Source organism: Paraburkholderia acidicola (assembly GCF_002362315.1).
GTDB lineage: Bacteria > Pseudomonadota > Gammaproteobacteria > Burkholderiales > Burkholderiaceae > Paraburkholderia > Paraburkholderia acidicola.
The window spans coordinates 403,701-519,043 of record NZ_MTZV01000003.1 but is presented as its reverse complement, the minus strand read 5'-3'; the positions used below and the strand labels follow the sequence as shown (position 1 = coordinate 519,043).

99 protein-coding genes, 1 tRNA gene, 5 pseudogenes and 1 riboswitch (2 of these 106 cut by a window edge) are annotated in these 115,343 nt (G+C 58.8%); of the genes and pseudogenes, 53 read left to right on the top strand and 52 right to left on the bottom strand.

Features of this window, described 5'->3' with window-relative positions; translation table 11 throughout:
- From acs to BWP39_RS10040, 3 genes are all read left to right on the top strand, one after another.
- Positions 1 to 193: the final stretch of an acetate--CoA ligase gene (gene acs / locus BWP39_RS10050; protein ID WP_096719598.1), read on the top strand. Its footprint begins 1,790 nt before the window's first position; only the last 193 of its 1,983 coding nucleotides appear in the window; its start codon lies beyond the left edge, outside the window; its stop codon occupies positions 191 to 193.
- Positions 194 to 362: 169 nt separating this feature from the next.
- Positions 363 to 707: a DUF4212 domain-containing protein gene (locus BWP39_RS10045; protein ID WP_096719596.1), complete on the top strand. Its 345-nt coding sequence runs from the start codon at positions 363 to 365 to the stop codon at positions 705 to 707.
- A 4-nt stretch (positions 708 to 711) separates the two neighbouring features.
- Entirely contained in the window at positions 712 to 2,736 is a 2,025-nt protein-coding gene (locus tag BWP39_RS10040) for a sodium:solute symporter family protein (RefSeq protein ID WP_096719594.1), read from the top strand.
- 159 nt (positions 2,737 to 2,895) lie between these two features.
- Here the strand turns inward: BWP39_RS10040 and BWP39_RS10035 are convergent, their stop codons facing one another.
- The 4 genes from BWP39_RS10035 to BWP39_RS10020 form a co-directional block, all read right to left on the bottom strand.
- Complete coding sequence (locus BWP39_RS10035; protein ID WP_096719592.1) at positions 2,896 to 3,288, bottom strand: ecotin precursor; 393 nt, start codon at positions 3,286 to 3,288, stop codon at positions 2,896 to 2,898.
- A 121-nt stretch (positions 3,289 to 3,409) separates the two neighbouring features.
- Positions 3,410 to 5,233 (bottom strand): type VI secretion system baseplate subunit TssF, encoded by a 1,824-nt coding sequence (tssF, locus tag BWP39_RS10030; protein ID WP_096719590.1) that lies wholly within the window; start codon positions 5,231 to 5,233, stop codon positions 3,410 to 3,412.
- A gap of 45 nt (positions 5,234 to 5,278) precedes the next feature.
- Positions 5,279 to 6,046: a hypothetical protein gene (locus tag BWP39_RS10025; protein ID WP_096719588.1), complete on the bottom strand. Its 768-nt coding sequence runs from the start codon at positions 6,044 to 6,046 to the stop codon at positions 5,279 to 5,281.
- A gap of 13 nt (positions 6,047 to 6,059) precedes the next feature.
- The gene (locus tag BWP39_RS10020; protein ID WP_096719586.1) at positions 6,060 to 7,139 is read right to left on the bottom strand and encodes a hypothetical protein; all 1,080 of its coding nucleotides are present in this window, start codon (positions 7,137 to 7,139) and stop codon (positions 6,060 to 6,062) included.
- A 247-nt stretch (positions 7,140 to 7,386) separates the two neighbouring features.
- On the opposite strand from BWP39_RS10020, the gene BWP39_RS10015 reads away from it, so the two are divergent.
- The 11 genes from BWP39_RS10015 (at position 7,387) to BWP39_RS09965 (ending at position 24,106) form a co-directional block, all read left to right on the top strand.
- Positions 7,387 to 9,309, top strand: coding sequence for a type VI secretion system Vgr family protein (locus tag BWP39_RS10015; RefSeq protein WP_096719584.1), 1,923 nt, complete (start codon positions 7,387 to 7,389; stop codon positions 9,307 to 9,309).
- A gap of 47 nt (positions 9,310 to 9,356) precedes the next feature.
- The gene (locus BWP39_RS10010; RefSeq protein WP_096719582.1) at positions 9,357 to 9,788 is read left to right on the top strand and encodes a DcrB-related protein; all 432 of its coding nucleotides are present in this window, start codon (positions 9,357 to 9,359) and stop codon (positions 9,786 to 9,788) included.
- Between the two features lie 88 nt (positions 9,789 to 9,876).
- Positions 9,877 to 14,385, top strand: coding sequence for an RHS repeat-associated core domain-containing protein (locus tag BWP39_RS10005; RefSeq protein WP_096719580.1), 4,509 nt, complete (start codon positions 9,877 to 9,879; stop codon positions 14,383 to 14,385).
- Between the two features lie 9 nt (positions 14,386 to 14,394).
- The gene (locus BWP39_RS10000) at positions 14,395 to 15,081 is read left to right on the top strand and encodes a hypothetical protein (RefSeq protein WP_096719578.1); all 687 of its coding nucleotides are present in this window, start codon (positions 14,395 to 14,397) and stop codon (positions 15,079 to 15,081) included.
- A 117-nt stretch (positions 15,082 to 15,198) separates the two neighbouring features.
- Positions 15,199 to 16,620: a DUF1800 domain-containing protein gene (locus BWP39_RS09995; RefSeq protein WP_096719576.1), complete on the top strand. Its 1,422-nt coding sequence runs from the start codon at positions 15,199 to 15,201 to the stop codon at positions 16,618 to 16,620.
- A 15-nt stretch (positions 16,621 to 16,635) separates the two neighbouring features.
- Positions 16,636 to 17,784, top strand: a complete 1,149-nt coding sequence (locus BWP39_RS09990; protein ID WP_096719574.1) for a DUF1501 domain-containing protein — start codon at positions 16,636 to 16,638, stop codon at positions 17,782 to 17,784.
- 29 nt (positions 17,785 to 17,813) lie between these two features.
- A riboswitch (ZMP/ZTP riboswitch) is annotated at positions 17,814 to 17,896 on the top strand.
- Between the two features lie 167 nt (positions 17,897 to 18,063).
- Positions 18,064 to 18,906, top strand: coding sequence for a tetrahydrofolate dehydrogenase/cyclohydrolase catalytic domain-containing protein (locus BWP39_RS09985; protein WP_096719572.1), 843 nt, complete (start codon positions 18,064 to 18,066; stop codon positions 18,904 to 18,906).
- Positions 18,903 to 19,346, top strand: a complete 444-nt coding sequence (locus BWP39_RS09980; protein ID WP_096719570.1) for a GNAT family N-acetyltransferase — start codon at positions 18,903 to 18,905, stop codon at positions 19,344 to 19,346. The genes BWP39_RS09985 and BWP39_RS09980 overlap by 4 nt, the downstream gene beginning before the upstream one ends.
- 322 nt (positions 19,347 to 19,668) lie before the next feature.
- Entirely contained in the window at positions 19,669 to 20,967 is a 1,299-nt protein-coding gene (locus BWP39_RS09975) for a hypothetical protein (RefSeq protein WP_096719568.1), read from the top strand.
- Positions 20,968 to 21,392: 425 nt separating this feature from the next.
- On the top strand, positions 21,393 to 22,421 hold the full coding sequence (locus BWP39_RS09970; RefSeq protein WP_096719566.1) for a hypothetical protein: 1,029 nt from the start codon (positions 21,393 to 21,395) through the stop codon (positions 22,419 to 22,421).
- A 476-nt stretch (positions 22,422 to 22,897) separates the two neighbouring features.
- On the top strand, positions 22,898 to 24,106 hold the full coding sequence (locus BWP39_RS09965) for a tyrosine-type recombinase/integrase (protein ID WP_096719564.1): 1,209 nt from the start codon (positions 22,898 to 22,900) through the stop codon (positions 24,104 to 24,106).
- Between the two features lie 348 nt (positions 24,107 to 24,454).
- On the opposite strand, the pseudogene BWP39_RS09960 reads toward BWP39_RS09965, so the two are convergent.
- Positions 24,455 to 24,610: pseudogene (locus BWP39_RS09960) on the bottom strand (integrase core domain-containing protein); the annotation flags it as partial.
- Between the two features lie 12 nt (positions 24,611 to 24,622).
- Between BWP39_RS09960 and BWP39_RS09955 the strand changes: the two are divergent.
- Both BWP39_RS09955 and BWP39_RS32075 read left to right on the top strand, forming a co-directional pair.
- Positions 24,623 to 24,940 (top strand): hypothetical protein, encoded by a 318-nt coding sequence (locus BWP39_RS09955; protein ID WP_096719560.1) that lies wholly within the window; start codon positions 24,623 to 24,625, stop codon positions 24,938 to 24,940.
- Between the two features lie 431 nt (positions 24,941 to 25,371).
- Positions 25,372 to 25,554: pseudogene (locus tag BWP39_RS32075) on the top strand (IS5/IS1182 family transposase); the annotation flags it as partial.
- 55 nt (positions 25,555 to 25,609) lie between these two features.
- Here the strand turns inward: BWP39_RS32075 and BWP39_RS09945 are convergent.
- From BWP39_RS09945 to BWP39_RS09915, 7 genes are all read right to left on the bottom strand, one after another.
- Entirely contained in the window at positions 25,610 to 25,969 is a 360-nt protein-coding gene (locus BWP39_RS09945) for a DUF4158 domain-containing protein (RefSeq protein WP_207556709.1), read from the bottom strand.
- Between the two features lie 143 nt (positions 25,970 to 26,112).
- Positions 26,113 to 26,445, bottom strand: coding sequence for a DUF1634 domain-containing protein (locus BWP39_RS09940; RefSeq protein ID WP_096719558.1), 333 nt, complete (start codon positions 26,443 to 26,445; stop codon positions 26,113 to 26,115).
- Complete coding sequence (locus tag BWP39_RS09935; protein WP_096719556.1) at positions 26,442 to 27,302, bottom strand: sulfite exporter TauE/SafE family protein; 861 nt, start codon at positions 27,300 to 27,302, stop codon at positions 26,442 to 26,444. The genes BWP39_RS09940 and BWP39_RS09935 overlap by 4 nt, the downstream gene beginning before the upstream one ends.
- A gap of 15 nt (positions 27,303 to 27,317) precedes the next feature.
- Complete coding sequence (locus BWP39_RS09930; protein WP_096719554.1) at positions 27,318 to 28,061, bottom strand: GntR family transcriptional regulator; 744 nt, start codon at positions 28,059 to 28,061, stop codon at positions 27,318 to 27,320.
- Between the two features lie 358 nt (positions 28,062 to 28,419).
- Positions 28,420 to 28,785: a hypothetical protein gene (locus tag BWP39_RS09925; RefSeq protein ID WP_096719552.1), complete on the bottom strand. Its 366-nt coding sequence runs from the start codon at positions 28,783 to 28,785 to the stop codon at positions 28,420 to 28,422.
- Positions 28,772 to 29,335 (bottom strand): cysteine hydrolase family protein, encoded by a 564-nt coding sequence (locus BWP39_RS09920; protein ID WP_096719550.1) that lies wholly within the window; start codon positions 29,333 to 29,335, stop codon positions 28,772 to 28,774. Before BWP39_RS09920 ends, BWP39_RS09925 begins: the two co-directional genes overlap by 14 nt.
- A 34-nt stretch (positions 29,336 to 29,369) precedes the next feature.
- Positions 29,370 to 29,801, bottom strand: a complete 432-nt coding sequence (locus BWP39_RS09915; protein WP_096719548.1) for a MarR family winged helix-turn-helix transcriptional regulator — start codon at positions 29,799 to 29,801, stop codon at positions 29,370 to 29,372.
- A 186-nt stretch (positions 29,802 to 29,987) separates the two neighbouring features.
- Here BWP39_RS09915 and BWP39_RS09910 point away from each other — a divergent pair.
- Positions 29,988 to 31,666: pseudogene (locus tag BWP39_RS09910) on the top strand (phage integrase family protein).
- Positions 31,663 to 34,641 carry a Tn3 family transposase gene (locus BWP39_RS09905; RefSeq protein WP_096719546.1) on the top strand — a complete coding sequence of 993 codons (2,979 nt, stop codon included), beginning with the start codon at positions 31,663 to 31,665 and terminating at the stop codon, positions 34,639 to 34,641. The pseudogene BWP39_RS09910 and the gene BWP39_RS09905 overlap by 4 nt, the downstream one beginning before the upstream one ends.
- Positions 34,642 to 34,775: 134 nt before the next feature.
- Here BWP39_RS09905 and BWP39_RS09900 read toward each other — a convergent pair whose 3' ends face one another.
- From BWP39_RS09900 to BWP39_RS09890, 3 genes are all read right to left on the bottom strand, one after another.
- Complete coding sequence (locus tag BWP39_RS09900) at positions 34,776 to 36,398, bottom strand: S8 family peptidase (RefSeq protein WP_096719544.1); 1,623 nt, start codon at positions 36,396 to 36,398, stop codon at positions 34,776 to 34,778.
- A gap of 440 nt (positions 36,399 to 36,838) precedes the next feature.
- A complete protein-coding gene (locus tag BWP39_RS09895) occupies positions 36,839 to 37,096 on the bottom strand; it encodes a hypothetical protein (RefSeq protein ID WP_096719542.1) in 258 nt (85 codons plus the stop codon).
- Between the two features lie 188 nt (positions 37,097 to 37,284).
- A complete protein-coding gene (locus tag BWP39_RS09890) occupies positions 37,285 to 38,049 on the bottom strand; it encodes an EAL domain-containing protein (RefSeq protein ID WP_157915135.1) in 765 nt (254 codons plus the stop codon).
- 1,244 nt (positions 38,050 to 39,293) lie between these two features.
- Here BWP39_RS09890 and BWP39_RS09885 point away from each other — a divergent pair.
- Positions 39,294 to 40,016 carry a response regulator transcription factor gene (locus tag BWP39_RS09885; protein WP_096719538.1) on the top strand — a complete coding sequence of 241 codons (723 nt, stop codon included), beginning with the start codon at positions 39,294 to 39,296 and terminating at the stop codon, positions 40,014 to 40,016.
- Positions 40,017 to 40,095: 79 nt separating this feature from the next.
- Positions 40,096 to 43,404, top strand: a complete 3,309-nt coding sequence (locus tag BWP39_RS09880; protein ID WP_096719536.1) for an ATP-binding protein — start codon at positions 40,096 to 40,098, stop codon at positions 43,402 to 43,404.
- A gap of 98 nt (positions 43,405 to 43,502) precedes the next feature.
- Here the strand turns inward: BWP39_RS09880 and BWP39_RS09875 are convergent, their stop codons facing one another.
- The 5 genes from BWP39_RS09875 to BWP39_RS09855 all read right to left on the bottom strand — a co-directional run bounded on the left by BWP39_RS09875 (position 43,503) and on the right by BWP39_RS09855 (position 49,123).
- A complete protein-coding gene (locus tag BWP39_RS09875) occupies positions 43,503 to 44,513 on the bottom strand; it encodes a fimbrial protein (RefSeq protein WP_096719534.1) in 1,011 nt (336 codons plus the stop codon).
- A 32-nt stretch (positions 44,514 to 44,545) separates the two neighbouring features.
- Entirely contained in the window at positions 44,546 to 47,089 is a 2,544-nt protein-coding gene (locus BWP39_RS09870; protein WP_207556707.1) for a fimbria/pilus outer membrane usher protein, read from the bottom strand.
- A 144-nt stretch (positions 47,090 to 47,233) separates the two neighbouring features.
- Positions 47,234 to 47,992 (bottom strand): fimbrial biogenesis chaperone, encoded by a 759-nt coding sequence (locus BWP39_RS09865; protein ID WP_096719745.1) that lies wholly within the window; start codon positions 47,990 to 47,992, stop codon positions 47,234 to 47,236.
- Between the two features lie 105 nt (positions 47,993 to 48,097).
- A complete protein-coding gene (locus BWP39_RS09860; RefSeq protein WP_096719530.1) occupies positions 48,098 to 48,649 on the bottom strand; it encodes a fimbrial protein in 552 nt (183 codons plus the stop codon).
- A 108-nt stretch (positions 48,650 to 48,757) separates the two neighbouring features.
- A complete protein-coding gene (locus tag BWP39_RS09855; protein WP_157915134.1) occupies positions 48,758 to 49,123 on the bottom strand; it encodes an H-NS histone family protein in 366 nt (121 codons plus the stop codon).
- Positions 49,124 to 49,991: 868 nt separating this feature from the next.
- On the opposite strand from BWP39_RS09855, the gene BWP39_RS31465 reads away from it, so the two are divergent.
- The 7 genes from BWP39_RS31465 (at position 49,992) to BWP39_RS09820 (ending at position 60,632) form a co-directional block, all read left to right on the top strand.
- Positions 49,992 to 51,821 (top strand): YadA family autotransporter adhesin, encoded by a 1,830-nt coding sequence (locus BWP39_RS31465; protein ID WP_170043848.1) that lies wholly within the window; start codon positions 49,992 to 49,994, stop codon positions 51,819 to 51,821.
- Between the two features lie 312 nt (positions 51,822 to 52,133).
- A complete protein-coding gene (locus BWP39_RS09845; protein ID WP_096719526.1) occupies positions 52,134 to 52,811 on the top strand; it encodes a response regulator transcription factor in 678 nt (225 codons plus the stop codon).
- A gap of 710 nt (positions 52,812 to 53,521) precedes the next feature.
- Entirely contained in the window at positions 53,522 to 55,414 is a 1,893-nt protein-coding gene (locus BWP39_RS09840; protein WP_096719524.1) for an alpha/beta hydrolase family protein, read from the top strand.
- A gap of 156 nt (positions 55,415 to 55,570) precedes the next feature.
- The gene (locus BWP39_RS09835; RefSeq protein ID WP_096719522.1) at positions 55,571 to 57,517 is read left to right on the top strand and encodes a DUF2957 domain-containing protein; all 1,947 of its coding nucleotides are present in this window, start codon (positions 55,571 to 55,573) and stop codon (positions 57,515 to 57,517) included.
- Positions 57,518 to 57,608: 91 nt separating this feature from the next.
- Positions 57,609 to 58,856, top strand: coding sequence for a DUF2957 domain-containing protein (locus tag BWP39_RS09830; protein WP_096719520.1), 1,248 nt, complete (start codon positions 57,609 to 57,611; stop codon positions 58,854 to 58,856).
- A gap of 18 nt (positions 58,857 to 58,874) precedes the next feature.
- Entirely contained in the window at positions 58,875 to 59,708 is an 834-nt protein-coding gene (locus BWP39_RS09825; protein ID WP_096719518.1) for an OmpW/AlkL family protein, read from the top strand.
- Between the two features lie 183 nt (positions 59,709 to 59,891).
- Complete coding sequence (locus BWP39_RS09820) at positions 59,892 to 60,632, top strand: SDR family NAD(P)-dependent oxidoreductase (protein ID WP_096719516.1); 741 nt, start codon at positions 59,892 to 59,894, stop codon at positions 60,630 to 60,632.
- A gap of 687 nt (positions 60,633 to 61,319) precedes the next feature.
- Here BWP39_RS09820 and BWP39_RS09810 read toward each other — a convergent pair.
- The 7 genes from BWP39_RS09810 to BWP39_RS09775 all read right to left on the bottom strand — a co-directional run bounded on the left by BWP39_RS09810 (position 61,320) and on the right by BWP39_RS09775 (position 68,295).
- The gene (locus tag BWP39_RS09810; protein ID WP_235851402.1) at positions 61,320 to 62,000 is read right to left on the bottom strand and encodes a GNAT family N-acetyltransferase; all 681 of its coding nucleotides are present in this window, start codon (positions 61,998 to 62,000) and stop codon (positions 61,320 to 61,322) included.
- Between the two features lie 165 nt (positions 62,001 to 62,165).
- Positions 62,166 to 64,595: a fimbria/pilus outer membrane usher protein gene (locus BWP39_RS09805; RefSeq protein ID WP_096719509.1), complete on the bottom strand. Its 2,430-nt coding sequence runs from the start codon at positions 64,593 to 64,595 to the stop codon at positions 62,166 to 62,168.
- Positions 64,592 to 65,302, bottom strand: coding sequence for a fimbria/pilus chaperone family protein (locus BWP39_RS09800; protein ID WP_096719507.1), 711 nt, complete (start codon positions 65,300 to 65,302; stop codon positions 64,592 to 64,594). Before BWP39_RS09800 ends, BWP39_RS09805 begins: the two co-directional genes overlap by 4 nt.
- Before the next feature lie 70 nt (positions 65,303 to 65,372).
- Positions 65,373 to 66,008: a DUF1120 domain-containing protein gene (locus BWP39_RS09795; protein ID WP_096719505.1), complete on the bottom strand. Its 636-nt coding sequence runs from the start codon at positions 66,006 to 66,008 to the stop codon at positions 65,373 to 65,375.
- 38 nt (positions 66,009 to 66,046) lie between these two features.
- The gene (locus BWP39_RS09790; protein WP_096719503.1) at positions 66,047 to 66,718 is read right to left on the bottom strand and encodes a DUF1120 domain-containing protein; all 672 of its coding nucleotides are present in this window, start codon (positions 66,716 to 66,718) and stop codon (positions 66,047 to 66,049) included.
- Positions 66,719 to 66,772: 54 nt separating this feature from the next.
- A complete protein-coding gene (locus BWP39_RS09785) occupies positions 66,773 to 67,528 on the bottom strand; it encodes a hypothetical protein (RefSeq protein ID WP_133116852.1) in 756 nt (251 codons plus the stop codon).
- Positions 67,529 to 67,572: 44 nt separating this feature from the next.
- Positions 67,573 to 68,295, bottom strand: coding sequence for a DUF1120 domain-containing protein (locus tag BWP39_RS09775; protein WP_096719497.1), 723 nt, complete (start codon positions 68,293 to 68,295; stop codon positions 67,573 to 67,575).
- Between the two features lie 210 nt (positions 68,296 to 68,505).
- On the opposite strand from BWP39_RS09775, the gene BWP39_RS31460 reads away from it, so the two are divergent.
- Both BWP39_RS31460 and BWP39_RS09770 read left to right on the top strand, forming a co-directional pair.
- Entirely contained in the window at positions 68,506 to 68,838 is a 333-nt protein-coding gene (locus BWP39_RS31460; protein WP_133116851.1) for a DUF746 domain-containing protein, read from the top strand.
- A gap of 47 nt (positions 68,839 to 68,885) precedes the next feature.
- Positions 68,886 to 69,290, top strand: coding sequence for a hypothetical protein (locus tag BWP39_RS09770; protein WP_096719741.1), 405 nt, complete (start codon positions 68,886 to 68,888; stop codon positions 69,288 to 69,290).
- Between the two features lie 973 nt (positions 69,291 to 70,263).
- Here BWP39_RS09770 and BWP39_RS32285 read toward each other — a convergent pair.
- Positions 70,264 to 70,643: pseudogene (locus BWP39_RS32285) on the bottom strand (recombinase family protein); the annotation flags it as partial.
- 278 nt (positions 70,644 to 70,921) lie between these two features.
- Between BWP39_RS32285 and BWP39_RS09760 the strand changes: the two are divergent.
- The 3 genes from BWP39_RS09760 to tnpC are packed head-to-tail and all read left to right on the top strand — an operon-like array spanning position 70,922 to position 73,380.
- Entirely contained in the window at positions 70,922 to 71,446 is a 525-nt protein-coding gene (locus BWP39_RS09760) for a transposase (protein ID WP_096719495.1), read from the top strand.
- Entirely contained in the window at positions 71,422 to 71,775 is a 354-nt protein-coding gene (gene tnpB / locus BWP39_RS09755) for an IS66 family insertion sequence element accessory protein TnpB (protein WP_133116850.1), read from the top strand. Before BWP39_RS09760 ends, tnpB begins: the two co-directional genes overlap by 25 nt.
- 30 nt (positions 71,776 to 71,805) lie before the next feature.
- A complete protein-coding gene (gene tnpC, locus BWP39_RS09750; RefSeq protein ID WP_096719491.1) occupies positions 71,806 to 73,380 on the top strand; it encodes an IS66 family transposase in 1,575 nt (524 codons plus the stop codon).
- Here the strand turns inward: tnpC and BWP39_RS09745 are convergent.
- Both BWP39_RS09745 and BWP39_RS09740 read right to left on the bottom strand, forming a co-directional pair.
- Positions 73,377 to 74,264 carry an aminoglycoside phosphotransferase family protein gene (locus BWP39_RS09745; protein WP_096719489.1) on the bottom strand — a complete coding sequence of 296 codons (888 nt, stop codon included), beginning with the start codon at positions 74,262 to 74,264 and terminating at the stop codon, positions 73,377 to 73,379. The genes tnpC and BWP39_RS09745 overlap by 4 nt on opposite strands.
- Positions 74,213 to 74,965 carry a hypothetical protein gene (locus BWP39_RS09740; RefSeq protein ID WP_096719487.1) on the bottom strand — a complete coding sequence of 251 codons (753 nt, stop codon included), beginning with the start codon at positions 74,963 to 74,965 and terminating at the stop codon, positions 74,213 to 74,215. The genes BWP39_RS09745 and BWP39_RS09740 overlap by 52 nt, the downstream gene beginning before the upstream one ends.
- Before the next feature lie 235 nt (positions 74,966 to 75,200).
- Here BWP39_RS09740 and BWP39_RS09735 point away from each other — a divergent pair, with 235 nt between their 5' ends.
- From BWP39_RS09735 to BWP39_RS09725, 3 genes are all read left to right on the top strand, one after another.
- A complete protein-coding gene (locus tag BWP39_RS09735; RefSeq protein WP_096719485.1) occupies positions 75,201 to 75,461 on the top strand; it encodes a helix-turn-helix transcriptional regulator in 261 nt (86 codons plus the stop codon).
- 172 nt (positions 75,462 to 75,633) lie between these two features.
- Positions 75,634 to 76,440, top strand: a complete 807-nt coding sequence (locus tag BWP39_RS09730; protein ID WP_133116849.1) for a hypothetical protein — start codon at positions 75,634 to 75,636, stop codon at positions 76,438 to 76,440.
- A 243-nt stretch (positions 76,441 to 76,683) separates the two neighbouring features.
- Positions 76,684 to 78,507 (top strand): UvrD-helicase domain-containing protein, encoded by a 1,824-nt coding sequence (locus tag BWP39_RS09725; protein WP_170043847.1) that lies wholly within the window; start codon positions 76,684 to 76,686, stop codon positions 78,505 to 78,507.
- Positions 78,508 to 78,554: 47 nt separating this feature from the next.
- Here the strand turns inward: BWP39_RS09725 and BWP39_RS32620 are convergent, their stop codons facing one another.
- Positions 78,555 to 78,806 (bottom strand): hypothetical protein, encoded by a 252-nt coding sequence (locus tag BWP39_RS32620; protein ID WP_407944788.1) that lies wholly within the window; start codon positions 78,804 to 78,806, stop codon positions 78,555 to 78,557.
- On the opposite strand from BWP39_RS32620, the pseudogene BWP39_RS32615 reads away from it, so the two are divergent.
- Positions 78,727 to 79,530 (top strand): annotated as a pseudogene (locus BWP39_RS32615) (TrbI/VirB10 family protein). The gene BWP39_RS32620 and the pseudogene BWP39_RS32615 sit on opposite strands and share 80 nt — an antisense overlap.
- 140 nt (positions 79,531 to 79,670) lie before the next feature.
- Here BWP39_RS32615 and BWP39_RS32535 read toward each other — a convergent pair.
- From BWP39_RS32535 to BWP39_RS09700, 3 genes are all read right to left on the bottom strand, one after another.
- The gene (locus BWP39_RS32535; RefSeq protein WP_328590120.1) at positions 79,671 to 79,958 is read right to left on the bottom strand and encodes an HNH endonuclease; all 288 of its coding nucleotides are present in this window, start codon (positions 79,956 to 79,958) and stop codon (positions 79,671 to 79,673) included.
- Positions 79,959 to 80,249: 291 nt separating this feature from the next.
- Complete coding sequence (locus BWP39_RS09705) at positions 80,250 to 80,540, bottom strand: hypothetical protein (RefSeq protein ID WP_096719479.1); 291 nt, start codon at positions 80,538 to 80,540, stop codon at positions 80,250 to 80,252.
- A 233-nt stretch (positions 80,541 to 80,773) separates the two neighbouring features.
- Positions 80,774 to 81,154: a response regulator gene (locus BWP39_RS09700; RefSeq protein ID WP_096719477.1), complete on the bottom strand. Its 381-nt coding sequence runs from the start codon at positions 81,152 to 81,154 to the stop codon at positions 80,774 to 80,776.
- Positions 81,155 to 81,282: 128 nt separating this feature from the next.
- On the opposite strand from BWP39_RS09700, the gene BWP39_RS09695 reads away from it, so the two are divergent.
- On the top strand, positions 81,283 to 82,404 hold the full coding sequence (locus tag BWP39_RS09695; RefSeq protein WP_096719475.1) for a sensor histidine kinase: 1,122 nt from the start codon (positions 81,283 to 81,285) through the stop codon (positions 82,402 to 82,404).
- A gap of 1,005 nt (positions 82,405 to 83,409) precedes the next feature.
- On the opposite strand, the gene BWP39_RS09690 is transcribed toward BWP39_RS09695, so the two are convergent.
- The 5 genes from BWP39_RS09690 to BWP39_RS09665 all read right to left on the bottom strand — a co-directional run bounded on the left by BWP39_RS09690 (position 83,410) and on the right by BWP39_RS09665 (position 88,089).
- Positions 83,410 to 84,756 carry a lipase family protein gene (locus BWP39_RS09690; RefSeq protein ID WP_096719473.1) on the bottom strand — a complete coding sequence of 449 codons (1,347 nt, stop codon included), beginning with the start codon at positions 84,754 to 84,756 and terminating at the stop codon, positions 83,410 to 83,412.
- Between the two features lie 1,395 nt (positions 84,757 to 86,151).
- Positions 86,152 to 86,700 (bottom strand): DUF6998 domain-containing protein, encoded by a 549-nt coding sequence (locus BWP39_RS09680; protein ID WP_133116847.1) that lies wholly within the window; start codon positions 86,698 to 86,700, stop codon positions 86,152 to 86,154.
- 121 nt (positions 86,701 to 86,821) lie between these two features.
- Positions 86,822 to 87,193, bottom strand: a complete 372-nt coding sequence (locus BWP39_RS09675; protein ID WP_207556704.1) for a VOC family protein — start codon at positions 87,191 to 87,193, stop codon at positions 86,822 to 86,824.
- Positions 87,194 to 87,233: 40 nt separating this feature from the next.
- Positions 87,234 to 87,689 carry a hypothetical protein gene (locus BWP39_RS09670; RefSeq protein ID WP_133116846.1) on the bottom strand — a complete coding sequence of 152 codons (456 nt, stop codon included), beginning with the start codon at positions 87,687 to 87,689 and terminating at the stop codon, positions 87,234 to 87,236.
- Positions 87,690 to 87,759: 70 nt separating this feature from the next.
- Positions 87,760 to 88,089: a hypothetical protein gene (locus BWP39_RS09665; RefSeq protein ID WP_096719463.1), complete on the bottom strand. Its 330-nt coding sequence runs from the start codon at positions 88,087 to 88,089 to the stop codon at positions 87,760 to 87,762.
- A 258-nt stretch (positions 88,090 to 88,347) separates the two neighbouring features.
- On the opposite strand from BWP39_RS09665, the gene BWP39_RS09660 reads away from it, so the two are divergent.
- On the top strand, positions 88,348 to 88,674 hold the full coding sequence (locus tag BWP39_RS09660) for a helix-turn-helix domain-containing protein (protein WP_096719461.1): 327 nt from the start codon (positions 88,348 to 88,350) through the stop codon (positions 88,672 to 88,674).
- A 17-nt stretch (positions 88,675 to 88,691) separates the two neighbouring features.
- Here the strand turns inward: BWP39_RS09660 and BWP39_RS09655 are convergent, their stop codons facing one another.
- Complete coding sequence (locus BWP39_RS09655) at positions 88,692 to 88,991, bottom strand: hypothetical protein (RefSeq protein ID WP_096719459.1); 300 nt, start codon at positions 88,989 to 88,991, stop codon at positions 88,692 to 88,694.
- 337 nt (positions 88,992 to 89,328) lie between these two features.
- Positions 89,329 to 89,419, bottom strand: a tRNA-Ser gene (locus BWP39_RS09650).
- Between the two features lie 210 nt (positions 89,420 to 89,629).
- Here BWP39_RS09650 and BWP39_RS09645 point away from each other — a divergent pair.
- Positions 89,630 to 91,123 carry an MFS transporter gene (locus BWP39_RS09645; protein WP_096719457.1) on the top strand — a complete coding sequence of 498 codons (1,494 nt, stop codon included), beginning with the start codon at positions 89,630 to 89,632 and terminating at the stop codon, positions 91,121 to 91,123.
- A gap of 19 nt (positions 91,124 to 91,142) precedes the next feature.
- Here the strand turns inward: BWP39_RS09645 and BWP39_RS09640 are convergent, their stop codons facing one another.
- Positions 91,143 to 92,066 (bottom strand): EamA family transporter, encoded by a 924-nt coding sequence (locus tag BWP39_RS09640; protein WP_096719455.1) that lies wholly within the window; start codon positions 92,064 to 92,066, stop codon positions 91,143 to 91,145.
- Positions 92,067 to 92,186: 120 nt separating this feature from the next.
- Here BWP39_RS09640 and BWP39_RS09635 point away from each other — a divergent pair, with 120 nt between their 5' ends.
- Positions 92,187 to 93,092, top strand: a complete 906-nt coding sequence (locus BWP39_RS09635) for a LysR substrate-binding domain-containing protein (RefSeq protein WP_096719453.1) — start codon at positions 92,187 to 92,189, stop codon at positions 93,090 to 93,092.
- A 56-nt stretch (positions 93,093 to 93,148) separates the two neighbouring features.
- On the opposite strand, the gene BWP39_RS09630 is transcribed toward BWP39_RS09635, so the two are convergent.
- On the bottom strand, positions 93,149 to 93,310 hold the full coding sequence (locus BWP39_RS09630; protein ID WP_096719451.1) for a DUF1328 domain-containing protein: 162 nt from the start codon (positions 93,308 to 93,310) through the stop codon (positions 93,149 to 93,151).
- Positions 93,311 to 93,529: 219 nt separating this feature from the next.
- Between BWP39_RS09630 and BWP39_RS09625 the strand changes: the two genes are divergently transcribed.
- A complete protein-coding gene (locus BWP39_RS09625; RefSeq protein ID WP_096719449.1) occupies positions 93,530 to 94,030 on the top strand; it encodes a DUF523 domain-containing protein in 501 nt (166 codons plus the stop codon).
- Here BWP39_RS09625 and BWP39_RS09620 read toward each other — a convergent pair.
- Positions 94,027 to 94,659: a LysE/ArgO family amino acid transporter gene (locus BWP39_RS09620; protein WP_096719447.1), complete on the bottom strand. Its 633-nt coding sequence runs from the start codon at positions 94,657 to 94,659 to the stop codon at positions 94,027 to 94,029. The genes BWP39_RS09625 and BWP39_RS09620 overlap by 4 nt on opposite strands.
- A 98-nt stretch (positions 94,660 to 94,757) precedes the next feature.
- Between BWP39_RS09620 and BWP39_RS09615 the strand changes: the two genes are divergently transcribed.
- On the top strand, positions 94,758 to 95,651 hold the full coding sequence (locus tag BWP39_RS09615) for a LysR family transcriptional regulator ArgP (RefSeq protein WP_096719445.1): 894 nt from the start codon (positions 94,758 to 94,760) through the stop codon (positions 95,649 to 95,651).
- Positions 95,652 to 95,658: 7 nt separating this feature from the next.
- Here BWP39_RS09615 and BWP39_RS09610 read toward each other — a convergent pair whose 3' ends face one another.
- The gene (locus BWP39_RS09610) at positions 95,659 to 96,609 is read right to left on the bottom strand and encodes a LysR family transcriptional regulator (protein WP_096719443.1); all 951 of its coding nucleotides are present in this window, start codon (positions 96,607 to 96,609) and stop codon (positions 95,659 to 95,661) included.
- 146 nt (positions 96,610 to 96,755) lie between these two features.
- Here BWP39_RS09610 and BWP39_RS09605 point away from each other — a divergent pair, with 146 nt between their 5' ends.
- Positions 96,756 to 97,928 carry a M20 aminoacylase family protein gene (locus tag BWP39_RS09605; RefSeq protein WP_096719737.1) on the top strand — a complete coding sequence of 391 codons (1,173 nt, stop codon included), beginning with the start codon at positions 96,756 to 96,758 and terminating at the stop codon, positions 97,926 to 97,928.
- Positions 97,929 to 97,989: 61 nt separating this feature from the next.
- Positions 97,990 to 99,339 (top strand): MFS transporter, encoded by a 1,350-nt coding sequence (locus tag BWP39_RS09600; RefSeq protein ID WP_096719441.1) that lies wholly within the window; start codon positions 97,990 to 97,992, stop codon positions 99,337 to 99,339.
- A gap of 40 nt (positions 99,340 to 99,379) precedes the next feature.
- Here BWP39_RS09600 and BWP39_RS09595 read toward each other — a convergent pair whose 3' ends face one another.
- From BWP39_RS09595 to BWP39_RS09585, 3 genes are all read right to left on the bottom strand, one after another.
- On the bottom strand, positions 99,380 to 100,018 hold the full coding sequence (locus BWP39_RS09595) for a hypothetical protein (RefSeq protein WP_133116845.1): 639 nt from the start codon (positions 100,016 to 100,018) through the stop codon (positions 99,380 to 99,382).
- Positions 99,978 to 100,880 carry a hypothetical protein gene (locus BWP39_RS09590; RefSeq protein WP_096719437.1) on the bottom strand — a complete coding sequence of 301 codons (903 nt, stop codon included), beginning with the start codon at positions 100,878 to 100,880 and terminating at the stop codon, positions 99,978 to 99,980. Before BWP39_RS09590 ends, BWP39_RS09595 begins: the two co-directional genes overlap by 41 nt.
- Before the next feature lie 112 nt (positions 100,881 to 100,992).
- A complete protein-coding gene (locus BWP39_RS09585) occupies positions 100,993 to 101,379 on the bottom strand; it encodes a MerR family transcriptional regulator (protein WP_096719435.1) in 387 nt (128 codons plus the stop codon).
- 88 nt (positions 101,380 to 101,467) lie between these two features.
- On the opposite strand from BWP39_RS09585, the gene BWP39_RS09580 reads away from it, so the two are divergent.
- From BWP39_RS09580 to BWP39_RS09565, 4 genes are all read left to right on the top strand, one after another.
- Positions 101,468 to 102,376 (top strand): alpha/beta fold hydrolase, encoded by a 909-nt coding sequence (locus tag BWP39_RS09580; protein ID WP_096719433.1) that lies wholly within the window; start codon positions 101,468 to 101,470, stop codon positions 102,374 to 102,376.
- 135 nt (positions 102,377 to 102,511) lie between these two features.
- Positions 102,512 to 103,042, top strand: a complete 531-nt coding sequence (gene mug / locus BWP39_RS09575) for a G/U mismatch-specific DNA glycosylase (RefSeq protein WP_096719431.1) — start codon at positions 102,512 to 102,514, stop codon at positions 103,040 to 103,042.
- A gap of 53 nt (positions 103,043 to 103,095) precedes the next feature.
- Positions 103,096 to 104,034: an aldo/keto reductase gene (locus BWP39_RS09570; protein WP_096719429.1), complete on the top strand. Its 939-nt coding sequence runs from the start codon at positions 103,096 to 103,098 to the stop codon at positions 104,032 to 104,034.
- Between the two features lie 22 nt (positions 104,035 to 104,056).
- Positions 104,057 to 104,443, top strand: a complete 387-nt coding sequence (locus BWP39_RS09565) for a nuclear transport factor 2 family protein (RefSeq protein WP_096719427.1) — start codon at positions 104,057 to 104,059, stop codon at positions 104,441 to 104,443.
- Between the two features lie 39 nt (positions 104,444 to 104,482).
- Here BWP39_RS09565 and BWP39_RS09560 read toward each other — a convergent pair whose 3' ends face one another.
- Together BWP39_RS09560 and BWP39_RS09555 are read right to left on the bottom strand one after the other, a co-directional pair.
- A complete protein-coding gene (locus BWP39_RS09560) occupies positions 104,483 to 105,769 on the bottom strand; it encodes an MFS transporter (RefSeq protein WP_096719425.1) in 1,287 nt (428 codons plus the stop codon).
- Complete coding sequence (locus BWP39_RS09555) at positions 105,766 to 106,758, bottom strand: PRC-barrel domain-containing protein (RefSeq protein ID WP_207556703.1); 993 nt, start codon at positions 106,756 to 106,758, stop codon at positions 105,766 to 105,768. The genes BWP39_RS09560 and BWP39_RS09555 overlap by 4 nt, the downstream gene beginning before the upstream one ends.
- 445 nt (positions 106,759 to 107,203) lie before the next feature.
- Between BWP39_RS09555 and BWP39_RS09550 the strand changes: the two genes are divergently transcribed.
- Positions 107,204 to 108,598 carry an NCS2 family permease gene (locus BWP39_RS09550; RefSeq protein WP_096719421.1) on the top strand — a complete coding sequence of 465 codons (1,395 nt, stop codon included), beginning with the start codon at positions 107,204 to 107,206 and terminating at the stop codon, positions 108,596 to 108,598.
- A 251-nt stretch (positions 108,599 to 108,849) separates the two neighbouring features.
- Positions 108,850 to 111,324 (top strand): penicillin acylase family protein, encoded by a 2,475-nt coding sequence (locus tag BWP39_RS09545; RefSeq protein WP_096719419.1) that lies wholly within the window; start codon positions 108,850 to 108,852, stop codon positions 111,322 to 111,324.
- A gap of 14 nt (positions 111,325 to 111,338) precedes the next feature.
- Here the strand turns inward: BWP39_RS09545 and BWP39_RS09540 are convergent, their stop codons facing one another.
- On the bottom strand, positions 111,339 to 111,521 hold the full coding sequence (locus BWP39_RS09540) for a hypothetical protein (RefSeq protein WP_091019005.1): 183 nt from the start codon (positions 111,519 to 111,521) through the stop codon (positions 111,339 to 111,341).
- 97 nt (positions 111,522 to 111,618) lie between these two features.
- Positions 111,619 to 112,533: an NAD-dependent epimerase/dehydratase family protein gene (locus BWP39_RS09535; protein ID WP_096719417.1), complete on the bottom strand. Its 915-nt coding sequence runs from the start codon at positions 112,531 to 112,533 to the stop codon at positions 111,619 to 111,621.
- A gap of 407 nt (positions 112,534 to 112,940) precedes the next feature.
- Here BWP39_RS09535 and hutH point away from each other — a divergent pair, with 407 nt between their 5' ends.
- The 3 genes from hutH to hutU all read left to right on the top strand — a co-directional run.
- Entirely contained in the window at positions 112,941 to 114,467 is a 1,527-nt protein-coding gene (gene hutH / locus BWP39_RS09530) for a histidine ammonia-lyase (protein WP_207556702.1), read from the top strand.
- Between the two features lie 59 nt (positions 114,468 to 114,526).
- Positions 114,527 to 115,222, top strand: coding sequence for a histidine utilization repressor (hutC, locus tag BWP39_RS09525; protein ID WP_096719415.1), 696 nt, complete (start codon positions 114,527 to 114,529; stop codon positions 115,220 to 115,222).
- A gap of 82 nt (positions 115,223 to 115,304) precedes the next feature.
- Positions 115,305 to 115,343 carry the 5' end (the start) of a urocanate hydratase gene (gene hutU / locus BWP39_RS09520; protein WP_091018998.1) on the top strand. It continues 1,650 nt past the right edge of the window, so only the first 39 of its 1,689 coding nucleotides appear in the window; it begins with the start codon at positions 115,305 to 115,307; its stop codon lies beyond the right edge, outside the window.

The window sequence follows — 115,343 nt, the reverse complement described above, 5'->3', positions numbered from 1 at the left end:
GTGGGTCGCCAAAGAGATCGGCCCGATCGCGAAGCCGAAGGACATCCGCTTCGGCGACAACCTGCCGAAAACCCGTTCGGGCAAGATCATGCGCCGGTTGCTGCGCTCGCTCGCGAAGGGTGAGGCGATCACGCAGGATGTCTCGACGCTGGAAAACCCGGCCATCCTCGACCAGCTCGGCGAAGTGCGCTGACAGCTGACACCTCGCGAGGATTCGACAGACAACGGCGTGTCGCAAGACGCGCCGTTTTTTTTAAAGGTGGCCGCGAACGGGCCACCACAACGCATATGTCCGACAGCGTCGCCATGAGACCAACGACAACCCCGATTGCCTGCACGAGCGCTTTTTGTTAAACAGGCGCATGACCGCGCCGCACCTTTCCTCTTCTTCGTCGAATCCGTTGCCCGAACCGCCGCCGGTGTCGGTGGCGATGGCGCGTGCGCATCGCCGGTACTGGCGCTTCAATCTCGCCCTGATCGCCGTACTGATGACGCTCGGCCTCAGCGTGTCGTTCGTCGTGCCGCTCGTGGCGCGCAGTCTCATGGCAGTCCGCTTTGCCGGCTTCCGTCTGCCGTTCTATATCGGTGCGCAAGGAGCGATCCTCGCGTACCTCGCGCTGATTGCCATCTACATCGTGCTGATGCAGCGCGCCGATCGCACCTTGCAGAACGCACTCGACGCGGAAAACACCGCGCGCGGCAACTGAGCCGATGAAGCTCGCGCACCGGCTCGTCCGCTCCTACACGATCTACACGTTCGGCTTCCTGTTCTTCATCTTCGTGATGTGGCGCATCGAGCTGTCGACCGGACCGGGCATGTGGATCGGCTACGTGTTCCTGTTCGTACCGATCGCCGTGTACGCGGTGATCGGACTGCTGTCGCGCACCTCCGATCTGGTCGAGTACTACGTGGCCGGGCGGCGTGTGCCGTCCGCCTTCAATGGCATGGCGACCGCGGCGGACTGGCTGTCGGCAGCGTCGTTTATCGGCCTTGCCGGTTCGCTGTACGCGACGGGCTACGACGGCCTCGCCTACATGATGGGCTGGACCGGCGGCTACTGCCTTGTGGCGTTCCTGCTTGCGCCGTATGTACGCAAGCTCGCACGCTATACGATTGCCGACTTTCTCGGCACGCGCTTTTCGAGCAACCTCGTGCGCGGTCTCGCGGCGCTGGCCGCGATTCTCTGTTCGTTCGTCTATCTGGTCGCGCAGATTCAGGGCGTGGGGTTGATTGCGACGCGCTTCATCGGCGTCGACTTCGCGGTGGGGATTTTTTGCGGGCTCGCGGGCATTCTCGTGTGTTCGTTTCTTGGCGGTATGCGCGCAGTGACCTGGACCCAGGTTGCGCAATACATCATCCTGATCGCGGCGATCCTGATTCCGGTGTCGATGATCGCGCATAAGGATGGCCTCGGCTGGGTGCCGCAATTCAGCTATGGACGGTTGATGGCGCGCGTCGAAACACTCGAGCGCGAGGTGCGCACGTCGCCGCAGGAGCAGACGGTACGCGATACCTACAGGCGGAACGCCGCGCAGATCCAGCAGCGGCTCGACACGCTGCCGCAATCGTTTGTCGACGAGCGGCAAAGGCTCACCGACGAGATCACGGACCAGCGACGACACAACGGACCACTGCGCCAGATCAGCGAACTCGAACGCGCGCTTGTCGCATTTCCCGCCGATGCAGCCAGCGCGCGGATCGTCTGGACCCGGCAACGCGACGACATGCTCGCGCGGGCCGCCGCACCCGTGCCGATGCATGAACCGTTTCCTGCGGCGAGCGATAGCGAGCGGCGCATTCACGAACGCAATTTCCTGTCGCTGTTGCTGTGCCTGTCGCTCGGCACCGCGAGCCTGCCGCACATCCTGACGCGCTACAACACGACGACATCGGTGGCTTCCGCGCGGCGTTCGGTGGGCTGGACGCTGTTCTTCGTCGCGTTGTTCTATCTGACCGTGCCGGTGCTGGCGGTGCTGATCAAGTTCGAGATTCTGACGAACCTCGTCGGTCACCGGTTCGCCGATCTGCCGCAGTGGGTGACGCAATGGCGCAGGGTTGAGCCGTATCTGATCTCGATTACCGATCTGAGCCGCAACGGCGACGGCATCGTGCGCTGGAGCGAGATCCAGATGCAACCCGACATGGTGGTGCTGGCCGCGCCCGAGATCGCCGGGCTGCCTTACGTGATGTCCGGGCTGATAGCCGCGGGTGCGCTGGCGGCGGCGCTGTCCACCGCCGATGGCCTGCTGCTCACAATCGCCAATGCGCTATCGCACGATGTCTACTACCACATGGTCGATCCGGCGGCATCGAGCCAGCGGCGCGTGACGATCTCGAAGATCCTGCTGCTCGGGGTGGCGTTGTTTGCGTCGTATGTCGCGTCGCTCAATACCGGCAATATTCTGTTTCTCGTCGGCGCGGCGTTTTCGCTCGCGGCATCGAGCCTGTTTCCGGTGCTCGTGCTCGGCGTGTTCTGGAAGCGCACGACCCGGCTCGGCGCAGTGGCGGGCATGGTGGCGGGACTGGCCGTGTACCTGTACTACATCGTGTCGACGTATCCGTTCTTCACGCAGTTGACGGGCTTTACGGGCGCGAAATGGTTCGGCATCGAGCCGATTAGTGCGGGGGTGTTCGGTGTGCCGGCGGGTTTTGTTGCCGCGATTGTGGTGAGTCTTGTCGATCGCAAACCGGATGCTTATACGCGGGCGTTGGTCGACTATATCCGGCATCCGTAGCGGGTCGCACGGACTGGATGCACACATTGTGGTGCGGGACGGTCGGCAACCATCGTACCGTGAAGCAATCCCGAGGCAATCGCGCCCCGCGCTGCGGGGCCGATAGCACTTACATCTGGCGCACCTCCGTCACTTTCCGACGGCGGGCACGCATCGCCATTACCAGCCTGGTTGGGCCGGCGCGTAGCCATATTGACCACCCGGCGCGCCGCAGGCGACATAGGCACCCTGATACCGATCGTAACAATATCCCGGCGGCGGACCGTTGTAGGCCGGTGCCTGCTGGTAGACCGGTTGCGGGTACGCGGACTGCGCGTACTCGGGTTGCTGATACTCAGGCTGCTGGTACGCCGGCTGCGCGTACACCGGTTGTTGCGGGTACGCCGGCGTTGCATAGACCGGCGTCGGGTTCAGGGCCGAACTGACGACGGCGCCCAGCACGGCCCCGCCAATCAACGCACCGACGATGGCCCCGCTACGGTCGTGAGCGGAGGCTTGTCCGGCGGCAGTCAGACTGCCGGCCATCAGTAATACCGCTGCAATTTTTCGCATTTTGTTTCTCCACGGTCCCGAATGTTCGGGAGCACGGTACGGATTGTGGGTGTCAGCGGCTGAAATAGATGCAGCAAGTGGTAACCGCCCGTTACGGTGTAACAGAGCGCGCCGGGGGCGTTCAGAGCACCGCCGTCGTGCCTTGCCGGGCCTCGCAACGAACAATTTCCGTATCCGTCGTGCTGGAGAGCACGACCAGTTGCACGAAGCTGTTCAGATGCGCATACGGCGCGAAGAGGTGATCCATCACGCTGACGAAGGTCGCCAGACTGACGCCGACGAACGCGGCTTCATCGAGCGTGAGGCGCACTTCGATGCCGCGCACGAAGGTCGGCAGCGGTTTGATTGGCATCCACTTCATGCACGCGTGGTAGTCGAGCCCGACAATCCCATCGATAACCCGCGCAACCGACGGCGCGCCCCCACCGACATGCTGATGCAGCAGCGCCTTGAGCCCGGTGAGCCCGAACGAAAACAGATTTGGCGTGAGTTGCGCGACGAGCCTCCACAGTGCCTGGTTTTTACGCGGCAGCCGCGCGGTGACAGTCGGGCTGCGCAGCATCGAGATGATGCAGGCAAACGACGCGTCCTCATTGAGCAGATCGCCGCCGGGCGCACCGAACGACATGCCCGCGGGGAGATCGCGATTGCTGCAGGTCAGATCGATGCCCAACTGCGTTGCAAACGAGGCGGGCGTGCCGTCCATGCGAACCAGCGCGATCTCGGTTTCGTAACCGGGGCGCTGGCGTGCGACCCAGCGGTCGCGATGCGAGATCCAGTACAGCCCCAACGGATTGGCGTGCTCGATGTGCTGCAACGAACGATACGGCGGGATCACGGTGACGGTCTTGCCGGTCGGCTTCTGTTCGGTGATGTGCACCGAATCGATCGAATGCACTTCGGTGTTCGAGACGCGTAGCGTTTGCGGGACGACGGGATACGACACGGTCGCGCTCGCGATGCGCACCGGTTGTGCCTCGCGTTTGAACAGATTGACGATGGGTGTGCAGAACAGCTTCAGGTGGTTCGCGCTCAGCATCTCGAGCCAGCGTGCGACCGGTGAATCGATGGGCGTGCCGCTGACGGCCAGATGCAGCGTGAACTTGCGGCACGGTCCGGCGGCGCGCATCAGTTGCGCGAGAGCGATATCGATGAACTGGAACTTGTCCGGGAAAGCGAAGAATTCGAACAGCAGCCGCAGCGCCTCGGAAGAACCCGCGGGTGCATCGAGCAGGGCATCGTGGTCCGCGAGACCGACCGCTTCGAGCGGAACGCTCGCGAGCGGCTTCCATACACCGCGATTGTCCGCTTCGACGAAGGCGGCGGTGGTGCGCATCAGCAAGGTATCCGCGAGCGCCGAGACGAACGGTTGCTCGCCGCTCAGATGGACCCGCAGCGTGTCGGCGCGCGTTGCCGGCGTGAATTCGCCGGACTCGATGGGCGGCTCGAACGTGATCGAGATCAGACCGGTGGTGGCAGCGGGCAGACGCGCGCTGGACGGCGCAATCGCGGTGACCGAGTAGCGTGCCTGGGTCAGGCGCAACGTCAGCACGGTCACGTCGTACACCGTGCTGAAGCGACACTCGCCGTTGCGCGCTTCGAGCATCGCGCCGCGCGCAACCGTCACGGCTTCCGTCAACTGGCTCGCGCGCGGATCGGCGGCGAACTGGGCGATCGAACACGATGGAATGGCGCGCAGATACTGCGGATACAGCATCTCCAGCAACGCCTCGGTGAACTCCGGATACTCGTCTTCGATCCGCGTACCGATGCGCGCGCTGAGCAACGCGAACGACTCCACCATCCGCTCGACATGCGGATCGTCCGATCGCTCGCCCGACAGCGCGATGCGCGCGGCGATCTTCGGGTTGCGGCCCGCGAAGTCGCGTGCATAGCGCCTCAGCAGCGCCAGCTCGCGCTCATAGAAAGGAAGCAGTTCTTCCATGGTCCAGTCGCTGCCTCGATGCTTGGGGAACCGCCCCCAGGGGATTCAGCGGGAAGGCCGCGCTGCCTGCCGCAGCCGCGGGTTCAGCAGCCGGGCCAGACCTGACGTCGCGCGTTCGCGCTGCAATTCATCGACGTTATCGAACGCGAAACGTGTGTTGCGCTGCTTCTCCACGCGCCTGACTTCGGCGATGGAAACGAAATAAGCCATCATGTGCCGCAGAAAGATGACAGGCGAGAGAATCACGACGAGCAGCGCAGTTGTCTGGAACGTGTCCTTGCCATGCGGCCCGATCATTGCACCGGCGACCGCGACTGCCGCGACGCCGAGCGCGGCACCGATGCTCGCATAGGCGCGCGAAGCGCCTGCGCTCGATGCGCGTGAACGGACGATCCGCCTGACCCGATCGTTCTCGATCACGAGCGTGGCACTCGACAGCGTGGCGGCGAAGTCGCGCCAGTGCGCACGGCGCTCGCGATTGAAGTACAGCAGATAAATCGCGCTCAACACGATCAGATAGCCGATTGCGGCGATCCATGTGGTGCGAGATGGCAACGCCTCGATCTCCGCCACCGTTTCGAGTAGCGCCAGCGCGAAGAGACAAAAGGTCACGCGCATCAGGATACCGATGCCGGTGTGATACGCCGTGTAGCTCGTCGCGAAGAATGCCGCGAACACGCAGAAGACGAGCGATGCGGCGACCATCACGGGCAGCAGCCAGAGCAACGGTGGAAAACTCGTGGCAATCATGATGCCCGCGACGAGGTTGCACGCGAACATGCCGAACGGCATCCGGATCAGAATTCTTTCCATGTCTACGGTTGTTTTACCAGTGATGTCCGGCCGCAAACTTGTCCCACGCATCGCCGATGCTTTTGCCGAAGTGGCGCGACGTGAACACCTGAACGGCGAGACCGACGCCGAAACCGACCGCGAGCACCGCGAGCACTGGGACTTCGACCGGCGCACCGACCACGAGCGCCACCGCGCCAGGCAAGATCGCACCGGCGCCCCAGCCGGCCAGCCAGCCGGCCGCATTGGCAGGCTGATTGTGCGCCTCGAGGCTTGCGAACTGATGCAGATTGTCGGCATCGATTGCATCGAAGATTGCCTGCGGCCCGAGCGCAAGCAATCCGCCGACGCCGACACCGGTGACGCGACCGCCGATCGTTCGGCCGAACCCTTCGAGGTTGAGCCCATTGCGGGCTTCGAGTGCTTCGAGCGCCGCCTGACGGTAGGCGGGGATGCGCACCACATTGGCCGCTGCACGCCCCTTGATGACATAGCCTGCCGCCTGTTTGCCGGCCGGAATTTCAAATGCCCATTTGCCGTCGACCTGCACCAGCTTCAACACGCCGCCAAGTTTCTTCTGCGCCGACTTGATACCCTGATTGCCGCCTTTTCTTGCCCACTGCAACAGCTTTTGTCGCGCAGGTTCGGGAATATCGAGTAGATCCGAGGTTTTGGCTTTCTGAATCAGCGATGCCACGGCACCGACACCGGTTGCCGTCGTCGCACTGATATTGCTGGGTGCATAAAGTCCATTGAGAATGTCACCCGTCAGACCGGGGACGCTTTGCGCTTCTTTATAGAGCTGACCAAACTCGGTTTTACCGAATGTTTCCTCGACTTCGCGTAAAGCACGCTGCAGTTTCAGAAAATCGGTTGCGCGTTCTTCGGGCGTCAACGTGTCGTCGTATTTCAGTTCGGCGATCAGATAACGGCAGACAGAAACTGAATCTGCCGGATACAGGCCACCCATATCCACAAGTACCGGCATCACGTCGGAGCCTGCGCAACTGGTGGCGCCGAGGCCCGGAATAAACGAAGGACCGAGCTGCCCGGGCAGTCCGATCAGCGGGCTGGGGTTATCAGCCGAGCACACGAAAAAATCGGAGTCACTCATTCTGGTCCTGTCGAATAATTGTCACACAGGAAAATATTTCCTGACTCATACGAGAGATCTCATTGGGTGTGGAAATTTTTTCGGCATCGCTTTTAAACCATTGCTTCGTTAGGACGTTAAATCTTCTATCGATGATTCGTTTTACCGATGTGCACAATATAATCGCGAGGCGGATTTGTCAGTAGTACTTTTAAGACTGCCCGTATTGTATGCGTCTGTTCGACAGGCATGAACCCGGGGGAACGCCATGCAGATGTCCGATGTATCCAGCATTGTGGGGCTGCAGAACAGCCGCCTGTTTTCGCTCAACACGCCGCTATCGGGGCGCTCCCAGCTTCTTGTTAACGATTTCAGCTGCAGCGACGAACTCTCCCAGCTTTACCGGATGGAACTCGGCCTGGTGTCGCAAGACCCGAGCATCCAGCTGAAACAGTTGATCGCACAACAGGTTTCCGTCGAACTGCAGGTAACGGACGGATCGACGCGCTACTTCAACGGTTATGTCACACGCTTCATTCATCTCGGCACCGACGGCGGACTGGCGACCTATTCCGCCAGCGTGCGCCCGTGGCTATGGATGCTAGGAAGACGTTTCGACACGCGGATTTTCCAGGACAAGAACGCCGAGGACATCCTGACCGATGTCTTTTCGCAATACTCGAAACTGGCTTCGTATGAGTTCCGGCTGCGCAAGGAACTGAAGCCGTATAGCTATTGCACACAGTACCGCGAATCGGATCTGAATTTCGTACGCCGCCTGCTCGAACAGGAAGGGTTGTATTTCTTCTTCGAACATACGAAGGACGGCCACAAGCTGATCGTCACCGACGACTCACAGAGCGCGAAGGTGATCGACGGCATGTCGTCGCTGCGCTACGCGACGCGCGAAATGCTCGATGACGAGAACGTCGTGACGAGCTGGCGCGCGGACCGGCAACTCGAGTCGGGCCGCGTCAGCATGAAAACGTTCGACTACAAGGCGCCCGGTGCGCGCCGCTACGTATCGGCCGATACGACGACTAACCAGGGCGACGTCGAACGCTACGAGATCTACGATTACGTCGGGCTGCACGGCTTCGATTCGACGGATCGTGGCGAAGAGCTGACGAAGTTCCGGCTGGAAGCGCTCGAAGCGTCGGAGAAAGTGTTTATCGGCGAGAGCAATTGCCGCACGCTCGTGCCGGGACGTTATTTCGAACTGACCGGCCACTACGATCATGACTCGTCGGATCAGGACGACAACCAGTTTCTGATTCTGTCGGTGAGCCATCACGGCACGAACAACTACCAGGCGCACGGCGGTACTGCGACGTATTCGAACAGCTTCGTGTGCATTCGCAAGAAGATTCCGTTCAGGCCGACGTTAGCGGCCCCGCGGCCGATGATTGCGGGGCCGCAGACGGCGATCGTGGTCGGGCCGAAGGGCGAAGAGATCTATACGGATGCGATGGGGCGCGTGAAGTTGCAGTTCCACTGGGACCGGCTTGGGCAGCGCGATCATCGCAGTTCGTGCTGGATTCGGGTGGGGCAGCCGTGGGCGAGTGGCGGCTTCGGTGCGATCCAGATTCCGCGGGTGGGGGATGAGGTGATCGTGTCGTTTCTGGATGGCAATCCGGATCGGCCGATCGTGATTTCGAGCGTATTCAATTCGCAGAATATGCCGCCCTGGAAGCTGCCGGATAACGCGACGCAGAGTGGGATGTTGTCGCGGTCGATGAAGGGGAGTTCGGGGAATGCGAATGCGATCCGGTTTGAGGATAAGCAGGGGGAGGAGGAGTTGTGGTTGCAGGCTGAGAAGAATATGCGGACAGAGGTGGAGCACGACGAGATGCACATCGTCAGTAACGACCATCGTTGGGCTGTCGGCAATGACCACACGCTCAATGTTACCCACGATCACGTGTCCAATACTGGCAATGACCAGACGGTCTGCGTTGGTAACGGGTTCTCGATCACAGTCGGTGGATTGCCGGCCGGCGACGCGCCGCCGCCCCCCATTCCCGCAGGAAACTACCTGTTGAACGTTACGGAGCAGGTGGTGATCCAGTGTGGCAAGTCGAGTATCACGATGACCAAGGACGGCATTATCAGGCTCGAGGGTGTGCAGATCGTCGAACACGCATCGGATTACTTCCTGATGCAAGGCAAGAAGATCGATCTGAATCCGTAGAGCATTGGTACGCCGGCGCGCCGTTCCTTTATTCCCGACAAAGAGTCATGAAATATCTCACTCAAGAATGCAGTTTCGACATTCCTTCGCTGAATGACGATCGTACGGTCAATGTGCTGACGCTGGCTCATCCGGAAACACACGGTACCTTCCAGATCGTGGTGAGTCGAGATCAGCTCATAGGAGGAGAGGACCTGAGCCGATGTATGCAGCGGCAGATCGGGTTGATGACCCGTCACGTCACTGCTTTCAAAGAGATCGCTCGCCGACCGGTTGAAATCGGTACGCCCGGTTCGCCGGCGCTCGAGCTGGAAAGCACGTTTCGTCAATCGGGCTCGGCGTTTTATCAGATCCAGGCGATGACGGTGATCGATGCGCCCAAGCTACTGGTCATTACGCTATCGAGCCAGACGCCGTTGACGGATGTGCATCGTGCAGCCTGGCAGCACCTGCTCGAAAGCTATAGCGCGCATGTTTGACCGGCGCGTATCCGTGAGGTTGATGAACATGTGTCTCATGCAAATGTTGTCTGGCTTTCTCCATCGATGAACTCGGACTGATCTCACCATGTCACTCCTCGCTGCCGCCCGGGTCCAGGACACCTTCACTCACACCTCGCTGCTGGGGCAGTTGCTGAAAGTCGTGGCGACTGTGGGTGCGGGCTTGCTGGTCGGTCTGGCCATCGGTGCGGCGGCGGCCTTCATTGTCGGAACGGGTGGCCTCGGGGCCGTGATCCTTACCGCGGTGGTGGGCGCGGTGATTTCCCACGTTGTCAACGACATCACGAAGGCGGCTACTGGGTCCGATTCTCTAGAGGGGTATTTATCGGAGAAAGCGGGGGAGCTGATTGATAGCCTGATTCCTGGTAACGTGAAGGGGAGCATTGCTACAGGTTCGACTAACGTTTTCGTGAACAGTCTCGGTGCGGCACGTGCCGCAGGTGTACAAGCGCCGCCGCTGCCGCCAGGCGTCGAACCTCAGTCCATAGCCGATATGTTCACGCCGGTCGATCAGGATATGGTGGCGTGCCAGAACCATCCGACTCCGAAGGGCGAGTATCTGGCCGAGGGATCGGCCAGCGTCTTTATCAACGGCAGGCCAGCGTCGCGGATCAAGGACTCGACCACCTGCGAAGGCAAGATCAACACGGGGTCGACCAACGTCAGCATTGGCGGCGAGCGGCTGCGTGTGCGTGAGGTGACGAGCGAGATGCCGCCGTGGCTCGCGACGATTGCGAAGTATGCGGGGCTGGCGATTGCGATCTGTCAGGCAATGCGTGGCAACGAGGCGCCGCTCGCCAAGCTCGCCTGTTTCGCCGTGAATTTCGCGATCAACATGGCCGCTGACAAACTCGTCGGTGCCGCGATGTCGGGCCGCGCGGGGAATCCGGTCCATATGCCCACGGGCGCGAAGATTCTCGATGGCAACGAGGATCTGGATTTCGTGCTGACTGCGCCGTTACCGATCGTGTGGCAGCGCATTTACAGCAGTCTCGATCCGCGCACGGAACGCCCGCTTGGTCGCGGGTGGAACTTGCCATATGCGGTCGAGCTTCAACTGGGGGTGGGAAAAGAACATCCACATCTGTGGATCGACGCGCAAGGACGACGTACGCCGGTTCCGGATCTGCAACCGGGGCAAAAGTATTTCAGCCGCAGCGAAGGGCTGACGTTCGCGTGCTCCGACGGCGGCCACTGGATGATCGAGCTGTCCGACGGCACGTGTTTCGATTTCGGCCTGGCGCAGCCGGACCGACCTTCGCAGATCCTGCGCCCTGTGGTGTTCGAGGATCGCAACGCGAATCGGCTCTACTTTTACTACGACAAAGAAGAACGTCTGAGCGAACTGGTGACGATGGCAGGTCATCGCGTACAGATCGAGTATGACGGACTGCATCAGCGGCGGATGTCGCGTGTGATGTTGCACGCAGGCGGCACGACAAAGTGCCTTGTGACCTATACCTATTCCGAACTTGGGCAGCTTGCGAGCGTATCCGATGGTGAGGGCCAGGAGCGGCGACGCTTCGATTACGACGCGGCGGGTCGCATGGCAATGCATCGACTGCCCGGCGGAAAGACAGCGCATTACGTATGGAGAGAGTTCGATCGCAAGGAACTGGCGCAAGAGTGCGGCCTGACCGACCGGGAGGCTCGTGTTGTCGAACACTGGACGGACGATGGCGAGCGTTACCGGTTCACATACGACTTCGCGCAGCAGACGACACGGGTGACCGACCATCTTGACCGTATGCAACTGTGCGAGTGGAATACCGACTACCTGGTGACAGCGCATACCGATACGCTCGGACACACCTGGCGCTTCGACTGGAGTGCGAATCGCGAACTGGCCGGTTTCACGGAACCGAACGGTGCGACGACGCGCCTGCGTTATGACGACGAACGCGGACTGCCTACCGAAGTGACGAACGCGCTTGACCAGACGACGCGCTTCACGTGGCACCCACTATGGATGGACCTGGAGCAGAAGACGCTCGCGGATGGACGGCAATGGCAGTTCGAGTTCGACATGCGCGGCAACGTTGTCGCCGAGATCGACCCGCTTGGGCAACGTACTGAGTTCCGGCTGAATCGTCATGGTCGTCCCGCGGCGATCGTGGATGCGCGTGGCGGAATCGCGCAGTTCGGGTGGGATCGATATCAGCGGATGATCGCGCGCACGGATTGCTCGGGCATCACGACGCACGCCGAATACGACGCAGAAGGACGAGTAACGGCGCTGACCGATGCATTGGGCAACACGACGCGTTATCGCCATGACGACCGGGACCGGGTCGTTCATGTGCGCTATGCCGATGGCAGTGAGCAGGGTCGTAGCTGGTCGGTTGCGGATGCGCTGACGTCGTTCACCGATGGCAACGGCCATACCACCGCGTTCGTATTCGATGCAGTAGGGCGAGTGGCGTCGAGAACCGATGCGAACGGTCATCAGATCAAGCTCGAATACGACGCGGCCGGCAATCTGCGCACCCTGTATAACGAGGTGCGTGACAGTTACCGTTTTTCGTACGATGCGGCCGACCGCCTCATCGAACAGATTGCACCGGACGGGGTGCGTGTCGAATATCAGCGCGACGCAAGGGGTGCGCCGATACGGGTCAAACAGGCGGCGGGTACGCCCGAGCAGATAACGCTCGATCTCGAGCGCGACATACTGGGCCGCCTGATCGGCAAGCGTACGCCCGAGACTGCGACTACATACGACTACGACGAGACGGGGCGCATAGTGCGGCTTGCGCGCAAGCATCTCGATGGCCGCCCGATCGATTCGGTGACGTTCGCGTACGACGAACTGGACCGGGTTGTCGCCGAGACCGTGGAGGCGGTGGGTGACGACGGGCAATCCACGCTCACCGAACTGGTTCACGAATACGACGCGCTGGGCAATCGGCTTGGCACGACGTTGCCGAACGGTCGCACGGTGAACTGGCTGTACTACGGCGGCGGCCATTTGCACCACATCAGCTCGAATGACGAGACGGTGTGCGACTTCGAACGGGACAGATTGCATCGTGAGGTGAGCCGGACGCAGGGCAAGCAGACGCTCATGACGGCCTACGACAGTCTGTCGCGCAAGGTAGGGCAATGGATCGGCGATGCTCAGCATGCGCCTGGTTCCTGGGCGGCGTTTGGATTCCGCCAGGACGTGTTGCGCAAGGCGTTCGCGTACGATCGCAGCGGCGAGCTGACGAGCCGCATCGATCCACTGGGTGGCGAACAAACCTACCGCTACGATCCGGCTGGACAGTTACTCGAGAGCAGCCTTGCGGCCGGCAGCACAAACGTAGGAGCGCAAGGGGTGCTTGCCGAGCAGTTCGCATACGATGCCGCGTCGAACCTGCGTCCAGTCGGGTTGCCTGCACGCGTCGAAGGTAACCGTCTGTTGATGCGCGGGGACCGGCGATATCGTTACGATGCACATGGTCGGCTGGTTGAGAAGTTGACGGGTGGACATACGGTGCAGCGTTTGAAGTACAACGCGGAACACCAGCTGATCGAGGTCGGTACGACGCGTCACGGCGTGGAACAGACGGTGCGTTTTAGTTATGACCTGCTTGGGCGACGGACCGTGAAGCGCGATACGTTCGGGTTGACGCATTTCATCTGGGACGGCCTGCGACTTGCACAGGAACGCCGCGGGCATCAGGCGGTGACTTACCTGTATGAAGGCGAAAGCTATGTGCCGCTGGCGCGGATCGATGCGGTCAACGACGACAGTCAGTGGCTATGGCGGCTTTACCACGAAGGGGAAAAGGACCGGCTGGAGGCCGAGGCGAAGCCTGAGGCCAGAATCTACTACTTCCATACGAATGCAAGCGGTGCGCCGGAAGAGTTGACCAGCGGCGACGGTCGGGTGGTGTGGAGAACGCGCTACCGGGCGTGGGGAAACACGGTGCTGCAGGAATATGCGCCGGAGTTCCAGGCGAATCCGGTGGGAGACGTGATGCAACCGCTTCCGCAGACGTTGCGGTTGCAGGGGCAGTATGAGGATCTGGAGACGGGGTTTTGCTACAGCACGTTTAGATACTACGATCCGGATGCCGGGCGGTTTATTACGCCGGATCCGATTGGGTTGGCGGGAGGGTTGAATCAGTATCGGTATGCGCCTAACGCGCTCAGCTGGATCGACCCCTGGGGCTTGTGTCTAAAGCTGGCCAAAAAAATACAGGAAAGGGCTGAGGCTGGCAAAATCCGGAAAATTGCTCCTGGAAAAGTATCTCCTAAGGGCTATCATGGCCGCCTTTCCGATGAAAGAATTCTCGAGATAGTTAAAAGCCCTGATGGTGTGTATGCCTCTTCGGGAGGCAATGAGAACATTATTTTTGCAAAAGATGGTGATATTGCTGTTTTTGCCGGAGATAACACGGGAGCTGTCAAAGGTCAGGCTATTACGGCTTATGGACCATCGGGTCCGAGAGGGGATAGTGGTGCTGCAGTGTACGGAGGATTGCCTTCCGATCCTGGCGTGCCAATTACCGACTCTATGATAACTGGTGGAAAAATTCCAACGCCTGGCGGAGGCTATCTGCCACCGGCAAGTCCAATAGCGGGAATGTAAGGATAAGAGATGATTGATGTAAAATGGGATCTCGGTGGATTTAGTGTTTTTTATTCCGGTAAATTCCCGACCTTCGAGGAAGTCGAGAAAAATATCGCATCGCTCAGTGGGATATCGAATTTCTCAGGGCTTGAAGGAGATTGGTTCCTTGTTGAGAAAAAAGACAAGGTGCTTGGCTTTATGCTTCTGAATATTCCTTCTTCCATTGAACAACTGAAAAGCTCTTTGGTGGATTTGTCTGGGTTGCACGAGATATCGATAGACGATTTCATCGGTCTTGAGGAGTTTGCTTTTTATGGAGCTCCATCTGCATATTTTTGTGAATCAACGAATCAGATTTTTATTCTGGATCGAAATGACATAAAATATAAAGTGATGATCGGGGCGGATTTTCATCTTCTGCTGAATTCTCAAAAAAAGCGTTGCGGTTTTGTTATGGATAACGCTATAAAAAACATCGTTTCAGAAAATGAATATTCTGATGACATTGTTTTTCATGATTTATTAATGCAAATGCTGGGTTTCTGTGATTCTGAAAAATATAAGCTGATGGATGATGAGGATCAGGCATGTCTTCAGCAATTAATTGCGCTTGAAAAGCAATGTGTTGATATGGGCAATAAGGATGGGAGAATTTTTCATATTCTTGAATTTGTGAGGAACGCAAAGTACAGTTTTTACGATATCGAAGAATAATGTGCAATCTTGAGATGTACTGTTCTACTTGAGAAGTTCGAATTTCGATAAAGCCGGACCGACGGAAATCCTCCCACCGCGCGTTTAACCCCAACACGCACCCCGGAAGGACCCGTCATGACCCTGACCCCCACGGCAATCGCGCTGAACCGGTTCGGACTCGGCGCTCGCCCGGAAGACACCGCGCCGAGCGATCCACGCACGTGGCTCGCCGCCCAGTTCGACGCATACCAGCCGCTACCGCCTGCATGGGCGACCCAACCGACGAGCGTCGCACTAGCCACCGACGCCGCCCAACAACGCCAGCAACTCACTACACAACAACAGTCACCAGCGGACGCCACCAGCGCTGCAAGTGCCACCCAGGCCGCACGCCGCTCACTAGCCCAGATGCTGCGCGTCGAAGCCCGCAACACCTACCGGGACGCCGTAACCGCACGCATCTCAAGCGCGCTCACCACGCCGACACCCTTCATCGAACGCCTCGTACATTTCTGGTCAAACCACTTCGCCGTATCGGTAGATAAAGGCCAGGTCGCCGAGTTCGCCGGCGCATTCGAAGTCGAAGCAATCCGCCCACACGTGCTCGGCCGCTTCGAAGACATGCTGTCAGCCGTCGAGCGCCATCCAGCGATGCAACTCTTCCTCGATCAGACACGCTCAATCGGCCCCGACAGCACCGCCGCGATGCGCGCAGAACAACGCGACCCCGAACGCAAACGCGGCCTGAACGAAAACCTCGCACGCGAGATCATGGAACTGCACACACTAGGCGTACGCAGCGGCTACACCCAGGCCGACGTCACCGAGTTTGCGCGCGCACTCACTGGCTGGAGCATCGCCACCGTGCGAGGCCCGCGCCCGGATGCCGCGCCGCCTGGCAGCTTCATATTCCGCGCAGCGTTGCACGAGCCCGGATCGCGTGTAGTGCTAGGCCGACGCTACGACGAACCCGGTGAGGACCAGGCCCAGGCCATCCTCAAAGACCTTGTGGGTTCGCGTGCATGTGCGATGCACATCGCTGGCAAGCTCGCCTGTCACTTCGTCGCGGACACGCCATCGCCTCACGTGGTGACGCATCTTGCGAACGCATTCGAGCGCAGCGGCGGCGATCTGCCGACGGTGTACCGCGCGCTGCTCGACACACCGGAAGCGTGGTCACCCGCCCCGGTGAAGTTCAAAACGCCGTGGGAATGGGCCGTATCGTCGCTACGCGGATTAGGCTGGCGAGACACCGGCAATCTGCAGGCCGCGCCTCTTCTCGCGCAACTCGGCGAACCGGTATGGCGTCCCGGATCGCCCGCCGGCTACGACGACATCGCCGCGAGCTGGGCCGCGCCCGACGCGCTGGTGCGCCGTGTCGAACTCGCACAGCGACTCGCTGCGCGCACCGGCGACACACTCGATCCCAACACGCTCGGCGACACGCTGCTCCCGGGCTCGATCAGCGAGGCCACCCGGAGCGCGGTGGCGCGCGCGGAGAGTACGTCCACCGCGCTCGCCTTGCTTCTGGTGTCGCCTGATTTTCAGCGTAGATGAGTAAGGAGATCGATCATGATGTCTCGCCGTAATTTCATCCGTTGTGCTGCCGCGGGCGCGGGCGTGATCTTCGTGTCGCCGCGCATCGCGTTCGCGAGCGCGCGTACCGAACGTCGCTTTGTCTTCGTGATCCAGCGCGGCGCGGCCGATGGCCTCAATATCGTCGTGCCGTATGCGGAGCCCGCCTACGCGACGCTGCGCGGCGCGCTTGCCATCGATCCAGCGACAGCGATCAAACTCAACGGTACGTTCGCGCTGCATCCGTCGCTGGCGGAAACCGCGAAGATGTATACCGCGCAGCAGGCGCTCTTCGTCCACGCGGTCGCTTCGCCATATCGCGACCGGTCGCACTTCGACGGTCAGAACGTGCTCGAAACCGGCGGCAACGCACCGTATAGCGTCAAGGACGGCTGGTTGAACCGGCTCGCACAACTGCTGCCGCCCGCACGCGATACTGCCATCGCGTTTGCGCCGACTGTACCGATGGCATTGAGAGGTCCCGCCGATGTCGCGTCTTACGCGCCATCCGCATTGCCCGCCGCGCCCGACGATCTGCTGACGCGCGTCGCGCAACTGTACGAGCAGGACGCGCAACTGCGTCCGCTGTGGGAATCGGCGATGACCGCACGCGGCCTCGCGAGCGATGCGGGTGCGCGTCAGGATCCTGCCAGCGTCGGCAGGCTCGCAGCGGGTTTTCTGTCGCGCGAAGACGGCCCACGCATCGCGATGATCGAAACCGGCGGCTGGGACACACACAGCGCGCAGACGCCGCGCCTTGCCGCGCAGCTCAAGGCGCTCGATACGATGCTCGCCGCGCTGCGCGACGGGCTCGGCCCACACTGGGACGACACGACCGTGCTGGTCGCCACCGAGTTTGGGCGTACCGCTGCTGCGAACGGCACCGGTGGCACCGATCACGGCACGGGATCGGTGGCGATGTTGCTCGGTGGGGGTGTGTCCGGCGGGCGGGTGCTTGCCGACTGGCCCGGACTGCGGCCCGCCGATCTCTATCAGTCGCGCGACCTGAAGCCAACCACATCGCTCGATGCGTTGATCGCAGGCGCCGCAAGCGAGAGCATGCGGCTCGATCCTCAACGCACCGCAATCGCGTTGTTTGGCACGACGAATGCGCCGCGCGCAACCTCGGGTCTTGTGCGCGTTTGAATGACTCAACTGGAGATTGAAGTAAAATAGCGCCTCTACGTGACTGGCGAAAAAAGATGGATCACCATCGGGAAGCGTAGACGCTGCAACGCCGTTCGCCTGGGCATCTTGATCGTTCTCACAGGGACTTCCGACGATGCTTGCACCCACTTCTATTCTGTTCAGCCCGCCCGTGCCGGATCAGGCTCACCGGCGCTCACTTCCACTTCGCTTAGTCCGGCATTCGAGTGTTCCTCGTTTGGGGATATGCGCGTCCGCAGTCGTGCAAGGAGAAAACCGATGAGTTTGCTACTCGACGGCAAGGCGGTAGCCGCCTCGTATGAAAAAGAGTTGTCTGTGCGCGTGACTGCGCTCAAGGCAAAAAACGGCGGCCTGACCCCCATCCTCGCTACCATCCTGGTCGGCGACGATCCGTCCTCGGCGACCTACGTCGCGATGAAGGGCAACGCATGCCGGCGCGTCGGTATGGATTCGAGTGCGATCAGGTTGCCTGCCAGCGCAACGACCGACGATGTACTGGCCGAAATCGACCGGCTCAATGCGGACCCGACCGTGCACGGCATCCTGCTTCAGCATCCGGTACCTTCGCATGTGGACGAACGTGCGTGCTTCGACAGGATATCGATTGCCAAAGATGTAGATGGCGTCACCAGTCACGGTTTTGGTTTGATGGCGCTCGGTGAATCGGCATTCGGATCCGCAACGCCCGCTGGAATCATGCGTTTGCTCGAGCACTACGAGATCGACGTTGCGGGCAAGCGTGCTGTAGTCGTGGGACGTAGTCCCATTCTTGGCAAACCGATGGCGTTCATGTTGTCGAATGCGAACGCGACAGTGACGCTATGTCATTCGAAAACCGTGAATCTCGAGGCGGAAATCCGGCGTGCGCAAATCGTCGTTGGTGCGGTAGGCAAGCCGAAGTTCATTCGTGGCGAGTGGATCAGCGATGGCGCGATTGTGATCGACGCTGGCTACCATCCTGGCGGCGTCGGCGATATCGATCTCGAAGGTTTGATGGACCGATGCGCTGCTGTGACGCCGGTTCCGGGTGGGGTGGGGCCGATGACTATTTCGACGCTGATTGCGCAAACGGTCAGTGCCGCGGAGCGCGCGTATCAATGACGATCACGGTTCGACGCGCCATCCCCGAGGACTGGCCAGCATTGAGGCAACTATTTTTGCAGGGGCGCCGTGAAACCTTCGAATGGCAGGCGCCCGAAAAATTCGCGCTTGAGGATTTCGACGCACAGACGCAGGGCGAATTGCTGTTGATCGCCGAAGACGAATTGGCTCATCCAGTCGGCTTCATTTCAGTTTGGGAAGAAGATAGTTTCATTCACCATCTGTACGTGGCGCGTAGCCATCATCGCAGGGGAGTCGGCACGGCGCTTCTACGGGCGCTGCCGCGCCGGCCGACATTGCGTTATCGATTGAAGTGTCTGGTGCTCAACACATCCGCACTCGCGTTTTACCGCGCATGTCGTTTCGTTGAGATTGGCTCGGGAACGTCGGGGGACGGAGACTATGTGCTCTTGAAGTCGCATAACGAGCGTACCGGCTGACGCTGCGCGAGGCGTTTTGCGCGCCTGTCTGGGTATAACGGTGTCACATGCTTCGTGTGTAGTTCTGCCATCGTAGCGGCTCTACATGTTGACTGTCGATCTATCCGACCGGAGATGTGTGCTCCAGAAAGAGAGGTGTCGTATGTCTTCGCGTTTCATGGTGCGCTGTGGTTTCACGGCCGGTTTGATAGTTGCACTGCTTACGCTGAGTGGGTCTGTGTCGCCGGCATCTGCGGCAACGGCCACGGACAAGGTCGTTTGTACTGGATGCATCAACATCCGTGTCGGGGTTCCGCAGATAGTACGCGGCCCGGGAGCAAACATGGCCGATAACCGCTTCACGGAAATCGCACTGCCTGACAGACAGTTTCGCGGTTTCGACGCGCACAACGATACCCGTGCGATCGATGGCAATGATCCGGCCGATATGGGTGGTCCCGAACGCACCGTCATGGAACCGGGCAAACCTTCAAGCTACGATTCGTGCGGGCGGTGGCTGAATCATGCGGAAGTCGATGGAGCAACGACGCTCGGCTTCGTTCACGCTGAAACTGCCTGTGACTATGCAGTCGGCCAGACCCACAAATCGATGGCAGCAGCCGTCTCGAACGACTACGGCCTGACATGGCACGACCTCGGACAGATTATCACCGGCACCGACGCTCCCACTGCACGCAAAAACACCGGTGAAGGCGATTGCACGGTCGCGAACGGCCAGGATGGATACCGTTACGCCTACTGCTTTCGCGCGAAAGATGGCGGCCTGATCGTTGCGCGCTCACCGGTCTCTACGCCTGGTCCGGGGCACTGGACGAAGTTCTTCCAGGGGACATGGAACCAACCCGGGCTGGCTGGCGATGCGACACGGCTGGCAGGTGGCTCGGGTGTCAGCGTGGCGTGGTGGAAGACCGGGCACGAATTCGTGTTGACGGGATGGGTAAAGGGCGGGTTGGGTCTCTTCCTCACGATCGACCACACGACGCTCGCACCATTGCGCGAACCGCTGTTAGCCGTCGACCCCGGACAGTGGACACGCCCCGCCCCGTCGGAGCTGATCTTTTATCCGGTACTGCTCGACGCGGCCAATGGGGGCAATCAGTTGTCGAACAGGTGGATGCTGGTCTATGCCTATATTCCGCCGAACGCTGATGGGAGCCAGAAGTACCTTGTGTTTCGCGACGTGACCGTGTCGCCTGTCAGCGATGCGACGGGGCCGCAGGTCGGCGTGCAACTCGCGCGCTGGTATGCACCGACACTACATGATCGCTGGTCGACGACAGCGGCCGTTCCAGCTAAAGACAATGTCTACACACTCGAAACCACGTCCGGTTACCTGATGACGGCCGCACCGGGCGGGGCGGCGTCTGTGGAACTCGAAGATTGCGTCAGTCAACGTCCCGGTCATCCGGATCATCTGCTCGCCGAGAAAAGTTTCTGCGAGGCGCATGCTTATCAGCGGCTTCGTACAGCGGGCTGGGTCTACTCTCAGTCCGCACCCAATACGATTCCGCTTTATCGTTGCTACGACGCGCGTATGCAGTCGCACTTTGCGTCTAATGCCCCCGATTGCGAAAAGCTCGGTGCCGCTGAGCGTCTGCTTGGTTATGCGTTGAAGCAGTGAGTGCACGGAAACTCAGTTGCTCGGCGTTTCTCGTCGTAGCTGACGAGCATGAGATGGAAAATGCATAGGTTGCCTCAACACAGCAGATAACTCGCGCGACGTCTGCAGTTTTCACAAGAAAACGTTCAACCGATCTACGGTGCATCACTGTAACGGGCGAGGCGATATAAATTGCAGAAGTGGTCCTAAGGGTCGCACTGCATTCAGTCTACATATTTCGCCATGCGTACTATTGCATGCGTCTGACGGTTCGTATTCGTGCATCAATTTTCGCGTCAGAGGCATTGCGGAAATACGTGTCAACCATTCTCAGTGAAGCGAACGTCGCAGGCCCGAATGCTCCTGGAAGCCCACCACGTATCTGAGAAAAATCAGGCTTCACGCGACGCTAGCTAAAGTCCCATCACACTCTGAGAGGATGTCAAATGAATCCGAGTAAACGGCTGTTATCCATCGAGCATCGTCATCTATGGTTGTTCGCCTTTGCATGGTTGCTCTTGCTGTTCTTTACATCGTCGCACGCTGCCGGACCTTTGGTACCCGCTCGTCAGCTCACCACCGTAGGCTCGCTAAGCGAGGCGTCGCGCCCGGCTAACGTACCGCTCGAGTACGTCGTGACGCCCAACGGTTATTTCTCGCCCGATTGCGTCCAGACCATTCATGCAGGAGAGAGCTTGCGCGCCGACGCGAGCATCCGTCAGAGCAACGGGACCATTCGCTCAGCGGCGAAATGCGGCCGTGCGCACTTCGATCGGCAAGGGCACAGCATTGCCCCGACGGGAGCCAGTTCGCTGACATCGGCGGCTGCCTCAGGTCCGAAGCAGCCGACGTACACGGGCTGGATCGAGAGCGTCAACTATCAGAACGGCAGTAATGTCGGTCGTTTGCAGGTCAGCTGGACAGTGCCGTCGGCTCCGAACAATATCGCGGGGCAGACGGTGTTTTTCTTTCCGGGGCTGGAGCAGTCCCCGAACGTAGCGTCAATTCTGCAACCGGTGCTTGGCTTTAACGGCTTTGGCGATAACGCCTGGACCATCGCGAGCTGGAACTGCTGCACGGCCGGCACAACCACTCATACTGATCCGGCCTCGGTTGCTCCCGGCGACCAGATCCTGGGCGACATGTATTCGCTGTGCGGAGTGGGTGTCTACGATTGCGGGTCCTGGTCCATCGTCACTCAGGACACCACCAACGGGCAGAGCGTGACCTTGAATACGGCGCCGCAGGGTGAACTGCAATGGGTATTCGGCGGGACACTGGAGGTGTATGGGGTGAGCACCTGCGATCAGCTACCGCCGCAGGCAATGACACAGTTCTCAGGCGTCACGGTTTGGGACACCAATGGCAATGTGCTGTCTCCGTCGTGGCAGGGCGGTTACGCGAGCTCGTCCATTTCGCCACAGTGCAATTACAACCTTGCTGTAGATCCCAACGATGTGTACCTGTACTACTGATGACTTAGGCGTGGTTTGCTGATGTTGCTGAGCTGTCTCGGGGTGCCGTCGTGATCGGTGTTCCGGGACGGCGCGTTGAACGACAGGCGGCGCGCTCGGTTCAAGGCTTGCGCGCAATACCGTTTGCGATTAAACGCCGCGGCATCGCTGTGAATCAGGCCGCAAAAGTACCCGAAAAAGTACCGCGAAAAACGCGAAATTCTGCGACTTTTTCTGGAGTGTCTGCGGAGCTGGCGACTCGCCGTTGAGCCTTGTACAACCTGGCTTGACGGGATTTATTGGAAGTGCCGGAAGGGTAATCGTGGCGGAGAGACGGTCATACAACACCGGTTCCACAGGATTCCGTGAAATTCTATCAAACCCTTTGCTGATAAGGATTTCAAGGCATTCCACTTCCACGGCGTTCCTCGCAATTCCCCCTGAATCTACATACATTTTGATAGTCAATTTGTGAGTCAATAAGTTAGGATGACGGTATGGCACACTCAATCAACAAACTCAGCACGACACAAATCAACAAACTCGCGAGGGCGGGTCTCCATGGTGATGGAGGGGGCCTGTATCTGCAGATCACAAAGGGAGGTGTCAAATCGTGGCTTTTTCGTTATATGAAAAATGGCCAGGCGCGCGGTATGGGGCTTGGCCCGCTGCACACCGTCAGCCTAGCCGAGGCCCGTGTCAGTGCCTTGGCGGCGCGCAAACAGCTTCTTGACGGCATTGACCCCTTGGACGCCAAGGAGCAACGTCGGGCATCGACAAATGCTGCGGCTGCAAAGATCAAGACATTCGACGAATGTGCTGAAGCGTACATCGAGGCACATCGAAGCGGATGGAAGAATGCGAAACATGGCGACCAATGGGTGAGCACACTCGACACCTATGCATCGCCGCACTTCGGCTCGCTTGCAGTGTCCGCCATTGACACAGCACTCATCATGAAAGCGCTGGAGCCGATCTGGAGAGAGAAAACTGAAACTGCGTCGCGGGTGCGCGGCCGTATTGAATCAGTACTCGATTGGGCAACCGTGCGCGGCCACCGAACTGGAGAAAACCCGGCGCGCTGGAAAGGTCACCTCGACCATTTGTTGCCGAAACGGTCGAAAGTGCAAAAAGTTGAACACCACGCAGCGTTACCCTACGCGGACGCCCCTGGTTTCATGAGCGATTTACGGAAACAGGATGGTATTTCTGCGAAAGCGCTGGAATTGCTTATCCTCACCGCGACCCGCACGAATGAGGTACTGGGAGCGCGATGGGGCGAGTTTGATCTTAACGAAAAGATCTGGACAATCCCGGATGACCGCATGAAGGCCGGAAAAGAGCATCGCGTGCCGCTGTCGAAGGCTGCGCTCTGCATATTGAAGATGATGAAGAACCACCGCCAGAACGACTACGTGTTCGCTGGACAACGAGAAAACAGACCGCTATCAAACATGGCTCTACTTCAGCTGCTGAAACGCATGGAACGAGGTGATTTGACAGCTCACGGTTTCCGCTCCACCTTTCGCGACTGGGTCGGAGAGACAACCCACTACCCAAGAGAAGTCGCCGAAGCAGCGTTAGCACATCTGTTAAAAAATAAGGCCGAAGCAGCCTATGCGCGAGGTGATCTCTTCAGCAAGCGTGCGGCGATGATGCAAGATTGGGCTGACTATCTCGGGCACGGAAAGCGAATGGTCGGGTAATCGTCCCGGACGAAGGGAGCAACGGCCAGAACCTTCGCCGCTATACCCGCCAAAATGATTGTTGCCGCCCATCTGGTCAGGTGGATTGAACGCACCCAGTCTACTGCGCACTTTGCGAGACCCCCGGTTTGACCTGCTAGAGGTATGGCCGGGATTCGTTAAAAATCCGCCACATCTCGACCTATGCTGCTGATTTAAAGGCGAAATCGATGGTCGGATTGAGCGGCAAGATGGGGCGAAGGAGATCCAGCAGGTAATCTCCAAGCCGGTTAATGTGTTCGCGCCGAAGAAGTGGGCTCACTTGTTCGGACAGTTTTCTGAGACTTTTAAGTGGAACGTCCGAGGCAATCATGCTGCCGATTTGATCGCAGGCAGCGTCGCGAAGTATGCCTCATCCGGCGTGCGATCCGCCAGGCTCGAATGAGGCCGTTTCCTGTTGTATAACTCGATGTATTCGCCGATGGAGCGTCGGGCATGGCTGACCGACTCGTACGCTTTCAGGTACGGGAGCAAACTATGAGCACCAAAGCAACCCTAGCGCATCATGATTCGGATCAAGCTGGAGAGCCGTCTTGGCACTTCTACGAAGAAGTGTTCGAAGCGGGCGTTGTCTATCTGGAACTGCGCGGTGTCAGCGTGGAATTACAGACCCGGGAACAAGGTGGTGCTGACGTGGTTGTGTGCCTGCCAATTGAAACAGCGAAACAGCTCGGTTTGCACATCAACGTCTTGCCCGAGCGGTGGGAGTCGGCGTGCGACAGCGATAAGACAGCACTACCTGATCGGATGCACGGCTCGATCCATCGTTATAATGACGCAACCGACCCTGATTAACCAGACCATGATCGGACGCCAACAACGGATCAGGGACGATTGGCATACATCCGGTTGACGTGCTCGCACTGTGCCAAGCCCAAATTAAGTACAGCGGCCGGCCGTTCTATGCCGGTTGGCCCGACTTTCTCCCACCGTTCCACGACGAATGTCGGGTACGCTACGCGGTTCGCCTGCCCAGCTCCGTGACTACTTTCCGCGCGTCGAGAAGATGCCGGCTGCAAAGCGGCTGGCCAAAGGTTTTCGGCTATTCCTAGGGCCGTGTGAGAACGTGGGCGATGGCTACTTTGGACGTCTCCTCAAAAAGATATCTACGCACCGGCGCAGGCAGTCTCGAGGCGTGTGTGGCACGAATGTCGCCGATCGACCGAGGCTGTGTGAAAACGTTTTGATCACCTAGACTGAATCAACGTTTTCGGGACGGGTGATTCATGAAGCGATTCGTTGAAGGTGATGACCGCAAGCAGGTAACACTCCTGCCCGAATGTCTGGACGATTTCGTTGCCGAGGACAACCCGGTCAGGATCGTCGAGGCCTTTGTCGAAGAGCTTGAGCTGGAAGCACTCGGCTTCTTCGGTGTTACGCCATCAACAACGGGCCGCCTGTCCCGCCACCACCTGGGCCTTGAACGCCATGCTATAGCGCCGGCGGCTAGGCGGCATTTCTTCTTCAATAGTGTTCACTTATCCACCTATTTTTAAGTGGATACGATGCTCCCAAGACCTTCAACGCAACTCGAGACGGGATGGCTAGTTGCTTACGCATGGCGGGACGGGTATGACCGCTGAACCGCAGCGCATCACGGACATGGCGCATGATGGCCACGGGCACCTCGTCCACAACGGGAAAATAGCCCAGGCGTTGAAAGCCCTTCGGCAAGAGCAGGAAGCTCAGTCGCCGTGTCGGTTCACGTACCTGGCGCGTGGCAAGTGTTAATTCGCTATCGGTGGGTGTGTAGACCTCGGCAAGTTCACGAGCCGAGGGGTTACGCTTCAGCAGGGGGTAAGCGGTCCGTTCGATCGATGCCATAGCGAGAACAGTGGTCTAGCAAGTCGATGACTGCGCCGTCACCAAATGGGGGGGGCTCCACCGATAGTGCCGCACGACTCCCCTGTCTGTGGAGACGTCTGTGACTCGCGCGCCCTTGGGTCATTGTGTGCCTATCATGCGAGCTATCCAACACCTTGATGTAGCCCAACCAAAATTCCAGCAGCAATAATCGCGAGGACGAACGATGAAATCGCAACATAGGCATAATCACGTTCGCATAGGAAAATAGCAACCATCAACGTCACGCGAGCAATCGGTAACAGAATGAGCAGCGCCACGCCAACTTTCAAGATGCCGTAGCTGCTGAAACCGGGACTAAGTGAACTCTCAATTTGCGGAAAAGCGCCCACGATCATCCCTGCCGCGATGATGGCGCAGGCAAGCCACGTTCCGTACCAGAGCAACGCAGCAATGATTTGTTCGCGGCGTTCGTCATTGTCTCTTGCAGGCTTCATGCTGTACCTCCGGATATATGGACGCCAAAGGCGCTTGTGAGCATTTGGACAGCGAGCAGCGCCAGGACAATGACAAAGAAGATGCGCAGCTTGTCAGCGGGAAGTCCCATCAGCAGCCGCGCACCAAGCAGCGCACCGACAACGGAGCCAAGCGCGATAGGGGCGGCAATGCCGATATCAACGCCGCCGCGCGCGAAGTAGGCTCCGGCGCTCGCGGCAGCCGTCACCCCAATCATGAAATTCGACGTCGCGGATGAAACCTTGATGGGCAACCGCAACGCGGTATCCATAGCAGGGATTTTGAGCACACCCGAACCAATGCCAAGTAGTGCCGATATCAAACCGGCGCCATACATGAGGGATAGGCCAAGCGGCACGCGACCCACTTGGTAAGGGGTCTCCCCTCCTAACGCCGGCTCAGGAAAGCTCGAATGCAGGCGTAACACTGTCGCCCAGCCATTTATGTTGGGTGCACTCGTGTCGATCGCCTCGCGGCGGCGCGAAAGCATTTGCCTTGCTGAGACGGCCAAAATGACGGCAAATAGGCCATAGAGAAAGGAGGTCGAGGCAATATCGATGAGGAGTGCGCCGGTTATCGCCCCAAGTGTGGTGGCCGTTTCCAGAACAATAGCGAGCCGGATGTTGGTCAAGCGTCCTTTCAATAGTGGCGCGGCGCTAGCGCACGAACAGGCAATGACCGATACAAGGCTCGCACCTATCGCCACATGAATATCCACGCCAAAAAGTAGCGTGAGCATCGGCACAATAAAGATACCGCTTGCCATGCCAAGCACGCCGCCAAGCGCACTCGCGCCAAAGGCGGCCACGAATAGCCAAAGAATCGTTGAGATTTCCAATCTATCGGTTCCCTGTTAGATCCGAGTGGGCGGACGCCGGGCTAGCCGTGTTGAAAACCTGATCAGATCGCCCCGATAGTGGAGCTTTTCGTAATCAATGGGTCGATGCCCTTCGGTATAGGAGGTGCGCTCAATGAGGAATACGGGGCTTCCGACTTCGATTCCTAGAGCTTGTGCGACGTGCTCGTCTGCTGTGGCGGCTTCGAGCTGGTACTCGGCTTCGACCAAGGGCAGCTCGTATTTGTTTTCGAGTAAATCAAAGATAGGCTCTGCCTCCAGATCGTCGCTAGCGACCTTTTCGCCAATATCGAGTGGCAAGTAGGTTTCGTCGAACGACATCGCGACGCCATCAGCGAGTCGCACCCGTTCAATGCGGTAGACCTGCGTGCCGAACGCGATGCCCAGGTGCTGCGCAACCTCCTTAGTCGCGAGCACAGAGCGTTTGTCCAATAGTCGGGCCGTGGGATGGCGGCCTAGTGCAACCATGTCTTCCACGAATCCAGTCAGCGCGCTCAATTCCTGCGTGACCTTTGGTTCTGAAACGAAGGTTCCCTTGCCACGCCGGATTTCTACCAAGCCGCGAGCCGCGAGATTTTCAATAGCTTTGCGCAGTGTGATTCGGCTTACCCCGAACCGCTCCATCAGGGGGCCTTCTGGTGGAAGTTGACTGCCTGATGGAAGGCCGCGAGTCCCGATCTCTGCCGCCAATGCCATTTCAACTTTCGCGTACAGAGGGGCTTTTTCGAATTTGGTGTTCATCGACAAATTATAACATCATGACGTCATGATGTGTCGATCACTTGGAAGCCTCCTCGGGCCGCAATGTGGTGCCTGAATCAGTACTAGTTACTACCAGCAGCGTGTTCAGCCTCAACCAGAATCGGTGTTCAACCTGACCGGAATTCGCAGTAAATCTCGAATAAAGATCTATCCCAAATAATAAAGATCTATCCCGAGCCTTCTTTCATTGCGGCTGGAGGCTTCGGAGAGGGTCGCAGCTAAGCTTTCTCGAATGCATTGTCGCGGCTCCTGCGCGACAGGCTCTGTAGAAATCAAATTAGCCAAAGTTCAATTTGTGCAACAGGCTGTTGCGAAATTAGGGCAGCAGGCTGCTGCCCTAATCATCTACCAACGCTGACCAAGTCTTTGCCAGCACAAGTGACCAGGCTCGCCACACAACTGGACCGGCATTGCCAAGCGGCCGACCATCCAGCTGAAGTTCGCCTGTCGACCGTACCGGTTTGGCCATCCGTCCCATCAGGGGCTGGCAGACAGCGCTGACGAGGTACAGAACCGAGACCAGCAGCGCGGTCTTCATCGCCGTGGCATGAAAATCGCCGGCGATACTGACCAAGGCCTTGGCGAGGATGGATGAGTTGATGGGATTAAGTGTCACACCCAGCAGCAGGGCAGCGACAAAACCAGCCGGGAACAGCACTTCGCCCTGGGTGGATGCGACAGTGGCAGAGTCAGGCTTGGGCATTACGCAGTGCTGTTAAAATCTCTGCGGTGGTGCCTGATTCACTGAACATCGGCAGAGTGAACTTCAGCACAGCCTGAGCGCGACCCGGCATGGGGTCCGTGGTGGCGTCGGTTGCGACGGTCATTGAGTAGCCAGCATCGAAGCCTGCACGCACCGTGGACTCCACAGCAACACCCAAGGCAATCCCAGCCACAATCACATTTGTGATGCCGCGTTCCTGGAGTAGCGCATGAAGTTTCTGGGACAAGAACGCATTGGTACCTTTCTTGGAGATGTCTAAGTCTCCCTCCTCGAAGGGAAGATCATTGTGCAGCTCAGCGAAATCAGCTTGTGGCTCCCCGACAGGTGGCCTCGACTCAACCCGGCCCCCAGGCAGTCCGAGTGCGCGGACCCAGACGACGGGCAAACCAAGTTCGTGGAATGTGTTGGCCAACTCGATGGTCTTGGCGACAATCCGCTCCACATCGGCTGGTGCCGCCATGGGGAGAATGCCTTTCTGCATGTCCACAGCGATCAAGGCGCTCTTTGCATCAATCTTGGTGATAGCCATAGTGTCTTTCTCTGGTGAAGGGTGGGCGTGGTGCTTATGGTGTCTCGAGAAGAGATTTCAGCAGAGACATCGCCTGTGCGATGGTGGCCCGCTGGGTGGGGTCGAGTGTATGGAGCTTTTGGCGTAACCAGTCGTTCTTACCTAGCCGAAGCGTCTCAATGGTTGAGTTGCCTTTTGGGGTCAGTCTCAGCAACCGTTGGCGGCCGTCATCGGGGGAGGGGTGCACCGTGATGAATCCGGCGTCCAACAACTGCATGACGGTGCGGCTCATGGATTGAGGCCTAACCACCTCCTCGCGTGCCAACTCGGCACTGGTTTGGTCTGGCTTCAATTGCAATCGCGCCAACACTGCCTGCTGTGGAGCGGGTAACGAGGTGATGTTTCTTGACTCCGCCTTCAGGCGACGGGTCAACGCACCTGTTGTCCCTCTCGCCAGTTCCGCAAGATCTTGTGGCTTTTTTGACATTGCAACATTGTAGCATAACTGATCAGCTTTGCTGATATGAATATGTATTAAAGAAGATTGAAAACCACATCCCTATCGCTAGCAGCTATTATCGATATAGCTGCGATTTTGAACAAAACTGCCATTTTGCGAAACGCGTCACACCCGCCCGTCACACCACTGTCATCCGAATCCTATAATTTCAGGATGCCGATCCATCCATCAACGCTCTCCTTTCCCGACACCGCATCCGTGTCCGCACTGCGTGCGTGGTACGCGGGCGTCAGTTCGCGTGAGGCGGTCGAACGCTACTGCCTGCAGGCACTCGAAGACGGCCGGTCCGCGCGTGGTGTGATCGGGCGCATTCGCCGGCAACTCGCAGGGTTCGCACTCAGCCGTCAGCGTGACGATCTCGTCCGGCCGTTTCAGTGCACGGCCGGTGAACGGACCCGTTACCGCAAGGCTGCAATACTGGCACTGGACATCCTGCCATCGCTACCTGTCCCACAACCGCAAATCAGCGATGCGGTCGATGTCTGGTTGTCCCCTCGCATCGTCCCCGTGCTGCGTCAACACGGCATCCGGACACTTGCCGATCTGACTGTGCGCATTCCCCGTCGCCGGCGCTGGTGGCTCAGGATTCCCGGACTCGGCTTGCGTAGTGCACGTCATATTGAACCTTCTTTGCTGCTCACCAGGGACTGACCGAGCGGGCACGCGAACTGATCGTGGTCTCAACACCGGAACCCGTGGTGCCGTGGGAAAGTATCCGAGCACTGCACGACGTCGACGGTTCGCGCGGCACCTTCCGTGCGCCGAAGACGATGTGCGCGCTCGAGGCCGATAATGACTATCAGGCGATCGGTGCCTGGCTCGAACGGCACGAAGCCACCGAGACACAGCGCGCCTATCGACGGGAAACGGAGCGCCTGCTGCTCTGGGCAATCGTCGAGCGCAGCAAGGCGTTGTCTTCGCTGACCAGCGAGGATGCGACGGCCTATCGTGCCTTTCTGCGGCATCCGACACCGCGTGCCCGATGGGTCGCACCGGCTCGACCGCGGCCGTCGCCGGAGTGGCGACCCTTCACCGGCGCGTTATCGCCGGATTCCATCGCCTACGCACTATCGGTCATCGGCGCGATGTTCCGCTGGCTGATCGGGCAGCGCTACGTGCTCACCAATCCGTTCGCCGGGCTCAAGGTGCGCGGTGCGCAACGCAACGGCGAACTGGATATCTCACGCGCCTTTACCGCCGGCGAATGGGCGTTGATCCGCACGATTGCAGATGGTCTCGAATGGTCGCATGGCTGGACGGTCCCCGCCGCACAGCGCCTGCGCTTTCTGCTCGATTTCGGTTACGCGACCGGCCTGCGCGCGGGCGAGCTGGTCGGCGTCACACTCGGCGGCATCAAAAGCGGAGCGCGGGGTGAGCGGTGGCTGCATCTCACCGGCAAGGGTGCGAAGGCCGGCAAGGTGGTTCTGCCACCGCTCGCGCGCTTTGCGCTCGACCAGTATCTGGCACAACGTGGGCTGTCGGTGACGCCTGCACGCTGGGCACCGGACACGCCGCTACTCGGCCATCTCGACGAATCAGGCGGCATCACGACACCGCGTCTGAGGGAGATCCTGCGCCGGTTCTTCTCCACCGCTGCCAGTTCGATTGAGGCGGAGCATCCCACGCTTGCCGGCAAGCTACGACGCGCCACGCCACACTGGCTACGCCACACGCATGCGTCACACGCGCTCGCCCAGGGGGCGACGCTCACCACCGTACGCGACAACCTCCGTCACGTGTCGATCACGACGACCTCGATCTATCTGGACGACGACGAAGTGCAGCGTACACGGGAGCTCGAACGGATCTTCGCACGACGAGAATCACCGTGACGATCGCCCATGATCCGGTCTATCCGGTTCTGCCCTCCGCGCCGAGTGAGAGTGATCTGGTCGCGTTCACCCCGACACCTGCCGAGATTCGCTATGTGCGGCGGCAGGTCCGTCAGGAGTCGACTGCGGTCCTGTTCATGGCCCAGATGAAGCTGCTGCAGCGACTCGGCTATTTCCCCATGCTGTCGGATGCGTCGCTCGCGGTGCTCGACCACGTTCGTACAGCGCTCCGGTCGCGCTCACTGACACGGGTGATAATTTCACGCTACGATCAATCGGGCACCCGGGTCCGGCACCAGAAGCTGCTTCGCGCGTATCTTGGCATTTACCCGTTCGACACCAGTGACACAGCGTGGCTCGCCGAACTGGCGCGCAAGGAGGCGCAGACGAAGGCTGAGCTACCCGACATCGTCAATGTGCTGATCGAGGAGCTGGTCAGGCGCCGCTCCGAGTTGCCGCCGCTTGCGACGCTACAGCGGATCGCCGCGCAGGGACGCAACGCCGTCAACGAGGCGATCTATCGGGACATCACAGCCGGGATCGATGACGCGCTCAGAGTCCGGCTTGACACGCTGCTAGTCGTCACGGGTGGCAAATCAGAGTGGGAGGACCTGAAGCGGGAGCCGAAGAAGCCGACCACGCGCGCCGTCGCCACCTTCCTGAAGCACATCGACGGAATCCGGGTGCTGGCCGAGGGGTTACCAAAGCCGCCAGCGATACTGTCGGTCAGCAAGCGGGAGCAGCTCGTCATCGAGGCACGAGCGCTCGACGTTGCTGAACTTCGGTCGCTCAAGATCAACAAGCGTTACGCGCTCGCTGTACTGTTCATCCAGGCGCAGCCTCAGAAAGCACTCGACGACGTTGCCGAAATCTTCATCAAGATCATGCGCAAGTACGAAGTCTATGCGAAGACGAAGATGCAGAAGTATCGGCTCGATCACGCAGAGGCTGTCGACAGCCTCGTCGGGCAATTCCGCGACGTGCTGCACATTCTTCAGGATGATGAAGTGTCTGAGCGTCAGCGGTTGCCGCGAATTCGTTCAGCGCTCGGCGACCCGGATGCAACGCTCGCGCAGTGCAACGATCACATCGCCTACGCCGGCAATTTCGATCTGCCGTTCATGCTGGGCCCGTACAAGAGTCAGCGTTCGCTACTGTTCCAGTGTCTCGACGCGTTGCCTCTGGGTTCGAGCTCGCAGGACCGGTCAGTACTGATCTCGCTCGCCTGGTTGCAAGGGTTTCGGGCTGCGCATCGCGAGTATCTATTGTTGACGGAGAACGACCTTGCAACGCTTCCGCTGGAGTGGATGCCAGAAAAGTGGGCGCGTGCAGTCTTCCCGCACGGCCGGGACAGCCGTATGCTGCACCGACGATTCTTCGAGCTCGCGGTATTTCACCAGATCATGCGCGAACTTAATGCTGGCGATCTCTTCGTGGAGGGTAGTGATCGCTTTGATGACTACCGTATCCATCAGGTATCTGAGGAAGAATTCCGGCGGGAGCTGCCGCGATATTGTGAAACGGTCGGTCTGCCGACAGAAGCGAAGACTTTCGTGAAGGAATTGCGCGATCAACTCAGCACAGCGCTCGATGAGACCGACAGACAGTTCCCCGAAAACGACAGCATCGAATTCGGCCAGGACGGTCTGATTATCCACAAGCCGGGCAAGGAGTCGGAGCCACCCAACCTGACCCTGATCGGCCAGGCTATCAAGGCATCGATGCAGGAAGTCAGTATCTTGGATCTCCTCACAGAAACGGAGCAGTGGCTCGACCTGCATAAGCTCTTCGGACCGCTGTCCGGGTTCGACTCGAAGCTCGACGAGCCGCGCAAGCGCTTCATCAGCACGCTGTTCTGCTACGGGTGCAATCTCGGTCCGAGTCAGACCGCACGGTCCGTAAAAGGTCTGAGCCGCAAGCAGGTCGCGTGGCTGAACCTGAAACACGTCACCGAGGAGCGGCTCGACAGGGCAATCGTGAAAGTCGTCAACGCGTTCAACCAGTTCGCGTTGCCGAAATACTGGGGCAGCGGCAAGCACACATCGGCCGACGGCACGAAATGGAGCCTGTACGAGCAGAATCTGCTGTCAGAATATCACTTCCGATATGGTGGCTACGGCGGGATTGGCTACTATCACGTGTCAGAGATGTACATCGCGCTGTTCAGCCATTTCATCCCATGTGGTGTCCACGAGGCGGTCTACATTCTTGACGGGCTGATCGAGAACGGTGCCGACATTAAGCCGGATACCATCCACGGCGATACGCAGGCGCAGAGCAGCCCCGTATTCGGGCTATCGTACGTGATGGGTATCGGATTGATGCCGCGCATGCGCAACATCAAGGATCTCGTGCTGTACAAGGCTGACAGGCGCCGTAAGTACGAACACATCGACAGCCTGTGTCGGCAATCGATAGACTGGAGTCTGATCGAGCGGCACTATGCCGACATGATACGCGTCGCCGTCTCGATCAAGGCGGGCAGGATGACGCCGTCGACGATCCTGCGTCGACTCAGGTCCGAAAGCACGAAGAACAAGCTCTATTTCGCGTTTCGCGAGCTTGGGCGCGTAATCCGGACACTGTTTCTGCTGAAATATCTCAATGACCCGGAGTTGCGCCGTACGATCCACGCGCAGACGAACAAGAGCGAGCAGTTCAATGACTTCGCGCAATGGTTGATGTTCGGCGGCGAAGGTGTGATCGCTGAAAACGTGCGGCACGAGCAGCGCAAGATCATCAAGTACAACCACCTGGTCGCGAACATGGTGATCCTGTACAACGTGCAATGGATGTCGCGCAAGCTCAAGGAATTGCAGGAGAAGGGTCACCCCATTGATGACGAGGTGCTCAAAAGCCTGTCGCCCTATCGGCGCGAACACATTAACCGGCTTGGAGATTACCTGCTGGATCTCCTTCACCCCATCTTGCCGCTCAATCCGACCATCGATTTCGCCTTTAAATCAGCAGCATAGGTCGAGATGTGGCGGATTTTTAACGAATCCCGGCCATACCTCTGCTATGAACTGGTCAAGTTGCTCCGCTGAGAAAATCCCACGCTTCATCATCTCAAATGATCGGCGAAGTCTAAAAACCGCTATGCCACGCTTCATGACCCCGAGACCGCACCTGCTGCCTTAACCGCCGCACTAGCATCAACGATACCGGCACCGGCTGGCCGCACATTGCAAGCCGAGGCGAACGAGCTTTGCGCAGGGCGAGCAGTTGCGATCAGAATCTGCCTGATCGCTGCGGGCGTCAAAAGCGGATTCCTTGCGAGCATGAGAGATGCAACCCCGGCTACCTGGGGCGCTGCGAAACTGGTGCCGCTGTCTGTCAGGTAGGTATAACGCTGCGCAATCGTCTTGCCGTCATTTGCGGTTGACAACACACCTTGCCCCGGCGCGCTGACGGCAACGTTGGTGCCGAAATTGCTGTCCCACGCGCGGCGCCCTGTCGAATCGGTCGATCCAACTGCGATGACACCCCTGCAGTTAGCCGGCCACTCCGGTGCCGATGACAGGCCTTTGTTGCCGGCCGCCACGACAACGGTCACGCCTCTGGAAGTCACGTCGTCCACCGCCGCTTGCATTGCAAAACCACACGCGGCGGGACCAGCCAGACTCAGGTTGATAATCCGCGCCGGCGTCGAATTATTTGGTACGTTCGGAACAGAAATTCCCGCGGCCCAGCGCATCCCGTCGATGATGTCGCTCTGACTGCCCCCACACTTGCCAAGGACACGGACGGGCAGGATCTTGCCGTACGGGCTCACACCGGCTATGCCGATGCCATTATTGGCGGACGCGCCAAGCAATCCAGCAACACGCGTGCCGTGCCAACCGCTGTCATGTGCGTCGCAGCCGTTAAACGGACTGTTGTTTTCGACCGACTCGTCAGTCGTCACCCAGTCACCAGGGTCCGTAGCATCCGGTCCTCTCCCTAGACCGTTATTCGTGTTACTCCTGGCCGCATTGCTGACGAAGTTGTAGCCCGGCACAACATTGGCAATCAGATCGGGATGTGGGACATAGCCCGAATCCACCACGGCCGTGACCACGCCCGACGATCCCTGCGTAATGTCCCACGCAGCAGGAAGCTCGATACCCGCCTGGCTGTCGAAGTAGTTCCACTGCTGCGCGAGCAGCGGGTCAGTCGGAGTCGATTGCGCGAACGCTCGTTGATCCGGCTCGGCAAACTCCACATCGCGATCGGCCGCGAAGGCCTTCGCGATACGCGATGCGTCATCGCCACTCAACGCTGATGCCAGCTCCAGCCGGGAGGTTCCGCCTGAAAGAGCCGTCACATCCGTGATTGCTACCCGGGCGCCGGCCATGGAAGCCGCAGCGAGCATTCGCGCGCCAACCGGTGATGGACTTACACCACCGAGCACTCGAGCAATGACTGACCTCATGCGACCGACTGTCGAGACAGCGGCGAATGAACGCGCGTTACCGACGGGAATCGACTCCGCGCGCAGCTTGACGATGAGGCCGTTCACTACGGATTGCTGTGTTGACGAAGACGCTGACTGAGCATCCTGTGCCTGCGGGCAATTGCTGGCTATCGATGGCGGAGGTGTCACGGATGCTGAAGGAGGGGGCACCGGAGATGGTGCCGTCTTCTTTGCAGGGCCATTGCCATCACTGCCGCCACCGCCACCACCACAGGCGGTCACAACAATCGGAAAAAGGGTGGAAAGGAGTAAGGCACGATAACTGTTTATATACATTTCGGAATGCAAATAATATTTATGAAATTCCCGGCAATTGCCGGACGCGAAGTCTCTTGCAGCGAGAGCAGTGGCTTCCGCGGCGGGAGCGAGCAGCGGTTAGGCCAAACAGCTAATAGATAGAGATATTCACGAGCAAACCTACAGAAAATTCACGCAAGATGTGAATACCCCTGATATGGCGCTTGCGACCTAACCCGCCTGGTTCGATTGCGCCCGGCCGGCTCACTACGCGCTTCGTAGGCTGACCACGCTCGCACGAATTCATTCGATCGCCCCATATCTACGCAATTGCGCGAACGACGCCAGATGCGGACCTCCAGCGCACCCTCGTTCCGCCACTCTCGCGGCAGGCTGGCAGCACATGTCGGAGAAGTGTTTTGCACCCGTCTTGCCACGGGGCATCTTCAAATGGTGTCGAACGTGTTCCGCAACCCAGATTAACGATCAGGCACGTCCGAAGAATCAACCCGCGTTTTCGCGGTCAACTGGTAACTGCGCCCTTCGCGACGAATAAAGCCGAGGCGTATGGCGGCCTGCAACTGACGCTGCAAGCGGGAAAACTCCGCCGGATGACGCGCACCCGCAAACCACTCTGCGGGCGAGAACATCCCGGTGCCAAAACGCTGTGCCAGCGAGTTGAGCAATACGGCTGGGACATTTTGATCGGCAGATACATACGGGTAACGATTGCGCATGATATTTACGATGCACGCACTGTCGACTCTGCCCACTACCTGATCCCGCCGGGCGAACCGGCGAACCTGATGCATCGGCTCTTCAAGGTCTGTGTTTGCAGGTGCAATCTCTCGTGGATCAATCACCTCCCCACGGAGCGCGGGATGCACATGTGGAATGTGTGCCACCAGCAGTGCGCGCCGGGACGTTAAACAATTCGCCCCAGTTCACCAGGAAAACCAAAGTGATATCCCTGCGCCCACTGAATCTTCATCGCAGATGCAAGCGCGAGATCTTCTTCCGTCTCAATGCCCTCGATAATCAGACATCGTCCAAAGCCGTACGCGAACTCTACGAATTCCCTTAAGCTGGCAGGAGAACGGGCACCGCGTCGCACATCCTTCATTACCGACGCATCGATCTTGACAATGTCTGCATGTCCGATCGCCATAGCCGTGGGCAGCGAGTAGCCTGCGCCGAAATCATCTACTGCAACGCGGCAGCCAAGGCACTGTAACTTGCGTGCAAGTAGGCGGGTTCCGATAGGCTCGGCTGGAGCGGTCTCTGTCACCTCAACGATCAATCGATTCGCTATATCAGTGTCTTCCGAAAGACAAGACAGAACATTGGCCCAAAGCGACTCATCGTCTGCGCTGGCTGCCGAAATATTGACTCCCAAAGTGAGATCGGAATGCTCACGCAACAATTCAATCACTCTTAACATGATGTAGTGATCGAATGCCTGAGCCACTCCTCGTCTTTCCAATACGGGCATGAACTGGCCCGGCTGCATTACATCATCACTTTTTCCTGTAACCCTCGTGAGACATTCGTAGTAAAGAAACGAATCACGGCCCGAAAGGCTGCACACTGGTTGGAAAACAAGCTCTATTCGATTTTTCATCAGTGCATTCTGTACTGAACGGATCGTAGCTTTGTCCTCTTGGAATGTGTCAGATACGATCCAATTCATGATAGGCGGAGTAGGAACGACGGTACTCTTGTTTACTATGTGCTTCATTGAGCCATCACCCGGATTCGGTGTCGGTAATCAGAATTACCGATAATCTAAAAAAATTCCATCAGACCAGACTCCGTGTTCCTGGTTTTTGTTACGAAATCGTGTTTCACAGAGACATCTGATGTAATGCGATAGACGAAGTTAAAAATTCAACGGAATATTTTTATATATTGAGAAAATCTGACATCAATGAATCAAAAAATCGGATAATTCTGACTTTCGCGTACTAATGGCCTGACGAAGTTTTTGTGGGTGTCAGATGTAAAAGGACGCTGGTAGCCTCTGCTGCGAAAGCACACCTCTCCTTCTTCATTCAACCTTCAACGCCACGATCGCAAATTTTGCACCTTTCACAGAAAATCACATTTTCTCCGGTCGGCATTCATCCTGAAGAATCACGACATGTGAGAATCATATTTAAACAGGATTCGGCCGCGATTCAGTGGAGTGTTTGATGCAGCAGTAGATCAAGCGAGTTTTCTATAAAATGCCGATATTCGATGACGAATCATCACTATCGTCTCGCCCAGCAGCATCAATTATTTAATGAACTGGAAATCAAGCAATATGATAAATTTAGCATGATGCTGTTCTCAACAAAATCGGAAAATTCCTATTAATGAAAATTTAACGAGAAATATTTGTTAAAAATTGTTAAATATTCATTTCGATACACAAGTCCTCAAACGAGCGTCGAAGCAGGCGCAATTTCTGGGGAGTCCATCGGCGTGGCCCCACACGCCCGGCGACAGATGGGCCGTGTGCACGCTGACACCCGCCGGGCAAACTGGTCGGTGCGAAGCCGGAGGACAGTGCGGAGGGAGCAAATGAGGAGTGAAGTGACGACTCTATCGACGTGGGCAACTCGGCGTGCCAGCGATATGTGCTTCGCCATCCCCTTTCCTGCAGTTTTGAGGTAAACCCAATTGCCGCTCGACCTCAAGACCAACCACTGTCAGATTTAGTCGAGTCCACCGCAAATCAGGCAGGTCATTCCCACGTAATGGGTCGCTCTTGGAATTAAGTTCATGCATGCCTCGTCTCTTAATTCTATGAAACGTCGGCTTCCATTTTTTACGACCAGCCTCCCATTCGGATGTGTCATCGTTATACTCTGGGGCGGGATACGCACTGCGAGCCCGGGGTCAGCATAATTCATCGACTGCGAATAATCCAACACCGCAAGGAGGGGAGCCATGACGCTCTCGGCAGATCACGATGCACCGCAGAAAATCGATGTTGTCATCGCCGATGATCACCCCGTACTGGTGTTCGGTGTACGCACGCTGCTGGAAAATGCTCCGGGCATTCGCGTCGTCGCGACCGCCGTCGACATCGCGGGACTCCTTACCATACTGGATAACCAGCCCTGCGACGTGCTTGTATGTGATTTCACCTTTGCCGATGAGGGTGCGCAGGATGGAATGCATCTGATAGCGCATCTACTGCGCACCTATCCCAGAATGAAAATCGTTCTCCTGACCGCTCATGAGGATTTGATGTTGATTCGACACGTGCTGACCATGGGCGTCGCCGGATTCATCGGAAAATCGAAAGCGAAACTCGAATCACTCCCGGTGGCAGTTCACAAGGTTTATTCCGGCGGAATCTATCTCGCTCCCGAAATCAAGACATTGCTCGCCGAAGCTGGTAACGCGGGGGGCGGTGGCACGTCCACAGACGAGCGTGCGACGTTGACAAAACGTGAATTCGATGTCGTCCACAAGCTCCTCAAAGGCATGAGCGTCTCGGAAATTGCGCGCGAGACGGGGCGCAGCATCAAGACGATAAGTAGTCAGAAGATGAGTGCGATGCAAAAGTTGGGCGCACGTAACGACGCGGAACTTGCCATCATGTTCGACCGGATTTCGGAAGCGGATGAAGTCGACCCAAGCCCCAACCCGCTTCGTGATGAGTAATGGTTGATGTATGAACTCGATTGGCGGGATGTCACCGACGACGGTGCGATGATGCCCATACAAGCAGGATGGAGGAGCAATGGGCGCAAGACGCGTGTCACGCAGGGTCGGTAGATTTCAGCGCGAACTTGCCCTCGGGTTGCGGATGCGGAACTCGGAGGAGTATTCGAGCATCATCCTGTTTGGGGCAGGAATACTGCTCACGCTGGCTATCCTGGCTGCCTTGGCGCTCTTGGTCCGTGCCGAAATCAACAGGGAGATTGACCGGTTGAACGCACAGTTCGACGAGCAGATCACGGATGTGACCCGGCACTTCCAGTTTTTGAGCGGCCGCTTCGTACGCACAAATGATCTATTCCGGCGGCTGCTGGAAGTGGATGTCCCCGATCCACTCGTGCAGCCGGATGAAGCTGGGGATACATCGGTCGGTGCTGATCGGGATATGTCAGGGTGCCCGATAAACTTCTATTTCTCCGCGAAAAATAGCAACGGTTTGAAATTACCTTGTACCACGCGGATTTCAAGAACCTTGATGAATTGGATATTTGACTGTGACGGTTGCGATCGCGTCAATATTGCCGAATTCGATTTGAATGGAAATTATCTGGCTGAGTTCAGTCACACTCCGCAACCAGCGAAATTTCAGGCTGGAGATTACATATTGAGTCGTACCCGGGACGCGCGTAAAGCGCTGGCGGGTTTGCCGCATTCCAGCTACCACGCAGCTACGGCAGGAGTGTGGCTTCCCCCTCGTCTCGATCCTGCGACGGGGCAGCATGTCGTGGACTATGCCAGCATTTTTCTCTTGGATAATCGTCCGGCCATCGGGCTGATCCGAACCATGGATTTCAGCAGGGTTGTAAGAGATAGCGTTTCCGAGCATACGGCTCGTTCGCTGTTGGTCGTGACTCCAGACCAGATCGTGCAGTTTGGTGGGGAGCGAAAAAGTGACGCGAACCAGGACCGGATACTCAAATCGTTACTGGCTTCGACTACGGATGCCGTGAAGGCAGATTGGTTCGACGGGAAATTATATCTCTCACGCGGTCTGCCCACGCCGCACTGGGCCTGGGTGCAGGTAATCGATAGTGATCAGGTCGCAATCGATACCTGGCATGACAGCAAAGGTTCGATACTATCCTTCGTTACGCTGATCATTACCCTCTGGGTGTCGATTTTCTGGTTTCATCGACGCGTGCTAACACCCATGGAGCGTAACTCGACGAGGGGACGCGAGAGCGCCGCGTTCGAACAGACCATGGTCGAGTCGTTGCCAGTCGGTTTTGTCGCCATGCGTTCGCGGAGTCGGGATTTTCTTATCGAAAATCGCATGGCTCGGGAGATATTGCGTAGCGAAGACGGCGAAGTCGCACTGGATAACGTCCTCGACCGCCTCGTCTCACATGAGTTTGCTGTGACCCCGTCCCTGACCGTCGATGTCGACATCGGGCGGCCCGGCGAATCCAAGCACTACGAATTCGTATTTCGATCGACGGCCTACGTCGGCGCGGACATCATCCTGCTTGCGATATATGACGTCACTGCCAGTCGGCAAACCGAGTCGCTGCTCCGGCAAGCCCGTATCGCGGCCGAAGATGCCAGCAAGGCGAAAAGCGATTTTGTGGCGTTTGTGAGCCACGAAATCCGGACACCCTTGCACGGCGCTCTGTCCAATCTCGAGCTTCTCTCGCTGGACACGTCAAGCGGTGCTGAGCATAAGCGCATCGGCGTGATCCGGCAGGCATTCTCTTCCCTGTTGGCGCTGCTCGACAATGCCCTTGATCTGTCGAAACTGGATTCCCAACTGTTTCAGGTCAGATTAGAACCGTTTCGCCCGCGCGAACTTATCGAGGGGACCGTGATCGCGGCCTTGCCACTCGTATCGGGGCGAGATATCCGCATCAACTGCCACGTCGAGGAGGCGCCTGGAGAACTCATTGGAGATGCGAGTCTGCTTCGACATGTTGTGGTCAATTTGCTGCATAACGCACTGAAATTCACGATGCGCGGCAAAATCGAGATTCGTTGTCGGGCGGTCCGCGACGCGAGCGGATGTGTCGAACTCATCATCTATGTTGCGGACACCGGGATGGGAATCTCAGCGGAGGATATCAAGCAGATTTTCGAGCCTTATACCCAAAGCTCTACCACGAGCAATGCCGTGTTGCGGGGAACAGGGCTTGGCCTTGCATTGTGCAAGAAAATCTGTGAGCAACTGGGCGGCAAGATTGACGTATCGAGCCGTGTGGGAGAGGGCAGTACCTTTACGGTGCGGATTCCTGTTGCATTGAGCGATGCCGTTACGGAGCCACCCGCTTGGCCGGCGCCCGACGGGCGCGGGGTGGTGGTGCTACTCGCGCGAGATGAAATGCCGAACGATCTTCCCGATCTGCTGGCACAAGCAGGGTGGCCCGTTGAAGTCCGTATATACGATCCCGAGCAAGAAATCGGAAAACGGTCGGACGCGGTACTGCGGGTTCTGGTTGTCCCGAAGCTTGTTGTTGCGGCCGACCTGGGCTGCGAGGTAGATCTGGTTGTTGCAGACGACGGACCGTTGAATCCGGTCATTCATGGTGGCGCATCTGTCGTGTCGGCATATTCGATCGACGGCCTGCGCGAGGCTTGGTATTCACTGACTGACCAGCCCTTGACGGATGCCGGCAATCTCGAAGGTGGCCGCATCGAGGCTTTGAGTGGCCTGGAAACAATTCGTGTGTTGATTGCCGACGACGATGAGATCTGCCGCCGTTTGGTACAGGATCAACTGTCGCTGCTGGGTATCGGAAATGTCGACCTTGCGTCCGACGGTGACGAGGGGCTAGAGCGGGTGCATGGTCACGATTACGACCTGATCCTGACCGATCTCAACATGCCGCAATCCGATGGTCGTTTTTTTATTGCGGCGCTCGGCGATTTGTCGTTACGTGCCAAGGTGATTCTGACAACGGCGGACTTGAGTTGGGAACAGGCCGTGAAATCCGCTGGCCATCGTGTCGATGCGGTTCTGACCAAACCCTGGTCAATCGAGGCATTGCGTGACACCATCGACCGCGCCTTCGGAACGCACTCGAAGTTGTCGCCTGCCAATCCAGCCGCCAATGCCACGCTGGCTGCCTTGCTTGCAAGTACGCTGCCAGACAATTGGGCTTCTGCCCGCAAGGCGCTGGCCGATGGCGATGTCCCGCTGTTTCAGCGCAGGCTGCACACCATGTCCGGAGCGCTCTTGTTTGTGGGCGAGGAGGCGTTCGTAGCCAGGCTGCGGTTGCTCGAGAAGGATTGCATGTCCGCAGACACCTCGGCCCTGGTGGCAGGCTTTGATAGTCTCGCAGCTTGGATGGACGGATTGATTGCCGGTTATGCGGCCCGGCAGCCTCGAGTGCAATCCTGATCATGATCAACGCCGCAGCGGTGTTGTGCATCAGTTCGGCGACCGGTTCATTTTCGCGCGGGCCAGGAAGCGACTGAGGAAATTGCGGCAACGCAATGTCAATCGTAATTCATTAGAATTTCAGTGACCGCCTTTATCTGACCGCCAGTTGCACCACTCCATTTCTGGTAATAACGGGCTATCAAGCTGACAAAGGTGTATCCCGGACGCGACGCATCATAATCCAGCGGATAAATATCGTCCTTGCCATAACCCCATCTGATCGGCTCTCGGGTTTTTGCATCCAGTAGTTGAATGGCAATACCTTGGGTCGTGCTTTCTGGTGATGCGGGCAACAGGCCATTCTTTGCGCCCGTGATCACCTCCGTCGAGTTGCCAATCGGTCGGAAACTGTAGAAGACGTGGTGGTATCCTGCAGGACAGTCAAAATTGAGAGAAAAGTTAACTTCGCCGGTCGTCGCTCCCTCGGAGCCGAGATCGCTGAGTTTGGCTTTGGGGAGTACGACGAACGAATTTCTTAAAATGCATGCCCGTTTGATAAGTTTGACCTTTACATTCCATAAATAGATGTTCATGCATTTATCAGCACTGGATTCGCATATGGATGCATAATATCTATGGTAAAATAGAGGACTGAGGCCACCGAGATCACTGTCCAGGGAACCTTCTTGTATTTCATCTCCATTTTTCACGAGAACAGCCTCGATGAAACGATTGAATGTAGAGACGGGGTACTGATTGGAGGTCAGCGATCCCTGTTTTTCTCCATTGAAAAGCAACCTGAGCGAGATGCCCGGTACAGTTGTTGGAATATCTCCGTCCGATGTTACCTCCGTTCCATATCCTTTGGGTCGAATTGAAATGCTCTTGAACACGCAGGCGTGTCCTGCTTTAAATTCATCCTCGCATATTGGCGTCAAATCAATGAAATCTCTGCCAAGCACCGTGCCAGGCGGTGTGTCCTCCGGCAGGGTTATGCCCTTACCATTGTTCAGATAATTGAATGGATATGCGTCCTCCGCGCCGTATGAATTCAGGGGGAGCCCGATGAATAGGATTGCAACAGTGGCGGCCGAAAGAAACTTGAAATATCGAATGAACATAGGCATCGCGGAAATACTCGAAAATTTGTCTTGTCGTGTTACAACACCGAACTCTCGGAAGTCGGAGCTGGGCTTGCGTCAGCCGGGCACGACAAATCCAGGGTGGGCGGAATCCGGGACTTTGCCGCGCGATCGCGCACCGGGAGTGAATAATCGACGCGGCACGTCAGGTCGTGTCCCATCGCCTCCCATTTCACCGTGACTTCCCCGTTGTCCTGCAGGCCACGCGCCAGGAACTTGCCGGCCTGGCCTACGGTCCCGATGCTTTGGCCCCGCGCATCGACGACCAGTGCGCCGAACGGCACGGAAGCGCCTGTCGCCTGACGGAGCCGAACGATCGCGGAGCGGCCGTATGCCGTCTTGAATACGATCATCGGCACGGCTCCGGCAAGCGGCGCGACCTGCTGGCTTGTCTCCTTCAGTTCGACGTCGATCGATATGCCCTTTGGATCGAGGCTGACATCATTCAACTTGAAGGGCGTGAGATACGGAATCACTGCATAGCCGCTGCTATCGACACGCACGCCGGGGATATTCGCGACGCGCGCACCTTCCGCGTAAGGGGCCTTGACGATTGCGAAGGTCTCCGACAAGGGTTGCGAAAATGTGATGCCACCCGGGTGACCGACAATCGCGCCATGCGCATTGAACGAGAACTGCTGTGACCGGGCACTGATCTGCGTGCCGGCAGAGAGATCGGCAAAGCTTCCGTGATAGTTCAGATTGGCTGAGCCGTCCGTCTGCGTTGTTCCAGATCCTGAACTGTGGCCGACGCTCAAGCCATAGCCCCAATCGCCTTCACGGCCCAGCAAGCCGGAAAGGTTAGTCTGCATCTGCATTGCACCTTGCGTGTCGCGGCTGAAACTGGTCGAAACCGAATGACTGCCACCCAACGGGATAGACACGTTCAGGTAGTACATGGCGCTGGACCGACCGAAGGCGTCACGTTGCCGCGTCGCCGAGATGCTGTAGAGCACGTTATGAAACGCGTTGCTGTATCCGACCGAATAGTCGATGTCCGATCCCGAGCGATTCCAATAGGTTGACGTCGAGGCTGTCAGATTCAGGGTGCCGCCATGCTCGCCCAGTGCCTGGACCATCGTTACACTCGCACGGTTGCGTTGCCGCCAGATGCCGGCCGGGCCGGATCGGTCAACCCGTTCCCGCGCGCTCACCGCATCGTTCAGGCTGAAATAGCCGCCTGTCGAATAGCGGTATGCCGCCAGCGTGAAATTGGTCCTGGTGGCCTCGATATTCTTTGCATAGCTGAGCCGCACACTCGATCCCGAGTAATGCCGATCGCCTGGTATTGACGTGGTCGCCTGGGTGATATCGGCACCGAACGCGCCCCACGTCGTGTTGAGCACGCCACCGGCCAATACCGCCATGTAACCTTGCGCGAGCGTGACGCCACCGTAGCCGGTTAGTGCATTGTTGAAGCCGCGCTGCCAGGTTGCCTGCACGAACGGCGGATGGGTCGCGTGAGCGTCGCCTCGTACCATACCTGCAGTGACGCTGTAACGGTTTTGCCCAGTGCGTAGCGACATGGGTACGGACGCATATGGAACCTTGAACGTACGCACTGTGCCATCAGCTTCGGTGACGGCAACGTCCAGGTCACCGCCGTAACCGGTCGGATAGAGATCGTCGATGACGAAGGCACCGGGCGAAACATTCGTCTCGTAGAGTTTCGTGCCGCCCTGGGTTACCGTCACCCGGGCATTGGAATTGGCCACACCACGAATGACGGGCGCATAGCCTCGTTGCGAGTCGGGCAACATGCGGTCGTCGGAGAAGACGCGAACGCCGCGAAACGCGGTGGAGTCGAACAGGTCGCCTGAGGTGTATGCGTCGCCGATCACCAGCTGCGACGACCAGGCCTGAAGATTGCGCTGCACATAGGTCGAAATGCTGTCGTAGCGACGCTCTCCACGATCGCTCCAGTTGAACGCGCCGCGATGACGAAAATGCCAACTGCCGAGGTTGAAACCGGTGTCGAGACCCAGGTAGCCGTACGTCGTGCTGCCACTGCTTTGAGCCTGGGATCGATAGAGATTCAGGTTGTAGCCGAGCGTCCCGACCGCCACGCCTTCGATCCATTGCTGCGGGTCAACGTAGTTACGGGCACGCCGCACCAGCGATGCTTGCGGTATGTCGAGATCCAGGCGCTGGTTGTTGAAGTCGAACGTGGCGGATGCGTCGGCGAGCACCTGCGGGAGCGCAAGACATGTGCCGTTTTCCGCGATCGTCGTGCGGGCGCGCTCAAGATACGCGGCAGGATCGACGCCGATCTGTTGAAGCCGATCGGCGTCAAAACATGGCTGCGCGTCGATGTTATCCGGCATCGCCTTGAACGGCACGTCCATTCGGCCGATCAAGCGGCCGGTAACGTAGACGTCTGCCCTGTAAGTGCCAGGCTTGACGATATTGCCGCGTGCGTAACGCGACACGTCGACGGAGGTGCCCGCGCTGTGATGCAGGAAACTCGGATCGAACTGGACCTGCGCGATCGACTGTTCGGCCGACGCGGCGCTCTCACCATACGCATCGGTTTGTCCGCTTGCGATGGCTACAACAAACAAACTGCAAGCTGCGATCGATATCGGCCGACGCCGTATCAGAGTTCCGCCTCGAAGATGTGACACTTTCTGGTCCCGCCGCGTTCTAGCCTGATTGTTCGAATACCGATGAAGCTTCTGGCAGAACGTTCAGCGCATATTGATTTATCAACGACTGCTTTTAATCAAGACTGCATCGGCGCTACCGGTGCGCGCGGCGCCCCAGTCGTCGATGCTGACGTAGTCGACCTTGCCGGCACGTGCCGGTGGATGGTCCGATTCCGCAAGTGGGAAATCCGCGGATTGCCCAGGCAGGACATAACCGGAACCCGCATCGAATTTCTTGCCGTCGATGTTCAGCACGATCCTGCCGAGGTTGACGACGTAGGGTGTCGGGTTGGTCGCCTTTACCGACACATGCTGAGCGCCTTTGTCGACCACGCTCCAGCTCACTGTGGCGGGGGCGTCTTCCGCACGCCCGGGTAGTTCGCTTGGGCGGTACATCAACTTGATTCGCGTGCGAATTGCCAACTGGATCTGATTCTCTTCATCGCCGGCCCCGGATTTCGGCGGAACGTCGAGGATGTTCAACCAGAGCAACGATTCGCGATCGACTGGCAATGCACCACCGGTATAGAGAATGCGCAAAGTCTGGCCTTTGCCTGGTTCAACGCGGAACACATCGGGTGTCATGACAAAAGGTACGTCGATCGCATCCGGTGATTTCGCCTGGTCGCCTTTATCTATCCATGCCTGCACGAGCGACGGCACCTTTCCACGATTGGTCATCTGCAACGTGACCTCCTGGTCTGCGGCGGGAAATACGACCCGTGTGCCTTCCACCTGGACATCTGCCTGGGCCGAAACGGATCTGGCCATCAATACTGCGATAGCTAATAATTTATATGGAGAACGAAACATATTCATTTCATGTCGTGGTGACGGCAAGCTCATTTCAAGGCCCCTCGATTTTGATGTCGATCGGGAAATGACTGCTACGAAACAGCCATTTCCCACCGACTATCGAGGCTCTCAGGGATAGACGATCGAGTAGGTTACGTTCGTTTGAACCTTGCCTGGCAGCACCTTGCCCGTCGCGTAGTACTGAGCAAAATATTGCAGGGTTGCACCGTTATTCGCATCAGTGTTCACGTAGCGGTAACTTGAAGCGCCCGTGCCAATCAAGATGTCCTTGTGATCGGCGTCCAGGATGCTGATTTCGACATTGCTTTTGGGATTTGCCGTATTAATCAGCCGCCCCGAGTTCACGTTGACATTTTGCGATGCGTCGAACATCACGCCCACCTGCACCGCTGTGTTCGGATCCTTCGATGCGGTGCATCCGGTCAACTTCAATGAAAACGGCGTCAGGGCCGCCGTACTTCCGCTATCCGGGAGTTGACTCGAAGCAATCTTCGGCAACTTAACCTCAAGATTCTGGCTGCTGGTATCGACCTTGCATGTGGTCTCAACTATTTCCCCGAGGAAGGTCACGGTTCCTGCGCTATTGGTTGCGGCATGGGCGCCGCCCATCCCGTAAGCAAGCAGGCCCGCAATCGAAAACATCAACGAAATCTTTTTCACCTGAACTAACCTTATGCAATTGAAATAAATTGAATGCCTTTCTTTTGGGTGTTGGCATCCCGGTGACACCGCCGTCAAGATCACCCCCAACGGCACGACCCCGCTGTTTCAGTCAGCATTCGTCGATTTCTGGTTGTCAAGCACGTTACTGAGCCCGACTTGCGTTTCCCGGTCAGATTCGGCAGCCTTGGTCGAATCGGGCAGACAAAAGAGATCACGGGGTTTTCCGCGAATCCAGGCAGGTTGTCTTCCTCTTCCGGACCATGTTCGTCCAGATGCCGGGTCGAAGTATTTGGGCGCCGCACGACCTCTGAATTTCGCCGATTCAGGGAATACATCGGTGATGTCGAATTCAAACTCCTTGATGCACTTATGAATCTCTTTCAATACCTGCGGTGCGCAGCGTCGTCGCTCTTTTGTCAACTCGTTTTTTAGTACCGCGATTTTTGCCTTGTATTCTTCAAAGGTGGTCATGCTGTTCCTCTTGCTGGTTACCCTAAGGAGTGAAACGGCCATGCGCAAGACTGCCGGCCGTCTGCTTTTAGCGGCAGTGCGATCAAATACCTTCAAGAGCACTTGAATTGCGATGAATGCTTTTGAGTTTGCGCTCAAACTCGAGAATCTTCTGACAAGCGGATCAGGCCCTCACCGGAGGAATTTCCCGTAATCACGACCGGTTTGAAGCGGATTGATCAGGCCGATCATCCGTGTCAGTTCATGTATCACTTCTGGCCGATCGCCTGGCGGAATTCAATGTTCGAGTTTCAATCAATTCAGTACCGTTGATAATGTAGCATCCGACAAATCTGAGGAAAATGAGAGAACTCTTAGAAACGAAAAATTTAACGAGGTAAATTGTCAAAGAAGGTTAAATTTTTTGTTGATGTATTTCGAAACTCACACCAGAACAGACCTGGCAGGGCCGAGCCGAACTGCATGCTCAGTTCGTATAGGCCGTGACGGTAATTTGCAGGGTCGCAGGATCGACCATGTTGCGCTACAGGCACTTGCGTCCCTTCATATTCGCGACGATCCCCGAACCTGAGCGCGACAGGATTCCGATTTCCCTTGTTTGCACGGCTGAAATTGATGGGCGTGCGGCTGGATTATTTTTTATAAGGATAACCTTACGTCGCAAATAGGGTTCCGGTGATTTACGCAGATCCTTGATCAATCTAACTTGGTAAGGACTTGTGCGGCGAATGTTGTCACAAGCTTTTCGTGGGGAAATATCAATTGAAACTGCTCGTGATCGGCACTAAAGGCGCGCGGATGTCTTGAGGCGACCAGTCGGGCCGATGCATCGGATAATACATTGAGAGGAATAACGAATATGCTCAGGATGGAACGTTACGACGGTAATTTTCTTGGGGTGCCATTTCGTGCTTCACGCCGCATTAACCCGATAATCCATCGTCTCGACAAATGGAATGAATGTGGGAGAATACTTGAGCGGCGCGTGGCTATTGAAGCGGTAGCTGCTGCCGTCCTGTTTTTCGGTGCTGCGGACTCTATCGCCGCGCCGAATGGAATTGGTCATCTTGTGCTATGCGATCCGTCCAATAAAGTCCCGGATGTGGCATATGGCCTTGTCGCGAAAACGGTGGTCACATGTAGCGACGATAACCTCTCCTTCATGCTGGTAAATTCTGGTTCCCCTACTGGAAATGATGATCCGAAATTTCCTCCGGATGCTGCCGTTGTCGGATACCTGAATGGAAAAATCGCTATTGTCGGAAAGGGTATCGATATCTCTTCCGGCGCCACTAATATTTTCGGTCCTAGCTGGTTTCACTCGAATATGGACCTTGGAGGAAACCGGATCACCGGGCTTGCAGAAGGCCTTGACTCAAAAGATGCCGTTAATGTCGGGCAGTTGCAGCAGCTGGGAAGCGCGATGGCTGATGGCCTGAAGAATACCCAGACCCTGATCACCTCCCTGTCGACCACGATGTCTACCGGCTTGCACAGTACAGGAGAGGTGATTGCTGGCCTGTCGACCGGACTCGGGAGCGTGACCGGTTCGATCGGTTCCTTATCGACCGGGCTCGCTGGCCTGACTGGCGAGGTCTCGACGTTGCAGACCAGCATGTCGACCGCCGTGGTCTCCACTTCCAATGTGATCGGATCGCTTTCGACCGGTTTGGGCCGCACGGATCGTGAGGTCAAGACGCTATCCACCTCGACATCGACCGGGCTGGGCCAAGTGAAAAACTCGCTCGGTCAGTTGGAAACGACGGCACAGTTGCAGGCGCAACAAGTCGACTCGGTGTCGAAACGCGTCGAACTATCGGATCAAAAAATAGCGACGATGGCGGATCAACTCGCGCCGCTGACGAGAGCGGAAGAGGGTGCGCGTCGCAACGGCGGCAGCCTCGCCGCAACCGTCGTGGGTGGTGGCGCGGGGCGCGCGGTTGAGACGCTGGGCGCGACCTTGGATAACACGGCGAAATCGCTGATTGATCCAGCGGGATGTACGGTTGCCGACGGTGTCGATTCGACCGCGACTGGATTGTGTGCGAAGGCTGGCACGCCCTCCAGCGGTGGCGGTGCCGACGGTGCAACCGTCTACGGCGCTTATGCAGAGGCGCGAGCGAGCCATGGAACGGCGATGGGATTTCGCGCCCTGGCCGCCCGCCAGGGAGCCGTTGCGATTGGTTATCAGGCACGCGCATCAGGCGATCCAACGGTCGCAATTGGCGACAACGCAGTTGCCAGTGGCGACTACGCGGTCGCGCTCGGCGCTTCCGCTTCCGCCAGCGGTGAGAACGCGGTTGCATTGGGCGCAGGTTCGATTGCGGACCGTCCCAACTCGGTGTCCATCGGATCGCCTGGTCGCGAGCGCCGTCTTGCCAATCTCGCGCCTGGTGTCATGCCTGGCGATGCGGTGAATCTGTCACAGCTCGAAGCGGTGAGACACGAAATCGGCGATGTCGCTCATCGCGCATACTCGGGTGTCGCAATGAGCATGGCGATGACAGGAGCATACTTGCCATCGCTGAATCCGGGCGAGGTAGCCGCGGGCGTTGGCGTCGGCGGATTCTCCGGGTATGGTGCCATCGCTTTGAATGTGAAGGGGCTGGCGAGCAATGGGAGCCTGGGGTGGGGAGCGGGGGTATCGACTACCGGCAGTGTAGTGGGATTCAATTTCGGAGCAGGATGGAAGTGGTAGCGTTGCTAACTGTCGACTGGTAGCGGCTCAGGGGTGCCAGGTCGAATATCAATAAATGCGACGCGGAGAACCTGAATACCTGTCGATATCGGTTCTGAAAGTCAGCTTCGATCCGGAGGGATAGGTCGTAGTCTTTTCCGTTCGAAGCTGCTTGACGATCGCCAGGGCCGGCCGGCACTATTTTCTGACGGCAGATGGATTCAGGAGACCTGTCTAAATTGCCCGGCCACCGGCTCCGGGTGAATTTTCGTCGCGACTCGAGCAGTCAGCCGGATCGATGCCTGTTGTCATCCACATGCAGGGGGTAATGCCATGAGTGTGTGTGATTGCGAACACCCGGAAGCAATCCGTGTCGGGATTGCAGACGATCATCCCGTTGTGCTGGTTGGTATTTCTCAGATTATCGAGCTCGAAAACGACATGACGGTCACGCTCAATGCGAGCGATCCCGAAGCACTGTGTCTGCTCCTGGGCAGAAGGCCGTGTGATGTTCTGGTCTGCGACTACGCGTTCGATCAGTCGGGGGCGCGCGATGGCATTCAGTTGATCGAATCCATTCGACGTATGCATCCGGATATCAAAATCCTGATGTTGACCATGCATAACGAGCATGCCCTGATACGCAAGCTGTTCGGGGCTGGCGTGCGAGGCTTTCTCTGCAAGACGAGTGCGACGTCTTCGAGGATCGCCGCGGCGGTCCGAACGGTTGCGAGCGACGAACTGTATATCGACCCCGCGGTGGCCGTGACGCTGTCTGGCGAGTACCTGCGTCGCTTGACGAAGGAAGGGGACGAGCGTGAGTCGAAGCTCAGCCGGCGCGAATATGAGGTTGTGCGCCTGATTTCACGGGGTATGAAGATCAACGAGATTGCGCGCCAGATTTGCCGCAGTCCGAAAACCATCAGCACACAGAAAGCCTCGGCCATGAGAAAGCTGGCGGCGCAGAACAACATCGAACTGGTGATGCAGTTCCGTCGCCTCGGATACTGAAATTCCGCACGAAGCCGGTTTCGATGCATTGAGAGTCATCGTTCCAATGTTCGGACGGTTGCTGCCGTGTTTCGGTCCAGTGACGAACTGACGGACCACCTGTATCACGCGGTCGATCTGCGTATGGACCCCATAGACCATCGATTTCGTTCGCGCAGACGATGAGCTTGAGTTGACGGCACCGGTCCCGTTCGGCAGCCGACGCCGCAACGGCGTCATGGTTTTCGGTTGGCGCGGTGACAAGGCGGCGTAGCACAGTCCATTGGGTCCCCGACGGTATCGATCTCCCGGCGGTGTAGAAACTCGACACCACTACGAGCGGCTTTGCATCACGTCCATGAAATGCTGGCGCTGGATTGCAGGTTTCTTGTCCTCGCAATCCGCTTCCACAAAGCAATTTGCGGCGTCGCCGCCGTTAGCTTGTTCCGTGGCCGCTCTTCTTCTGCTACGCCCTCGACTGCGTGACCGATGCCTGCCACGCCCGATAAATCAGCGTTTCCCCAACACTCACGGCCACTCGTTTTGAAGCTACGGCCTGGCCGACCAGCACCGAAGTAGCACGGGAATGTCATCACACGCTACGCAATTTCAGAAAACTGAAAAGACACTCGAAATGAGAATCGTCCGATTGATCAAGACCTTGAAGGTACGTAGCTTTCCGCTGGTGAGGATCGGTAAAACAAGCTAAAGAACTTTCACGGAGACAATCAATGAACTATCAGAAGTTATCGATTTTGCTTTTATTTTTTGGGATATCCGGTTGCGGAGGCGGATCATCGGACTCTCCCCATCCATCGGTCTCGTCCAATCCTCCATCCGAGGCGCCTTATGTTCAGGAGCGTGGGCCTGGAAAATCTCTGGATCCGTTGCCGCAAATAATCGCTGTCAAGGGTGCGGACGAAATGGCCGTTCTCTTCGAACAAGACGAAGTACTCCGGTATTTGACACCCCTCATGTCGCTTGCAATTAATCAATCGCCGGTAGCATGTTCGATCGAATTTCGGCATTTGCGGTATCAAACAGTAGATGAACACGCTAAAACTGTAAATGCCGATGGAATTATGATGATTCCTCGCGGGAAAAGCGCGATGTGTGGCGGTCCCAAGCCGACGGTAGTTTACTCGCATGGTACCTGGCCGACCGGGAATTACAATCTTGCAAAAATGTTCGACGATCAGCAGCCGGCGAAAATGGAGGCGATGGCCGTTGCCGCCACATTCGCGTCACGGGGCTATATCGTGATTGCGCCGAATTATGGAGGATACGGCGAATCCACCATGTCGTACCATCCCTACCTTAATGGCGACCTGCTTGGCAAGGATAGTGCAGATGCTCTTAGCGCAGCATATAGCACATTCAATGCGATGAACGTCGTTGCAAATGGGAATGTATACTTGACCGGGATTTCGGAAGGCGGTTATTCCACCATGGCTGCCAACAAAGAGTTGCAGCAAAGAGGCCAGCAAGTCAAAGCAGTCGTTCCGATTTCGTCTCCCGCAGCCATCAGTTTACTAGTGGATCAGACTGCGCATGGGAATATTTCAAATGGCGGTACGTTCTTCATGCCGCTCCTTCTCAATTCATGGCAACACCAGTCTGGAGATATTTTCCAGAATTCAAATGAAGTGTATGCGACGAAGTACGCGAATAGTCCCGACGGCATACCCACGCCTTTCAAAGGAATGTCTTTTCAAGACGTGGTGAACAAGAAAATCGTCCCGGAAGAGCAGCTGTTTCCTGACAGTAGCAATGTTCCAAACAAGAGCAATTTTTTCAAATTTTCTGGGCCTGATGCGCTACTTTCCGACAACTTTTCAAAAGATTTCGTCGCGGATACAGAAAACAATTCTTGCGATTCGGATTTTTTTGACAAATCAAAAGAGGGTTTTCCATTTGAACCAGATCGAATAAAATTCCAGGCAGGAGGATTTCAACTCCTGAATGCGGCGATAATTTCCATTCTCCCTTCCTCATACAGTCAAGCTGCCGCCACCGCCATAGATATTATTGCCAATCTGAAAGACCCGTCGGGTGGTTCAACGCCAGCGGGAAATGTAATTAAAAATGCATTGAAATTAATTTTCCCAAGTCAGGCGGACCAGATAACCAATATGATTGGCAATTTTACGGATATCGTTGCGTACGAGAAAAAGCCACTTTTGTCGGTAGATCATACGGCTGCAACCTACGCGTCCATAGCTCCTAAATTCAATTGCACTCCGAAAAATACCTTCAGAAAAGCTGCCCTGAGAAACGATTTGCGACGCGACTGGATACCACCAAACCCGATGCTTATGTGCGGCGGCGGATTGGACCCGACAGTCCCGTTCATTAGTTCAGTTGCGACGATTGCGAACTTGAGAAATCAGGGTGTGCCCAGCTCGATGGCGGATTTGCTGGATCTGGAGGTCATTCCTTCTCCGAATTCTCCCTACGCACGCATTTTCGGATTATTCAAAATATATGAAGGAATTTCTTTTTATAATGACAATGGTGCAACGCAGTCATCAGGTATCAAGAAATTTCTCACTAATTACCATGCCGGCACTGTCAGCCCATTCTGCCTGATGGCCGCAAAAATGTATTTCGATACAAACAATTAATATTCGAGAACCTGATCTCTCTCCTGTTCGAGCGATTCATAATCACCCGGGCAGGATTGATTATGCCTCTTTTCCAAAGAAATATTTTATTATTATTTAATCAAGAATTTCACAGGAACGGAGTCCATTCGATTGCGGGTCACAGCGAAAACAGTGATGCCGTTGTCAATTGGAAAAACGCTCCAATTGAAAATAAAAATTTCCACATCGGAGATCCGCGTGCTTAAAGCAAAGAATAAACTTATTCCCGCGTTGATATTTATTCCCGCGCTGGTTGCGTGCGGTGGTGGCGATGGAAATACGCCCGCCAGCATCTCGCCAGCGCAGTGTCGGGCAGAAGACTGCGGGCCGCACGGAGCGCCGGAGCCATTGCCGACCGCCAAACAGGAGCCTTTGTGTCCAACCGATCAGGATATCGGTCGCGCAACCTATACAGGCGGCGCCGGCAGTGGAGAAATCTTGACCTTGAAGATCGACGCGATCGCGATGCGCTATACGCTGACATGGTTTGAATCACCGATTCCAGTGTCTGCAAAGGCTACATCACCTACGCGTGCGGGTATTACGCTCACTGGAGCGGTTAAACACCCCGCTTACGGAAGCTTCGCCACGGGAGAACAACGACGCTGTGCCTTCGTGCTGCAGCCGGGCGAGGGAACGTCCACTTCGACGAATATCCGATATTCCACCAAAGAGACATTCAATCCAGCGAAGCCTCCGACGATTTTTGTTGGATTTGGTGTTGCCGGAGGCGGAATACCAGGGGCAATACTGGATTTTGAAGGTCAGCCGACAACTGCGTTACTCGCCAATCAACCTGCCATTAAAAATACGGTTGAGGTGCTTCGTAACAAAGAATTGATAGACAAAGGTATCTCTGTTGTTTCGGATTTAGAGAAACTTAATAAACATAACTTTCTCTTCAATTATTTCTCTATCGAGGATGTTAAATCATTGGGTGGCGTCCTGAATATTTTAAAAAAACAGGAGTCACAAAAAATACTTGATGTACTGCTTGATCCGAGATTCGCCAAACAAATTCCATTGTCAGTTGGTACGGTAAAATCTCGCCGATTTGATTTTTATCCATTCATCGGATTTTCGAGTACATCAAAAGATAAAAATCTTATGCGTGGAAAATACAATGGATTGATTTATCACTCAACACCTTCAAGCAATCATTCCGTTGCGGCAGCCATTTTTTCGGAAACACTTGCCGACAATGGTGTTTGCAAAAGCGCTTCCCAAGACCGCCTGGCGACAGATCCGGATAAGACTGGTTGTTTAAGCACGGGTAAGACTTGGGAGGTTAATAAATTTGGTTATTTTGACAGCGCAAACAGCCCTCAAATTGGTGATCACTTTATATTTCCAATTTCCAGGAAATCATTAAAAGATGCGGCTTCGGTTTTAAATAAAATTGTGCACTTAACGAAGCAAATAGATTCACACGCGTCGCTCATTAATTTTATTGCCGACAGGGACCTTGGTGATCGCATGAATGAAATCGCAAGTCCCGTCGGATTGGCGCTAGGAGATCTGGAAGTGTATCTCGAATCCGCGTCTGAAAAATGGACGCCCACCATATTTGCTTCTTCCCATATGGTGCTTGGCCAATTGAACGGAAGCACGATTCCGATCATCGTCAGAACGGGTGCCGTCAAGCTTGATTTGGCAAGCAACGGGTATCTTGATACTCAAGTCGATGACGAATCCGGAATCGCCATCCTCGTTCCGCATTCCACGGCCATCCCTCAAAATCTTGACGGCACCTACATTGGTGCCGATTCAAATTTTGACTATACGGCCGCGTACTTCAAGGGAACGGCAGCTGCATTTTCCGATCCGATGACGCTAAAACCACGCGACCAGATAACCCTGGATTACAAATCATCCGAGTCTGGAATAGTTGATATTGGCTTGCCAAACAACCCAAAAGTCTCAGGGCACCTCGTTTCTATCGGTGGCATTTACGCGACTCTGATCGACGGCACGGTGAACGGTGGTGTGTCGGGTGATGCAGCGACATTTGGCACCTACCCATACATCCTCCCCGCCCAGTCGGCTCCCTATTTTGGAATCGGCGCAAAGGTTGGCAAGTAGAACCCTTGCCAGGCCTCCGTCTGCTCGATGCGGTGGCTTGGCGGCAGCACGCACATGACGAATCGTGCGCTACCACATTGGAGGAAACAGCATGAACGCTAATTTGATCCTGGCTGTCGCATTTGCCGCGCCCTTGATGTCGGCCTGCGGGGGCGGGGATGATAAAGCGCCCGCGGCACTGGCGGCGACCGAACCCGGTCTCTGCCCTAACTCGCTGGACTACAGCACGGTCTACACAGGCGGCGCTGGTGACGGCGAGCTCGTGAAGCTGCAACTCGACACGGCCAGGATGACCTGGCGGATCAGCTATATAGAATCGCCAATCCCGGTCACCACCGGCACCGTGGTGCCGACTCGCGCAGGCACCGTGGCGGCCGGCACATTGACTCGGGAAACCGCCCTGCCGACCCATAAGCTCAACAACTGCGCATGGCGCCTAAACGGAGCGAGCCTCGATTCGACGCGCCCGGCGCGCGTGTTCGTCGGCTTTGGCGTGGCGGGTGGCACGATTCCCGGCGCCCACCTCCGATATGCAGGCACATCCGGCGTGGGCGCGGTACCCGACACGACATTCCCGTATTACCCGTTTATCGGTTTCTCCGTGCTGGAGACCAGTCTTGCCAGCGTGGCCGGCACCTACAGTCAGCTCGGCTACGGCCAGGTGCCATCACAGAACTTCGCGCCCACCACCATCGACGGCACGGTCATCATTGACGCCGACGGCACCTGGCAGCGCTGCGACACCACCGGCGTGCGTGCCGGCACCTGTTCGCAGCCGGGCTCGAACCTGACGCAGGCACCCGACGGTAGTGGTGCGTTCGTAACCAACAACTATCGGAGCCAGGTTAAACCGACATCCGCCGACAAACCACAAGCGAAGGGCTACCTCATCGTCGGCAAGCTACGCAACCAGCTGGTACCGATCATGATCCGCACCGGCGTGGGCAACCCGAACCCGCTGCCGGACGCTAGTGGCATCCCGGCCCTGACCGCCGACGACGAATCGGGCATCTCGATCATGTCGCCGCAGAACAGCGTCGCGGCCGGCTCGCAGAACGGCGAATACATCGGCGTCGACGACCGGTTCGACTATCGCGCCACGGCACTGGTTAACAACCAGGCCACCCTGCTCGATCCGTTCAATACCTCGCAGGTCGCGCTGGCGACTGCACTGAACCTCGACTACACGCAGACCGTGCCCGGCACGGTGACCTCAACTCACGTGGGCGCATCGAGCACCCTGACCGGCAAGTTCATCTTCGCGGGCGGCGTGTTCGGTTTCCTCGACAACAGCAACATTACCTCGCCGTATTTCACGATCGGCGCCTTCGTCCAATAACAATAGAGGGGACATCCCATGAGCAAAACTATTCTCTGCGCGGCCGCGCTGGTCGCCGCGCTCGGATCGGGCGCTGCCGGCGCTCAAAGCGCCGGCAGCAACGTGATCGGCTTCGGCTGGCTCCACGTACAGCCGGTCCAGAGCAGCACGTCGCTGACCACCAATGTGGCGCCTACGCCGATCAACACGCCGCTGCACCTGCCGCCCAGCTTCGATTCACCGGGCACTGGCCTGCGCGCCAGTACGGCCGACACGGTCGGCCTGACGTTCAGCCACTTCTTCACCGACCATATCGCGGTGACTTCGGTGGCGGGCGTGCCACCGGTGTTCAAGGTGTCGGGGCAGGGCAGCATCGTGCCGCCGGGGCCGGCCGGCGCGCTCGGCACGCAGGACATTGGACTCGGCGCGGTGAACCCGATCGTCAAGAGTGTGCGGCAATGGAGTCCGGCGGTGATCCTGCAGTACTACTTCGCGAATGCCGACTCGAAGCTGCGCCCCTTCCTCGGCATCGGCGTGTCGTACAACTGGTTCAGCGATCTGCAACTGAGCAACAACTTCATCAAGCAGACCCAGGACAACCTCGGCTCGATCCTCGCGGCCGGCGCTGGCAAACCCGGCACCACCTCGGTCTCGGCCAGGGCTTCCTCATCGTGGCAGCCGGTGTTCAACGCTGGCCTGACTTACGCGCTGACCGACCACTGGGGGCTGATCGCTTCGGTTACCTATATTCCGCTGCGTACCACCTCGACCGTGACCATCAAGGCGGCCGACGGCTCGACGCTGGCGGAATCGAAGAGCCGGCTGAAGGCGAACCCGATCATCAGCTACGTGGCGGTGTCGTACAAGTTCTGAGTCGCGTCTATCACGCGTAGGTTTGGCGAAGGTGGACGCCGTTGCCATTGACGTTGGGCGCAACGATCGATGCGACCCGAGACCTGCAACACAACGGGTCAGCAAATTACACAACGGATCCGCTTGACGAATCCTGGATCGATTCGAGAGCGAATTCTGCGATGGCGACACTTGATATACACCATGAGCCATTCGACTCAATACATGCTGCTCACCGGCGCCAGTCGCGGCATCGGACATGCGACGGTGAAACTGTTTCAGGAACGGAACTGGAAAGTATTGACGGTTTCTCGCCAGCCCTTTTCGGAAGAATGCAAATGGCCCGATGCGAGGGAGTCGCATATTCAGGCCGATCTGGCAGACCTCGACTCCATCGAGCAGGTCGCTGCCGAGATGAGGCGCCGGTTGCCCGACGGGAAACTGCATGCGCTCGTCAACAATGCCGGTATCTCGCCGAAGGGGGGGAACCGTTCGCGACTGGGGGTACTCGAGAGCGACATCCACACGTGGACGACGGTCCTCAACGTTAATCTTGTATCGAATGCTCTGCTCGCGCGTGCGCTGTTTCCGGAGCTTGTTAGTGCGCATGGGGTCATCGTCAATGTCACCTCGATTGCTGGAGTGAAGGTGCATCCGTTCGCGGGAACCGCCTACGCCGCTTCAAAGGCGGGACTTGCAGCGCTGACGCGAGAGATGGCGCATGAGTTTGGACTGCATGGCGTACGGGTTAATGCGATTGCGCCAGGGGAAATCGATACTTCGATTCTGTCGCCTGGTACCAAAGAGATTGTCGAAAAGACTATTCCGCTTCATCGCCTTGGTGATCCACGTGAAGTAGCCGAGACGATCTATTTCTTGTCCGGTCCCGCGTCGTCTTACATAAACGGAGCCGAGATTCACATCAACGGAGGGCAACATGTCTGATGGTACAACGGTCAGAATTGTGATGAACGGCATGAACATGGAGAGGAGAATTATTACTGGCGGCTGCGCTCATCGTGGTGACGCAACTGGTGGTGTTCGCATCGACATGATTGCCGATCTGATGCGGGTTCTCCCGCCCGGCAGTGCATTGAGCCTATGCAGTCCATTGACGACGCCCCTCAGGAGGTAAACGCGATCCTCATGAGTGTGGTGTGGGGACAGTCAGGGGCAATTGGTGGACATTTCCCACGACTGCAGCGCGTCGTAATCGGACGGTTTCGCCAGTGGGGGACGCTCAAACAGCCAGGTGAGGTAGCAATACGGAATGACACTACCAGTGAGTGGCGACTGGCACTCGCATTCAGGCCGTCGATGGTGTCTGAGAGCAACCAGCGGCGACCGATGATAAACGGGCGAATTGAATTTTTGCAGCGGCTTTTGCTGACGGACCCGTTGTCGTTTGTCGGGTGACACAGAAAGTGAAAAACTGCTGCAACAGTCAGTGAAATAATCCGGACGGCTAGCGCTTTTCTCCGAGGACTCGGTCGTCCACCACTGTCGCGGATCGATCCAGAGCGGCCAGTTGCGATTCCCGATAGCAGCCGTTCAGCAAAGCCGGATCACGATCATCCGGCCAGCAATTCCGCGCAACGGTCGCTCAGTAACTGACGCTCGCACTTCTGCCCGTTACGCTTCGTGGTCTGCCAGGGTTTTTCGCATCAACGCATTCGGCACGACGACACCGCGGATCATCGGCGATCGCTGCTCCAGCACTTCAAACCCAAAGTGTTCAAAAAACGGCTGCGCGGTACGACTCACATCTGAGGTGAGCATTTCCAGTCTTTGACGTTTGGCATTTTCGTGAATCGTCTCCATGAGGAGACGCCCCGCGCCCTGCCTGGAATGATCGCCCGAGACAAAGAAATGATCGATGTAACCGCTCTCCTGCAGGTCCGCATAAGCGATAAGCAGTCCGTCTGCCTCTATAACAAACGGATTGATTCCCCTGATCCGCGTCTCCCAAACGCAGCTGTCCAGATCGGCAGGTGCCCACGCCTCGATCTGCATCGTGGAATAGTCTCTACTCGCGATCTGATGGATGGCAGAGTAATAAACGCTGAAAAGAGCCGCTTCGTCGCCGACTCGAAACTTACGCACATGCAATCTACTTTCTCCGCAATCTGTTTGCAGTTCTTGATTGTCGACAAAACCGGAGCGTGTGTCGAATGTCTTTTCCTGGCCGATCCTTGCCCGCCGCTGACCGGCGACAAGCAGGGCACTGGCTTGCGACCGGCTATCGACAGCAAGCGCACCGATGAGAACACAGCTTTTTTCACATACTGCAATAGTTCGCGACGGATATTTCACTATCTCCGTCACGTGCTGGTCGCTCAGCGTCGCTCTTCCTGAAAAATCTCCTCGAATTCAACGACGTATTTTTCATTAACGATGACACCCGGCACGGACACCTGGCTTCTGACCTCCAGACTCTCACGAGAACGGCGTCATCTGTTCACCGCACACGTTGATCCGTCAAGATGGAGGCGCTGCAGGCGGATGTGCCCGGCATACCGCCTGCGCATCCTGGTAGGGCAGATCCGGGTCAGGCTGACCTGTGGGCTGGAACGTCAGGAAGCATGTGTTGCCGTCCTTTAATGCGACCTGCAACGGCGCCGCATAGGTGTTGTCCAGGAAGATCTGACCGTGCTTGCCGACCAGGGTGACCAGGTTGCCGTGCCCATCCATCACAGCCAGGCGTTCGTCAAGCGGCCGTTGATCGGCCTCAGAGACCGCCGACAACAGGTAGCGCTGCACTTGGCGCAGGTTGAAGTCCACCACCTGCACCGAGCCGCGCGCTGGCTTCACCGACTGGATGCCATTGGGCAGGTTCGCGTTGCGCGGCAGGCTGGTGGTGTTGATCTCCACCGAGCTTTCGCTATAAGCGGGCAGGCCTGGGATCACGGCGTGACCCCAATGGTCGGTCCATGCTGGGCCCGCCGGCGTCTGGATTTCCACCCCGCCCAGGTCGCCGACCTTGGCGATACCGAACGTGTCGCCCGCGTTATATGGAGAAAATGCCACGGTACCGCCGGCTGCCACTACCGCGCCTTGCAATCCCCAGTCCGTCGACAGGTTGCCTTGGGCATCGCGGTTGGCCGACAGGTTGACGTGGGTGTAGCGCGGCAGCGCGTCAATCGACACCGACGAATTGACGGCATTGCCTGGATTGGCGAGGCTGGAACTCAGGTTGTAACTGAACTGCGGACTGACTGTGTCGGAATAGCTTGTGCCAATGGCGCTGCTGTTGCCCGCCTTGCTGGCGTATATCCCGACGCTGGCGCTGTCGAGGGGAAAACTAAGCGTCAGGAAATACTGGTTGTCCGAACGCACGCGCTTATCCGCGCTGAGGTCTTTCGCCGCTGACAGGGTCACGGAGGTACGCCTGAAGCTCTTGCTCCATGAGAGTGTTGCACGTTCGCGCGTCGCATCCGGGCCACTCAGCCGACTGGCGGCAAAGCTTGCAGAAATGGCGCCCAGGGTCGAGTGGAACCAGGACACCCCGGCGGTGTAGCTCTGGCTCGCGCTGGGCGCGGTATGGGGATTGTCCGGCCGTTGCAGCACTTGTGCCAGGTCACGATAGCCATCCGTCTCCCAGGTCGCCGAGAAGTTGGCGGACAGCCGCTCCAGCGGCGAGACAGACAAGGTCGCGGCGATCTGCTGGCCCTGGAGGCTGTTGCCTGCCATCACGGCGCTAGAGGCGCGCACGCCTATGGAGCCGCTAAGTTCTTCGGTAGGAGAGGCAGAGAACGTGCCCGCCAGTGCGCGATAGGGCGCGGAAATCAATACGCCGGCATTGAGCGTGCCATGTTTGCCCACGTTCCAGCCATTGCTGGCGGTGGCCACCAGTGGGGTCTGGCTGTCGCTGCCACGATACGCCTGGTACCGGCCTACGGCGATGGACAGTCCCTGGGCCGTGGTGTTGCGCACTGCGCCGAACGATGCTGCCGGCACGATGAACTGCTGCCGTACGCCGCTGGTGGAAATCACTTGCACTTCCAGGTCCGAATTGCCGCTGATGATGGGCACGTCGTTGATGGTGTACGCGCCGGCCGGCACCTGCGTCATCAGGATCAGCGTACCCAGTTGCCGCACTTCGATCCGGCTCTGGCCGTTGGCGATACCGCTGAAGCTGACGCCGGAGGCCCGCGTCTGCTGCAGTGCGTATTCGGGAAAAAGCTGCGCGCCACGCAGCGTGCCGACTGCGAACAGCGAGCCGGCGGGCGAGATCTGGCCCGCCTGGAAGGTGGCGCGCAGGCTCGGCACAGCGTGCTGCGCATACGTGTCGCCCTGCGTGAAGGTCGAACGTCCGCCCTGCGAGTAATAGTCCTGGCGGCTGCGGACGATCCAGTCAGCGACGTTCAGGCCTGTCTCGCTGTACGCGCGCAGGTACTGGTAGCCCGAGTCGCCACTGCCGCTACGTGCGCCACTCACGTTGTAGTTGATCACGGTAGCCGTGCCGCCCGAGGCGTACTGGTTCTGTATCGCCTGCTCGACGGGCGCGCGCGCCGCCAACGGCGTGACGATGTGGACCTCCGACTGATTCGGCAACTGCGTGATGTCGGTTTCCGGATAGGCCTTGCGGTAGTCGAGGCAGGCCTCATTCGAGGTGCGGTCGGGGACCTTCAGGCCGGCACGTTGCAGCAGCTCTGGCGTGAAGCACAGCGTGCCTTCTTCGTTGAAGCGCACGTCCATCGTGCCCAGATCGGCGCCATTGACGTTCAGGCGCACGGGGCTGGTGCCAGGCAGAAAGCGCGCGGTCTTGCTGAAATACGCCGCGGCTTCGGCCGAAATACCCAGCCGTTTCAGAGTTTGGGTGTCGAATTGCTGCGCGAACGCGGTAGCGGGGGCCGTCATGCAGACAAGCGCGGCCAAGCCCGCAGCCGTGTACGCGAGCGGGTTCATTTCACTGGGTTCGGCTTGCAGCCATTCGTCAACGGGATGGCGTAGCTGCCTGCGGCGTAGCCGTAGACCGTGGCCGGCCAGATCGTGACCGTGCTGCCGTTTGCGGGCTGGTCGTTGACCGGCAATTCGAAGCGTTCCCCAGGCAGCAGGTAGGTCTTGGGCAGCGGTAGGGCGATGTTGCGGCTGTCGAGGCGGGCTTGCTGAGCGAGGCGCACTACGTAGCCACTGTCATTGCATAGATGCAGCCTGCCGTTATCGAGGGTGGCAGTCAGGCGCGTCCAGGGATCCTTCAACTTCTCCAGCGAGCGCGGCTGGATGATCATCGGGATGTTCTGGCGGAAGGTGGTCTGGATCTGGTTGTCGGCACCGCGTGCAAAGGGAATGCCTTCGAACGCCACGCGCTTGAGGCGTTGCGTGGTCAGCGGGCCCTTCTTGGTCAGCATGAAGCGCACCAGCTGCGACTGGCCGGCCTCCAGCCGCGCCATGGGCGGCGTGGCGACGACCAGCTCTTCCTGGTCTTCGGCGATGTTCTCGATGCTGGTGTAGAGCAATACCGGTGTCGGGTCGGTGTTCTCCACGCTCATGGTGCCTTCACCGGTCGCTTCATCCACGATCAGCACCGAGCTTGCGGGAACGACGCCAGCGGCGCTGGCCGTGTTGGCCAGCAGTGCGCAGGCCAGGGAAATGCAAGTGAGGAAGGGTTTCATATCAACAGGAAAAAGACGTGTTCAAGCCGGCCGATGTCGGCCCGCGGGAAATGGCTATCGGCAGGACGGCCTACTGGAAAATGGCTGAAAGGCTTATCGAGCCATCGAGCAGGGCCTCGCGGCCCAGGTACAGCGTGGAGGTCGGCGCGATGGCCGTTTCGATCAGCACGCCCACCGTCAGCGTGTGGCCGCTGGCCGGGAGGTGCTGCTCGCCACGCTCCCAGGCGATCAGGTCCGTGGCGCCGACCACGGTGTCGACATCCATCTGCCGCCACGTCGTGCCGCCATCCGCCGAGACGATCAGGTGCGCCGGTGCGCCGTCGAGCGTGGCGGTGTCCCGGCGCCAGCGCAGCGCGAATGCGCCCAGGGGTTTGCCGGACACGAGGCCGATACCGTGGCTGGTGTCCGGCGCCAGACCGAGCCTGATGCTTGCCGCCGGACTGGCTGAACCGTCGCCGCTGGACTGCTGCAGTGCGACCGCTGCCGGTTGGTCACACGTAACCGTCACACTGCGTTGCTGAGGCGGCAGCGCTGCGGCCTCAGCAGCACGCAACAGGTTGCGCTTGATCCTGCCGTAGTCGACCGTGGCTGCGCCGCCCAGGTGGATGCGGCAGTTGGCCGGCTGCGGCACGGAAGGCGCAGCAAGGCTCGCCGTGCTGAGCGTGATGCCCAGCAGGGCGTGAAGAAGTTTCAGGTAAGGGTTCATGATCAGCCGGCGCTTCCGGCGCGAGGCGGCGTTGGCCGCTAGAGATAGACGAGCGTCAGGACAGCTCCGCCGGTGAAGGGAACTTCAGTGACTACGCCGAGCTGGCCGGTTCGATCCAGCGCTACCTGGGTGCGCATGGTCCCAACGAATTCGTAACCCAACACAGGTTCCTTTTGGCCGGGCACGCTCCAGGTTTCCAGGCTGCCGTCGTCGTGAAAAAAATTGCCGACCGAAGGCTCCCACGTCTTGCCGTTGTCGCCGCTGAAGATCGAATCCGTGGCCGCCTGGTCTACTGTGAAACCGGGGACCAACCGCAGCGCCCAGGAGCCGATTGCCCGTCCTGCATCGTTTCGCAATCCATACTGTCGGGCGGGCGACCAGCTTTTGCCATGCCCGCCGAAGAAAACGATGTCTTCCGTGAACGGCACCAAGCCGGCGTTGGTGTCGCTGATCGTCAGCGCTACCTTGGTTTTCGCCTCGCAGGAGATGTGCAATTCACGGTCGATTACCGGCAGCAGCGTGTAGGTGTCCCATTTCAGGTCCTTCACTTTCACCTTGCCGTAATTAAAAGCGGCCTGGTTGGCAATCTGCACCGTGCACGCCCCCGGCTTGATTTCACCTTGGACCACGACTTTCAAGGGCGTGTTTTGCGCGAGGCTTGCAATCGGGACAAGGGCGCAGGTCCACGCAATCAGAGTTCGGAGTTTCATTGTCTTGTGGCGATGTGCCTATCGGCGCAGCGTGCGCGCCGACAGGCTTCCGGATCAGAGATAACTGAGGGTGATCGTGGTTTCACCACGGAACGCCAGGTCGTTATTGAGCGTCAGCGCCGATTTCGGCTGGATGACAGCGCCAATCACGATGTCGCCGCTGAACAGCGACGCGGAAACCGGCACGTCGGGCGTGGCCGGGTCGGCGAAACTCACAAAGCTGGAGCCGTCCGATTTCAGCTGCGCGGCATTGGCCGCTGTGTTGGCCGCACTGGTCCACGCAGCCCTGTCGGGGCTGGTCACGACCAGGGCCGCCGCCGCAACACCGTTCGCGGCGGCGGCGGTGTAGCGGAAGTTGCGAAACTGGAACACATAGCGACCAATGCGGGTGGCCGACGTCGCCGCATCCACCAGATCGTAGATGTAGCCCTTTTTCGCTCCGGCCGAGATGCCGGTGGCCTTGTGATTGAGTGCGTCCTCCGAGATGATGGCCGCTTTGACGGTGCCGGCGACAGACAGGGCGACGGCGGCATCCCCGCCATCGCACTTGATGGATAAAGGCTGGACGATGGGCGCGAGCGGGGTCTCGGCGTCGTCTTTCAGCGACGCCGGACTGACCTTCTTCATGTCGAAGGAGATCGCACCGGAGGTTGGGGTGCAACTGCCCGGACTGATAACGCCGCTTACCTTGACGTTCAGCGCTGTAGGAGCCGACGCGGCAGCCGGAGGGTTGGCCGCCGAAGCCGTCGTGCCCGCGGCACAAGCCAGTGCTGCGAACAGGATCTTACTGGAATGGAAATGTTTCATCATTGCTCTCGAAATATCGAAGCCTGTGCCACGCGAAGAGGCGTGGATCAGAGGTAGTTCAGCGTGATGACCGCGCCGCCTTCGAATTTGAGGTCACCGGTCAGCTTCAGGTCCTTCTTGGCAAGAATGAGCGGTGCAATTAACAAGTCACCTTCAAAAACACTGGCCAGGACAGGGGTGGTGTTAGCGTTCGTGTCGGCGAACGAGACGTAGTTGCTGCCATCCTTCTTCAGTTGCGCCACGTTCCAGCCGCTCTCTTTTGCGGTGTAGCTCCACGAGTTCTTGTCGTCGCTCTGGATGATGACGGCCTTGGTGGCGACGGAGCCCGTGCCGCCACCCGTGTACGTGAAATTGCGGAACTGCATGCCATACACACCAACGAGGCTGTTTCCGTTCGCCGTGTTCACCAGGTCATACTGAAATGGTTGGCGAGTCGACACGCCAGCCGGATGGTCCTCCATGTCCGAGCCGTAGGCCGTCGATGCCTTGGTCGAACCCGTCACGTTCAGCGCGATTGCGGCGTCGGCGGTGCAAGTGATCCTAACCTTTTGGGCGATGCCGGGGAGTCTGGTTACCGCGTCGTTGCTCAACGATTTCGGATTGATGTTCTTCATGTCGAACGTCAGGTTGCCTGAGGCCGGCGTGCAGCTGCCTGGCGTGATTGTGCCGGTGACGCTGATCTTGAAGGTGGGGGCGGTCTGGGCCATGGCGCCGGTGCTGGCGGCACAGGCCAGGAGGGCTGCGAAGAGCTTGCTGGTATGGTGTTTCATGGTTGTCTGAAAGCCAAAGTGAGAGCGGGTCGGAAGTCACGTGGGGCTGCACTGGGTGTCTAAAGTGAAGTGCATTCGTGACGAAAACCATGGTAACAATCGGACACCGCAGGGCGCCATCAGACAACTCTGACGTGCCCCTGAAATTTTTCCTGGACGAGCGCACTCGACCGTATGCGCATGTTTATTTGCTAGCTGTCGCTGGCCATCATGAAAGTCTCGAACGTCGTCGGCACAAGTGCGGGGATGATCCAGAAATGGCGTGATATGTTCATCACATTCACTGACCACCTGGAACCCAAGGGAAGCCTGTTGTCGCGGAATCGCGTCCGTGTCGCACCGGGCGCCTCGACGCAATGTCCATTCTGCGGCCAGATCGGAAGTGCGCAACGCGCGGATGGCAGTGGATGGTCCTGTGCAGGATGTGGCCGCCTGTTTTCAATGCGACGCAAACTGATTGACCGCAACGGCCAGTTGCATGTCGTGGGTGACACGGCACAAGATACCCAAATGGATGAACGAATAAAGGACGACGATCGGTGAGAAAGCAAGCTTCGCACCGCGGTGCCCGGCCGGTGCGCACGAAGGAAATGTTGTTGCCGCTGTCGACAGACAAGGTGCGGTCACTCTCCCTCGAAAATCATCTTGCATTGTCGACGATCCGTGCGGGCCGCGGAAATCTCGACCAGCTTTGCTGCCTGCTTAGGGTGGTGTACCTGGCCTTCTACATGCGCGAGGAGACAGTGACGGGATTCGATCTCGTGCCGTACCGCCGTGCCGAGGCTGTGCTTGATGTGTGCATCACCCGCGTGGGGCGTGACGAACCCTGTTATTTGCTCGATGAGGAGCTTCCAGAAGTCGAGCGCGTACTGGCGCTGCATGACGAACAACTGGCTGCTGTATCGAGGCATCGGTATCTGCTGGCATGGGAGCGACTACAGCGCTTCGTCACTGATCAGAAGCGCTCGCCGATTCCGGTGGATGCGGCCAAATAGCTAGGACGAACTAGCGGTCACGGGCGCTCTTGTTTGTCGCGTGTGTATTATTCGCCGCGTGGTGGGGACATTAAAACTTAGCCACTACATGTCAAAAGTTCGGCAATTTTTTATGCAAAGTCCACGAACTTTCAGTGGGCAATGCGTTTCCGTTGTTGAGACCACGAGGTGCAGTTCCTTTTCGACACCTATAAAGAGGGCAGCCGCACCGTTGGTGAAGAATGAGCGTTAGTCTGGCCGCACGCCCAATTTGCTGGGACCTCGTGCGGAGCTCTCTTGAAAACGTCTCCACTCGTTTCTGTAATTGTAGGTACGTGGTTGAGCGTGCGGGGCAACGTCGAACAGACGTCAAGGCGAGTAGCTGCTAGGCCAGCTTGCAGGTTCTCTCCTGCGCGGGACTCAAGAAGACGACGTGATTGAAAAGGTTCGCGCAACGGTGAGTGCTATGGTGGAAGGGATGCCGCTGTTTTCTCCTCGCTGGATCGATTAGAGACCGGGACTCAGAGTGCGAACGGATTTTTCGCCGACCCCCGCGGACGAGGATGATCGGTTATAGCCCTGACAGTGACGGTTGCTCAGCCAGCCTCGTGCGTCCTTGCGGCGGGCAATCTAATTTGCCCTCTTGGTGTTCCCTTTGAGTCTGGCATATAGGTTCGACTTGCCATTTTTCGCCACAAACTTGAGTGTTTCCGTCCTTCACCATGATCGGTTAGCCGTTGAGGTACCGTCTGCGCGGTCAATCGTGCGGACGAACGCGGTAAGAAACGTGGCAACAAATTTTGCCCACTTCGTGACGCCCCATACTGGGGACATTTCAATGTATAGCGTTAATCTCACAGCTCGGTGAGCCTTCCGCCAGCACATGCGAGCGTCGCGCGCCTCCGCGTCGCTCTTACACCTGACTGTCAAGCCGGGAGCGCAGCATGAAACAAGTAACCGGTCGATCAGAAAAAATCTCTCGATAGTTTAGATGTCAGGACGGGATGTGCTCCGCGCACACGCGCTTGACCGTGGCAGGTCCAACGCCGAATTTATCGGCGGTCTCCCGGATGCTCAAGCCAGTTTCAGCATGCCATGCATTGATGGTTGCGCAGTCGTGGGATCGAGCGCACCCCTTGAATTTTCCTTCCGCCTTCGCGATCACCACGCCGCGTCGCGGCATTTCGGCGCAGCTCAGATAATCAGCTTCGCCCTGCGCGGCCATGAGCGCCAGCACTGCGTCGCGTGTAGCTCGTCATAGCGGTGGCTGATGCGGCGGAGCCAACTCACGATGAGAACGCCGCCGTGCCGCAAACCGTGTTCGGCTTTGCGTCATTGTTCCCGCACGTCCGGCGCGACGTGGTTTCCACGTACATCGTGGCACCGAAGGAATCGATCTGACCGGCGCATCCAGCACCGTATCCATCACGAGCATTTCGTATTGCATGAGTTGGCCGCCCCGGCAGGGATATTCTGCTCATCGCTCAACCAAAGATTTTGCCTTGGGCTGGACCGCGTTAATCTCTGGTTCGGCATATAGACGCGTCTTTCCCTTCTTGCCCAAAAACTGTAAGCGATCCGTTATCGACATCTATCCAACAGCGCTCTGAGCAAGGAACATAGGTGTCCACCTACTTTTGAGGTGGACACCTATGACTGACAAAGATCCAGAGTTAAGAGTAGTTCGTCAAAGCAGCGATGGCCGTCGTCGTTACGACGAGAACGGCAAACACGCATTGATCGAAGCGGCGCTACGTCCGGGAGTGTCGGTAGCTCGTCTGGCGCAGGAGCACGGGGTCAACGCCAACCTGCTACGCAAGTGGATCACGAAATATCTGATGGGGCGCGAGAAAGGTATATCGCAGGCGTCGCGGGATGATGATGGCGATGTGTCGCCTTCGAGCAAGGTGACTGATGGAGTCGCCATCGATCTTCCGAGTTCACGCAGCAAGCCCGTTCCTGCCACGGCATCGCCATCGACGTTTGTGCCGGTCGTTTCGATGCCACCGGTGCCGGTGCCTACTCTGGCGTCCCCTTCGATGACGCTCGCGCTCCAGGTGCGTTTATCAAATGGTGTCGAGCTTGAGCTTGGCGGAGCGATTACAACCATTGACGAGTTGACGACCATGGTCCAGATCCTGGGGAGGCTGCCGTGTTCCGGTTCGACGAAAGCTTGAAGGTTTATTTACACCGAGATCCGGTCGATTTCCGCTTCGGCATGAACAGCCTGTCGATTCTTGTCGAACAGTCGATGCAACTGAACCCGATGGATTCCTCGCTCTATGTGTTCGGCAACCGGCGTCGCGACCGTATCAAGATTCTCGGGTGGGACGGTAACGGGTTCTGGCTTCTCATGAAACGCCTTGAGGCCGATCGCTTCACCTGGCCTGACCGGAAAGCCGAGATCGTGACGATGTCGACGGACCTTTTGCATGCACTGCTCGACGGTGATGACGTTACCACGATCCAGCGACATCCGAGGCGCGAATATCAGCGTGTGAGCTGAACGCGTTATAGCCATATCTGTCCAATCAGCATGCCGATCCAGGTCGCCATCACCGTCGAAGAACTCAATGCGCTGCTTGCAATACGCGATGCGTACGGCTTGCTCCAACGCGAGCACGAAGAGGCTCGGAGTGTGCTGCGTCTGGTGACAGCCGAGCGTGATCTTGCGGAAGAACGGCTACGTACATATCGTCGTGAGCTATTCGGTGCGAAGAGCGAGGCACGAAATCTGGAGCAGCCCGATCTGTTCAACGAGGCCGAGGCGCTCGGTGCGACCGCGATACCTGCACAGGAAGATACTCAGGAAACAGCAGTTGCTGCCCACGCTCGCAAAAAGCGAGGCCACCGCAAACCTCTTGATCTCAATCTGCCACGCGAGTTCGTGCGGCACGAACTGCCCGAAGCTGAACGCTTCTGCAATCACGACGGTCAGGCACTCGTTGAGATCGGCATCGAGACCAGCGAGCAGCTCGATGTGATCCCCGAGCAGCTTCGCGTGATCCAGCATCAGCGCGTCAAGTATGCGTGTCCTTGCTGTGATCTTGGCATCAAGGTTACGCCGGCACCGCTGCGTATTATCCCGCGGGGACTGTTGAGCGAATCGGCGCTCGCGTGGATCGCCACAGGCAAATACCAGTTCGGCATGCCGCTCTATCGTCAGGCGGGTCTGCTGCGTCGCTTTGGCGGCGATATCTCGTCTAACACGATCGCTGCCAGCATGGTCCGGGTTGGTCTCGCGTCTCAACCCGTGATTAACCTGATGCGCGATGCGCTGCTTGATGCAGAACTAATCTACTGCGACGAGACGACCCTCCAGGTTCTGAAAGAGGAAGGCCGCCGACCGCAGACGACGAGCTACCTGTGGGCGCAGATGACTGGCTCAGGCGTCCCCATCCGCTGCTTCACCTATACACCGGGACGTGGCACCCGGCTGGCCGACAGGCTGTTCACTGGAATCCGGGAAGGCGCGGTCATGATGACCGATGGCTACGAACCCTATAACGACATCGCCCGCCGTCACCACCTCGTCCATCTTGGATGCTGGGTTCACGTGAGACGGTACTTCGTCAAGGCGGAAGGCACCGTACCAAAGGCCGCCCGAACGCCCGATCTGCTTGCAACGCGCTTCATCAGGCTGATCGGAAAGCTGTTCGCTGCTGAGGCACGTAGTGAGACGTGGTCGCCACAACGTCGACAGCGATTGCGGCGACGATACAGCGCACACGTACTCGAAGTTGTCCACACACTGATGCTTGAGCAATCGTCCGGTATTGTGCCGAAAAGCCTACTCGGAAACGGGCTGACTTATCTGCGCGCGCAGTGGCCGAAGCTGATCCGCTACGTTGAGAACGGCTGTTGGCCCATTAGCAACAATCCGTGCGAAAACGCGATTCGCCCATTCTGTGTTGGGCGCCGCGGCTGGCTCTTCTCAGACACCGTTGATGGCGCAAACGCAAGCGCTAATCTTTACTCGCTCGTAGAAACCTGCAAAGCCAACGGCATCGATCCGTACCGGTACCTCTACTGGCTGTTCCAGCGTCTCCCGCTGGCAAAGACCGTTGACGACTACGACGCATTGTTACCCTGGAAGATGCTTGCCGACTAATATGAATCACTCAGCACTTCGTTGATGACAATCCAGGACCTTTCGGCCTCGCGTTGATTGCCATCAGGCTTTGCTGCGACAATACATGCCTTCCATAATGCCCAACCGCGAGCACGATTCCATGTGTCTCTATCGAAAGGTAACTCTCTCCGGAACACTGCCCGGCTTGTTCCCGAAAATTGAGTCCAGGCGATCACGAGGTCGCACGCAGGGTCTCCGACTGCTGCGCAACCAAAATCAATGACGGCACTCAGTCGCCCATCAGTGACAAGCAGATTGCCGAGCGCGATGTCTCCATGAACCCATACCGGAGACGCTTGCCACTCCGATTGCAAGGCAACATTCCACAGTCGCTCGACCGTTCTCGTATCGATATGGTCCCGAAGTTCCGTGAGGGCTTCTCGAATTTGCTGGTCGTAGATTGCTAGCTTTCCGCCTCGATGGAAATTGTGTTGCCCTGCCGGCGGACCATCCTCAACATCGATCTGGTGAAGCGCGTCGAGAAACCCGGCAAGAGAGCCAGCGAATTGATTCATGTCTTCGATCAATTCTATCTTCGCTGGCTCACCTTCGATCCATCTATAAACAGACCATGGCCATGGATAAGTGCTGTCTGGCATCCCCTTAACGATGGGTACCGGAATTGGGAGCGGCAAGTGCGATGCTAGCTTAGGGAGCCACCGATGCTCTTTCTCGACTTGCGCAACGTATGCAGGGCCACTCGGCATCCTGACCAGCTTATCGTTGCCCAAACGGAAGGTTCGATTGTCCCAGCCTCCGGGCTCCACCATTTCTACGGGTAGATTCGCCCATTCGGGAAATTGCGCGTGGATCAATCGCTGAACCAGCCGGTCGTCGATTTGTACGGGATTGGTATCTTGCATCCTGGCTCAACGTGGTGACGACAATAGACCACAAGAATATCACCCATGCTAGCCGCCACTCTGAGGGGTGCTGTTGATGGATCGCGTACCAAAAACTTCAGTCCCCTCAAAGTTGACCACGTTTTGACCAACGCAGCTCGGTCGACTTCCTCGGGCTCTAGTGCTTGCGCGATCTTCCCGGTGTCACCGATGCATCCGAGGACAACCCATTCAGTCACCGGCAAATATTCCCAGCGGTTATCTTTCCGTACCCGCAGCCTGTACTTCGCCCCAGTCTCACTGCGAACGATGTAACGCCAGTTCCCTTTGGGCAGGTCATCACCAAGGCGCAACAGAAATGCGCGTGCGACATTTTCATCCACGGGTCGACGGTTCATCGTCCGGTAGACCTTCAGTGTCACACGTCGACAACCTCTTTCCGTCGTCGGCATGCAGGCCGCGCGGCTCGCACCTTTCCCATAAGGCCCGGTAAAGGTCTCGACCTGCAAGCTGGCACGCTTCCATGCACGAACGAACTGATCCAGCACTGGCTCATCATCGTTCACCAGGTACGCGTACCGGCGCCGCCCCCGTATCGGCTTAAACAGTTTCACCCGTTGGGCGACGGCTGCAATTTTTTTTTCCCACCGCTCGCGGAACTTTTCGACGGTCGCCCGGGCCATCTCCAGTTCCGCTTCATAAGCCGACAGTTTTCCCGGCACGATTACCTCTCATTAGTAACGAAGTATATGTCGCGTTGTGAAATCAAAATTTTCATTAACTTTTCATTAATATTTGTCTATAGCAATTTTACTGGAAATTCTTCGTGTTTTCTCGCGGATTCGGTAGTTTATGGCTCAGGATAAGAACTACTTTTTGCCCAGTAAATAAGGAACGCCGAAGCGTTCCCGCTGAGAGCCGGACTCGGGGTGCCGATTCGCCCCAGTGAGAAATGCAATGGTCTACAAGAACGAAGATGCTTGGGTTGAACCTGAAAACATCGTCCATCCGATTGTTCTTATTCCACGCAGGGAAGTGGAGCGAATCACCGGAATGTCCAGATCATGGCTGTACCAGGCGATGGCCGAAGGTCGGTTCGTCAAGCCCGTGATTTGCTCCCCTTCGGCTGTGCGCTGGGTTCTCAGCGAAGTGTACGAGTGGGTTGAAAGCCGGGTTCGGGAACGTGACAACGCGACGTTGACCGATTCCGGTCAATAACCCTTCACCCGGTTCACGTGTCCAGACGACATTGACGGCCGTCGCACACAACCGGCCGCATCACCTGGACGCGTGTCGGCACAGCTTCCGCGAAACCGGAAGATCACACCTCTACTTCATCATGCAAACGAATACCGCACCTAGCAGGCTGCCCAGCAGTACGCGGGCAGCATTGGCGCTCATCAAATCGAATGTCACGGGTTTTGACCGGATCACGGTCTGGATCGATCACCCTGCTCCCGATGTACCTCTTCGTCGCATTGCCCGATACTGCAACGGGAAGCCGGTCATTGACGGCGGGAAGTCGCTTGCCCGTCACCCGATGTGGCAGACCAGGATAGAGCTGTTCCAGCCTGCGCCCGCAGCCTTCGGCATTCTCCGTCAGGCACTTGGCGGGATCGCATCCAAGGTCACATACGCCGAGGTCGCGATCGACTGGATTACCCGCGACGGCGACGATGCCGTGGCGTTGCAGTGCTATCTGTTGCGGCACCTACACATCGCTCATCTCCGGCATCCTGTCTCTTTCCACGCGGGAACCGCCTACTACAGTCCACGCTCGTCAGACCAGGCCGAACGACATCACCGCAACGTCGCGCTATACGCGGACAGGCCAAGCAAGCTATGGCCCGCTGCCACAACCTGCCCACCATGCTGTCACCTTGAATACCGGTTCAGCGGCACAGATGCATGCCGCGCGGTAGGGCTGAACACGGTTTCCGATTGCGCGGCGTTCGACCACCCCAGATTCTGGAGCCGGAGCCTCACGCTGTTCGATTTCCGGAAAACCGACATCGGCCGGATCGTTGCCCCCGATCCGGATGTGTCGGGCTCGATGCTTCGAAGACATGCAGACGCCTTCCTTGAACAGCATGCGTACGGCGGCGATCCTGTACTACAGAACTGCGTTGTATCGAATCGCGAGATCGTGCGAGTTCTGCAGCCGCTCGATCAGCAGCACTTTCTTGCGAACCGATAGATGGCTGGGGGCGATCGGCGAGGCTGGTTGTCGTGATGATAAATACCCGAAACATTTCGACATCGTCTGCTCCATTCACTCCAGAACCTATCGATAAAACAGTCTTTTTTATTTGAATTTCGGGGTTTTTCGTGAAATCACCTCTCTCCACCATGCCTGCAATTTCGCAACATACAGGTGTACGCACACAGTGCGAATTACAGAATCTGCAGATCTCTGCAAACCGGTGGAATGAGCACTTTCATGATCGACATCCGAAGGCCTTTTTTGAGCACAATCATGCACATCAAGCCGACGCGTGAGCAACGCGCAATCATCAAAACCCAGCATCCGTTCGTTTCAGTTTTTGCAGTTGCCGGCTCCGGGAAAACGTCAACGTTATTCGCTCGCGCCCAGCATCTTGTCTCTCAGGGCGTAGTAGCTGACAGGGTTCTCATTCTCAGTTTTTCCAACAAGGCGGTCGAGGTGTTGCGAACCCGTCTTCGTAACACTATTCCGTCCGGCAACATCATGACCTTTCATTCCCTGGGTATGAGCCTGGTGCAGCGTCAAGAGGAGGCAACACGATACGGTGTAAAACTCGCGACACCGAAGCAGGGCCTGAAGACGCTACATCGCACGGTCAAGACGATGCGTCGGACCTGTACGCGCCTCCGGCAATCGGTTTCGATCGACCTGCGGACCGCAAAGGAGCGTACCCGGCTGATGAAGTTCTTTCTTGCAACGCAGCGGTCCACAACGCTCGAACAGCGTCTCGTTGCCGATTCCGATGCCGGGTTCACCGACTACGTGGAGGTTCTTCACGATCTTCGGCGCATCCGCAGGCGCTACGACCGGCTGCTCAGGGACGGGGGATTGATTGACTATGCCGGGATGCTCCGGCGTGGTCGGCTTGCGCTTGGCGATTCCCCATTTCCTTACACCTGCGTTCTGGTTGACGAGATACAGGACATGGATCAGGGGCAGGCCCGGCTACTGCGGAACATTGCGGAGCGCGTTTCTTCCATCATGGTCTTCGGTGATCCTGCACAGGCGATCTTCGGTTTCATGGGTGGCAAATTTCATGATATGAGAGAGATACTGGGCAAGGTAAAAGTGCTGCCTCTCTCCCGGTCGTTCCGCCTGACCCACGAGACCGCGGCGCTTGCGAATGCCATCAATACGAATTGCGGCGTTGTTGTCGTGGGCAGTCGTGGGGGCAGGAAGCCCGCGTTCGTGAAGTGCGAAACAGCTCGCGAACAGGAAGCTACAGTTGTCGCTCTCGTTGAACAGCTAAAGGCATCGGGGGCCGCGGGAGACGATATTGCCGTCCTCGCTCGCACAAAGGCGCAGTTGAGGCAGATAGAACAGGCACTGCTGGCAGCCAGTCACATGACGCACGCGGTGAACGGCGAAGAACAGCCCGCGCACATGGACCGTATGCTCGATGTTCTGGCCATGCTGAACCGCAACGTGGAGCGATGGCAGGGCAGGCACTCCCGGACAGAGAAAATCTGGCTTGAACGCAGGCTCGTCTTCCTGTGCGGGGCAAGGAGCCTTCCCAAGGCGGTGTTACAGAAGTGCCGGCGGCGCTTCCAGAAGGCGGCACTCGCTCCTTCGTTCTCCGGCCGTTATGCCGCCGTGAAGACGCTCTACGTCAGCCTGGCAGGCGCAGCGAATCCGGATGAAAGGAAGGCGGCGCTCATCGAACTGAACCGGTGGCAGGCAACCAGTGACCGCTTCAGGACGGTAAAGTCGCTGCGTGCTTTCATCCACGAAATGCGGCAACAGTCCCCAGTCATGTCATCGACCATTCACGGTGCAAAGGGCGACGAATGGGACTACGTGATCATTGTCGGCGTGACAGAAGGATCGCTTCCGTTCTACCGGGAGCTAAAACGGGGAGACGTCGAAGAAGAGCGTCGGCTATTCTACGTTGCCACCACCCGCGCGAAGAAACGTGCGTATCTGATTGAGGCACCGTATCACCACGCACCGTCCGGGCAGTTGTTCAACAAACGATCGCAGTTTCTAACCAGAGACGTGCGACGCACCTTGCAATCATTCACTCTGCGGTGGCCGCAGTGAGCGTATTGCACAAGCGGTTAGTGAATCGCGTCTTGTCAACAACGAGTTTACGACCCTGCTCGACGAGGGTCACCGGGAAGCACATGTCTGCACTCTGCGGCCTGACGTGCCATGTGTCGGAGGTCGCGCGCTCTGTTCTCAGCGATTTCTTCACGCCAATAAGGGGCGAGCTTGTGCGACCATTGTTCGAACTTCCATCCGTGCCAGAAATCGCCATCGATGAATATGGCGAATCGAACTTTGGTAAAGACGACGTCTGGCTTACCCGCGAGCCACGCTGCGTTACTCGTAAACGGTATCCACGCTTGTGTAGTTCTTTCCTTACGGAAAGTTCTATCTTGGTATCGCAGCCGCGAATTCGCGACATGGTCACTCGCCGCTGCTCGGACGTCATGTTGTCAGCCATTGCTAGGCCCCAGCGCGGATTCTGAATTCTGGTGGGTAAGTGAGGTTGCCACTTGTTCAAAAACGCACTCCACATGGCGATCGATCTCCTTCGCATCAATCGACTCGAATGACAAAAATGGCGACAGCCGGAGAAAGCGCTTTTGCGTTTCTCTGAACAACTGGCGCCGAGTGAAACTAGGGTACATTTCCGATGCGGTTAGAAGTCCAACTGCACTGCGCGCTGCGCAACCCAATGATCCGGGGGCCATCCAGAGTCGGCAGGACCAGAAGGAAGCATTCATGGCCAAGGGCGGTGACGCCGCGACCAGTAACACGGGCAGCTTGCAGGCGCCGGCTTCGCCGTACACGGTGACGGCCGACACGATCATTCCGGCTGCGCTCGTGACGGGCATCAATTCCGACCTGCCGGGAGAGATCATTGCCGAGGTGACGCAACCCGTGTACGACACGGCAATCGGCCGCTACGACGGCTAGGTCGCGTTCGGGCAGCAACGGGTGTTGCTCGTGTGGCTGCGCCTGGTTCTGCCCGATACCTCGTTGATCGCGCTCGACAAGCTGCCCGGCATCGACCCAGCCGGTTACGCGGGCCCAGAGGATGGCGTGGACTGGCATTGAGGCCGCATTCTGACGGGTGCCGTGCTGTCCACGATGCTCGGCGCTGACTCCGAGCTGGCGGTCTCGAATCAGGGCAGCGCCAATGGTAATACGGTTATCGCGTTGCGGGATAGCTCGCAGGACACGACCAATCAGGTCGGTCAGGAAATTACACGCCGCGACCTACGGCGAAGCGGTCGATGCCACAACGCTGATCCCGCACATGCTAGAACCAATTTATGACAATTGCTACAAAGCCAAATCGCATTGGAAATGGCACTTCGTTCGTCTGAGGTCATCCTCGGGTCGTAGCGCGCGGAACCCGGATGCGCTCCATAAATGTGCGCGGCTTCGCCGACGTTGACAGCACTGTACGGATCATCAGTCTGCCCGCTTGTGACGGCTCCGCAATCAGGATTCGCACATCGGTTAACGGTTCGAGCGTGCAACTGGTGGTTGTCGCATACTTTGTTGCCGCTGGCCCAAAGTCGACTGCGTTCGACTGGACGCGGCCACTCATAGGGGCGGCTCAAACCCAAACGTCGTCCCCCGCGGTGGGCGCGGCTCTCGCAATCGCCTCAGCACTCCCCATAAACTCCCCATGCCAACGAAGAACACCGTCACAGATAATGGTTCGAGTCCGGTCCCCGGTGCCACCGAATTCTTCGATTGTCAATCGCTGTTCTGGGTTGCGCCCGGGCAGCGAGGGGCAGCGGTCGGCCATCAAGAGCCGGTCAAGGTCAGGAGTTGGACGTCCGCTTCGCGTGCTCGCCCAGACTAAAACTGCGTACAGCGGAAGCGGCACCCAGATTCCCCCGTCGCCCGACGTCCTGTGCGAGGATCTCTCGGAAAACGCCCAATCCCGGCACGCCGTGCAACTGGCAGAACCCCTCAAGCACCTCGGCGATTGCGCCGTTCAATGTCTCTGGTTTGCGCGTACTGGCGATATGCGAACTGCCCCTTACCAGTTCCAGCATGTATGTCATACGGCCCAGCGCCATTGCGGCACCGGAAATAGATTTCTTTGGCATTCCAGCTCTCCCGCTCTATTTTCAATAAGTCACCATCACCGGCACCAAGTACCGTCAGTGGTCCGAATTTTTGGCACGGTCGCACGCAAGAACATTCTCGCCAACAGCCGCCGTCATCCGGACCGACTATGCATGGCGTTTACGAAACGCCTGGACAGGTCACGCGGTCTGTCAGACGCCCGTCGGAAGCAGCCGCTCAACGCCGCTTTCTTTTTCCCGTAAAACGTCCAGTCTCAAATGCCTCGGCGGGACGCTATTGCAGCCGCAATGACCGACAGCTGGGCCGGTTTTACAAAGTGGTGATCGAAACCGGCCTTAAACGATTCGGCCCTTTCGGAGCGGGCACGCAGTCCGGTTACCGCCAGCAACAACGGGCTGGGAATGACACCCGTGCGCCGGATTTCTCTCGCCACCGCGTGACCGTCCATACGGGGCATCTGGATATCGAGCATCACCACATCAGGACACCAGGCGTAGTACGCGGCGAACGCGCTTACACCGTCTACAGCCGTCTGGATGATGTAACCGTAAGTCGCGAAGAACAGCACGTAGGCATCGACCAGATCCGGGTCGTCGTCCGCGATGAGTAAGCGCACAGCTTTCGCAGTGGACATTGGGTTCCTGTAGGTTGCCCTTGTGTCGAGCAATTTGGGGACCCGATAGAATCAACGCAGCTACTTGCGCGTAATATAGATTTTGGGATCTGCCCCTACTGACTTTTTCCGCTTCTTTGAGGTTAAACATGCGATTGGCTGATTTCATCCTGCGTGACATGGAAACGATTCTGGTGCAGTGGGAGACGTTCGCCGCTACGCTGTTGCCGGCTGCCGGGGACATGAAATCGCTTGCTCTGCGAGATCATGCGCAACAGATTCTGCACGCCGTAGCGAAGGATCTGTCGACGGCCCAGACGAGGAAAGCCCAAGCCGAAAAATCGATGGGACGAGCCCCCGTGCTGATTGGGGCTCCAGAAACAGCTGCGCAGACACATGCCCTTGTGCGGGCACGAGGCGGATTCGACATTAACCAGTTGGCTGCAGAGTACCGAGCCTTGCGCGCGAGCGTCCTGCGCCTCTGGATGGACGAATGTCAGCCCGAAGCACCGCATCCGGAGGATGTGATCCGGTTCAACGAGGCAATCGATCAGGCGCTTGCCGAATCGGTCGAGTTTTTCAGTGCACAGGTAGATCAGGCTCGCAACCTCCTGCTTGGCATGCTCGGGCATGACATGCGCAGCCCACTACAGACCATCGTGATGACGGCCCAGTATCTGGCAGCATTGAACGCTGGGGAGCAGGTTTCAGTAGCGGCATCCCGCTTGATCAGGAGCGGCGCTCGCATGCAGGCGCTTCTGAACGATATGCTTGATTTCAATCGAACCAGGCTGGGTTTGGGGATCAATATCGCGCCGACAGATGGCGACCTGGAGAAACTGCTTGCCGACGAGCTCGACCAGTTGCGGGCAGCGCACCCAGACCGTCAGATCGATCTGGATGTGGAAGGGGACTGTCGGGGAGTTTGGGACGGCCGTCGTTTGCAGCAGCTGCTCGGCAACCTGGTGTTGAATGCGATCAAATACGGAGCGCCGGACGCGCCCGTGCGAGTCGTAATGACCGGCGAAGAGCGGAAAGTTCGTTTCGAGGTCAGAAACCAGGGAGCTGCCATCGATCGAACGACTCTGCAACGGATCTTCGACCCGCTTCAACGTGGCCTGAATCAGCAAGACTCATATAGCGCCGACGGCAACCTGGGGCTCGGTCTGTATATCGCGCGCGAGATTGCCAAGGCCCATGGAGGCGAGATCGAGGCGCAGTCCGACGAGGCACAAACCGTGTTTGCTGTGCGCCTGCCTCGTCGCCAGTAGCGTTCGTGATGTACCCCCGGCTCGGCCGTCCGGGCACCTTCGCGTGAGCCCCTTTAAGTGCAGGGGCTGCCGTTCACGATCACGCGGCAAAGCCTTCGCTTCGCTACATAGCCTTGCGCGGCGGCAGGTGCCTGACAATTGTCCTTGGATGATTGGTCGTCCGAATGTCTCCCTCGTGCGCTCAGGCAGCCGTCCGGATGACGTTGAGTGAGTGTCTCAAAGGGGGGACGAGAGCCGTTCCGAAGTTGGCGCGAACATTCGACCCGTTTTTGCTCTTTGTTTATAAATATCCTTGATCTTTTGACGCACAATTTACGAATTTGTAGCCAAGATGAAAGATATAAAACCACATTGGGAGACGCACTATGGACCTGCTCTACATCGGCGCAATTCTTGCCTTCGGCGGGATTTCGTTAGCAATGGTGATGGGCTTGGAGAAGTTGAGTCGTATCTCACGGGGTCGTGGAACACATTGATTGTGACGCTCGCCGGTGCTCTCGATCGCGCCAATCCGCACGCGTTCCTGTCGCATCCGGCATCGCAGGTTCTCCGACGCGTCGAGTTGATCGCAGAACTCCGCTTTCGATAACCGATTCGACGGCAGCATAGAGAACCTCGGTCGATAGTGGGTGGACAGAAAATTAGTCGGCGCAGCCGATGGCGTAGGTCATCGGTCAAAGCCTTATCAGGCGGGGTGGAGACGCTGCTGCATCACGGGTGAATGGGCCGCAGACGATGTGGCGGCAGGAGCGGTAGCTGGTCCGTTCATAAGTCCGATGTAAAGTTGCTTTGGCCGCACGAGTTTACCAGTGTGGTGTGTCGTCGATTGGCTCGATCTTCGGCTCCCGGCCACTTTCGGCCGGTCGATGCCAGCGTCCGGATCGTCAACAAAGTGGGGCGACCGGAATATATGGCCGCCCTGCCTCAATTAGTTCTCGATGCATCGATGCAGCTCATCCGCCTGGCCTTCACAGGCACTGCAACCCGGTAGGCTTTGAGCAGTGCCTAGAGGGCAGGAATCGGGGCGAGCGAATTGCCGGCTGGGATCTGCCCGCAATTTTGCGGTGGCGTGAGGTTCGCGAACCGCGCGTTGACCCAGAGCAGTGTTTCGGGAATCCATGCCAGCAGAGCATCAGGAGTATGGCTGAGAAGCGGAGTCTCGCCGTACTGAACCTTGACCCCACGCGAACAATAGTCGCGAGCCAGCGTCCGGACGTCGCCCGCGATCATGACGCCGTCGCCAGCACCGAACCCGGGCTGGTTTCCCGACGTACCCACAAGGTCGCCACCGGTACCTTCCTGAATCAGCATCGGGGCCGACGGCGTACCACCCGTTCCCATGATCAGGTCATTCATCATTTTCACGTACGCCGGGATCTTCTCTGGCGTCTGGTACTCCGGCCCGGCAATCGACGCCCACGTCAGTCCGGGGTACTGCGCCAGCACGTTGAGGATCGAGGCTTTCTGCAGCTGCTCGAAAACAGCTTTACCGTGCTCGTTGAGGTAGGGCGTCAGATCGACGTTGAACGCACGTGACATACCGACGAGCGCCATCGGCGTGAGTCCCGCCCATACCAGGCTACCATTGATGTAGCGCAGGTTGCGCGCTGGATCCACAAATACACCGCCGATCGACGAGCCAATGATGTGCCGGTCCACGTCGGGCGCGTAGGAGGGTGCCAGTTCGGCCGCCCACTCGCTCGCGATCGCACCACCGGAGTAGCCGACCAGGACGACTTTGGTGTCACCGGGCAGACCAACCGCCGGCGAGTTAAACGTTGCTCGCAAGGAATTCAGTACGTTCATGCCGTACTCCCGCCCGGCGAGGAAATCTGCCTGCTGGCCTTCGGTATCGGAGATCACAATGCTGTAGCCCTGCAACAGGAACGGAGCGAGCAGCACCGTCTCGATATCCGGAATCAATCCACCAAGGGTCAGTCCGCCTGAGATCGCGTAAGACGACTCATCATCAGGGTTCAGCGAGTCATAGACCGACTGGTACGAAATCAGCTTCTGCGGACCGATTCTGAAGGCCGGCTGGATCACCGAGGTGACGTTCACGGTCGGCTGCCCGAGCTGCCCTGTCGAGCGGTACAACAGCTGTGTGGTTTTGATCGGCAGTGGAAAGCCGAGGACGTGGTACGGAACGGTCCGCGTCTTCAGCACCGTACCCGGATTGATGTCCGCCAGAGGCGTGCTACCGCTGTACTGATAGAACGGATCTTGCCCGGGTGGGACCCGTGCTTCGGCCGAACTTGCTGCGCCTATGATCACCAGCGACGCAGCAATCAGGGCTACTCGCTGCCTCGCAACTGCACGCCAACGACGCTCTACGTTTTTTGTCTCCGACATCTCACGCTCCCAATGAGTTAGATCAGTCACTTTATGTAACGCTAGTGTTATTTTTTCATCGTAACAGCGTTGTTATTTTTCCCTCAAGTGGTGGTTTACGCTGTTTGGGTTTACGCTTGGTTCGTCGTGAGTTCGAAGCTCGACCGCGGCCATGTTTCAACATTTGCGAACGCGGGATCATTCGCAGCGGGGTGCGACCGAATGCCCAGTTGCCTCTGAGCAGCAATCCGTTGGCTTTCTATCGCTGGAAGGCACGTATGGCCACTGCGTGGAAAGGTTCGCTTCAGGGTATAGCGAGAGACCGTTCAGGGTCGATAGCGGGCCGACAGGAAAATAGTGAGCGTAGCTGATGGCGTAGCTCGTCAATCAAAGCCTTGTCAGACGGGGCGCAGATACTGCTGCATCATCGGCGTATGTTCCCCGCTGCTGTCCCGGAAAAGGGGCAGAGGAATGTCAACACTGCCCCACTGACAGACACCGCTCTGAACAGGAGAAGGTCGCTTCAGAAAAGATTGCACGAGTCTGGGCTTACGAAAATCCCTGTAATCAGGGCAGCCAAGGTATAACCCGCGACGATTCCGATCGCAAATCGCGGCCAGGTAAGTCGAAACTGAGTATATCGGCAGACGATGAAGACCACCGCAACATATGCGAGGAGCAGGCTCCAGAACAGGTCAGGCGAGTTGGCCGCCGCGTAGTAGATGCCTTCAGTGCCAGAGAGAAGGGACCATAGTACGGCCTTGACTAGATCGCGGCAGTAGAGACTCCAGGCGCCAAGAAGCGCAAAACCTGCGACTACCGCACCCGCTGCCGCGAGCAGGAGGAATCTTTGCCACATGGGAGTAGTGGGTGACTCGCCTTGCCCTGCCACGCGATCCTGCGACCGCGATTCCTCTGGGATATCAGTCATTTATATTCCAAGCGGTTGCCATCGTTCAGTGCCGTAAGTAGGGTGGATCGTTATGCGATCGGACCAATTACGGTATGAAAGGCGAATTTCAGTAGCAGGATTGTGATTCGAATGAGGATTGCGATAAAGCGAATCTTTCCCGGGTGTCGATTTGCGATACCGGGAGGATCGTACGGCGTAGCTCCGGATTGATCGACTGCTCTTGGCGAGGACCGAGTTCTGGTCCGGTACGACTGCGGTCGACCGGATGCGGGCAATTCTCTGCAGTGGGGCGCTGTTCCTGGAGTGGCCCCGGTTAGCGGGCTAGTGCTTTTCGCGTCCGCACTCCCCATAAACTCCCCACGACAACACGAAATGCCGCCACAGCTATCGGTTCGAGTTCGGTCCCCGGCACCATATGAAACTCCCATAACCTTCGGATTGCTCAATTGGGTATTCGTGAGAAGGTGAGTGTAGCCATAACGGCAGTCTTTCTTCGTGCGGTTCTATACCTCTTTCGGTAATTGTATGCGGCAAAGTCTGCTATACAGTTCTTCTTCCTGCTCGGTAAGCGGAAACGTACTCAAGATCTCCGAGATGTCAAAAACACCGGGCAGCGAAAGGACGTCACGCGCAAAATTGAACCGACGAGTGTTCGGATCAGAGGTTGGTTTTCCAATCACTCGAAGGAGGGGGAGCGGAATAGCCACGGCCCTACGGACAATGAAATCATCTTCGAAGATTACGCAGACGAGAAAGTCAAAAAGGTCTTTCTCCGTACTGCGAATCGTAAACTGGGTGGACCTGTTTTTTCCCCAGAGGCGGCGAGCCTTGATCTGGTAACGCCTCCCTTCGCTGTCAACAGCGTCGAAATTTTTCCAGGATGGTGGCATCAGTTCTAACTTCAGATGCTTAGAAACCATCCATTCTGCGACGTCGCCCACAGGGTTGTTGTACGAACGCACAACCCCGTGGCGTTGTAGCTCATACAAAATGCAGGAATACATTGTCAGCAGCCCGAGCGGACTCTGCGCTCGAATATCGTCAGAACGCATATATATTTCCTTAAAGTTCTCTCGTCCCCTGATTACGGTGTGTTGTAGCGTTACGCGAGAAGAACTGTCAAGCCTTCAGGCTTGGTTTCGGATGCGTCTCTTGGGTTACTGGCACCCCTTTTCAGGAGTAGCCCCAGATCTCCAGAACATTCCCAGCGGGGTCGATAATAGATACTGCTTTCATCCCATCCGCGTAGTTCAGCCTGTTCCGAGGCGTGACGCCGAGCAATTCCAACCTCTTTACTTCCTGATCTACGCTCTGCACTTCAATTGCAAGCGCGATCCCGTGCCCTGTCGGGCGAAATTCTGGATACGGGAACTCGCGGTCCCGACCGGTATGAATGGTCATGCTAATCCCGCGAATGAGGAAGGAGTGCCACGGGTTACCCTGGACAGATACTCCTGTTGAATGAGTGCTGAGTCTCACCGTTGTGCGATAGAAATCGACGACGCTCGCGTAGAGATCGTACTCAACAGGTACAAGAATATTCACGCTCGAGATCATGATGAGATGCCTTGATCGAAGTGGGAGATCATTCACCAATCGCCATCGTTTGTGTACAAATCTGGCGACCGATGACGTTGCCTTCCTCATCAGTCTTTGCGCCCTGTTCGTACACGGCGTCGATGATCGCAAACGTCAGGTTGAGGGCGTCGGGATTCTGCGTCAGTGGCCTGCCGTCTGCCCCCACGGCGCGAGAGGCACGCGCTTTGACAGTCGCGCGCTTTGTACCCTTGGCATTTGCTTTAGCAACGGCTCCCCCAACTTCGGCATATACGGCGCATGCCTGATCCGTGATCACGCCAAAAAGCTGCTGCCGCGCATCGTAGACTGTTTGTGCGCCCGCGGAAGCGCTGATCAAAGCCAGCAGGAGAAGGGTGGTTTTGCTCTGAACGATGTTTCTCATGGTTGTTCCCCGGTTAGAAAAACGCACGTCAATCGCGGCGTGCATCTGTGGTTCATCGGTGACTTCGTCTTCATATTCCACCGCGTTGCCTATGCAGGTCACAGGCATGTAAGCGATCTTCTCTGTGTGGGCGCAGATAAATCAGGTGGCGTTACTGCTCGCATTGCACTTTCCACAAATTCTCGAATGCATCGATTTCCTCCTGGTGAAAGGTCATGGGTGCAACGGTCAATACGGCACCATCAAGCACGAAGCGAGTGAAGGGCGTTCTGGTTCCGAAGCCATTAATGCCCGACACCTCGCCGCAAAATACGCCGGAACCCTTTCCATAATGTGTGTGCTGGAATTCAGCCCCCTCGACCTGCGATCTGACCAGATCGCGTGCCTGCCATTGATCGATGCCGTATATCGCTCCCGCAATGATTGCGACCAGAAGAATCGACGAACGAACTACCCGTATCAACAAGGTGCGTTTCTTCATACAGAGTTGCTTCCTATGAATAAGTGGGTATGGGGTATGCCTCCCTCCGTTCGCCATGCCTGCGTGAGCGGTTTGAGGCGGATACCGAGCTTCGCCTTCTCCTCACCTTGGCGGCACCGTCGCCAACCCCGGCCGTTTGAACGAGCAGATCTAGTCATCTGGGTAGTTGCATCAGTGACTGGCAAATACTAAGAAAGTCTTAGTGTATCAAATACTTTTGATCGACAGCATGGTTCCCTTTCGGAGGGGATACATCGCATGTCGGTATTCACGAAACGGCTCAAACAAGCTCGTAAGGCCGCCAAGCTTTCCCAAGAGAAGCTCGGGGTACTTGCAGGTATCGACGAAATGTCCGCGAGTGCTCGTATGAACCAATACGAGCGTGGCAAGCACGAACCAGATTTCCCGATGGTGGCTCGCATCGCGAAAGCGCTGCGGCTCCCAACTTGCTTCTTTTATGCAGAGCGGGATACTGAAGCCAAGCTAATAGCTGCGTTTCACAGGCTCGATGATGAGCGGAAGGCGGCGCTGCTTGACCAAGCGATACGGTGGGCAGGAGTCGACGACGAACTGCGGGCAATCTAGGTTTAGCGCTTTCCTCGCTAGTATTCTCGCGGCAGCAGGATGGTCGTCGCTGACCGGTCCGCCTCGGTTATCACCCATATCCGGATCATCGTCGGTAGTGTGTACGCGGATAGCAATCGCTCCCTGGCCTCAAGAGCCCGGTCGTTTTGTTTCCTATCCGAATCGTCGAGTTCGCCCCAGTCCCCTTGAACATGTCGAAGCAGGAGATCAATCGGAGAGAAGCCCGCAGAATGCAGCGTGGCGATGGCAGCCGGTGTAATCAGGATATGGCCGAGCGAAAACAGCGGCTCGACATTGTCGGCATGGGTCAATTTCATGATGAGCGTTTCCAGTAGGCGAGCGAACGCCTCCGAAGGGTTTCGGATACGTTGGACGCAATGAGGGAATGTCTAAGACGGGGCGCCGAATGATGCCCGACGCGGGTCGACTACCTGACTTTCAAGAGTTGAAAGGTTTGAAAGATTCGTATCGACATGTGGGGTGTCCATGAAACCATACCGATACGACCCCATTATACATCATTTTGCTGCAACGCAGCACAAATTGCGCTGTCGCAACCCGTTTCTGGGGATCAAAGGGGTTGTGAGTTAATTTGATAGTCAAAAGCAAAAATCCCCTGATTTTGTAGTAAAATCAAGGGATTATGAGCCACTTTGGCGGAGAGACGGGGATTCGAACCCCGGATAGGTTATTAACCTATACACGCTTTCCAGGCGTGCGACTTAAACCGCTCATCCATCTCTCCGGTGGACGCGCATTATAGCAAACTCTGGACCGTGCGCCACCCCGACGAAGACGGACCGAGACTGCACCCCCGCAACCACCGCACGCCGTACCTGTCATCCACCTCTGCAATACGCGATTTGCATAGTCGAAATCATCGTTTGGGCGCGCACGGGCGGCTCGGTAGCATCGGATCTTCGAATCTATCCGGTCGCTGAGCGCCTGCTGAATCATGTCCACCGTCACGCTTTCCCCATCCGCGCGCGAAGTCGCAGCCGCCGACACATCGCATCAGTCGTCCCCCACCGTCATCCGCTCCGCACAGGACGTCTCGCGTCTCGTCAACGCGGGCGCGAAACCGGGTAGCCACGCACGCATCGTCATCGCGATCGCACTCGGTGGCGTGTTTCTCGATGCTTACGATCTGACGTCGCTTGCCTACGGCATCAAGGACATCGCGCGGCAGTTCGCATTGAGCCCCGTGCAGGTCGGTTTCGTCGCGTCGGCGATCACATTCGGTGCGATTCTCGGTGCTGCGGTCGGCGGTTATCTGACGGACCGCATCGGGCGATATCGCGTGTTTATGGCCGACATGCTGTTCTTCGTCGTCGCGGCGATCGCCGCTGGTCTTGCGCCGAACGCATGGGTGCTCGGCGGTGCGCGCTTTCTGATGGGCTTCGGCGTTGGTCTCGATCTGCCGGTCGCCATGGCGTTTCTCGCGGAGTTCTCGCGTGTGTCGGGCAAGGGCAACAAGGCGGCCGCCGTCGCAGCGTGGTGCCCCGCGTGGTATGCGGCCACGAGTTTCTGCTATCTGCTGATCCTCAGTTTATATGCGCTGCTACCGCCCGCGCATCTCGGCTGGTTGTGGCGGCTGACCCTGGCGTTCGGCGCCGTGCCGGCGCTCGTCATCATCGCGGTTCGCAGCCGCTATATCAGCGAGTCGCCGGTGTGGGCTGCGAATCAGGGCGACCTCGAGGGCGCAGCACGCATCCTGAAGCGCACGTATGGCATCGATACGGTGGTCGAGCGCGACGCGACGCCCGTTCGCGCACCGCGCGCCGCAACCTGGCGCAACTACGCGGTGCTGTTTAACGCGACCTATCGGCGGCGTACGGTGCTGGCCGCGGTCATCGGCGCGGCCTCGTCGTTTGGCTATAACGCCGTGATCTTCGGCCTGCCGGTGATCATCGCGAGTTTTCTGCAGCAGGGACCGCTCACGACGATCGTCGCCTCGCTTGCATTGAATCTGCTGTTTGCGTTTGTCGGCGGTCTGATCGGCGTGCGCACGGCACATAGCATCGGCGCATGGAAGATGACGCTGTTCGGCGTTGCGCTGCAGTTCGTCGCGTTGATCGGGCTCGCGTCGATCGGCAAGCCGGCCGCGCCGGTTTATGTTGGACTCGCTATCCTGCTGCTCGGTGCGTATCTGTTCGGGCAGGGCTTTGGTCCCGGCTCGCATTCTATGACCTACGCGTCGCTCAGCTATCCGACTTCGCTACGCGGTATCGGTGTCGGTTTGAACCAGACGCTCGTGCGCGCTGCGTCGACGGTATCGTTGTTTCTCTTTCCGGTACTTGCCGCGGCGCTCGGTACGAAGGTCTTCTGGGTCATCGCGCTGGCTCCGTTGACTTCGCTGCTAACGTTGCTCGCCATTCGCTGGGAGCCGTCCGGTTACGACGTCGACAGTGAGGACTATGTCGACGTCGTTGCGCAGAAAGCGGCCTAGCGCAGCGTTGCGTGGCTCGTTAGCGTGTCGCCGCCGCGATGACACCGACGCTCGCACACACCACGCACACCATGCCCACGAGTTGCAACGCGGTCATCGGTTGATGCAGAACGATGAACCCCGCGAGCGCGCCGATCGCCGGTTCCACGCTCATCAGGATGCCGAACGCCGCAGCCGGCATCTGCCGCAACGCGACCATTTCGAGCGCGTAGGGCAGCAGCGGAACGAGTAGCGCGAGGCCGGCGGTTGCGGCGAGTTGCATCGGCGGGATGTGGCCGTCGCTGTCGATCAACCCAAACGGTGTAGCGACGAGCGCGGCCGCGATCAGCGAAATCGACAGTCCCTCGAGTCCCTCGAACGCGGCGCCGGTTTTTTTCATCAGCACGATGTAGCTGCCCCAGCCGAGCGCCGCGCCGGCTGCCAGCAGCACACCAAGCGACTCCGCCACCGATCCTCCAATCCACCCGGTTCCGCTCCGGGCAAGCAGCAGCACACCGGCAATCGCGAGCAGCGGCCAGACCAGTGCGCGCCAGCGGCGCACACCGATGGTCGCGACCGTCAGTGGGCCGAGAAAATCGATCGCGACAGAAAGTCCCAGTGGAATGCGTTCGATCGAGGCAAAGAAGCACAGCGTCATGCCCGCCATCGCGACACCGAGCGCAAGCGCGGCTAACCAGTGTGCGGGCGCGTAGCCGCGCAGCTTCGGTCGTACCACCACAGCGAGCACGACAGCGGCCCAGCAAAGCCGTAGCCACGTCGTGCTGAACGAGCCGAACGCGGTCATCGTCGGGGCCGATAGCGCGGCACCGAACTGCACGCTCGACATCGACAGCATGGCAAGCAGAGCCGCCATGCCGACGGCGCGTCGCGATTTCGCGGGCGGTTTTTGAAGTGCGAATGTCGAGCGTGAGGCGGGCGGCGAAACCAGCGTGTCTTCAACCATGACGAAACCTTTGATAAACCTGCAACGATGCTTCAATGAGCCGCATTCGCCCCATCATATCGGCGCTCACCTGATTAAGATAAGCTGATATTCCTTATGGCCGTATCAGGGATGCTGATAATGCGAGACCTGGACAGCGCGCTACTACGCGCATTCGTGACAGTGGCGGAAACTGGCGCAGTCAGCGCCGCGGCGGCGCGTCTCGCGCGGACCCAGGCGGCGGTCAGCATGCAGCTGCGCAGGCTGGAAGACGAAGTCGGTCAGCGTCTGCTCGATCGTTCGCCGCGCGGCGTGCGGCTCACGGAAGCGGGACATCTGCTGTTGCCGTACGCACATACGATCCTCGGCGCCTCCGCCGACGCCCGTCGCGCGCTGAGCGCCGGGCAGGTGTCGGGCACGGTACGTCTCGGGATGCTCGAGGACATCGCGGTCGGTCGTCTGCCGCGTGCGCTGCGGCGCTTTTCGGTTGCCTATCCGCAGGTCGCGCTGGAGATCGTCGTCGATACGAGCAGCGTGCTGTCGGCACGGCTCGCCGAAGGCGCGCTCGATGTGATCGTCGCCGATCCGGCGCTCGTCGATGCAGTGCCACTCGTCAGCTGGACCCAGCCGCTTTTCTGGGTCGGTGCGCGCGGCTTCGATGCGTTCGCCGACGACGAGTTGCCGGTCGTCGCATTCGGTGGCGGCTGTCTGTGGCAGCAGAGCGTGCTGACTGCGCTGCGCCGTGCGGGTGTCGCGTGGCGCATCGTTTGCACGAGCACGAGTCTGCCGGCGGTGCAGTCGGCGGTCGAGGCTGGGCTGGGTGTGTCGGTGCTGCTCGACGGCAACATCCGTCACGAATCGATGCGGGTGCTGGGTCGTGGCGATCGCCTGCCCGAGCCGCCTCGCGCCGATTTTGCATTGTTCATGCGCGAGACGCCTGGCGCGCAGGCGGCGGCTGTGCGGACACTGTATGACTTCCTGTGCGAAGAGTTGAACATCGATGCATCTGGCGACGCTGCGCTTGAGCAAGATGCGGCGTCGCACTGATCGAACCGTGTTGCGGACCGGAGCGTGCGCACCTTGCCGTCACTCCGATACCCACATCAACGCCGGATAACTCCCATCAGCAAGGTCACGAGGAAGATCACGACAAAGATGAAGAACAGGACTTTGGCGATTTCCGCGGCGCCGGCCGCGATGCCGCCAAAGCCGAATACCGCGGCGATGATCGCGATGACGAAGAAGATTGCAGCGTATCGAAGCATGAGACCTCCCACCGATGGCTGGCTGGAATAGTTTAGGGTTGGCAGTCGGCATCTGGCGTGGTTCGCCGGACCGCGACATGCATCAGCAACTGCTGTGCCCAGCCGTGCCGCAGCTTGTGATTTGCCAATCGAGGCATACGTAGGCAAGCTCACGGTTCGAGTGACTCGAACGACTTCGCGACACGCCCCGCGAGGGACTACCCATCTCCCTTAAACACAATGCAGAAGATACTCGTCAGTGCTTGCCTTGCCGGTTTGCCGGTGCGCTATGACGGCAAGGCGAAAACCATTCGCAACGCACTGTGGCAACGATGGTCCGACGAGGGGCGGCTTGTGATCGTGTGCCCGGAGGTTGCGGGCGGTTTTGACACGCCACGCAGACCGGCAGAGATCCAGTTACGGCGCAGCGGTGATGACGTGCTTGCCGCTGCCGCGACGATCGAAGACGACGTGGGCGCTGACGTTACGGCGATGTTCGTCGCAGGCGCGCGGTCCGCGCTCGATCAGGCTCAGGCACATGGATGTCGCTATGCACTACTCGCCGACGGCAGTCCATCGTGCGGTAGCGGTTTCCTGTACGACGGCACCTTCAGCGGCACGATGCATTCCGGTGCGGGTGTGACTGCCGCGTTGTTGCGTCAGCATGGCATCGTGGTATTCGCGCCCGCGCAGATCGAGGATCTGGCAGCACACATCGCACACGACGAAGCGGGGAACTAGCGCAACTGCGTGACAGCGATCAACAAAACCATACTGCCGATCGCGCCATCGAGCACACGCCACGCACCCGCCCGGCGAAACAACGGCGCGAGTGCGCGCGCACCATAGCCGACACCAACGAACCACACCGCACTGACGACCATCGCGCCGAGTGCGAACGCCGTGCGCGCCTCGATCGGTTCGCGTGCGCCGGCGGTGCCGATCAACAGGAATGTGTCGAGATACACGTGCGGATTGAGCCACGTAAGCGCGAGCGTCGTCAGAACGATCGGCCAGGTGCGCTGGGTTTGCTGTGTCGGCATCGTCGGCGTGTTTGAAGCGTTGGCGTCGAGCGCAGCATGTCCGGGCCGCCATGCGCGGCGCAACGCGCTGATACCAAACCACGCAAGATAGGCGAGCCCGGCGTACAGCATGGCGTGCACGAACGTCGGATAACGCTCGACAAGCGCCGACGCACCGCCAACGCCAGCCGCGATCAGCGCGAAATCCGACAACATGCACAGCACGATGATCTTGCCGATGTGCGAGCGCATGATGCCCTGCCTGAGCACGAACGCGTTCTGCGCACCGATGGTCACGATCAACGACGCGCACAGCGCCGCGCCGTGAGAGAAAGCCAGCCAGGACATAGTCGATCCAGTAGACGGAAGGTGAGGAGACGCGCTAGTCTGTGGCATCGATGGAAGTAACAAAAGCTAATTTCACTAACGTAGATTAAGGAACGCTAATGCTCGACTACGCACTGCTCGATGCACTGGCCGCGGTGGTGCGCCATGGTTCGTTCGATCGCGCGGCGAAGGCGTTGAACGTCACGCCCTCCGCGGTATCTCAGCGGGTGAAGCTGCTTGAGGAGCGGGTCGGCAGTGTGCTGGTGAAGCGCGGGCAACCGTGTGTCGCGACAGCTTCGGGGGCGCTGTTGTGCCGGCACACCGAGCGCGTGCAGTTACTCGAAGCCGATCTGGGCGGCCGGATGCCCGCGCTGCCTGGCGCGCAGGAAGGCGGGTGGCCGACCTTGCGTATCGGGGTCAACGACGACAGTGTCGGCACATGGTTTCTCGATGCGGTGGCCGATTTCTGCATCGAGCGATCGGTCCTGCTCGATCTCGTCATCGACGATCAGGACCACACTGCGCAACATATCCGCGATGGCAGCGTGCAAGGCGCTGTGACGACCCAGGCGGAGCCGGTGCAGGGCTGCCGCTCAGTGCGGCTTGGCAGGATGCGCTATCACGCGGTCTGTTCGCCGGCGTTTCATGCGCGCTACTTCGCGGCGGGCGTGAGTCGCGACGCGTTGCGCAACGCGCCGAGCGTCGAGTTCAATCCGAAGGACCAGTTGCAGAAACGCTTTATCCGGCGCATCACGCGGGCAGAGATCGATCCGCCGATGCACTGGATTCCAAACGTCGCGGGTTTTCTGCGCGCGTGTGTGATCGGGCTTGCATGGGGAATGTGTCCGGAACGGATGATCGCGCCGTATCTGGCAAGCGGCGAACTCGTCGAGTTCGCGCCCAGCAAGCATGTCGACATCGATCTGTACTGGCAGAGCTGGCGGCTGTCGATCGAATGGCTCGATGACTTCGGTGCGATGTTGCGAAAACAGGCTGTGGACTATCTGGACTAGTGGTGGGCTACAACAGCAATTCAATCGAATGAAACAACCGACGCATATCCGGGTCCCGCGAGCGCGCACCTTCGTCGATCACCTCATGCAGGCAGTCGAGAAAGCACCTGCCAGCCGGCCCCGGCGGCGAACTGCGCCGCGCGGTGACGCTGACCGTGGTTTCATCGACAGTTTCGCGCAGCGGCAGTGCGCACAGATTTTCCTTCGCCATACTCAGCTCGACGAGCGGCCACGGACAGATGCTGAGCATGTCCGTGTGAGCGATCAACCCGGTCAGAATCGCAAACGAGTGCGCGAGATGGATCGTGCGCGGCACGCGCATGCCGCGTCGCAGGAACAGGTTGTCCGCCATCGATTCCCGACTCGCCGGGTCCCAGTTCAACACCCATTCCGCGTTTTCGAGTTCGAGCAGCGAGCGGCAGTTGGCGAGCGGATGACCACGTCGCGCGATCACCGCAGAATGTGTCGAGAACAGCGGCTCATGATGAAACTCCGATTGCGGTGACGCGGGCGGTGGCCGGCCGATCGAAAAATCGAGCGTGCCGTCGCGCAGCCGCGGTTGCACGACCGCAAGCAGCCCTTCGAAGAATTCAAGCTGCACCTCCGGCATCCGCTCGCGAAAGCGCAACACGGTGGCCGGCAGAAACGTCAACGCGACCCACGGTGTGACACCGATCGACAGCTTGCCGGCCGCCGCACCGCGCATCGCATCGAGTTCGGCTTCGGCGCGCGCGAGCTGCCCGAGCACGAGCCGCGCATGCACGACGAGCACGCGACCGTATTCGGTGAAGGTAATGCCGTTGGTATTGCGGATCACGAGCGGCGTATGCAGATCCGCTTCGAGTTCGCGCACGGCCTTGGTCACGGCTGCCGGCGAAACGTCGAGCGAACGGGCGGCGGCGCGCAGGCTGCCGGTGTCGGCGATTGCCGCAAGTGTGCTGAGCTGGTGAAGTTTCATAGACGCAAAGCCGGGTAAGCCGGGTAAGCCGGGTAAGCCGGGTAAGGGTGGCAACCACAGGTTGCCATTGCGACGATTCTACGCCTGCCCGTCAAAAATATCGGCGGCTATGCTGGTCCGATACCGACATGGGTGGAGGCACGAACATGAACACGATGGTCATTCCGGCTGGCATTGCCGCTCTCGAAGCGGAAATGATTGCTCTACGGCAGAAAATTCACGCGCATCCTGAACTCGCATACGAGGAATTTGCAACGGCCGATCTCGTCGCCGAACGTCTCACACAGTGGGGTTACACAGTCCATCGCGGGCTCGGCAAGACCGGCGTCGTGGGGCAACTGAAAGTAGGCAGTGGTGCGCGCCGGCTTGGCCTGCGAGCCGATATGGACGCACTGCCGATCCACGAGCAAACCGGCCTGCCGTACGCGAGTACGATTCCCGGCAAGATGCACGCATGCGGCCACGATGGCCACACAGCAATGCTGCTCGCCGCTGCAAAACATCTCGCCCAAGAGCGCACATTCGACGGCACGCTAAACCTGATTTTCCAGCCCGCCGAAGAAGGTCTGGCAGGCGCGAAGAAAATGCTCGAAGACGGTCTGTTCGAGCATTTCCCTTGCGATGCGGTCTTTGCAATGCACAACATGCCAGGCTTTCCCACCGGTAAGTTCGGCTTCCTGCCCGGGCCATTCATGGCCTCGTCGGATACGGTGATCGCGAAGGTGACCGGCCGCGGCGGCCACGGCGCGATGCCGCACAAGGCCATCGATCCAGTCGTCGTGTGCGCGCAAATCGTGCTCGCGCTGCAGACCATCGTCGCGCGCAACATCGCACCGCTCGACATGGCGATCATCACGGTCGGCGCGATCCACGCGGGCGAAGCGCCGAACGTGATTCCCGAAAGCGCTGAGATGCGTTTGTCGGTGCGCGCATTGAAGCCGCAGGTACGCGATCAGTTGCAGCAGCGCATCACCGAGGTGATCCACGCCCAGGCCGCGGTGTACGGCGCGCATGCGGAGATCGATTATCAGCGGCGCTATCCGGTGCTCGTCAACGATGTGGCGATGACCGGCTTTGCGAAGCAGGTCGCACTCGACTGGGTAGGAGACACCGGTGTGCTGCCCGACATGGAGCCGCTTACCGGCAGCGAAGACTTCGCGTTCCTGCTCGAGCGATGTGCGGGCAGCTATCTGATCATCGGCAACGGCGATGGCGAGGGCGGCTGCATGGTGCACAACCCTGGCTACGACTTTAACGACGCGTGCCTCGCAACGGGCGCGGCGTACTGGGTGCGGCTGGCCGAATCGTTTCTGGTCTGAGCACGCGCACGAACACGTACGCACACGCGATGCAGGATGCAGCAACCGGGAGGAAACAGGCATGAACTATCCAGCTGCACCGACTGCGCCATCGACGGAATCCGCGCAAGACGTGTCGGATAACCGCACGACGACGCCCGCACACCGTGCAAAAGCGATTGCCGCAATCACGCTCGGCAATGGCCTCGAGTTTTTCGATTTCACGGTGTACAGCTTCTTCGCGACGATCATCGGCAAGCTGTACTTTCCGGTGGAAGGACAGCTCGCACAATTGATGCTAGCCGTCGGCTCGTTCGGTGTCGGTTTCATCATGCGTCCGATCGGCGGCATCGTGCTTGGCGCGTATGCGGACCGGGCGGGCCGCAAGGCGGCGATGAGCGCGACGCTGTGGCTGATGACGCTCGGTTCCGCGATGATCGCGTTCGCGCCGACTTACGCCGCGATCGGTGTCGCAGCGCCCCTGCTGGTGATCGCAGCGCGGCTCGTGCAGGGCTTCGCGCTCGGCGGCGAAATCGGTGCATCGACGTCGCTGCTGCTGGAGTACGGCAGCGATCGCACGCGCGGCTTTTACGGCAGCTGGCAGTTCGTGAGCCAGGGGCTCAACATCGCGTGCGGATCGCTGCTCGGCGTGGCGCTTGCGGGATGGTTGTCACCGCAGGCACTCGAAAGCTGGGGCTGGCGCGTGCCGTTCGTGATCGGCATGGCGATGGGGCCGGTCGGCATCTATATTCGCCGTCATCTCGACGAGACGTTACCGTTGGCCGTATCTGGCCCCGCGCAGCCCGATCTCGCGACCATCATGCAACCGGTCCGGGACCTCTTCGGTCGGCATTTCGCTGCGATCGTGTGCGGCGTGCTCACGACGATCGGTGGCACCGCGGCGAACTACATCGTGTTGTTCTACCTGTCCACTTACGCGATCCGCATCCTGCATCTACCGATGGCGCTCGCCCTGTGGGCATCGTGGGCCGCGGCCGCGGTCACGGTGGTGTGCTCGCCGCTCGCGGGGGCGTTGTCGGACCGCGTGGGCCGCAAGCGCGTGTTGTGGATTTCGCGCGTGCTGCTGATCCTCGCGGTGTATCCCGCGTTCATGGCGATCAACGCGACGCCGACCGTGCCGGTACTGCTCGCCGTGGTGTCGGGGCTCGCGGTGCTGGTCGCGTTTACCGCGGTGCCGAACATCGTGATGTTGCCGGAGCTGTTTCCGCGCGCCATCCGGGCGACGGGGATGTCGATTGTCTACTGTATCGGCGTGTCGATCTTCGGTGGTTTTGCGCAGTTCTTCGCGACGTGGTTGATCCAGTTGTCGGGCAATAACCTGGCGCCTGCGTGGTATCTGATCGGCTGTAGCCTGGTGTCGTTGTTGCCGCTGCCGTTTATGCGGGAAACGGCGGGGAGGGCGATTGATTAGTTCAGGGGACGCAGACTCGCAATTGAATTCACCCGCGCATTCACTGGAATCGAAGCGTGATGACAAGCCCAGGAATACGGGCGCGCAAGGCGTCGGCGAGCGACGAGATCGTGGTGTGGTCGATTGCCCCTGCCGTTCTGAAGTCAATGATGGTCCCGGTTGTCTCGGACGTACCCAGTCTCGCGGCCGGGCCAGCGGGTTTTCCATAGCCATAGCCTTGCGACCACACTTCGCCGCCCCTCATGCTGGTGAACGTCAACGATGGGCAAGCGAAGTTGGCAAGGGACGGCCCTATCGATCCTCGCTCGCCCCAAACCAGTTCGCGAAGAGTCGACTCGATCTCAGGACTTGAGGGAAGGCACGGATAGAAGCCGGTAAGCGCCCGCTCGGCATGCGAGAGCGTGTCCCCACGATCCGGCGTCAATCGCATCCCTCGGCCTGTGTCGGTGAGTTTTGCCGCCGCGCCATCAAGTTCAAGCGTGATTCTCGATTCGGGCGAGTAACTGTATTCCACCACGCTTAGGGCAAGGAGTTCCGCGCAGACATCCGCGGGCGAAAGCTGGCGGGAAATCTGCAGGAGTTCGTCGTGGTGCATGGCTTTCTCTCGATAGAAAACGCTGTGCGGATTCGACCGAACATCAACCAGCCAGATCGCGAACCGGTTGTGCCTTTTCTTCAAACCACTTCGTTAGTCCTTCATCGTTCCACTCCTGAGTGATGGTTTCCGCTTGCCGCAATCGCTCGACGCCTTCCGCCTTCCGCGCAAGACCAATGAGCGCACGCGCAGACTCGAGCAGCAGAAACGCACGATCCACGTCTTCGGAGCCATTCGTCTCGATCAGCTGCCGACCACGTTCGGCTGCTTCGAGCGCGTTCGCATAGTCGGCAATACGGTTGAAAACCAGCGCACATAAATAGTCGGCCCGCTCGTGATTGACCCACGTTCCTGCACGCTGCCAAAGCGTCCGGGCTGCGGCCGCTCCCTGAATCATTGCAACACGCACATCGGCGTGGCCGACGGTTTCATCATCCAGTTCCAATAGAGCGGAGACGGCGTTGTTCAGGCTTGAGGCAATCGTAGCGTCGACGCCGCTTGCATCGCCCCACTGCTCGACACCTTCGGTGATCGACAGCAAAGCCACCGCCGCGTCTACCGCACGAGCTGGCGAGATAGAGAAACTGATAGCAGACGCGCGCACGGCGATAGTTGCCTGATCCGCGCGTACGCTATCTTGCGTCATGCGGCGTTCCAGCGCCATGCCAGCAAGCAGGTTGCCACTAAGATGCGCCGCTACAGCGGCGTGGCGAAGCGCAGGTTGAGGCAACGAAGCATGCCGCGAAATAACCTTTACGATCAATTCATGGGCCTCGGACCACCGATCGAATTTCTCACCAATCACGTGGTCCACGAGCCATGTGAAGCGGCCGAGCTGATCCGTGGGTACGTCCAGCTCTGCAATCTTGTGAAGGGCCTCGGCAGCTGCTTGAGGTTCATCATCGTGGTTTTGCATCAGCAGGCCGAGGTCGTCTGCAATCGTCATGTTGTGAATTCCCTGAATGAGCCGCAGTCGGCCGAAGCGGACGTCGGAGAGTTGTGAGGGGAAGTGAGCGGTAGTAAGCGAGAAGCTGGATCTGTCGCCCGCTTCACGATAGTTAGTCTAAAGGCGGAACCGCCCCTTCAGCCAGCGTCTTCAGCAAACGCGCACGACGACGTTCAAGATCCGCTATCTGACGCTCGATCGAAGCCAGTCGCTTGCGTTGAGCCGCGGAAGTTTCAGGGCATGTTCCCGCGCCTTCGATCATGCGCATACAGTCGGGAAACGAGAGGATATCGGCCAGGCTAAAACCCGTCGCGATCATGCGCTGAATCTGCCGGACCTGCGTGATCGCTGCGATCGGAAACACCCGGTAGCCATTGGTTGCGCGCACGGAGGTTAGCAGGGCGTGTTCATCGTAGTGGCGGATCGAACGCACGCTTGCGCCGGTCTGTCGTGCCAGGTCGCCGATGGACAGCAGCTTTTGCTCAATAGATTGGGTCATGCGAAAAAGCATAGCACTTATCGCTTGACCCTCACATCAGTGTCAGGCTCCAGACTGCGTATGTCTTCACGATCCAGGAGCACCACTCATGCGTTACACCATCCTTCGTCACACGCTTGCGGCGTTCGCGGCAACGGTTGCCATGCTCGCAGCGTCATCTACCGCACTCGCGGAAACAAAAAACTATACGGTCACCGCGCCGGACGGCGTCACGCTGGCCGTCCAGGAATCGGGAAATCCGCATGGGCCCGCTGTCGTGTTGATTCATGGATTGCTGGGCAGTCGTCTGAACTGGGATGCGCAGGTCAATAGCGCCGAGCTGCAGCGGTATCGCATCATCACGTATGACCTGCGCGGCCACGGTCTGTCCGGCAAGCCAACCGGAGCGGACGCGTATCGCAACGGGCAGCACTGGGCCGACGATCTCGCCACCGTCATTGCGTCGTCGCATGCGAACCGCCCTGTGCTGGTCGGATGGTCGCTGGGCGGTGCGGTCATATCGAACTATCTGGCCGCATTCGGCGACAGGCAGATTGCCGCAGCGGTCTATGTCGACGGTGTGATCGAACTGAAAGGGGACCAGATTGTGGCGCATCCGCAGGTCTATCGCGACATGACGTCAGCCGATCTGAAGACGCACCTCGATGGCGAGCGCACGTTCCTCAACCTGTGCTTCCATACACAGCCCGACAGATCCACCACCGAGCGTCTGCTTGCAAACGCGGCAATGGCGTCGTGGGAGATGCAAAGCGCGGTTCAGTCGATGACGGTCTCTGCTTCCGAGGGTTTAAGCAAGGTCAGCGTGCCGGTCCTGTTGCTCTATGGCGAGCACGATGCGCTTGTGAACACGCAAGGCGCAATCGCGCGGGCGAAAGCACTCGATCCGCACATTCAAACCAAGCTGTACGCAAATTCGGGCCACGCACCGTTCATGGAGGAGCCAGATCGCTTCAATCACGATCTGGCGGTTTTCATCGATACCGTCGCAGCGCATTGAGCCGACGATCGCTGTTACACGAACGCAAAAGACAAGTACCCGCTGGCATAGCCCAGCGTTCGGGTCACTGCGGTAAGCTGGGTCATCGCTCGTCAACACAGGTTGACGAGCCTCCTTTCAAGGACAGCTTTACCCATGACCGACGTCGATTCCCTGCCATCTCTAGTCGATATCCTCGAGCCGGGTCTGCCGCTGGTGTTTTGCGGAATCAATCCGGGTATCCGTGCGGCATCGACAGGTCATCACTTTGCAGGCAGAAGCAACCGGTTCTGGCGGGTCGTGCATCTTGCAGGTTTCACGCCTGAACAGATTCGTCCCGAAGACGATCGCACGCTGCTGCAGTACGGTTGCGGTCTGACAGCCGTGGTGCCTCGACCCACAGCGAGCGCCGCCGAACTGTCACGCGCAGAGATTGAAATGGCTGGAGATGATTTTCGGCGCAAGATCGAGCACTACGCACCGCGGCACATTGCATTTCTGGGAAAGATGGCGCTCTCGGCGATCTCCGGTACGCGTGATATCGAGTGGGGGCTGCAAACAAAACCGTTCGGCGGCGCACGCGCATGGGTTTTGCCGAATCCCAGTGGATTGAACCGGTCGTTCGACCTCGATGCACTGGTCGCTTCCTACCGGGAAGTTCGCATTGCATTGACATCCGGCTCTTAAACGTGAGGGCCGGTCTTTCTTCGCAGGACATGAAGTAGTACGGAGGCGTCACCATGACTGAGTCAGCCGATTTCCGCAGCCAAACCCTGGCGCTGAATCACGGAGGGGGTCATATGCCCGCGCTCGGATTTGGCACCCTGATTCCCGATGCTGCGACCACGATCAGTGCAACGAGAGACGCACTGAAAGCAGGCTACCGACACTTCGATGCCGCCGAGCGATATCGCAACGAGCGCGAAGTAGGCGAGGCGCTGCGCACAGAGCGCGCTGCGGGAGGGATCGCCCGCGAAGACATTTTCATCACCACCAAACTGTGGAATTCGAATCATCGACCGGAGCGTGTCAGGCCGGCATTCGAGGCAAGTCTGGAACGACTCGGTATCGACTACCTCGATCTCTACCTGATACACACGCCGTTTGCGTTTCAACCGGGAGAAGAGCAGGACCCGCGCGACGAAAACGGTGCGGTCATCTACGACAAAGGCGTGACTTTGCTCGACACGTGGAGAGCGATGGAAGCACTCGTCGACGAGGGACGATGCCGGGCCATCGGTCTCTCCGACATCGATCTGGACAAGTTACGGCCGCTCTATGAAGCGGCACGGATCAAGCCGTCGGTTGTGCAGATCGAAGCGCATCCGTATCTTCCAGAAACGGAACTGCTGGAATTCTGCAAGGAGCACGGGATCGTATTTCTGGCCTTTGCGCCATTGGGTCATGGAATCCGGCCGGGACCGCTCGAAGACCCGGTCATCGTGCAGATCGCCGCGCGAACCGGAACGACGCCCGCGCAGGTGTTGCTGGCCTGGGCGATCCAGCGCGGCGGTGCGTTACTCACCACGCCGAAAACCGAGGCCCGCGCCCGCGAGAATTTTGACATCGCGGCGCTTCCCGCCGAGGCATTCGACGAGATCAACCGGATCGAGACGCGGCAGCGGTTCAACGAAGTCGTCAAGACGGGTAGCCCGGGGTTCATTCCACGGCGCACGTAACCGATCAACCCGGAGGCACATCATGCAGGAAGCACAGATACGCGACATCCTGAATGCGCACTGGCAGGCGTCGGCGGCGGGCAACCTCGATGCGGAACACGACATCTACGCCGACGATGCGATCTGCGACTATCCGCAATCACGCGAACGCATTCTCGGACGCGCTAATTTGCAGGCGCTGCGTGGGCATCATCCAGGCAAGCCGTCGGGGTTCGAGGTCACGCGGATTCAGGGCGAAGGCAATCTCTGGGTCTCGCAATACTCGATCAACTATCAGGGGCGAGCGGCCTACACGATCAGCGTCATGGAGTTCCGCGACGACGGTAAAGTTGTTCACGAGACGCAGTATTTTACGGATCCGTTCGAAGCGCCGGCGTGGCGGAGCCAGTGGGTTCAGAAGATGCCGTGACGGTCGTCATCGGCATCTCTCGGGTGTTCAGGCAAGGGCTTAGTCTGCCGATCCCGCCGCTGCGGGTGCGTCGCCTGATGCACCGGTCGCCGCTTCTTCGGCACGGTGCGCATCGCGGGTTTCCGGCATTGCTACCCAGACGAGCAGTACCGCGAGCGCACCGGCCGCGGCGAGTCCGAAGAAGCTGAAGGCATTGCCGAAGTGATCCGCGACGAAGCCCGCGGCCGCGGTACTGAGCGTTGCACCGATGCCGGCCGCGAGGCCGAACAAGCCGATACACAGGTTGTAACGACCCTTGCCGCCGGCGACGTCGGCGGCGATCAGCGGCAGCATCACACCGAATACCGCCGCGCTTATCCCGTCGAGCATCTGCACCGGCACCAGCAGAAAAGGGCTGCTCACGCCGGCGAACAACAACGCGCGCACCGGTAGTGCGGAGAAGCCGATCAGCAGAATAGGCCGGCGTCCCCAGCGCTGCGCGGTGCGTCCCACCCATGGCGACAGCATCGCGACGATCGCCTGCGGCACGATGATGCACGCGGCAATCACGAGCTGCACGTTGTCGCCCATGCCGGCCGTGACTTCACCAGCCGCGAGATTCAGCATCGCTGCATTCGACAGATGGAACAGCACGATACAGGCCGCGAAGATCAGCATGCGACGATCGCGCAGCAGTTCGCGCAAGGTCTCGCGTTCGCCCAGCGCGTCGGTCTTCGCACTGGATTTCGTCGCCTTGACGGCTTTCGCGGGCGAGCTGGTGTAGGCGGACTGGATCATCGCGAGTGCGACGAGTGCGGGCAGCGCCAGCCCGGCGGTGAGCCAGAACACCGCACGCGCCGAGAAGTATTCGCCGAACAGACCCATCAGGCCGGCCGCGACCGCACTGCCTATCGATGCCCAGCGCGCATTGCGCCCAAGCCGGTCGCCGAGATCCTGACGCCCGACCAGCGCAAACGAGATCGCAGCCATCGCCGGCACGAGCATGCAGCTCGCAAAGCCGTGGAAGACTTCAGCGGCAATCACTGGCAGCACGGTCGGACTCGACGCAAGCAAGACCGCGCTCAGGATGATCGCGACGATCGCCCAGGCAGCCGCGCCTTTCTTGTTCTTCAGCGCATCGACCGCGGCGCCGCCAGGCACCTGGCTGACCATTGCGCTGATCGTGCCGACCGACAGCACCATGCCGATCTCGCCCTGCGTCCACTTATGCGAGGCGAGGTACGACGCGATGAACGGCCCGAAGCCCGTTTGCACGTTGGCCACGAAAAAGTTGAGCCAGTCGAGTGCGCGCAGGCTGCGGGTATTGACCAGAAGCGGGTTCGTCATCGCGAAGCCCGGGCCGGTGAGGCCGCTGCAGGTGGCGCAACTGGGGGAGCCGTGCTGGCGGGCGCGGCTGCGACCGGCACCACCGGCGACACCGCCTGGATCGGCTTGTCCGACGCGTAGGGCGGCGACGCCTTGATCTGCGCATCGTTGAGATCGAGCAGGGCGTGCAACAGTTTGTCTTTGGTGACGAAGCGCAGTGCCGACCAGTTCGCGGCGATCGTGCGACGGTCCGGACTCACCATGCCGCTGACGTCGAGCACGACGGCCTGCGGTTGCGCGCTACCGTCGATCAGCACGTCGACCACGCGACCGACGGCGGCGCCGTTCGGTCGTTCGACGGTCGTGTCGAGCAGCGGCAATTGCGTCGCCGTCACCGGTACGTCGGCGCCGGTGCGCTTCGGGCGATCGGCGGGCGGCAGCTTGCCGACCGGCACATCGAGTGTGATCGGCGAGCCGTGGCCGCCGGGCGTGAAGCGGAACACGCTCCACGGGAAACTCACCTTGCGGTCGCCGATGCCGAGAAAGCCCTGCAGGTTCACGATCATTTCGTTGGGCTTGCCGCCCGCGTCGGCGACCAGGTCGACCGCGCGGCCGATCACCTTGCCGTCGCGTCGCTGCACTTCGCTGTCGAGCAGCGCATGCGTCTGGCTGCGATCGATCAGGCGCGTCGTGATGATCGGCGCAGGCGGTGGCGCAACCGGCGCGGACGCGGGCGTGGGCGGCGGCGGTTCAGGCTTGCGCGGCTTGACGGCCGGGTGCTTCGGCTTGCGCGGCGTTTCGTGCCCGGCCGTTTCAGGCTCGTCGGTTTCGGGCTCGGATGCCGCGACCGGTTCGCTGGCGGGTTCCACCGTGCTGACGAGCGCATCGGTGATCGGCGCGGGCTGCTGCCCGTGGAACAGCGCGCAACCTGATAGCACAAGCGCGGCGAGCGCACCGGGCAGCAGGGGAGTTGAAAGACGCGAAGCTGGACGTGGCAAACCGCCGCTCATCAATGAGTACTCCATGGGCCGCGCGGCGCACCTGCAGCGCCACGGCATTGATCGATAGATAGGCCGAAGTTTAACCTGCGGCGGCGCATCGCCTCGTTCAATCAGGCGAGGCGTTGATGTTGTCGAGCGATGCGAGGTAAGATCGGCGCCGTTCGTTTCCTGTCGAATCCGCTGCACGTAGGTACCGATCGCAGCGACTCGACAGCGACCCAGCCGCCGTCCAGCCGTAGGTGTAAACACGCGGCGCCTGCCCGCATTCTCCCGTCCCTCCCGCGATATACGCCCGCTGACATGCCGGGCATGCCGTCCCTGCGATGGGAGGCCCGGTTGTGTTCGCCTACCCTTCGGGACAGCAAAAAAGAGCGCTGCACATAAACCAAGAGACGAACCCTGACGACGGCTGCACACCAGCCGTTTCAGCACGCTGATAAAGGAGGCATTCGCCATGATGGAACCCCACGCACAACCGCTCACCGATGTCGAAACCCGGACATTCGATCCGGCGTTCGGCCAGCAAGGTCTGCTCGACCGCTACTTTGAAATCACGGCGCGCGGCAGCACGCAGCGCCAGGAAGTGATCGCGGGTGTGACGACGTTTCTCGCGATGGTGTATTCGGTGTTCGTCGTCCCGGGCATGTTCGGTAAGGCCGGCTTCGATACGAGTGCGGTGTTCGTCGCTGTGTGTCTGACCACCGCATTCGGCTCGCTGCTGATGGGCATCTGGGCGCGCCTGCCGATCGCCATCGGCTGCGCGATTTCACTGACTGCGTTCACCGCGTTCGGTCTCGTCCTCGGCAAGGGTTTGCATCCGACGGTGGCACTCGGCGCCGTGTTTCTGATGGGCGTGGTGTTCACCACGATCTCGGTGACCGGTGTGCGCGCATGGATTCTGCGCAATCTGCCGGCCGGCATCGCGCACGGTACCGGCATCGGTATCGGCCTCTTTCTGCTGCTGATCGCCGCTAACGACGTCGGTCTCGTGATGAAGAACCCGGGGCCCGGATTGCCGGTTGCGCTGGGCCATATCACGTCGTTGCCGGTGCTGATGTCGGTGGCGGGCCTGGCAGCGATCGTCGGTCTGGTGCGCCGCCGCGTGCCGGGCTCGATCCTGATCGTGATCGTCGCAATCTCCGCGCTCGGGCTGGTGCTCGATCCGGCGGTGACGTTCCACGGCGTTTTCGCATTGCCGTCGCTGAGCGCGCCGGGCCACGCGTCGCTGATCGGCGCGATGGACATCAAGGGTGCGCTGTCGCTCGCCGTACTGCCGAGCGTCCTCGCGCTCGTGATGACCGCCGTGTTCGACGCGACCGGTACGATTCGCGCCGTGGCGGGGCAGGCTGGCCAGCTCGATGCGAATGGACGCATCATCAACGGCGGCCGCGCGCTGACCGCCGATTCGCTCAGCTCGATCTTCTCCGGCTTTCTCGGTGGGGCACCGGCTGCGGCGTATATCGAATCGACGGTCGGTGTTGCAGCGGGGGCGAAGACGGGGATGGCGGCAGCGGTTGTGGGGTTGCTGTTCCTCGTCGTGATGTTCTTCTCGCCGCTCGCCGGGCTGGTGCCGTCGTATGCGACCGCGCCTGCGCTGATGTACGTCGGGTTGCTGATGCTGTCGAGTGTCAGCAAGCTCGACATGGACGATATGGTCGATGCGATGTCCGGCCTCGTGTGCGCGGTGTTCATCGTGCTGACCGCGAATATCGTGACCGGCATCATGCTCGGCTTCTGCACGCTGGTGATCGGGCGTATTGTCAGCGGCGAGTATCGCAAGCTGAACGTCGGCACGGTGGTGATTGCGGTGGTGCTGGCCGTGTTTTACCTGGGCGGCTGGGCGATCTGAGCGTTGCAGCCGTAACGGTGTAGTTCGGTGCATGCGGCCCGCAATCGACGGGCCGCGTTTGACCACGCTGTCTGTTAACACTTGGCCGATCCGCTTTCACGCATGCCGTTCTCACCCAAAGGCAGCGCCGGAAGCCGACTCGCACTACACTGGCACGCATCGTCCGCGAACGGGATGCGTGTGCTAGTACCTTTTGATGGCTCCGACGGTCCGCGGCTCACGACAACACTCGTTGATCAGGAGACGCCTGCATGACCCGAACCACCTTCGCCCTGCGGTATGCCGCATCGTCCATCGTGCTGGTGGCGATCAGTGCATTGAGCACCGGCCTGCCGAGCCTCGCCGCCGCCCGCGAGATCCCGCAACAGGTGTTGCACGTGCCGGGTCTCGCACAACCAGCCGACATCCTGATCGACCACTGGGGCGTCCCGCACATCTACGCGAAAACCGAAAGCGATGCGTTCTTCGTGCAGGGCTTCAACGCCGCACGCGATCGCCTGTTCCAGATCGACCTGTGGCGGCGGCGCGGGCTCGGCACGCTGTCGGAAGTGTTCGGTCCCAGCTACGTCGAGCAGGATCGCGCCTCGCGGCTCTTTCTGTATCGCGGCGACATGCAGACCGAGTGGCAGCGCTACAGCCCCGACGCGCAGCAGATCGCGACGCGCTTTGTCGCGGGCATCAATGCGTATATCGACTGGTTGAAACTGCACCCGGAGCAGATGCCGTACGAGTTTCGCAAGCTCGATTACCAGCCGGCGAAGTGGACACCCGAAGACGTCGTGCGGATTCGCAGTCACGGTTTGACGCGCAATCTGACGAGCGAGGTGGCACGCGCCAACGTGGCGTGCAAGGCAGGTCTTGCGGCTGACGAACTGCGCGTTGGCCTGCAACCGCCGTGGCAAACCCAGGTGCCCGATGGCCTCGATCCGTGCCTGCCGAAAGATGTGCTGAAGGTGTTCGATCTTGCAACACGCAACGCGGTGCTCACGCCCGCTGCGCTATCGCATGCGAACGACGGCACGGCGGCTCACGCAAACACACTCGCGCTGGCCAGCAACGCCGCCGCTGAAGACCGCATCGAAGACCCCGACGAAACCAGCGAAGGCAGCAACAACTGGGTCGTCGCGCCGGGCAAATCGGCGACTGGCCGCGCGATCATGGCCAACGATCCGCACCGTGCGTATTCGGCGCCGAGCCTGCGCTACATCGCGCAGATCAGCACGCCGACACTCAATATCATCGGCGCGGGCGAGCCGTCGCTACCGGCGGTCTCAATCGGCCACAACGGCACGATCGCCTTCGGCCTGACGATCTTCAACATCGATCAGGAAGACCTGTACGTGTACCAGCTCAATCCGGACAATCCCAGCGAGTATCGCTATGGCGACGGCTGGGAACCGTTTCGCGTGATCCACGAAACGATCGATGTGCGCGGCGGCGCGCCGGTACCGGTCGATCTCACGTTCACGCGTCACGGCCCGGTGATCGACGTCGACGCCGACCATCATCGCGCGTTCGCCGTGCGCTCCGCGTGGCTCGAACCGGGCATGTCGCCGTACTTCGGCTCGGTGGGCTACATGCGGGCCCGCACATTCGCGCAGTTCCAGCACTCGATGCTGAACTGGGGCGCACCGACCGAGAACCAGGTCTATGCGGACGTGCACGGCAATATCGGCTGGGTGCCGGGCGGTCTTGCGCCGAAGCGGCCGAACTGGGACGGCCTGATGCCGGTACCCGGTGACGGCCGCTACGAATGGGCGGGCTTCTGGCGCGGCGACCAGTTGCCGTCGATATACAACCCGAAGCAGGGCTACTTCACGTCGTCGAACCAGATGAACCTGCCCGGCGATTACCCGTATCGCGAGCGCAAGCTCGGCTTTGAATGGACCAACGGCTCGCGCCACGAGCGCATCGACGAAGTGCTAAAGGGATTGCCGAAAGTCTCGCTGGAAGATTCGGAGCGGCTGCAGAACGATCTCGTGTCGATCCCGGCGCAGCGTCTCGTCGCGTTGCTCGCTCCGCTGTCGAGCGATGACCCGGACACGCACGCGGCGCTCGCGCTGCTCAAAGGCTGGAACGGCGAGGTGCGCGCCGATTCGGCGCAGGCGGCACTCGAAGAGGTGTGGTTTAGCCGGCATCTCGGCAAGGCGTTCAAGGCGGCGCTGCTGTCGCAAACGGCTGCAGCCACGTTCGGTGCGCCCGATCCTGCGGTGATGCTCGACACGCTCGAACATCCGGACCAGCGCTTCGGACCCGGGGCCGCGGCGAAACGCGATGCGGTGCTGTTGAAGAGTCTGGGCGAAGCGTGGGCCGAAATGCGTTTGCTGGAAGGCGACGATGCGACGCAATGGCAATGGGGCAAGCTACAGACCAACCTGAACGCACACCCGTTTGCCGCGATCGTCGACGACGCGATGCGCGCGAGACTGAATGTCGGTCCGCTCGCGAGGGGCGGCGATCCGTTTACGCCGAATCAGTCGACGTATCGCGTGAACGATTTCGTCCAGACCAATGGCCCGTCGTTTCGCGTGGTCGTCGATGTGGGCAACTGGGACAACTCGCGCGCGGTCAATCTGCCGGGTCAGTCAGGCGACCCGGACAGCCCGCACTATCGCGATCTCGTACCGCTCTGGTTGAAGGGGGAGTATTTCCCGCTGCTGTATTCGCGCAAGGCCGTCGAAGCGGCGACCGAAACGAAACTGCATCTGGTGCCGGCGGCGCAATGAAGTCCGCTAGCGCATTACAACGACATATCGAATGCCGGCCGCAGAAACAGCTCGATGCCCATGACGATCAACCCGAGCGCCGCCGCCGATAACGTCAGCGTGCCGTACTCGTCGTGACGCAGGTCGTGCAGACACGCCACGACGAAGAGGATCGCGAGCAGGTTGGTCAGCCAGTCGAAATTCAGCGCAAGCGTCATCGGGGAATCGCAGCTCGTCGATAGAATCGCACCTTGAAATTGCGGGCGATTCTATCGACATGAGCTTACGGATTCGCAACACCTACGCTTACATCGCTTACGCTTCGCGCACCATGTCGTGACGGATCCAGTCGAGCACCGACGTGTGTTTCGGCTGCCAGCCGAGCAGGGTCCGGGCGCGTTCGCCACGCACCCGGCTGTTCGAGCCGAGTCCATACGACGCCATCTCGTAGCCCCATTCCTTCTGCGCTTCTTCGAGCGGCCAGTCTTGCGATTTGCCGAGATCGAGTACGTCGGCAATCGCGGTCGTCATGTCGCGGAACGACGCTTCGCTGCTTTCGATGAAATAGAACGTACCGGCCGGGGTTTTTTCGAGTGCGAGGCGATATACGTCGACGACATCGTCGATATGCACGTTCGACCAGACGTTGCCGCCGCTGCCGACATGCCGCACTACGCCGCTTTTCTGCGCCTGGCTGATCAGGCGCGGCAACTGCACGCTGGCGCTACCGGGCACCGCACCGTGACCGTAGATCAACGTATTGCACAGCACCGCCGAGCGCACGCCGCGCTGTGCCGCATCGAGCACGAGCCGGTCGATCGCGACGCGGGCAGCTTTGTCGGCGGTCGGTTCGGGCAACGCATCTTCGCGGTACACCGGTGCAGCGCCGTTGGCTCCCGCTTCGCCACCCGATGCATCGCCGACGATGCTCGAGCCGCTCGTATGCAGGAACGGCTTGCCGGAACCGGCGAGACCGTCGATCAACGCCTCGACTGCGCCGCGATGGTCGCTGCTTGCCGCGTTGATGACGGCATCGGCGGCTTGCGCCTGTTCGATCAGCAAGGCGCGGTCGTCGAGCGTGCCGACCACAGTCGCGATGCCGAGGCGTTGCAGTTCGGCGGCCTGTTCGGGCTTGCGCACGAGACCGGTCACGCGATGACCCGCGCGCACCAGTCCGACCGCGATCGAGCCGCCGATAAAGCCATTCGCGCCAGTGATGAAAATGTTCAAGACGTTCTCCAGTGAGTGGGTTCGCTTCGTGAAGCAGTGAGGCGAGTATGCGGCGCTGTCTGGCACACAAAAAGGGCACCTGCCTCAAATCACTTTTGATCTGAACGCACGAATCAGCCGCCGATTCAAGCAGACGACGCGGTACCGCGGCGCGGACGGCTTTTTTGTCCGCTTGCGCGGTTAAATTTTGAACGTGTATATACAAGCTGTGGCCCGATGCACGGTAGTCGCCTGAGACGGCACACCGCCGGCGCAGCCCCGGAGTGCTGTGGCGCAGCAACAAAAATAACGCGGTCAGCCATGACTGGCCTAGTGGAAACCCCTGATGCGCGGTGCGTCGAAAGGACTTGTATATACAAGCTGGCGACGCTAGACTTTCGGAAATTGTATAGACAGGATCGACTCTCATGATGAAGCTCACCCCCGGTCAACTGACACTGCCCCAACTGCGCACGATTGCTCGCGAGTCCGTCTCGCTCCAGCTCGATCCGGCAAGCCATGCCGCGATCGACGCATGCGCGCAGGCCGTCGCGGACATCGCCGCGAAAGGCGAGCCCGCCTACGGCATCAATACCGGTTTCGGACGTCTTGCCAGCACACATATTCCGCGCGACCAGCTCGAGCTGTTGCAGCGCAATCTGGTGCTGTCGCATGCGGTTGGCGTCGGCGAACCAATGTCGCGGCCGGTGGTGCGTTTGTTGATCGCACTGAAGCTGTCGAGCCTCGGCCGCGGCCACTCGGGCATCCGCCGCGAAGTGATGGATGCACTGATCACGCTGTTCAATGCAGACGTGTTGCCGGTGATCCCGGTGAAGGGTTCGGTCGGTGCATCGGGCGATCTCGCGCCGCTCGCGCATATGTCGGCGGCGCTGATTGGCGTCGGTGAAGTGTTCGCCAAGGGCGAGCGCGTGCCTGCTGTCGAAGGGCTGCGACTCGCCGGTCTGAAGCCGCTGACGCTGCAAGCGAAGGAAGGGCTCGCGCTGCTGAACGGCACGCAGGCTTCCACGGCACTCGCGCTGTACAACATGTTCGCAATCGAAGACCTGTTCCGTACCGGTCTCGTTGCGGGCGCACTGTCGGTTGATGCGGCGGCCGGTTCGGTGACGCCTTTCGACGCGCGCATTCATGCGTTGCGTGGCCACGCCGGCCAGATCGACGCGGCGGCCGCGTACCGCGAACTGCTCGATGGCTCCGGGATCAATCTGTCGCACGCCGACTGCGACAAGGTGCAGGACCCGTACTCGCTGCGCTGCCAGCCGCAGGTGATGGGTGCCTGTCTCGACCAGATGCGCCATTCGGCCGACGTGCTGCTGATCGAAGCGAACGCGGTCTCGGATAACCCGCTGATTTTCCCGGACACCGGCGAAGTACTGTCGGGCGGCAACTTCCACGCCGAACCGGTCGCGTTCGCCGCCGACAACCTCGCGCTCGCCGCGGCCGAAATCGGCGCGCTGGCCGAACGCCGCATCGCGCTGCTGATCGACACGACGCTATCGGGCCTGCCGCCGTTTCTCGTCAGGGATGGCGGCGTGAACTCCGGCTTCATGATCGCGCACGTCACGGCGGCCGCACTCGCGTCCGAGAACAAGACGCTCGCGCATCCGGCGTCGGTCGATTCGCTGCCTACCTCTGCGAACCAGGAAGATCACGTGTCGATGGCGACGTTTGCTGCGCGCAAGCTTGGCGATATCGCCGAGAACACCGCGAACATCCTGTCGATCGAACTGCTGGCTGCCGCTCAAGGCGTCGATCTGCGCGCACCGCATCAGACCAGCCCGAACCTGCAGCGCGTGATGCAGGCCGTGCGCAAGGAAGTTGCGCACTACGAACTCGATCATTACTTCGCGCCGGACATCGTGGCCGTGACGAAGCTCGTGCAGACCGGCACGATTGCCGCGCACAGCCCGTTCGCGTTCGCCTCCGAAGCGAAGTGAAGTGATCGCCGCGCATTGTGACCGCACGAACGACTGACGTAGCTCACCGAGCAACCCGCATGAACGCACCGGCTTATCAAGGCATCAAGGACTTCATTCTCTCCCGCATTCATGCGGGCGAATGGGGTGAAGGCGACCAGGTGCCGTCGGAAAACGAACTGGCACGCGAGTTCAAGGTCGCGCGGATGACGGTGAACCGTGCACTGCGCGAGCTGACTTCGGAGCAGGTGCTCACGCGTGTGCAGGGTGCGGGTACGTTCGTCGCGCGGCCGAAGTACGAATCGACGCTGGTGGCGATCCGCAGTATTTCCGACGAGATCGTCGCGCGCGGCCATCGCTATCGCGCGGACGTGCTGCAGCTCGGCGCGGCGATTGCCGACGAGGCGCTTGCCGAAGAAATGCAGGTCGCCGCGGGCAGTCCGATTTTCTTTTCGCGCGTACTGCATTGCGAAAACGACGAACCGGTGCAGCTCGAAGAGCGCTGGGTGAACCCCGCAGTCGCACCCGAATACGCGCTGCAGGATTTCACCAATACGACGCCGAACCAGTACCTCGTGCGCGTCGCGCCGCTGCAGCGTGTCGAGTACCGCATCGAGGCCGCCGCACCGGACGACAGTACCCGCGAGCAACTGACGATGGACCCGCTCGAACCGTGTCTCGTGCTGCATCGGCGGACGTGGTCGCAGAGTGTGGTCGCATCGATTGCGAACCTGTGGCACCCAGGCAGCCGCTATCGCTTCACCGGACATTTCTGAACGCACGCGTCACCGTTCCATTCACATAACCGACCTCTAGCTCAACCCGCGAGCCCAACCCGGAACCAGAGAGCCAGCCATCATGAACAATCCGAAACACATCGACCCGCGTCTCGATCCG

What these genes read in the sequence shown, in the direction of transcription:
- BWP39_RS09665 (WP_096719463.1), bottom strand. Translation starts at nt 88,089, where the DNA reads ATGAAGAAACGCACCTTGTTGATACGGGTAGTTCGTTCGTCGATTCTT.
- BWP39_RS10040 (WP_096719594.1), top strand. Translation starts at nt 712, where the DNA reads ATGAAGCTCGCGCACCGGCTCGTCCGCTCCTACACGATCTACACGTTC.
- BWP39_RS10000 (WP_096719578.1), top strand. Translation starts at nt 14,395, where the DNA reads ATGATTGATGTAAAATGGGATCTCGGTGGATTTAGTGTTTTTTATTCC.
- BWP39_RS10005 (WP_096719580.1), top strand. Translation starts at nt 9,877, where the DNA reads ATGTCACTCCTCGCTGCCGCCCGGGTCCAGGACACCTTCACTCACACC.
- BWP39_RS09610 (WP_096719443.1), bottom strand. Translation starts at nt 96,609, where the DNA reads ATGAAACTTCACCAGCTCAGCACACTTGCGGCAATCGCCGACACCGGC.
- BWP39_RS31460 (WP_133116851.1), top strand. Translation starts at nt 68,506, where the DNA reads ATGAAAGTCTCGAACGTCGTCGGCACAAGTGCGGGGATGATCCAGAAA.
- BWP39_RS09845 (WP_096719526.1), top strand. Translation starts at nt 52,134, where the DNA reads ATGAGTGTGTGTGATTGCGAACACCCGGAAGCAATCCGTGTCGGGATT.
- BWP39_RS10025 (WP_096719588.1), bottom strand. Translation starts at nt 6,046, where the DNA reads ATGGAAAGAATTCTGATCCGGATGCCGTTCGGCATGTTCGCGTGCAAC.
- BWP39_RS09800 (WP_096719507.1), bottom strand. Translation starts at nt 65,302, where the DNA reads ATGAAACCCTTCCTCACTTGCATTTCCCTGGCCTGCGCACTGCTGGCC.
- BWP39_RS09600 (WP_096719441.1), top strand. Translation starts at nt 97,990, where the DNA reads ATGAACTATCCAGCTGCACCGACTGCGCCATCGACGGAATCCGCGCAA.
- tssF (WP_096719590.1), bottom strand. Translation starts at nt 5,233, where the DNA reads ATGGAAGAACTGCTTCCTTTCTATGAGCGCGAGCTGGCGCTGCTGAGG.
- BWP39_RS09690 (WP_096719473.1), bottom strand. Translation starts at nt 84,756, where the DNA reads ATGTCGGAGACAAAAAACGTAGAGCGTCGTTGGCGTGCAGTTGCGAGG.
- BWP39_RS09915 (WP_096719548.1), bottom strand. Translation starts at nt 29,801, where the DNA reads ATGTCAAAAAAGCCACAAGATCTTGCGGAACTGGCGAGAGGGACAACA.
- BWP39_RS09695 (WP_096719475.1), top strand. Translation starts at nt 81,283, where the DNA reads ATGCGATTGGCTGATTTCATCCTGCGTGACATGGAAACGATTCTGGTG.
- BWP39_RS09930 (WP_096719554.1), bottom strand. Translation starts at nt 28,061, where the DNA reads ATGAACACCAAATTCGAAAAAGCCCCTCTGTACGCGAAAGTTGAAATG.
- BWP39_RS09825 (WP_096719518.1), top strand. Translation starts at nt 58,875, where the DNA reads ATGAGCAAAACTATTCTCTGCGCGGCCGCGCTGGTCGCCGCGCTCGGA.
- BWP39_RS09550 (WP_096719421.1), top strand. Translation starts at nt 107,204, where the DNA reads ATGATGGAACCCCACGCACAACCGCTCACCGATGTCGAAACCCGGACA.
- BWP39_RS09875 (WP_096719534.1), bottom strand. Translation starts at nt 44,513, where the DNA reads ATGCCTATGTTCATTCGATATTTCAAGTTTCTTTCGGCCGCCACTGTT.
- BWP39_RS09620 (WP_096719447.1), bottom strand. Translation starts at nt 94,659, where the DNA reads ATGTCCTGGCTGGCTTTCTCTCACGGCGCGGCGCTGTGCGCGTCGTTG.
- hutC (WP_096719415.1), top strand. Translation starts at nt 114,527, where the DNA reads ATGAACGCACCGGCTTATCAAGGCATCAAGGACTTCATTCTCTCCCGC.
- BWP39_RS09630 (WP_096719451.1), bottom strand. Translation starts at nt 93,310, where the DNA reads ATGCTTCGATACGCTGCAATCTTCTTCGTCATCGCGATCATCGCCGCG.
- BWP39_RS09645 (WP_096719457.1), top strand. Translation starts at nt 89,630, where the DNA reads ATGTCCACCGTCACGCTTTCCCCATCCGCGCGCGAAGTCGCAGCCGCC.
- BWP39_RS09970 (WP_096719566.1), top strand. Translation starts at nt 21,393, where the DNA reads ATGAATCCGAGTAAACGGCTGTTATCCATCGAGCATCGTCATCTATGG.
- BWP39_RS09585 (WP_096719435.1), bottom strand. Translation starts at nt 101,379, where the DNA reads ATGACCCAATCTATTGAGCAAAAGCTGCTGTCCATCGGCGACCTGGCA.
- BWP39_RS09945 (WP_207556709.1), bottom strand. Translation starts at nt 25,969, where the DNA reads ATGGCATCGATCGAACGGACCGCTTACCCCCTGCTGAAGCGTAACCCC.
- BWP39_RS09775 (WP_096719497.1), bottom strand. Translation starts at nt 68,295, where the DNA reads ATGAAACACCATACCAGCAAGCTCTTCGCAGCCCTCCTGGCCTGTGCC.
- BWP39_RS09990 (WP_096719574.1), top strand. Translation starts at nt 16,636, where the DNA reads ATGATGTCTCGCCGTAATTTCATCCGTTGTGCTGCCGCGGGCGCGGGC.
- BWP39_RS09865 (WP_096719745.1), bottom strand. Translation starts at nt 47,992, where the DNA reads ATGAATATGTTTCGTTCTCCATATAAATTATTAGCTATCGCAGTATTG.
- BWP39_RS09975 (WP_096719568.1), top strand. Translation starts at nt 19,669, where the DNA reads ATGGCCGATAACCGCTTCACGGAAATCGCACTGCCTGACAGACAGTTT.
- BWP39_RS09655 (WP_096719459.1), bottom strand. Translation starts at nt 88,991, where the DNA reads ATGAAATTGACCCATGCCGACAATGTCGAGCCGCTGTTTTCGCTCGGC.
- BWP39_RS09760 (WP_096719495.1), top strand. Translation starts at nt 70,922, where the DNA reads ATGACTGACAAAGATCCAGAGTTAAGAGTAGTTCGTCAAAGCAGCGAT.
- BWP39_RS09635 (WP_096719453.1), top strand. Translation starts at nt 92,187, where the DNA reads ATGCGAGACCTGGACAGCGCGCTACTACGCGCATTCGTGACAGTGGCG.
- BWP39_RS10020 (WP_096719586.1), bottom strand. Translation starts at nt 7,139, where the DNA reads ATGAGTGACTCCGATTTTTTCGTGTGCTCGGCTGATAACCCCAGCCCG.
- BWP39_RS09700 (WP_096719477.1), bottom strand. Translation starts at nt 81,154, where the DNA reads ATGTCCACTGCGAAAGCTGTGCGCTTACTCATCGCGGACGACGACCCG.
- BWP39_RS09795 (WP_096719505.1), bottom strand. Translation starts at nt 66,008, where the DNA reads ATGAACCCTTACCTGAAACTTCTTCACGCCCTGCTGGGCATCACGCTC.
- mug (WP_096719431.1), top strand. Translation starts at nt 102,512, where the DNA reads ATGACCGACGTCGATTCCCTGCCATCTCTAGTCGATATCCTCGAGCCG.
- BWP39_RS09830 (WP_096719520.1), top strand. Translation starts at nt 57,609, where the DNA reads ATGAACGCTAATTTGATCCTGGCTGTCGCATTTGCCGCGCCCTTGATG.
- BWP39_RS09925 (WP_096719552.1), bottom strand. Translation starts at nt 28,785, where the DNA reads ATGCCCAAGCCTGACTCTGCCACTGTCGCATCCACCCAGGGCGAAGTG.
- tnpC (WP_096719491.1), top strand. Translation starts at nt 71,806, where the DNA reads ATGCCGATCCAGGTCGCCATCACCGTCGAAGAACTCAATGCGCTGCTT.
- BWP39_RS09855 (WP_157915134.1), bottom strand. Translation starts at nt 49,123, where the DNA reads ATGACCACCTTTGAAGAATACAAGGCAAAAATCGCGGTACTAAAAAAC.
- BWP39_RS09580 (WP_096719433.1), top strand. Translation starts at nt 101,468, where the DNA reads ATGCGTTACACCATCCTTCGTCACACGCTTGCGGCGTTCGCGGCAACG.
- BWP39_RS09640 (WP_096719455.1), bottom strand. Translation starts at nt 92,066, where the DNA reads ATGGTTGAAGACACGCTGGTTTCGCCGCCCGCCTCACGCTCGACATTC.
- BWP39_RS09835 (WP_096719522.1), top strand. Translation starts at nt 55,571, where the DNA reads ATGCCGTTGTCAATTGGAAAAACGCTCCAATTGAAAATAAAAATTTCC.
- BWP39_RS09705 (WP_096719479.1), bottom strand. Translation starts at nt 80,540, where the DNA reads ATGCCAAAGAAATCTATTTCCGGTGCCGCAATGGCGCTGGGCCGTATG.
- BWP39_RS09660 (WP_096719461.1), top strand. Translation starts at nt 88,348, where the DNA reads ATGTCGGTATTCACGAAACGGCTCAAACAAGCTCGTAAGGCCGCCAAG.
- BWP39_RS09885 (WP_096719538.1), top strand. Translation starts at nt 39,294, where the DNA reads ATGACGCTCTCGGCAGATCACGATGCACCGCAGAAAATCGATGTTGTC.
- BWP39_RS09965 (WP_096719564.1), top strand. Translation starts at nt 22,898, where the DNA reads ATGGCACACTCAATCAACAAACTCAGCACGACACAAATCAACAAACTC.
- BWP39_RS09840 (WP_096719524.1), top strand. Translation starts at nt 53,522, where the DNA reads ATGAACTATCAGAAGTTATCGATTTTGCTTTTATTTTTTGGGATATCC.
- BWP39_RS09570 (WP_096719429.1), top strand. Translation starts at nt 103,096, where the DNA reads ATGACTGAGTCAGCCGATTTCCGCAGCCAAACCCTGGCGCTGAATCAC.
- BWP39_RS09770 (WP_096719741.1), top strand. Translation starts at nt 68,886, where the DNA reads ATGTTGTTGCCGCTGTCGACAGACAAGGTGCGGTCACTCTCCCTCGAA.
- BWP39_RS09785 (WP_133116852.1), bottom strand. Translation starts at nt 67,528, where the DNA reads ATGATGAAACATTTCCATTCCAGTAAGATCCTGTTCGCAGCACTGGCT.
- BWP39_RS09820 (WP_096719516.1), top strand. Translation starts at nt 59,892, where the DNA reads ATGAGCCATTCGACTCAATACATGCTGCTCACCGGCGCCAGTCGCGGC.
- BWP39_RS09995 (WP_096719576.1), top strand. Translation starts at nt 15,199, where the DNA reads ATGACCCTGACCCCCACGGCAATCGCGCTGAACCGGTTCGGACTCGGC.
- BWP39_RS09605 (WP_096719737.1), top strand. Translation starts at nt 96,756, where the DNA reads ATGAACACGATGGTCATTCCGGCTGGCATTGCCGCTCTCGAAGCGGAA.
- BWP39_RS09985 (WP_096719572.1), top strand. Translation starts at nt 18,064, where the DNA reads ATGAGTTTGCTACTCGACGGCAAGGCGGTAGCCGCCTCGTATGAAAAA.
- BWP39_RS10010 (WP_096719582.1), top strand. Translation starts at nt 9,357, where the DNA reads ATGAAATATCTCACTCAAGAATGCAGTTTCGACATTCCTTCGCTGAAT.
- BWP39_RS09590 (WP_096719437.1), bottom strand. Translation starts at nt 100,880, where the DNA reads ATGACGATTGCAGACGACCTCGGCCTGCTGATGCAAAACCACGATGAT.
- BWP39_RS09805 (WP_096719509.1), bottom strand. Translation starts at nt 64,595, where the DNA reads ATGAACCCGCTCGCGTACACGGCTGCGGGCTTGGCCGCGCTTGTCTGC.
- BWP39_RS09735 (WP_096719485.1), top strand. Translation starts at nt 75,201, where the DNA reads ATGGTCTACAAGAACGAAGATGCTTGGGTTGAACCTGAAAACATCGTC.
- BWP39_RS09790 (WP_096719503.1), bottom strand. Translation starts at nt 66,718, where the DNA reads ATGAAACTCCGAACTCTGATTGCGTGGACCTGCGCCCTTGTCCCGATT.
- BWP39_RS10015 (WP_096719584.1), top strand. Translation starts at nt 7,387, where the DNA reads ATGCAGATGTCCGATGTATCCAGCATTGTGGGGCTGCAGAACAGCCGC.
- BWP39_RS09955 (WP_096719560.1), top strand. Translation starts at nt 24,623, where the DNA reads ATGAGCACCAAAGCAACCCTAGCGCATCATGATTCGGATCAAGCTGGA.
- BWP39_RS09940 (WP_096719558.1), bottom strand. Translation starts at nt 26,445, where the DNA reads ATGAAGCCTGCAAGAGACAATGACGAACGCCGCGAACAAATCATTGCT.
- BWP39_RS09890 (WP_157915135.1), bottom strand. Translation starts at nt 38,049, where the DNA reads ATGAATTGGATCGTATCTGACACATTCCAAGAGGACAAAGCTACGATC.
- BWP39_RS09920 (WP_096719550.1), bottom strand. Translation starts at nt 29,335, where the DNA reads ATGGCTATCACCAAGATTGATGCAAAGAGCGCCTTGATCGCTGTGGAC.
- BWP39_RS10045 (WP_096719596.1), top strand. Translation starts at nt 363, where the DNA reads ATGACCGCGCCGCACCTTTCCTCTTCTTCGTCGAATCCGTTGCCCGAA.
- BWP39_RS09895 (WP_096719542.1), bottom strand. Translation starts at nt 37,096, where the DNA reads ATGCGCAATCGTTACCCGTATGTATCTGCCGATCAAAATGTCCCAGCC.
- hutH (WP_207556702.1), top strand. Translation starts at nt 112,941, where the DNA reads ATGATGAAGCTCACCCCCGGTCAACTGACACTGCCCCAACTGCGCACG.
- BWP39_RS09555 (WP_207556703.1), bottom strand. Translation starts at nt 106,758, where the DNA reads ATGAGCGGCGGTTTGCCACGTCCAGCTTCGCGTCTTTCAACTCCCCTG.
- BWP39_RS09545 (WP_096719419.1), top strand. Translation starts at nt 108,850, where the DNA reads ATGACCCGAACCACCTTCGCCCTGCGGTATGCCGCATCGTCCATCGTG.
- BWP39_RS09540 (WP_091019005.1), bottom strand. Translation starts at nt 111,521, where the DNA reads ATGACGCTTGCGCTGAATTTCGACTGGCTGACCAACCTGCTCGCGATC.
- BWP39_RS09880 (WP_096719536.1), top strand. Translation starts at nt 40,096, where the DNA reads ATGGGCGCAAGACGCGTGTCACGCAGGGTCGGTAGATTTCAGCGCGAA.
- BWP39_RS09615 (WP_096719445.1), top strand. Translation starts at nt 94,758, where the DNA reads ATGCTCGACTACGCACTGCTCGATGCACTGGCCGCGGTGGTGCGCCAT.
- BWP39_RS09980 (WP_096719570.1), top strand. Translation starts at nt 18,903, where the DNA reads ATGACGATCACGGTTCGACGCGCCATCCCCGAGGACTGGCCAGCATTG.
- BWP39_RS09625 (WP_096719449.1), top strand. Translation starts at nt 93,530, where the DNA reads ATGCAGAAGATACTCGTCAGTGCTTGCCTTGCCGGTTTGCCGGTGCGC.
- BWP39_RS09680 (WP_133116847.1), bottom strand. Translation starts at nt 86,700, where the DNA reads ATGCGTTCTGACGATATTCGAGCGCAGAGTCCGCTCGGGCTGCTGACA.
- BWP39_RS31465 (WP_170043848.1), top strand. Translation starts at nt 49,992, where the DNA reads ATGGAACGTTACGACGGTAATTTTCTTGGGGTGCCATTTCGTGCTTCA.
- BWP39_RS09560 (WP_096719425.1), bottom strand. Translation starts at nt 105,769, where the DNA reads ATGACGAACCCGCTTCTGGTCAATACCCGCAGCCTGCGCGCACTCGAC.
- BWP39_RS09565 (WP_096719427.1), top strand. Translation starts at nt 104,057, where the DNA reads ATGCAGGAAGCACAGATACGCGACATCCTGAATGCGCACTGGCAGGCG.
- BWP39_RS09745 (WP_096719489.1), bottom strand. Translation starts at nt 74,264, where the DNA reads ATGCAAGATACCAATCCCGTACAAATCGACGACCGGCTGGTTCAGCGA.
- BWP39_RS10035 (WP_096719592.1), bottom strand. Translation starts at nt 3,288, where the DNA reads ATGCGAAAAATTGCAGCGGTATTACTGATGGCCGGCAGTCTGACTGCC.
- BWP39_RS09725 (WP_170043847.1), top strand. Translation starts at nt 76,684, where the DNA reads ATGATCGACATCCGAAGGCCTTTTTTGAGCACAATCATGCACATCAAG.
- BWP39_RS09900 (WP_096719544.1), bottom strand. Translation starts at nt 36,398, where the DNA reads ATGTATATAAACAGTTATCGTGCCTTACTCCTTTCCACCCTTTTTCCG.